Origin of the sequence: Pseudarthrobacter sp. CCNWLW217 (assembly GCF_037203985.1) — a bacterium.
Lineage (GTDB): Bacteria > Actinomycetota > Actinomycetes > Actinomycetales > Micrococcaceae > Arthrobacter.
In genome coordinates, this window is the sequence record NZ_JBBCBT010000005.1 from 115344 (window position 1) to 212083 (window position 96740).

The 96740-nt window shown below is 63.9% G+C and carries 91 protein-coding genes, 1 tRNA gene, 1 pseudogene and 1 riboswitch (1 of these 94 only partly in view); of the genes and pseudogenes, 40 read left to right on the forward strand and 53 right to left on the reverse strand.

From position 1 onward, the window contains the following. Both V9L18_RS07810 and V9L18_RS07815 read right to left on the reverse strand, forming a co-directional pair. Nucleotides 1–209, reverse strand: partial view of a glycosyltransferase family 2 protein gene (locus V9L18_RS07810; RefSeq protein ID WP_337346624.1) — the beginning only. The gene continues 3139 nt to the left of window position 1, outside the view; the window shows 209 of its 3348 coding nt (coding positions 1–209); the start codon lies at nt 207–209; its stop codon lies off the left edge, out of view. An 11-nt stretch (nt 210–220) separates the two neighbouring features. Next, nucleotides 221–766 (reverse strand): WhiB family transcriptional regulator, encoded by a 546-nt coding sequence (locus tag V9L18_RS07815; RefSeq protein WP_337346625.1) that lies wholly within the window; start codon nt 764–766, stop codon nt 221–223. A gap of 410 nt (nt 767–1176) precedes the next feature. Between V9L18_RS07815 and V9L18_RS07820 the strand changes: the two genes are divergently transcribed. Further along, a complete protein-coding gene (locus V9L18_RS07820) occupies nt 1177–1872 on the forward strand; it encodes a TIGR03089 family protein (RefSeq protein WP_337346626.1) in 696 nt (231 codons plus the stop codon). 43 nt (nt 1873–1915) lie between these two features. Here the strand turns inward: V9L18_RS07820 and V9L18_RS07825 are convergent, their stop codons facing one another. After that, complete coding sequence (locus tag V9L18_RS07825; protein WP_337346627.1) at nt 1916–2488, reverse strand: GtrA family protein; 573 nt, start codon at nt 2486–2488, stop codon at nt 1916–1918. 174 nt (nt 2489–2662) lie between these two features. Between V9L18_RS07825 and V9L18_RS07830 the strand changes: the two genes are divergently transcribed. The 5 genes from V9L18_RS07830 (at nt 2663) to V9L18_RS07850 (ending at nt 8388) form a co-directional block, all read left to right on the forward strand. After that, nucleotides 2663–3859: a 5-(carboxyamino)imidazole ribonucleotide synthase gene (locus V9L18_RS07830; RefSeq protein WP_337346628.1), complete on the forward strand. Its 1197-nt coding sequence runs from the start codon at nt 2663–2665 to the stop codon at nt 3857–3859. After that, nucleotides 3856–4443, forward strand: a complete 588-nt coding sequence (purE, locus tag V9L18_RS07835; protein WP_337346629.1) for a 5-(carboxyamino)imidazole ribonucleotide mutase — start codon at nt 3856–3858, stop codon at nt 4441–4443. Before V9L18_RS07830 ends, purE begins: the two co-directional genes overlap by 4 nt. Nucleotides 4444–4454: 11 nt before the next feature. Then, nucleotides 4455–6101 carry an LCP family protein gene (locus V9L18_RS07840; RefSeq protein WP_337346630.1) on the forward strand — a complete coding sequence of 549 codons (1647 nt, stop codon included), beginning with the start codon at nt 4455–4457 and terminating at the stop codon, nt 6099–6101. A 64-nt stretch (nt 6102–6165) separates the two neighbouring features. Further along, nucleotides 6166–7416, forward strand: a complete 1251-nt coding sequence (gene manA / locus V9L18_RS07845) for a mannose-6-phosphate isomerase, class I (RefSeq protein WP_337346631.1) — start codon at nt 6166–6168, stop codon at nt 7414–7416. Nucleotides 7417–7419: 3 nt separating this feature from the next. After that, complete coding sequence (locus V9L18_RS07850) at nt 7420–8388, forward strand: lipid II:glycine glycyltransferase FemX (RefSeq protein ID WP_337346632.1); 969 nt, start codon at nt 7420–7422, stop codon at nt 8386–8388. Nucleotides 8389–8489: 101 nt separating this feature from the next. Here V9L18_RS07850 and glpX read toward each other — a convergent pair whose 3' ends face one another. Beyond that, nucleotides 8490–9512, reverse strand: coding sequence for a class II fructose-bisphosphatase (glpX, locus tag V9L18_RS07855; RefSeq protein ID WP_337346747.1), 1023 nt, complete (start codon nt 9510–9512; stop codon nt 8490–8492). Between the two features lie 228 nt (nt 9513–9740). Here glpX and V9L18_RS07860 point away from each other — a divergent pair, with 228 nt between their 5' ends. The 3 genes from V9L18_RS07860 (at nt 9741) to V9L18_RS07870 (ending at nt 12553) form a co-directional block, all read left to right on the forward strand. Continuing rightward, nucleotides 9741–10421 (forward strand): DUF4245 domain-containing protein, encoded by a 681-nt coding sequence (locus tag V9L18_RS07860; protein ID WP_337346748.1) that lies wholly within the window; start codon nt 9741–9743, stop codon nt 10419–10421. A gap of 9 nt (nt 10422–10430) precedes the next feature. Then, nucleotides 10431–11045 carry a carbonic anhydrase gene (locus V9L18_RS07865; RefSeq protein WP_337346633.1) on the forward strand — a complete coding sequence of 205 codons (615 nt, stop codon included), beginning with the start codon at nt 10431–10433 and terminating at the stop codon, nt 11043–11045. An 86-nt stretch (nt 11046–11131) separates the two neighbouring features. Next, a complete protein-coding gene (locus V9L18_RS07870; protein WP_337346634.1) occupies nt 11132–12553 on the forward strand; it encodes a class II fumarate hydratase in 1422 nt (473 codons plus the stop codon). Nucleotides 12554–12825: 272 nt separating this feature from the next. Here the strand turns inward: V9L18_RS07870 and V9L18_RS07875 are convergent, their stop codons facing one another. Both V9L18_RS07875 and V9L18_RS07880 read right to left on the reverse strand, forming a co-directional pair. Beyond that, entirely contained in the window at nt 12826–13296 is a 471-nt protein-coding gene (locus V9L18_RS07875) for an NUDIX hydrolase (RefSeq protein ID WP_337346635.1), read from the reverse strand. A 94-nt stretch (nt 13297–13390) separates the two neighbouring features. Continuing rightward, nucleotides 13391–13948: an A24 family peptidase gene (locus V9L18_RS07880; protein WP_337346636.1), complete on the reverse strand. Its 558-nt coding sequence runs from the start codon at nt 13946–13948 to the stop codon at nt 13391–13393. A gap of 59 nt (nt 13949–14007) precedes the next feature. Between V9L18_RS07880 and V9L18_RS07885 the strand changes: the two genes are divergently transcribed. Together V9L18_RS07885 and V9L18_RS07890 are read left to right on the forward strand one after the other, a co-directional pair. Then, entirely contained in the window at nt 14008–14802 is a 795-nt protein-coding gene (locus V9L18_RS07885) for a hypothetical protein (protein WP_337346637.1), read from the forward strand. Nucleotides 14803–14872: 70 nt separating this feature from the next. Continuing rightward, entirely contained in the window at nt 14873–15520 is a 648-nt protein-coding gene (locus V9L18_RS07890; protein WP_337346638.1) for a GNAT family N-acetyltransferase, read from the forward strand. 1336 nt (nt 15521–16856) lie between these two features. Here the strand turns inward: V9L18_RS07890 and V9L18_RS07895 are convergent. Together V9L18_RS07895 and V9L18_RS07900 are read right to left on the reverse strand one after the other, a co-directional pair. After that, a complete protein-coding gene (locus V9L18_RS07895; RefSeq protein ID WP_337346639.1) occupies nt 16857–18287 on the reverse strand; it encodes a PhoH family protein in 1431 nt (476 codons plus the stop codon). Between the two features lie 248 nt (nt 18288–18535). Beyond that, entirely contained in the window at nt 18536–19297 is a 762-nt protein-coding gene (locus V9L18_RS07900; RefSeq protein WP_337346749.1) for an isoprenyl transferase, read from the reverse strand. Nucleotides 19298–19449: 152 nt separating this feature from the next. On the opposite strand from V9L18_RS07900, the gene trhA reads away from it, so the two are divergent. Next, the gene (trhA, locus tag V9L18_RS07905) at nt 19450–20172 is read left to right on the forward strand and encodes a PAQR family membrane homeostasis protein TrhA (RefSeq protein WP_376045705.1); all 723 of its coding nucleotides are present in this window, start codon (nt 19450–19452) and stop codon (nt 20170–20172) included. A gap of 9 nt (nt 20173–20181) precedes the next feature. Here the strand turns inward: trhA and V9L18_RS07910 are convergent, their stop codons facing one another. Both V9L18_RS07910 and mca read right to left on the reverse strand, forming a co-directional pair. Next, nucleotides 20182–20523 (reverse strand): hypothetical protein, encoded by a 342-nt coding sequence (locus V9L18_RS07910; RefSeq protein ID WP_337346640.1) that lies wholly within the window; start codon nt 20521–20523, stop codon nt 20182–20184. A gap of 102 nt (nt 20524–20625) precedes the next feature. Continuing rightward, nucleotides 20626–21531, reverse strand: coding sequence for a mycothiol conjugate amidase Mca (gene mca, locus V9L18_RS07915; protein ID WP_337346641.1), 906 nt, complete (start codon nt 21529–21531; stop codon nt 20626–20628). A 109-nt stretch (nt 21532–21640) separates the two neighbouring features. Between mca and V9L18_RS07920 the strand changes: the two genes are divergently transcribed. Then, the gene (locus tag V9L18_RS07920) at nt 21641–22099 is read left to right on the forward strand and encodes a DUF4307 domain-containing protein (protein WP_337346642.1); all 459 of its coding nucleotides are present in this window, start codon (nt 21641–21643) and stop codon (nt 22097–22099) included. Nucleotides 22100–22252: 153 nt separating this feature from the next. Continuing rightward, nucleotides 22253–22747: a transcription elongation factor GreA gene (gene greA, locus V9L18_RS07925; protein ID WP_337346643.1), complete on the forward strand. Its 495-nt coding sequence runs from the start codon at nt 22253–22255 to the stop codon at nt 22745–22747. A 65-nt stretch (nt 22748–22812) separates the two neighbouring features. On the opposite strand, the gene V9L18_RS07930 is transcribed toward greA, so the two are convergent. Genes V9L18_RS07930 through V9L18_RS07945 form a run of 4 tightly spaced genes read right to left on the reverse strand, consistent with a single transcriptional unit; the run spans nt 22813 to nt 27030 of the window. Further along, nucleotides 22813–23418: a rhomboid family intramembrane serine protease gene (locus tag V9L18_RS07930; protein WP_337346644.1), complete on the reverse strand. Its 606-nt coding sequence runs from the start codon at nt 23416–23418 to the stop codon at nt 22813–22815. Between the two features lie 6 nt (nt 23419–23424). Further along, on the reverse strand, nt 23425–24663 hold the full coding sequence (gene ilvA, locus V9L18_RS07935) for a threonine ammonia-lyase (protein ID WP_337346645.1): 1239 nt from the start codon (nt 24661–24663) through the stop codon (nt 23425–23427). 3 nt (nt 24664–24666) lie between these two features. Continuing rightward, nucleotides 24667–26031, reverse strand: a complete 1365-nt coding sequence (locus V9L18_RS07940) for an AI-2E family transporter (RefSeq protein WP_337346646.1) — start codon at nt 26029–26031, stop codon at nt 24667–24669. Nucleotides 26032–26070: 39 nt separating this feature from the next. After that, complete coding sequence (locus V9L18_RS07945) at nt 26071–27030, reverse strand: aldose 1-epimerase family protein (protein WP_337346647.1); 960 nt, start codon at nt 27028–27030, stop codon at nt 26071–26073. A 137-nt stretch (nt 27031–27167) separates the two neighbouring features. Here V9L18_RS07945 and V9L18_RS07950 point away from each other — a divergent pair, with 137 nt between their 5' ends. From V9L18_RS07950 to galK, 3 genes are read left to right on the forward strand one after another with little or no spacing between them, the layout of a single operon-like run. After that, nucleotides 27168–28055 carry a DeoR/GlpR family DNA-binding transcription regulator gene (locus V9L18_RS07950; protein WP_337346648.1) on the forward strand — a complete coding sequence of 296 codons (888 nt, stop codon included), beginning with the start codon at nt 27168–27170 and terminating at the stop codon, nt 28053–28055. Then, complete coding sequence (gene galT / locus V9L18_RS07955) at nt 28052–29224, forward strand: galactose-1-phosphate uridylyltransferase (protein ID WP_337346649.1); 1173 nt, start codon at nt 28052–28054, stop codon at nt 29222–29224. The genes V9L18_RS07950 and galT overlap by 4 nt, the downstream gene beginning before the upstream one ends. Beyond that, nucleotides 29221–30408, forward strand: coding sequence for a galactokinase (galK, locus tag V9L18_RS07960; RefSeq protein ID WP_337346650.1), 1188 nt, complete (start codon nt 29221–29223; stop codon nt 30406–30408). Before galT ends, galK begins: the two co-directional genes overlap by 4 nt. A 107-nt stretch (nt 30409–30515) precedes the next feature. Here galK and V9L18_RS07965 read toward each other — a convergent pair whose 3' ends face one another. Then, nucleotides 30516–31436 (reverse strand): Bax inhibitor-1/YccA family protein, encoded by a 921-nt coding sequence (locus tag V9L18_RS07965; RefSeq protein ID WP_337346651.1) that lies wholly within the window; start codon nt 31434–31436, stop codon nt 30516–30518. Nucleotides 31437–31880: 444 nt separating this feature from the next. Between V9L18_RS07965 and V9L18_RS07970 the strand changes: the two genes are divergently transcribed. The 4 genes from V9L18_RS07970 to V9L18_RS07985 are packed head-to-tail and all read left to right on the forward strand — an operon-like array spanning nt 31881 to nt 36102. Beyond that, nucleotides 31881–33221 (forward strand): branched-chain amino acid ABC transporter permease, encoded by a 1341-nt coding sequence (locus V9L18_RS07970; protein ID WP_337346652.1) that lies wholly within the window; start codon nt 31881–31883, stop codon nt 33219–33221. A 9-nt stretch (nt 33222–33230) separates the two neighbouring features. Beyond that, the gene (locus tag V9L18_RS07975; protein WP_337346653.1) at nt 33231–34199 is read left to right on the forward strand and encodes a branched-chain amino acid ABC transporter permease; all 969 of its coding nucleotides are present in this window, start codon (nt 33231–33233) and stop codon (nt 34197–34199) included. Nucleotides 34200–34216: 17 nt separating this feature from the next. Then, on the forward strand, nt 34217–35332 hold the full coding sequence (locus tag V9L18_RS07980) for an ABC transporter ATP-binding protein (protein ID WP_337346654.1): 1116 nt from the start codon (nt 34217–34219) through the stop codon (nt 35330–35332). Continuing rightward, entirely contained in the window at nt 35329–36102 is a 774-nt protein-coding gene (locus tag V9L18_RS07985) for an ABC transporter ATP-binding protein (RefSeq protein ID WP_337346655.1), read from the forward strand. The genes V9L18_RS07980 and V9L18_RS07985 overlap by 4 nt, the downstream gene beginning before the upstream one ends. A gap of 136 nt (nt 36103–36238) precedes the next feature. Here V9L18_RS07985 and V9L18_RS07990 read toward each other — a convergent pair whose 3' ends face one another. The 24 genes from V9L18_RS07990 to V9L18_RS08105 form a co-directional block, all read right to left on the reverse strand. After that, on the reverse strand, nt 36239–37591 hold the full coding sequence (locus V9L18_RS07990) for an ABC transporter substrate-binding protein (RefSeq protein WP_337346656.1): 1353 nt from the start codon (nt 37589–37591) through the stop codon (nt 36239–36241). 224 nt (nt 37592–37815) lie between these two features. After that, a tRNA-Leu gene (locus V9L18_RS07995) sits at nt 37816–37889 on the reverse strand. Nucleotides 37890–37909: 20 nt separating this feature from the next. Then, nucleotides 37910–38854 carry an N-acetyltransferase gene (locus V9L18_RS08000; RefSeq protein ID WP_337346657.1) on the reverse strand — a complete coding sequence of 315 codons (945 nt, stop codon included), beginning with the start codon at nt 38852–38854 and terminating at the stop codon, nt 37910–37912. A 136-nt stretch (nt 38855–38990) separates the two neighbouring features. Continuing rightward, the gene (locus tag V9L18_RS08005) at nt 38991–40487 is read right to left on the reverse strand and encodes an NAD(P)/FAD-dependent oxidoreductase (RefSeq protein ID WP_337346658.1); all 1497 of its coding nucleotides are present in this window, start codon (nt 40485–40487) and stop codon (nt 38991–38993) included. Between the two features lie 49 nt (nt 40488–40536). Beyond that, nucleotides 40537–41910 (reverse strand): S8 family serine peptidase, encoded by a 1374-nt coding sequence (locus tag V9L18_RS08010; protein ID WP_337346659.1) that lies wholly within the window; start codon nt 41908–41910, stop codon nt 40537–40539. Between the two features lie 74 nt (nt 41911–41984). Further along, nucleotides 41985–42932, reverse strand: coding sequence for a Ppx/GppA phosphatase family protein (locus V9L18_RS08015; protein ID WP_337346660.1), 948 nt, complete (start codon nt 42930–42932; stop codon nt 41985–41987). Further along, nucleotides 42929–43600: a DUF501 domain-containing protein gene (locus V9L18_RS08020; RefSeq protein WP_337346661.1), complete on the reverse strand. Its 672-nt coding sequence runs from the start codon at nt 43598–43600 to the stop codon at nt 42929–42931. The genes V9L18_RS08015 and V9L18_RS08020 overlap by 4 nt, the downstream gene beginning before the upstream one ends. A gap of 27 nt (nt 43601–43627) precedes the next feature. Further along, nucleotides 43628–44290, reverse strand: a complete 663-nt coding sequence (locus V9L18_RS08025; protein WP_337346662.1) for an FtsB family cell division protein — start codon at nt 44288–44290, stop codon at nt 43628–43630. Between the two features lie 156 nt (nt 44291–44446). Further along, entirely contained in the window at nt 44447–45727 is a 1281-nt protein-coding gene (eno, locus tag V9L18_RS08030) for a phosphopyruvate hydratase (protein WP_337346663.1), read from the reverse strand. A gap of 130 nt (nt 45728–45857) precedes the next feature. Further along, a complete protein-coding gene (locus V9L18_RS08035) occupies nt 45858–46454 on the reverse strand; it encodes a MazG nucleotide pyrophosphohydrolase domain-containing protein (RefSeq protein ID WP_337346751.1) in 597 nt (198 codons plus the stop codon). 61 nt (nt 46455–46515) lie between these two features. Then, nucleotides 46516–47661 carry an adenosine deaminase gene (locus tag V9L18_RS08040; RefSeq protein WP_337346664.1) on the reverse strand — a complete coding sequence of 382 codons (1146 nt, stop codon included), beginning with the start codon at nt 47659–47661 and terminating at the stop codon, nt 46516–46518. Between the two features lie 39 nt (nt 47662–47700). Beyond that, complete coding sequence (locus V9L18_RS08045; RefSeq protein WP_337346665.1) at nt 47701–48429, reverse strand: DedA family protein; 729 nt, start codon at nt 48427–48429, stop codon at nt 47701–47703. Between the two features lie 179 nt (nt 48430–48608). Then, a complete protein-coding gene (locus V9L18_RS08050; protein WP_337346666.1) occupies nt 48609–49268 on the reverse strand; it encodes a DedA family protein in 660 nt (219 codons plus the stop codon). A 5-nt stretch (nt 49269–49273) separates the two neighbouring features. Continuing rightward, the gene (locus V9L18_RS08055; RefSeq protein ID WP_337346667.1) at nt 49274–50587 is read right to left on the reverse strand and encodes a thymidine phosphorylase; all 1314 of its coding nucleotides are present in this window, start codon (nt 50585–50587) and stop codon (nt 49274–49276) included. Continuing rightward, nucleotides 50584–51003, reverse strand: coding sequence for a cytidine deaminase (locus V9L18_RS08060; protein ID WP_337346668.1), 420 nt, complete (start codon nt 51001–51003; stop codon nt 50584–50586). The genes V9L18_RS08055 and V9L18_RS08060 overlap by 4 nt, the downstream gene beginning before the upstream one ends. 5 nt (nt 51004–51008) lie before the next feature. Then, a complete protein-coding gene (locus tag V9L18_RS08065; RefSeq protein WP_337346669.1) occupies nt 51009–52334 on the reverse strand; it encodes an ABC transporter permease in 1326 nt (441 codons plus the stop codon). Beyond that, the gene (locus tag V9L18_RS08070) at nt 52331–53704 is read right to left on the reverse strand and encodes an ABC transporter permease (protein ID WP_337346670.1); all 1374 of its coding nucleotides are present in this window, start codon (nt 53702–53704) and stop codon (nt 52331–52333) included. Before V9L18_RS08070 ends, V9L18_RS08065 begins: the two co-directional genes overlap by 4 nt. Next, a complete protein-coding gene (locus tag V9L18_RS08075; protein ID WP_337346671.1) occupies nt 53697–55322 on the reverse strand; it encodes an ABC transporter ATP-binding protein in 1626 nt (541 codons plus the stop codon). Before V9L18_RS08075 ends, V9L18_RS08070 begins: the two co-directional genes overlap by 8 nt. 178 nt (nt 55323–55500) lie before the next feature. Next, the gene (locus V9L18_RS08080) at nt 55501–56607 is read right to left on the reverse strand and encodes a BMP family lipoprotein (protein ID WP_337346672.1); all 1107 of its coding nucleotides are present in this window, start codon (nt 56605–56607) and stop codon (nt 55501–55503) included. 288 nt (nt 56608–56895) lie between these two features. After that, nucleotides 56896–57918, reverse strand: a complete 1023-nt coding sequence (locus V9L18_RS08085) for an NADP-dependent oxidoreductase (RefSeq protein WP_337346673.1) — start codon at nt 57916–57918, stop codon at nt 56896–56898. Beyond that, entirely contained in the window at nt 57915–58346 is a 432-nt protein-coding gene (locus V9L18_RS08090; RefSeq protein WP_337346674.1) for an organic hydroperoxide resistance protein, read from the reverse strand. Before V9L18_RS08090 ends, V9L18_RS08085 begins: the two co-directional genes overlap by 4 nt. 43 nt (nt 58347–58389) lie before the next feature. After that, entirely contained in the window at nt 58390–58824 is a 435-nt protein-coding gene (locus V9L18_RS08095; protein WP_337346675.1) for a MarR family winged helix-turn-helix transcriptional regulator, read from the reverse strand. 124 nt (nt 58825–58948) lie between these two features. Beyond that, complete coding sequence (locus tag V9L18_RS08100) at nt 58949–60157, reverse strand: amidohydrolase (RefSeq protein WP_337346676.1); 1209 nt, start codon at nt 60155–60157, stop codon at nt 58949–58951. 89 nt (nt 60158–60246) lie between these two features. Next, nucleotides 60247–61380, reverse strand: coding sequence for a mannose-1-phosphate guanylyltransferase (locus tag V9L18_RS08105; protein WP_337346677.1), 1134 nt, complete (start codon nt 61378–61380; stop codon nt 60247–60249). Nucleotides 61381–61637: 257 nt separating this feature from the next. Between V9L18_RS08105 and sdhC the strand changes: the two genes are divergently transcribed. The 5 genes from sdhC (at nt 61638) to V9L18_RS08130 (ending at nt 66043) form a co-directional block, all read left to right on the forward strand. After that, nucleotides 61638–62018, forward strand: a complete 381-nt coding sequence (gene sdhC, locus V9L18_RS08110; protein WP_082576094.1) for a succinate dehydrogenase, cytochrome b556 subunit — start codon at nt 61638–61640, stop codon at nt 62016–62018. 3 nt (nt 62019–62021) lie between these two features. Continuing rightward, on the forward strand, nt 62022–62492 hold the full coding sequence (locus V9L18_RS08115) for a succinate dehydrogenase hydrophobic membrane anchor subunit (protein WP_337346678.1): 471 nt from the start codon (nt 62022–62024) through the stop codon (nt 62490–62492). Between the two features lie 101 nt (nt 62493–62593). Continuing rightward, nucleotides 62594–64393, forward strand: a complete 1800-nt coding sequence (gene sdhA, locus V9L18_RS08120) for a succinate dehydrogenase flavoprotein subunit (RefSeq protein ID WP_337346679.1) — start codon at nt 62594–62596, stop codon at nt 64391–64393. Between the two features lies 1 nt (nt 64394). After that, a complete protein-coding gene (locus V9L18_RS08125) occupies nt 64395–65177 on the forward strand; it encodes a succinate dehydrogenase iron-sulfur subunit (protein ID WP_307051608.1) in 783 nt (260 codons plus the stop codon). A 95-nt stretch (nt 65178–65272) separates the two neighbouring features. Continuing rightward, on the forward strand, nt 65273–66043 hold the full coding sequence (locus V9L18_RS08130) for an alpha/beta hydrolase family protein (RefSeq protein ID WP_337346680.1): 771 nt from the start codon (nt 65273–65275) through the stop codon (nt 66041–66043). Here V9L18_RS08130 and V9L18_RS08135 read toward each other — a convergent pair. The 8 genes from V9L18_RS08135 to V9L18_RS08170 form a co-directional block, all read right to left on the reverse strand. Then, the gene (locus V9L18_RS08135) at nt 66000–67055 is read right to left on the reverse strand and encodes a YihY/virulence factor BrkB family protein (protein WP_337346681.1); all 1056 of its coding nucleotides are present in this window, start codon (nt 67053–67055) and stop codon (nt 66000–66002) included. The genes V9L18_RS08130 and V9L18_RS08135 overlap by 44 nt on opposite strands. 37 nt (nt 67056–67092) lie before the next feature. Continuing rightward, entirely contained in the window at nt 67093–67698 is a 606-nt protein-coding gene (locus V9L18_RS08140; protein ID WP_337346682.1) for a 2'-5' RNA ligase family protein, read from the reverse strand. 4 nt (nt 67699–67702) lie between these two features. Beyond that, entirely contained in the window at nt 67703–68815 is a 1113-nt protein-coding gene (gene trpS / locus V9L18_RS08145; protein WP_337346683.1) for a tryptophan--tRNA ligase, read from the reverse strand. Nucleotides 68816–68832: 17 nt separating this feature from the next. Continuing rightward, on the reverse strand, nt 68833–69666 hold the full coding sequence (locus V9L18_RS08150; protein ID WP_337346684.1) for an exodeoxyribonuclease III: 834 nt from the start codon (nt 69664–69666) through the stop codon (nt 68833–68835). Nucleotides 69667–69676: 10 nt separating this feature from the next. Next, nucleotides 69677–70240: a hypothetical protein gene (locus tag V9L18_RS08155; protein WP_337346685.1), complete on the reverse strand. Its 564-nt coding sequence runs from the start codon at nt 70238–70240 to the stop codon at nt 69677–69679. A gap of 132 nt (nt 70241–70372) precedes the next feature. Then, complete coding sequence (locus V9L18_RS08160; protein ID WP_337346686.1) at nt 70373–71206, reverse strand: ABC transporter permease; 834 nt, start codon at nt 71204–71206, stop codon at nt 70373–70375. Continuing rightward, a complete protein-coding gene (locus tag V9L18_RS08165) occupies nt 71203–72027 on the reverse strand; it encodes an ABC transporter permease (protein WP_337346752.1) in 825 nt (274 codons plus the stop codon). Before V9L18_RS08165 ends, V9L18_RS08160 begins: the two co-directional genes overlap by 4 nt. A 19-nt stretch (nt 72028–72046) precedes the next feature. Continuing rightward, nucleotides 72047–72976, reverse strand: coding sequence for an ABC transporter ATP-binding protein (locus V9L18_RS08170; protein ID WP_337346753.1), 930 nt, complete (start codon nt 72974–72976; stop codon nt 72047–72049). Nucleotides 72977–73201: 225 nt separating this feature from the next. Between V9L18_RS08170 and V9L18_RS08175 the strand changes: the two genes are divergently transcribed. Further along, the gene (locus tag V9L18_RS08175) at nt 73202–73642 is read left to right on the forward strand and encodes a CHRD domain-containing protein (RefSeq protein WP_337346687.1); all 441 of its coding nucleotides are present in this window, start codon (nt 73202–73204) and stop codon (nt 73640–73642) included. An 87-nt stretch (nt 73643–73729) separates the two neighbouring features. Here V9L18_RS08175 and V9L18_RS08180 read toward each other — a convergent pair whose 3' ends face one another. Together V9L18_RS08180 and glyA are read right to left on the reverse strand one after the other, a co-directional pair. Then, nucleotides 73730–74641 carry a bifunctional methylenetetrahydrofolate dehydrogenase/methenyltetrahydrofolate cyclohydrolase gene (locus V9L18_RS08180; RefSeq protein WP_337346688.1) on the reverse strand — a complete coding sequence of 304 codons (912 nt, stop codon included), beginning with the start codon at nt 74639–74641 and terminating at the stop codon, nt 73730–73732. A gap of 8 nt (nt 74642–74649) precedes the next feature. Next, entirely contained in the window at nt 74650–75948 is a 1299-nt protein-coding gene (glyA, locus tag V9L18_RS08185; protein ID WP_337346689.1) for a serine hydroxymethyltransferase, read from the reverse strand. A gap of 137 nt (nt 75949–76085) precedes the next feature. Then, nucleotides 76086–76171, reverse strand: a riboswitch (ZMP/ZTP riboswitch). Between the two features lie 9 nt (nt 76172–76180). Between glyA and purU the strand changes: the two genes are divergently transcribed. From purU to V9L18_RS08200, 3 genes are all read left to right on the forward strand, one after another. Continuing rightward, nucleotides 76181–77074, forward strand: a complete 894-nt coding sequence (purU, locus tag V9L18_RS08190) for a formyltetrahydrofolate deformylase (RefSeq protein ID WP_443197936.1) — start codon at nt 76181–76183, stop codon at nt 77072–77074. 29 nt (nt 77075–77103) lie between these two features. Further along, nucleotides 77104–77778: a class I SAM-dependent methyltransferase gene (locus V9L18_RS08195; protein ID WP_337346691.1), complete on the forward strand. Its 675-nt coding sequence runs from the start codon at nt 77104–77106 to the stop codon at nt 77776–77778. Nucleotides 77779–77856: 78 nt separating this feature from the next. Then, a complete protein-coding gene (locus V9L18_RS08200) occupies nt 77857–78375 on the forward strand; it encodes a gamma carbonic anhydrase family protein (RefSeq protein ID WP_337346692.1) in 519 nt (172 codons plus the stop codon). A 98-nt stretch (nt 78376–78473) separates the two neighbouring features. On the opposite strand, the gene V9L18_RS08205 is transcribed toward V9L18_RS08200, so the two are convergent. Beyond that, entirely contained in the window at nt 78474–80168 is a 1695-nt protein-coding gene (locus tag V9L18_RS08205) for a flavin monoamine oxidase family protein (RefSeq protein WP_337346693.1), read from the reverse strand. Then, the gene (locus tag V9L18_RS08210) at nt 80165–81703 is read right to left on the reverse strand and encodes an amino acid permease (RefSeq protein WP_337346694.1); all 1539 of its coding nucleotides are present in this window, start codon (nt 81701–81703) and stop codon (nt 80165–80167) included. Before V9L18_RS08210 ends, V9L18_RS08205 begins: the two co-directional genes overlap by 4 nt. A 111-nt stretch (nt 81704–81814) precedes the next feature. Between V9L18_RS08210 and V9L18_RS08215 the strand changes: the two genes are divergently transcribed. Beyond that, nucleotides 81815–83497 (forward strand): PucR family transcriptional regulator, encoded by a 1683-nt coding sequence (locus V9L18_RS08215; protein WP_337346695.1) that lies wholly within the window; start codon nt 81815–81817, stop codon nt 83495–83497. Here V9L18_RS08215 and V9L18_RS08220 read toward each other — a convergent pair. Continuing rightward, nucleotides 83476–84270 (reverse strand): nitrilase-related carbon-nitrogen hydrolase, encoded by a 795-nt coding sequence (locus V9L18_RS08220; protein ID WP_337346696.1) that lies wholly within the window; start codon nt 84268–84270, stop codon nt 83476–83478. The genes V9L18_RS08215 and V9L18_RS08220 overlap by 22 nt on opposite strands. A 207-nt stretch (nt 84271–84477) precedes the next feature. Here V9L18_RS08220 and V9L18_RS08225 point away from each other — a divergent pair, with 207 nt between their 5' ends. The 4 genes from V9L18_RS08225 (at nt 84478) to V9L18_RS08240 (ending at nt 89842) form a co-directional block, all read left to right on the forward strand. Next, complete coding sequence (locus V9L18_RS08225) at nt 84478–85677, forward strand: ROK family transcriptional regulator (protein WP_337346697.1); 1200 nt, start codon at nt 84478–84480, stop codon at nt 85675–85677. A 121-nt stretch (nt 85678–85798) separates the two neighbouring features. Further along, nucleotides 85799–87385, forward strand: a complete 1587-nt coding sequence (gene mmsA / locus V9L18_RS08230) for a multiple monosaccharide ABC transporter ATP-binding protein (RefSeq protein WP_337346698.1) — start codon at nt 85799–85801, stop codon at nt 87383–87385. 19 nt (nt 87386–87404) lie between these two features. Continuing rightward, complete coding sequence (gene mmsB, locus V9L18_RS08235) at nt 87405–88691, forward strand: multiple monosaccharide ABC transporter permease (protein ID WP_337346699.1); 1287 nt, start codon at nt 87405–87407, stop codon at nt 88689–88691. A 56-nt stretch (nt 88692–88747) separates the two neighbouring features. Beyond that, entirely contained in the window at nt 88748–89842 is a 1095-nt protein-coding gene (locus V9L18_RS08240; protein WP_337346700.1) for a sugar-binding protein, read from the forward strand. A 104-nt stretch (nt 89843–89946) separates the two neighbouring features. Here V9L18_RS08240 and V9L18_RS08245 read toward each other — a convergent pair whose 3' ends face one another. Further along, a complete protein-coding gene (locus V9L18_RS08245; RefSeq protein WP_337346701.1) occupies nt 89947–91488 on the reverse strand; it encodes a pectate lyase family protein in 1542 nt (513 codons plus the stop codon). A gap of 277 nt (nt 91489–91765) precedes the next feature. Between V9L18_RS08245 and V9L18_RS08250 the strand changes: the two genes are divergently transcribed. The 5 genes and pseudogenes from V9L18_RS08250 to V9L18_RS08270 all read left to right on the forward strand — a co-directional run. Next, on the forward strand, nt 91766–93217 hold the full coding sequence (locus V9L18_RS08250; protein WP_337346702.1) for an ABC transporter permease: 1452 nt from the start codon (nt 91766–91768) through the stop codon (nt 93215–93217). A gap of 2 nt (nt 93218–93219) precedes the next feature. Beyond that, nucleotides 93220–93927, forward strand: coding sequence for an ABC transporter ATP-binding protein (locus tag V9L18_RS08255; RefSeq protein ID WP_337346703.1), 708 nt, complete (start codon nt 93220–93222; stop codon nt 93925–93927). An 86-nt stretch (nt 93928–94013) separates the two neighbouring features. Next, a complete protein-coding gene (locus V9L18_RS08260; RefSeq protein ID WP_337346704.1) occupies nt 94014–95084 on the forward strand; it encodes a Gfo/Idh/MocA family protein in 1071 nt (356 codons plus the stop codon). A gap of 128 nt (nt 95085–95212) precedes the next feature. Further along, nucleotides 95213–96142, forward strand: a complete 930-nt coding sequence (locus tag V9L18_RS08265) for a hypothetical protein (RefSeq protein WP_337346705.1) — start codon at nt 95213–95215, stop codon at nt 96140–96142. Nucleotides 96143–96228: 86 nt separating this feature from the next. Further along, a pseudogene (locus tag V9L18_RS08270) lies at nt 96229–96740 on the forward strand (hypothetical protein); the annotation flags it as partial.

Sequence of the window (96740 nt, forward strand, 5' to 3'; positions counted from 1 at the left end):
GCGCCGCCCATGCCGGTTTTGGAATGCGGAAAGTTGATGACATTGGGTTCGCCGAGGGCCCCTGCCAAGAGGGTTTCGGAGTCGTCCCTGGAGCCTGTGTCGACACCAATGGCTGAGTCGACAGGCCGGGTCTGGTCAGCCAAGGCAGCCAGGGTTCTGGGGAGATAGGCACTGCCGTTGTGGGACACCACAACGGCAGTGACATGCACTTCCTGAAGAATTAGATTGCTCGCTTCCTTAGCCGCCGGCGCTCACGCTCGGAAAGGCCTCCCCAAATGCCAAACCGTTCGTCGTTAGCCAGCGCGTATTCAAGGCATTGGGACCGCACGTTGCATGCGCCACAGACCTTCTTGGCATCGCGGGTCGATCCTCCCTTTTCAGGGAAGAATGCTTCCGGATCCGTCTGGGCGCACAGAGCGTCAGTCTGCCAGCCCAGTTCGCCCTCGTCGTCGAAGTCCTGCTGGAAGGGCAGCCCGATCCATACCGGCTGTGTAGTACTACCGCCGGCAGGGACCTGGAGTTCCATGGGCGGATCCAGGTCGTCATCGTCCTGGTCGTGTCCGCCGTCCAGCAGCGCTTCATGGGCTGCGAGGAATGCAGTTGCCTGATCCTCAAAAGACTCTTTGGCGTTGCGGTTGTAACGCTCGGCGGCGTCCGGATCCGCAGGATCCACGTACCAGTCGCTCGGCACGCCTCGTGAACGGTATTTCACCGTCGCCTGACCGGCGACGACTGCATCTTCATGGATACGCTCTGCTTGCCCCACGGCGACCCTCCTGATGTTGCTGCCCCTGCCTGGATACTTGGACACTCGGTTGTGTGCCGGTACTCGCGCAATGGCGTTCGATATCTAATTACACGCGTGTAACTACAGGCGAGTCAAGCCGCGGAGGGATAATAATCAACAATCCCGGACAACTCGGGTCACGCCACGCCCGGGAATTTTTGCCGACACGCCCGCCCGGGAAGCCCAGTCACTCAAGGAGCTTCGACTTTCCTGCCAAAACCCATGGAATTCGGGCAAAAAATACAGCGTGAGCGTGAATAACGCAAGCGAAATGAGAAATTGATGTGAGTAAAATCACAGACTCCGCGCAGGTTCGCCGCTCAGCTTGAGTCCCGTCCGGGGCCCACGAAGCCGGTGACTGGCTCAGGCTGCCGTGCCAAGATGTAGCAATGAGCATCCCAGCGATCGAACTGATGACAACCCTGCGCTCCGGACATTCCACATCGCCGCGCCTGACCTGGTACGGACCGGACTCAGAGCGGGTCGAACTTTCCGGGCGGGTGCTGGATAACTGGGTTGCCAAGACCAGCAACCTGCTGCAGGACGAACTCGACGCCGAGCCAGGGATGCGGGTGAACCTTGACCTTCCGGCACACTGGAAGTCGGTCATTTGGGCCCTTGCCGCCTGGCAGCTCGGAATGGAAACCGTGCTGGACGGCGGTGAAGCTAACTACCTTGTGACGGATCGGCCGGATTCAACCGGCCCGTACGACGCCGCCGTTGCCGTTGCCCTTCCGGCGCTGGCAATGCGGTGGCCGGGTGAGCTGCCTGGTGGCTTCATCGATTACGCCTCCGAAGTCCGCTCACATGGTGACGTGTTTATGGCCCACACCGATCCTTCGGCTTCAGGATGCGCCGTTCGCGGCAGCGACGGCCGGCGCCACCTCCATGAGGGACTGCTCACCGGCTTTGCAGCCCCGCACGAAGAGGGAGTCCGCCTGCTGGTGGCAGCTGCAGACGGCCTGGAAGCGGCCTTGTCGAACTCCCTGGGCGCCTGGCACAGTGGCGGGTCGGTGCTGCTGGCGCATCCCGACGTGGACCTGACGGACAAGCTCCTGGCGGCTGAACGCATCCGCGGCAAATAGCGTTGCCGGGCGCCGATCTTGGCCGCGCCGGAAACCCGGCCGGCTAGGACTCCCGGGGAGCCCCGGGAGCTTCTTCCTCCAGGTGCTCTCCGCGCTGGGCTGCGGCCGCTGCGGCCTTCTCGTGGTGGTGCAGCTCGATGAGCTCGTGGTCGTGGGAGAACTCCGGCTCCTGGTCCAGTTCCTCATTGAACACAAGGAACCGGTAGGCGAAGAAGCGGACAACCGTCGCTACCAAAATCCCCACAACCCCGGCGGCGAACAGCATGTTCTTATCCGTCACATTGAACGAGTACTTGGCCAGGGCAGTAAATCCTGTGGAAATCCCAATCCCAATGCCGTTGATGAGAATGAACATCAGGAACTCGCGGACAACGTTGGATTGCCGCCGATGCCGGAAAGTCCACAGCCGGTTGGCGATCCAGGAGAAAATCGTCGCGATGCTTGCGCCTACGAAGCGCGCTTTGGCTTCGCTGTCAGTCATCGGACCGTGCATCAGGTAGTAGGTCAGTCCGTTATCAATGACAAAGGCCACACCGCCCACCGCACCGAACTTGGCCACTTCACGCCAAAACAGCGAGGCGAGCCCCCGGATACGATCTGCAAGTGAAGTAAACATGACCCTCCATGGCCGTCAGAAACTGTGGGCCACACGGCCAAAAGCCTATTTTAGCGCCGAATTGCCCCACACCACCTCCACCTAAGGGGAACGCGGAGGCCAAATTCCCCTAAATTCGCTTCCCGTGCCGTCCGGAAGCCGGGATCCGGCGCGCTTTTCTGTAGGCTGGCACTTGTGACTTTTCCAGTAATCGGCGTGGTTGGCGGCGGCCAGCTCGCGCGCATGATGGCCCCAGCCGCCACCGCCCTAGGCTTTGAACTCCGCGTCCTGGCTGAGGCGGAGGACGTTTCAGCAGTTTCAGCCGTTGCCACCTCGCCAGTAGGTGACTACAAGGATCTCCAGACCCTCCTCGACTTCGCGGAAGGCCTGGATGTCATGACCTTTGACCACGAACACGTGCCCACGGACCACCTCCGTGAGCTGATTTCCGCGGGCGTCAACGTCCAGCCCGGCCCGGACGCCCTGGTCAATGCGCAGGACAAGCTGGTGATGCGGGCCGCAATCGACAGGCTTGAGCTTCCGAACCCGGCCTGGGCCGCTGTCACGGACGTGGCAGGGTTGGTGGACTTCGGCGACGAGATCGGCTGGCCGGTAGTCCTCAAGATGCCTCGCGGCGGCTACGACGGCAAGGGCGTGCGGATCATTGACTCCCCGGACGAGGCCGCCGATGCCGCTCCGTGGTTCGAAGCCATGAGCCCGCTACTGGCCGAAGCCAAGGTCGATTTCAGCCGTGAGCTGTCCGCCCTGGTCGCGCGCACCCCTGACGGCCAAGCCCGCGCGTGGCCCGTGGCCCACACAATTCAGGTCGACGGCGTCTGCGACGAGGTCATCGCGCCCGCCCTGGACATCGCACTGGACGTCGCGGCTGCTGCCGAAGAAGCGGCCTTGCGGATCGCGGGCGAACTCGGCGTTACCGGTGTGATGGCTGTAGAGCTTTTCGAAACGCCGGGATCCGGCGCCGGTTTCCTCATCAACGAACTGGCCATGAGGCCCCACAACACCGGGCACTGGACCCAGGACGGTTCAGTGACCAGCCAGTTTGAACAGCACCTCCGGGCCGTCTTGAACCTCCCGTTGGGCGCCACCGATGTCCTTGGCCCGGTCATCGTGATGAAGAACTTCCTCGGCGGAGACAACCAGGATCTCTTCTCCGCCTTTCCGGCCGCCTTGGCCAGCGAACCGGCGGCAAAGGTCCACTGCTATGGCAAGTCGGTGCGCCCCGGGCGCAAGATCGGCCATGTCAACCTCGCGGGAGCCTCCACGGATGAGGTGGACTCAGTACGGCAGCGCGCAGCGAGGGTGGCCGCAATCATCCGCGACGGCCGCGTTCCGGCCGAAGAAACAGCACGGATTTCCGAGGAGAACGCATGACCACTGAAACCACACCAGAGACCAGCGCCACCGAAGTCAGTCCCATTGTGGGCCTGGTGATGGGCTCGGACTCGGATTGGCCGGTCATGGAAGCCGCCGCTGACGCGTTGGCGGAATTTGGCATACCTTTTGAAGCTGACGTCGTCTCCGCGCACAGGATGCCTGCTGAGATGATCCGCTATGGCCAGAGCGCCCATGAGCGCGGATTGCGGGTCATCATCGCCGGCGCGGGTGGCGCCGCACACCTCCCCGGCATGCTCGCGAGCGTGACGCCCCTGCCCGTCATCGGTGTCCCCGTCCCACTGAAGACCCTGGATGGAATGGACTCCCTGCTGTCGATCGTGCAGATGCCGGCCGGCGTTCCCGTGGCCACGGTGTCCATCGCCGGTGCCCGCAACGCAGGCCTGCTTGCCGTTCGTATCCTGGCCTCGGGCACGGACCAACTGGCCGCGTCCCTCCGCGCCGACCTCCTGGACTTCGCCCAGGAGCTCAATGACGTTGCCACCCGTAAGGGAGCCAACCTTCGGCAAAAGGTCAGCGAAGTCTTCGCCGACGGCAATGGTGTCCTCCGGGGCAGCCGCTAAGGTACCCGAAGATGTCCAGAAGCGAAACGCAGCAGCCCTCCGCCGGAACAGTCATGACTGATCCTGTCCGGTATCCGTCCAACGCCTCGGCCCCCGTCCGAACCAAAAGGGCCTTTGTCCTGCTGCTGATGACCCTCCTGGTCCCGGGCAGTGCCCAAATTGTGGCAGGCGACCGTAAGCTCGGCCGTATAGCGCTGCGGGTCACCCTCTGTGTATGGGCATTGCTGGTTGCCACCGTGCTGCTTCTGGTCCTCAACAGGTCGCTGCTCATCAACATCATCACCAATCCGTTCGCTTCGCTGCTGATCGTTGTAGTCCTGGTGGCCCTTGCCCTCGGGTGGGCGCTTCTCTTCATCAACACCCTGCGGCTGATCCGCCCCGTGCTGCTGGCACCGGGGGCGCGTCCCGCCGTCGGAATTGCCTTGGTACTTGCCCTGGTCCTGAGCAGCGGATCCCTGGGTTACGCCGCCTACCTGCTGAACGTAGGCCGCAACGCCATCGGCAGTATCTTCTCGGCCGGCCCGGCCATCGATCCTGTGGAAGGCCGCTACAACTTCCTGATGATGGGCGGCGACGCGGGCGACGACCGCACTGGCCGGCGCCCGGACAGCCTGTCAGTGCTCAGCGTCGATGCCAAGACTGGCCAGACTGCCATCATCTCCGTACCGCGCAACCTTCAGAACGCCCAGTTCAGCGAGGGCTCCCCGATGCGCAAGATCTATCCCGACGGCTACGACTGCGGCGACGAATGCCTCATCAACGCCATCAACACCGAAGTCACCAACGAGCACTCAGACCTCTACCCCGGTGTGGAAGACCCCGGTGCCCAGGCCACCCTTGAAGCCGTGTCAGGCACGCTCGGCATCACCGTCCAGGCCTACGTATTGGTGGACATGGAAGGCTTCGCCAAGCTGATCGACGCCATGGGCGGTATCAGGATCAAGGCCGGCGGCTGGGTCCCTATGAGCGGGGACATGATCGACGAGGCAAACGGCATCCACGGCATGCCCCTCGGTTGGATCCCCGCGGGGGAACAGCATCTGAACGGCTACCACGCACTTTGGTACGGACGCTCCCGCGAATTCGTCGACGACTACGCCCGAATCCAGCGCCAGCAATGCGTTCAGCAGGCAATGCTGAAGCAACTGGATCCGGCTACGCTGCTGTCCAAGTTCGAGGACATCGCAAACGCCGGCACCAAGGTTGTGGACTCAAACATCTCGTCGACCCAGCTGGGCAGTTTTGTGGACCTTGCCATGAAGGCCAAGGGCCAGGAAGTCAAGCGGCTCACCATCGGTCCGCCCGACTTCGACGCGTCTTTTTCCACCGTGCCCGACTTCGATGTCATCCACGACAAAGTCGACCAGTTGCTCGCTTCCGCATCCGGCCCGCAGGCTGCCGCACCTGTCGACGGCATGGTGCAATCCTCCGCAGCCGCCGGCCGGCTGCACGCGTCCGCCCCGCTGCGACCCATCGTCCTGGCAGGCGGCGCACTGGCGCAGCAGTCAACGCCGCCGTCGTCGGACTTCACCCCGGTGACCACAACCCCAGACGGTGAGCCGATCACCGAGGCGATGCTGAACCAGCTCAAGAGCGAGGGCAACGAGCAGGCGCTCCGTGAGCTCGTTGCCTCAAACGGCCTCTGCGCACCCTTGTAGGCGCCGACTCCCCCGCAGACCGCATGCCCCCGTAGACCTGAAGACCAAGAAATGGATACCGGCTGTGTACGAAATTGAGAACGTCCTCCGCGATTACGCGTGGGGATCCACGACGGCGATTGCCGGACTCCTTGGCCGCACCGAATCCGGCCGTCCAGAAGCCGAACTCTGGATCGGAGCCCACCCGGATTCCCCTTCCGTCGCGCGCCGCCCGGATGGGTCAACGGTTCCCCTCGATCAGATGATTTCCGAGGATCCCGAGCATTTTCTTGGGGCTGAAGGGGTCGCCGGATTTGGGCCGAGACTTCCCTTCCTGGCCAAGGTCCTCGCGGCGGCGCAGCCCCTCTCGCTGCAGGTCCATCCGAGCATCGAACAGGCGCGGGAGGGTTTCGCGCGGGAGAATGCCGACGGCGTTGCACCCGATGCTGCACATCGGAACTACCGGGATGACAACCACAAGCCCGAAATGGTCTTCGCCCTTACGCCGTTCGAGGCGCTGTGCGGGTTCCGGCCGGCGGCACAAACGCGCAGCATCCTGCTGCACCTGGCCGCCGCGTTCGACGCCGTCGAAGCAGACCAGCCACGGGTGCTGTCTGAGCTCGTGGAAGACCTCGGAGACTCCAACGAGAGTGCGGGCCTCCGGAAGGCCTTCGAGCGCCTGATCGCAGGCGGTACCGACGTTGCCGAGGCCACGGCGCTGGTCGCAGGTGTGCTCGTTTCCGGCGCTTCCCTCGAACCGTACAAGTCCGAGCTCTCGACGGTGGTCAGCCTCAACGAAAAATACCCGGGTGATCCTGGTGTGCTGATATCGCTGCTTCTGAACCGGATTTCGCTGGCGCCGGGTGAGGCGGTCTACCTCCCTGCCGGCAACGTGCACGCCTACCTCCATGGCATGGGCGTGGAAGTCATGGCTTCCTCGGACAACGTGCTCCGTGGCGGATTGACTCCGAAGTTCATTGATGTCCCCGAACTCCTGCGCACCATTGAGTTCAAGTCCGTCCAGGTCCCCATGCTCAACCCGGAAGTTTCCGAACTCGGCCAGGAGCTGTACCAGCCGCCGTTCCGCGAGTTCCAGCTGCAGCGGATCGAACTGGTGCCCGGGGCGTCGCCCGTTCCGCTCGCCCAGTCAGGAGCGGCCGTGGTGATTGTGGTCGAGGGATCGGTGTACCTCGACTCACCCAAGGGCGATCTGCAGCTCGCCCGCGGCGGGAGTGCATTCCTCGCTGCCGCCGATGCGCCGGTTAATGTCCACGTGGCTGCCGGGGCCGAGGAGGCGGCAGTAGCCTTCGCCGTCACCACGTCCATGAAGGCCTGATCCGTGGAGTATTTCCTCCAGACTCCCGCCTGGGCCGACGTCCTGTCCTCGCTCGGCCGTACGGTCCATCAGCGATCCGGCCCGGGTTGGAGCTTCCTGGCCGTTGAAGAGAAGAACCCTGCCGGCAAGGTGCTCTACGCCCCTTACGGCCCGGTTGCATCCTCCACTGACGGGTTCGACGCCGCCCTCACCGCCCTCGTGGAGCTGGCCCGTTCGTGCGGCGCTGTCTTTGTCCGGATCGAACCGGTAACCGCCGGGCTGTCCCTTTCCACGGCAGCGGACGAACTCCGACGCAGGGGCCTCCAGCCCGCACCAAGCAACCCGCAGCCTGAACTCAGCTGGATCGTGGACCTGGACGGTGACTTCAAGGACGTCCTGGCCGCCATGAAGCCCGTGAACCGGAACCTCTACCGGAACATCCACAAGAAGGGCGTTACGTTCCGGACGTCACAGGACCCGAAGGACATCAGCATCCTGCTGGAGTTCCTTCATATGACGGCGCGGCGCAACGGATTCAAGCCGCAGAGCGACGACTACCTGACCCGGGTGGCTGCTTCGCTGATGCCGGCGGGCGCCGCCACCCTCTTCATCGCCGAGCTGCACGGGGAGCCCATAGCCGCAGCCCTGGCCTACGATTCCGCGGATACCCGTACGTACGCCCATGCAGCCCTGGACGACACCCACCGGAAGCTCAGCGCAGGAATCCCGCTCCTCGTGACCCTAATGGCCGATGCAAAGGACCGGGGCCTCAAGCACGTCGACCTCTGGGGCGTGGCGCCTGCTGACCAGCCCGGCCACAAATGGGCAGGGTTCAGCGCCTTCAAAAGGTCATTCGGTGGCCGTGAAATCGCCTATCCCGGCGCCTGGGACCTCCCGGTGAAGAAGCTGCGTTACAACGCCTACCAAGTGGCGCGGCACTTGCGGGACAAGCTCCGGACGCTCCGCTCCCCCCTGGCCCGAACCAAGACCTAAGCCCCTCTAGTTCGACGCGGACATACAGTTGAGGCCCCGGATCCAAGCGGATCCGGGGCCTCAATTGTATGCCCACTCACCCTGGGGCGCGGGCGACGAACCTAGTTCTTGCGGGCGTAGCCTTCCCACTTGCTGGCCTGGTGCTCGCCATCAACGAAGCGGATGGTGCCGGACTTGGAGCGCATCACGATGGACTGGGTGAGGACCTTGTCCTTGGAGTAGCGGACGCCCTTGAGGAGGTCGCCATCCGTGATGCCGGTGGCCGCGAAGTAGCAGTTGTCACTGGACACGAGGTCATTGGTGGAAAGCACGCGCTCCAGGTCGTGGCCGGCGTCGATTGCCTTCTGCTTCTCGTCGTCGCTGGTGGGCCACAGCCGGCCCTGGATGACGCCACCCAGGGACTTGATGGCACAAGCAGCAACGATGCCTTCGGGAGTGCCACCGATGCCCATCAGTGCGTCAACGCCGGTACCGGAGCGGGCCGCGGCGATGGCACCGGCGACGTCGCCGTCCATGATGAACTTGGTGCGCGCGCCGGCTTCCCGGATCTCCTCGACCAGGGGGCGGTGGCGGTCACGGTCAAGGATCATGACGTTGAGCTGGTTGACCTTCACGCCCTTTGCCTTGGCGATCAGGTGCAGGTTCTGCTTGACCGGCAGCCGCAGGTCAACCATGTCAGCGGCCTCCGGGCCGGTGACGAGCTTTTCCATGTAGAACACGGCGGAGGGGTCGAACATGGAACCACGCTCGGCTACGGCCAGCACTGCAAGGGCGTTGTTGATGCCCAGCGCGGTCAGGCGCGTGCCATCGATGGGGTCTACGGCGACGTCGCATTCAGGGCCGGTGCCGTCGCCAACGTGCTCTCCGTTGAAGAGCATCGGGGCTTCGTCCTTCTCGCCTTCGCCGATAACCACAACACCGTTGAAGTGGACCGTGTGAAGGAAGGAGCGCATGGCGTCAACGGCCGCGCCGTCGGCTTTGTTCTTGTCCCCGAAGCCAACCCAGTGGCCACCGGCAATAGCCGCGGCCTCGGTGACGCGGACAAGTTCCAGGGCGAGGTTGCGGTCCGGCTCGTCGATCCCCACAGCCAGGGACGGCGAAATGGTGGAGTACTGCTGGGTCATGGGCGAAGGTGACACGTGAACCTCTTCTTCGAGTGGCGATCATTGGACCCGCTCCGCCTGTTCCGGCGGATACGGTGATTCCTCTGCTACCGATCATAGTCGGGGCGCCGCCTCTCAGTCGTGGCATGACGCTGCCCCGCAATGTGCGCTGCCGGGATGGCAGTGCATCAGCAGCGCCTCGAGTGTGAGTTGGACGCCCGGATGGGCGACTATAGAGGGGTGAGTGATATGCAGGAAAAGACCAGCCCCGGCCAGGACGCCTCCGGTTCCGGGAGCGCCGGCAAAGCCCCGGAGGGTGACGGACAGCAGCCCGTCAAGCCCGTTATCCCGGCTGCCGCAGCCAAGCGTGCCAACGCCTCGGTGATCGGCATGGTCATTGCGCTGCTGGTCAGTATCGCCGCGTTCCTGCCGATCGTGCTGATGAACCCGTTTCCGAAAAGTGACGGCTTCCGGCCTGACATTAACGTCAGCGACGTGGCCCGGAACGCCACAGATGTGGCAGGATTCACACCCGTCGCGCCGGAGACCGGCGACACATTCACGTCCAACTACGCCCGCTGGGAGTCCGGCAGTGGCAGCGGCGTCCCCACCTGGGAAGTAGGCTTCCTGACTCCCAATGACTCCTTCATCGGCTTGGTCCAGACCCGGCAGGCCAATCCCACCTGGCTCCTCCAGGAAACGGGAAACGCCCCCGTCACAGGAACCCGCAGCGCAGGCGGCCAGGAGTGGGAGCTTCGGGATACGGGCAAGGGCGAGCGGAGCATGGTCCTCACATACCGGGGCACCACCGTTGTCCTCACTGGACCCGCTAAGTTGGACGAGTTTGTGGTCCTTGCGGACGCCGTCGTGAAGTCCATGGAAAGTAACCCCGCCGTCACGGTTTCACCCTCTGCGGTTCCCACATCGTAAGGTAGGGCCGTGGCAACCTACCTGACTCCGGCCCTGGCCTGGCGACGACTCCGCGAAGGCAACGAACGCTTCGTCAACGGCGAATCCTCCCACCCCAACCAGGATGCATCCCGGCGGTCTTCGCTCGTGGAGAACCAGCATCCGTTCGCCGTGATCTTCGGCTGCTCCGACTCCCGCCTGGCGGCCGAAATTATCTTCGACGTCGGACTCGGTGACGTTTTTGTGGTGCGGACAGCCGGCCAGGTCATTGACGACGCCGTCCTTGGCTCACTCGAATACAGCATCGGCGTGCTGGGGGTGCCGCTGATCGTGGTGCTGGGACATGACAGCTGCGGTGCCGTCAGTGCCACAAAGTCCGCCGTCGAAACCGGCCAGATGCCGGTGGGCTTCATCCGGGACCTCGTCGAGCGCATCACGCCGTCCGTCCTGACGTCGCTGCGCAACAACAAACCGGAGGTCAACGACATGGTGGTGGAGCACGTCAAGCAGACCTCGCACCGCCTCGTGGACAGCTCCCGTGTGATTTCGGACGCAATCGAGACCGGCCGGGCAGCGGTCATCGGCCTTTCCTACAGCCTCGCTGATGGCCACGCGGACCTTGTTTCCGGAATCGGAGAGCTCTGATCGGACGCCCTGAGGCAGTTTCGCTGCACCCGTAGCATGCCGTTCACGGTTTTCGATGCGGCGTCTGCGCGTCCTAAGCTAGCCCCATGACTTCCACTGAAGAATTCCGTATTGAACACGACACGATGGGCGAAGTCCGCGTCCCCGTGAACGCGCTGTACCGTGCACAGACGCAGCGTGCAGTTGAAAACTTCCCCATCTCCGGCAAGACCCTGGAACGCGCCCACATCGAAGCCCTCGCCCGGGTCAAGAAGGCGGCCGCCCAGGCTAACGCAGAACTTGGGGTGCTCGACGGCGAGCTGGCCAAGGCGATTGCAGAGGCCGCCGATGAGGTAGCTGCCGGCAAGTACGACGGCGATTTCCCGATCGACGTTTTCCAGACCGGCTCCGGCACCTCCTCGAACATGAACACGAACGAGGTCATCGCCGAACTGGCTACCCGCGCCCTCAAGGCCGCTGGCAGCGATAAAGTCGTCCACCCGAACGACCACGTCAACGCCTCGCAGTCCTCCAATGACGTCTTCCCCACGTCCGTGCACGTTGCCGCCACCTCGGCCCTGATCAACGACCTCATTCCCGCCCTCGGCTACCTGGCAGAGTCGCTGGAGCGTAAGGCCGTGGAGTTCAAGGACGTCGTCAAGTCCGGCCGTACCCACCTGATGGACGCCACCCCGGTCACGCTGGGTCAGGAGTTCGGCGGCTACGCTGCCCAGGTCCGCTACGGCATCGAGCGCATCAACGCCTCGCTCCCCCGCGTGGCTGAAGTTCCGCTCGGCGGCACGGCCGTGGGCACCGGCATCAATACCCCGGCCGGGTTCCCGGAGCGGGTCATCGAACTGCTCGCGACCGATACCGGCCTGCCGCTGACCGAGGCCCGCGACCACTTCGAAGCCCAAGCCAACCGCGACGGCCTGATCGAAGCATCCAGCCAGCTGCGCAACATTGCGATCTCCTTCATGAAGATCAACAACGACCTCCGCTGGATGGGCTCCGGCCCCAACACCGGCCTGGGCGAAATCGCCATCCCTGACCTGCAGCCCGGGTCCTCCATCATGCCAGGCAAGGTCAACCCGGTCATCTGCGAGGCGTCCATCATGGTTGCCGCGCAGGTCATCGGCAACGACACCGCCATCGCGTGGTCCGGCACCAACGGCGCCTTCGAATTGAACGTCGGCATCCCCGTCATGGCTGCCAACCTGCTGGAGTCCGTCCGCCTGCTGGCCAACACCAGCCGCGTCATGGCCGACAAGATGATCGACGGGATCACGGCAAACGTTGAGCGCGCACGCTTCCTCGCAGAGGCATCACCGTCCATCGTCACGCCGCTTAACAAGTACATCGGCTACGAGAACGCAGCGAAGATCGCCAAGAAGGCCGTCGCCGAGGGCCTCACCATCCGCGAGACCGTCGTGGCCATGGGCTTCCTGGAGCGCGGCGAGGTCACCGAGGAGCAGCTGGATACCGCCCTGGACGTTATGTCCATGACGCGCCCGCCGCACAAGGCATAGCTCCCCCGGCTCCATAACGAACGACGTCGGCCGCTCGACTGGCGGATTCAGGGGTCGTTGCAACACCGTTGGCGGTTAGTTCGCCAAGAGTAAATCACGCAAAACGCTCGGCTGGGGTATCCCAGCCGAGCGTTTTGCGTGGCCGTCCGTTGAGTTCCTGGGCGACGTGGTTGAGGTCCTCGGGCATGTCGGCGGCCAGGGTGAACAGCGGGTATCAAGGACGACGACGGCGAACTGGTCTCCCAGCGTCGCTGACCGCGGCTGTGCGCGGGTCAAGGCTCGAAGTGGGCGGCCTCCGTCGGAGAGAGGGCACGGCGGATGCTCGTAAGGTGGCCCGGCATCAGCTCTGGCAGGTCAGCCGGGCTGAACCAGCCGACGTCGAGCGACTCGTCATCGTTAACCCGTGCCGTCCCTGAAACGTAACGGCAGAGGAAGACCACATCCAGGAATTCGCAGACGTCGCCGTTCGGATACGTGAATGGGCCGACAGCGCCCACCGAGACAACCCGCTCGGCTTCCGCCACCACTGCGGTTTCCTCGAAGATTTCGCGCACGAGGCCCCTCGCGGGAGGTTCGCCTGGATCCAGCATGCCGCTGATGAGCGCCCAGTGACCGTTGTCGGCACGCCGGGTCAGGAGTATACGGCCGGAGTGATCAAGGACAACGCCGCGGACACCGGGTACCCACAGGGAGTCGTGGCCGACCTTCTCGCGGAGCTTGAGGATGTAGTCAGGTGCAGGCATGCTGCCAGCCTAACGGCCGACGGCGGGCGACGGGCGGAGGCTGCGGCGCTTGGGTGTAGTGGGACACCCGGAACCGGGGTCAGGCGGGATTGGGTCAGGCAGGCAAAAGCATGGCGGCGGCAGCGCCTGCCAGCATGAACGGGCCGAATGGGATGGAGGATTTCAATGTGCCCCGGCGGGCGGCCAGCAGGGCCAGGCTCCAGAGTCCGCCCAGCAGGAACGCCCCAAAAGTCCCGGCGAAAACGTGTGCCCATCCCAGATACCCCAGGTACATCCCCAGGACGCCCGCGAGCTTTACATCTCCGAATCCCATCCCGGGCGGATAGACCAGCCGCAACACAAAATAGAAGCACCAAAGAACTGCACCCCCGGCCAGGATCCGGAGGGCCGGCAGCCCGAACAAGGCCGCAGCGCCATCGGGCCCGTCCGGCAGCGCCCAGGCACCGGAGACTACGGGGACCACCGCAGCCGCCGCCAGAAGGACACCTGCCACGACATAGGACGGAAAGACAATACGGTTAGGCAACAAATGGTGGCGCACGTCGATCACGGTCAGGCGTACCGCCATCACCACGAAATACGCGCACGCCGCCAGGACCAGCCAGAAGGCCAGCGGGGCTGCTTCCCAAAGTTCGTCCAGTCGTCGGATCACCCCTCGGATGCTACTGGATTTTCGCTTCCTGCCGGAGTGCCCACGCGTAAACTGTGGATATGTCGACATGGGACACCAGGCGCCGGCCAAATCCGGAACGCGGCGATTCTCCCGCTGACCTGACCACGGTGTTCCGGAACCTCTGCCGGTCTTCACCCTGGAAATGGCAGAGCCTGCGCTTTGAGTACTGGGACGAGCCCTTTGCCGAGGCCCCGGAACCTGCGGCGCCGTTCGTGCGTGCCTGGTTGCGCCGGCCCGGTGCCCTGCGCCTCGAAACCGCCGACGGACTGGTCCTCCACAGCACAACAGGGATCAACGACTCCAAAGACGGGTTCTACGTCAGCGCCACCCGGAAGTCCTGGCTCCTGCCGCCGCACCTCGTGGCGCCCGTTTACGACGACGGCGGCCTAGTGCGGCGCCGGCCGGAAGCCGCCTACGGTGAACCCGGCTTTGGCAACGGCCGCTTTTCCGCCGCCCTTGATCCCGTTGAGCTGGCAGGCAACGCCCCGGTACCCCTGGAATTTCCGGGCAGTAACGCCGTAGACGTCACTGACATACGCCGGGTCGACCACGACGGGCGAGCGGCCCTTGAAGCCATTGTCACCCCATCCGCCGCCTATCACGCCGCAGATCCTGCCGCACCGCTGTGCATGCCCGGCAGCAACCGGGTGCGGATAGACCTGGAAATAGGCGTCTGCGTGTCCAGCCAGTCATTGGAAGCCGCCACCCCTGACTACGGGCACTGGCTTCGGATCATCGCAGTTGACGAGTACATGCTCGATGATCTGTTCCTCGCGGAGTCCATGAACCTCACAGATGTCCGTCGACACATCACGTGGGATATCTCCGCCTGATCGGGGCGGGACACCGCGCCAGGCCACTGCTTGACACGCCCCACGGCGGGCCTTGGGCTAGGCTTCCCTGATGACCGCGCTTTCTTCCCTCTGGCCTCTTTTCGGCCTCACGCTGAGCACGCCACGCCTGATGTTGCGTCCCATCACGGATGATGACATTCCAGCCGCGGTAGCGGCGGCCCGCAGCGGCGTGCACGAACCAGGCAGGAATCCGTTCAGCACGCCCTGGGCCGAGCTCCCTGCGGAGGAACTGGGGCCGAAAATGGCGCAGTTCTATTGGCGGTGCCGGAGCGAGGCCACTATGGAGTCCTGGACCCTGCTCCTGGGCATCTGGCACGAAGGCGAGTTCATCGGATGCCAGGACATCGGCGCCAAGGACTTCGCCGCCCTCAAGACCGTCAGCACCGGCTCCTGGCTCAAGCAGTCCGTCCACGGGCGCGGGCTCGGCAAGGAGATGCGCGCCGCCGTCGCACTCTACGCCTTCGACTGGCTCAACGCCGAGGTGGCAGAGTCCGAGGCCGCAGCCTGGAACGCAGCCTCCCTGGGCGTGTCCCGCGCGCTCGGCTACGAACTCAACGGCGTCGCACGGATGTCCTGGGGCAGCAAAATGGAGGAAGTCCAAAAAGTCCGCCTCACCCCGGCGACCTTCAAGCGCCCCGATTGGACCCTGAAAGTAGAGGGCCACGAGCCCGCCGCAAAGTTCCTCGGCATCGGTTAGTGCCGGGCAGCGGCTGGGTTTGCGGCCCCGGCCCTTCTCCGTCGCTTAGACACGGCGCAAAAGGGCCTCTCCGGTCGCGGCGCGACCTCCAAGGCCCGATGCGCCGCGATGCGCTCCTACGAGAAGGACCGGGGGCCGATGTGAGCCAGTCGTCTTGCCGCCTCATGGGTGAACGAGGAAAAGGCCCGTGGAGGAGCTCTGTTACCAGGGCAGCGAGCGATGAGCGTTCGGAGCGGGTGAGGGTGATGTGGCCGAACTGTAAATGGCCTTTCAGGGTTTCAATGACGCCGTTGATGTCGAAGTAGGCCACTTTATGTAGCTGAGATGAACACTCATTCTGAGTATTTGAAACACTCAACTTCCCTAGTTCCGGCCACTCAATTTGGCCTACAACACCACTCGGGCTTGAGGAGAGTCTCTAGGCTTCGAGAATCGAGCGGACTCAGGGTAACTCAAGCAGCTATGAGAAGAGGCCTCTCGTCCTGTCCTTCCAACATAGAGTGGAGCGGAAAAATGAGAACTTTGAGAATTGCCCTTGTCGGGACATTGACGATTGGCCTGTTGTTGACCGGCGTATGCCCCGGATTAGCAGTTTCGAATGGGACATCCAGTGGCAGCGCGATCGTCCCAGAAACTGTCGAAACAAAGCTCGGGGCGATAGATCCGACCATGACAAAGCTCGGGGCGATAGATCCGACCATGACTCTGGCGGATCAGGCGCGAGTGCTTTTTCCGGCTGAACCGAAGATGCAGTTCGCCTTCATCAGTCAAGCCGTCGCCGTCGACCTACAGGCAGCAGGCGCTCGAACGGACATCCATCCCCGTGCGCTTCCAATTGCCCTCGCTCCCTTTGTTGCCGTCTTGGCACGCTTCAGGGCAAGAAAGCCGACGCTCAAAGCCGGGTATATGCCTTGGTGGGGGGATGCATCAGTTCTGTTTTCCCCCCGTTTCTCAAGCCCATTGCACAACGGGCCCAAAATGAGCTTGCCGGGGCCGTTTTGTGGGTGATCGTTCAACTGGGCCCGAAGAGGTAGATGTTGGAAAACTCGAAAGGCCCAGACAAAACAGTACGGAAATCGCAAATTGGACGGGCGGCGCTCTTGACCATCGTTGTGATGATCGCCAACTACAACTGGTGGACTGGCAGAAATCTGGTTCGAGAGATACTGGTGGTAGTACTGGCTTTTGCCCTTTCATTGGGTCTCGTGAGCCTTTTTGACTTTGCGAGGCATTGGCTTGGGTCCCGGCGCAGACCATAACAAAATCACTCAAGGCTGACCGAAGAAGGGCCGTGGCCCGATGAACTGGACCACGGCCCCGCACTTACCGTAAGTGGCTAGATCTCTGCCCCTTCGAGCAGTTCTGTGACCAGGGCTGCGATCGGTGAGCGTTCGGAGCGGGTGAGCGTGATGTGGCCAAACAGTGGATGGCCTTTCAAGGTTTCGACGACGGCGGCGATGCCGTCGTGCCGGCCAACACGCAGGTTGTCGCGCTGGGCGATGTCGTGGGTGAGGACAATCTTGGAGTTCTGGCCGATGCGGCTCATCACTGTGAGGAGCACGTTCTTCTCCAGGGACTGGGCCTCGTCGACGATCACGAAGGCGTCATGCAGGGACCGACCGCGGATGTGGGTCAGGGGCATGACTTCCAGCATTCCCCGGTCCATGACCTCTTCCACGACTTCCTGGCTGACCAAAGCGCCCAAGGTGTCAAAGACGGCCTGCGCCCACGGGTTCATCTTTTCCGACTCGGAGCCGGGCAAGTAACCGAGCTCCTGCCCGCCCACCGCGTAGAGAGGCCGGAACACAATGACTTTCCGGTGCTCTCGTCGTTCCAGGACCGCTTCCAGGCCTGCGCACAGGGCCAGCGCCGACTTGCCGGTTCCGGCGCGCCCACCGATGGATACAATCCCGACGGCGGGATCCATCAGCATGTCGATGGCCAGCCGCTGCTCCGCCGAGCGTCCGTGGAGCCCGAAGACGTCGCGGTCCCCCTTGACGAGCCGAACCTGTTTGTCGGAGCCCACGCGGCCCAGGGCCGAGCCCCTGTTCGACAGAAGCACCATGCCGGTGTTGACCGGCATTTCAGCGGCCGCGGGGATGAAGACGGGTTCGTGGCCATACAGGGTGGAGATTTCCTCTTCGCTGGCCTCCACCTCCGCGACGCCGGTCCAGCCTGAGTCTTTCACCAATTCGTTGCGGTACTCGTCTGCGGTCAGCCCCATGGCGGAGGCTTTGACGCGCATGGGAAGGTCCTTTGAGACCACCGTGACGTTCCGGCCTTCGTTGGCGAGGTTCTTGGCTACAGCCAGGATCCTGCTGTCGTTGTCACCACTGCGGAAGCCCATGGGAAGCACCTCAGCGGAAATGTGGTTCATTTCCACCATGAGCGTCCCGCCGTCGTCGCCTATCGGGATGGGCCGGCTGAGGCCCCCGTGTTTGACGCGGAGGTCGTCGAGCAGCCGTAGGGCTTTGCGGGCAAAGTAGCCGAGTTCGGGATCGTGCCGCTTGGCCTCCAGCTCGCTGATGACCACGATCGGAACAATGACCTCGTGCTCAGCGAAACGCAGCAGTGCGCGGGGGTCAGAGAGCAGGACGGACGTGTCAATGACGAAGCTGCTGATGGTGGCATCCCTTCCGGAGACAGCAAAACCGGCCGCAGGCTTTTCGTCTGCTGCACCGGTTGTTGAGGTTGCTCGCGTGGCGCGAGAGGTAGCTTTCTGTCCCTGATCAAAAACGACCTCGGGCAGTTGTTCAGAAATAGCCACATCGACTCCAGCCCCGGGCGTGCCCGGAATTGTTATTGGTGAGGCGGCTCGGCCTGGAGGCCGGACTCGGCCTCCCATACAACCGGTGCGAAACATCGCTCCATGTACTGGCCTCCCCGATCAGCCGGCGGTTTTGCCTGCTGATGGTTACAACGTAAATCCATCGCCAGTAATTTCCGGCTTCATCCGTCGGCGATTCCTGTTGCGGCCATGTGAATTCCGCGTGAACGGCGCCGCTGCCGCAACGGTCAGGTGCCGAAGCGCCGCTGCCTGCCTGCGTAGTCGCGAAGTGCGCGGAGGAAGTCCACTTTTCGGAAGGCCGGCCATAGCGCTTCACAGAAATAGAACTCGCTGTAGGCGCTCTGCCACATCAGGAACCCGGACAAACGCTGTTCCCCGGAGGTCCTGATCACGAGGTCGGGGTCGGGCTGGCCGCGGGTGTACAGAAAACGCGAAATGTCATCAACGCTCAGGCTGTCGGCCAGCTTCGAGATGTCCGCGCCGTTCGCAACTGCATCGTGGAGCAACTCACGGACGGCATCCACGATCTCCCTGCGTCCGCCATAACCCACTGCCACGTTAACGTGGATCTTTTCACGCACGGGCGTCCGTGCTGTTAGTTTGTTTAGCCGTTCAGCGAGGTAATCAGGCAGCAGTTCCGGCGCGCCCATCGCATGGACCGAGATGTTCGCGTCCTCATCCAGGCGGTCCAGGGTGTTGGCGATAATCCCCATCAGCAGGTCCAGTTCTTCGCTGGACCGGCTCATATTGTCGGTGGAAAGCATGTAAAGGGTGACTACTTTGACACCGAGTTCCTGGCACCAGCCGAGGAACTCGTGAATCTTATCCGCTCCTGCCTGGTGGCCCTGGCTGGTGGGCGCATTGAACTGTTTCGCCCAACGCCGGTTGCCATCCACCATCACACCGATATGCCTCGGGATGCGGTCCCCGGCGAGGTCCCTAAGTAGCCTGCGCTCATAGAAGCCATAGAGGAACCCGGGCAATTCCACGCGGAGACTCACCTGACTTCCCTTGCTGTACGACGCCTTGCACATCCTAGGCTACCGTCCGCAGGCGGGAGGATGGAGCCGGGACTCCATGCAGACGACATGCCACATGTTACCGATGGGTAACTTACTGGAGCGTAGGTTATTCTGGAGCAATGAACAGCGAGACTTCAAACGGCCAGCCAGGCAAGGGGACGGAGGGAAATTCGGGTCCCGTCGATGATGCCGCCGTCCGGCTGGCGGAACTGCTCATGATCAAACCCAAGTGGCGCGGCTGGATCCACACCGTCACGGCGCCGCTGGCCCTCATTGCAGGGGTTGTCCTTGTACTGCTCGCCCCTGCGGCGGACCTGAGAATCGCCTCCGCCATCTACGCGGCTACCGGAGTTCTGCTCTTCGGCATCAGCGCCGTCTACCACCGCGGCAACTGGTCTCCCGGCGTAAGGATTGTCCTGAAGCGGCTGGACCACACCAACATCATGCTGGTCATCGCGGGCAGCTACACGCCGCTGGCATGGTCCCTCCTGGAACGACCGAAGGCCGTGCTGCTGCTTTGGGTCATCTGGACCGGGGCCATCCTGGGTGTACTTTTCCGGCTGCTATGGACGCATGCCCCGCGCTGGTTATACGTGCCGATCTACATCGCTCTGGGCTGCGGTGCGCTGTTCTACCTGCCCGAGTTCTTCGCCGCCAGCGTCCCGGCCGCCGTCCTGATCTGCGTCGGCGGCATCCTGTACATTACCGGTGCCGTCTTCTACGCCCTCAAGAAGCCCAACTTCAGCTATGAGCACTTCGGCTTCCACGAACTGTTCCACGCCCTCACCGTGCTGGCCTTTGCCGCCCACTTTGCGGCGATCGCTATCGCCGTGCTCGGCTGACGGCCCGCCCTAATCCCGAGGCTGGGAACGGTCAGGAGCGGCGCCCGTCCCGTTTCCTTCACTTTCGGCATCATAATCCGGCGTACCCGTACCGTCATGGGCATCGGCAGCGTCGACGTCCGCTGCTGCTGCTGCCGCCATGCGCTCCTCCTCCACCTGCGCCCGGTAGCGGACCCGGCGGATACGGCGCACCATATCCACGATGAGCAAGGTGGTTGCCAGCACAAAGAAGGCAGTCATGATGAAGCCCCACAGGCCCGGGGTGATTTGGTCCTCCGACACGCCCTCACGCAAAGAAGGTGTGGGCAGCGGGGACGGAGTGGTGGCCAGGGCCAGGAGCAAGTGGTGCACGGTATAAACCTTCTATGGAAACTGACAGGCGTCCGGCCGTGGACTGAGGATCCAGCCACGGCGGGGCGCTCTTCTACGCGGCATAGAAATTGCCTGCTGCCTCTATCTTAGCCCCGCGAAAAGATCCTTCTCCGGCAGCTTCGCGGGGATCCGGGACTGGATCAGCGAGTAGTCTTCCCACGGCCAGGCGCGGCGCTGCATCTCAGGGGCGACGGCGAAGAAGAAGCCCAGCGGGTCCACCTGCGTCCTGTGGGCCCGGAGGGCGTCGTCGCGGGCTTCGAAGTAGTCACCGCAGTCAATCTGCGTGGTGGTGGGATGTCCTGCAGGCGGTGGAGTGTGGCCTTCTGCGTCCGTTTCCAGCCAGGCGGCGAGCCGTTCGGCATAGGGAGACTGCAGGCCAGCTTCCTCCAAGGCAAAATGCAGCGCCCGGAACCGCTCAGGGCTGAACGCCCGGTCGTAGTAAAGCTTGCTGGGCACCCAAGCCTCGCCGGTGTCCGGGTAGCGGTCAGGATCACCGGCAGCTTCGAAGGCTTCCACAGCCACCTTGTGCGCCATGATGTGGTCCGGGTGGGGATAACCGCCGTTTTCGTCGTAGCTGATGATTACCTGCGGCTTGAATTCCCGGACCAGCCGCACCAGTGGCGCAGCAGCGCGTTCCAACGGTTGCGTGGCAAACGAGCCAGGCGGGAGGGGCGGAAGCGGATCACCCTCGGGGAGGCCGGAGTCCACGAAACCCAGCCAACGTTGACGGATGCCCAGTACCTTGGCGGCGCGCTCCATCTCAAGGCGCCGCGCCCCCGCCATGTCCCTTTTCGGGTGGGGTTCGCCTTCCACTGCCGGGTTCTGGATATCTCCCCTTGACCCGTCCGTGCACGTGGCCACCATGACGTCCACGCCTGAGGCCGCGTACATGGCCATGGTTGCAGCGCCCTTGCTGGACTCGTCATCCGGGTGGGCATGGACGGCGAGCAGGCGGAGCGTGGCCGGGGTGGAGCTGGACGCTGTCATGGGTGGACGGCTCCTTCATCTTCTGTAGCCGTTGTGCTGGCCGCTTGAACTGGGGTGAGGCTGGCTGGTTCCGGAAATCCGGGGCCCGGATCCGCACTAAACTGGACTGGTGACTTCCCAGGATCAGCCCGCCGTTTCCGCGCCAGCAGACACTAGCCTAGCCAATCGTTATGGCCGTCAAAAGCGCGGGCTCTCCCCCATGGCGAAGCGAATCATCGGCGCGGGGGCGCTGGCGGGCGGAATCGGCTTCATGGCCTGGGTTTCCACGTCCTCAGCCGTCTCCAGCGTGACGTTCAAGGACATCGGTTACAGCACCACCGACGCCACCCAGGCAGAAGTGGATTTCCAGGTCACCCGGGAGCCTGGGACAGCCGTGAAATGTGCCGTCAAAGCGTTGGATTCAAAGTTTGCCGTGGTGGGTTGGAAAGTGGTGGACATCCCGCCCGGTGAGGCTGACCAGACAGCCGACGGCGGGCGGACCATTTCCCAGCGCATCGTTGTAAAGACCGAGTCACTGTCCGTGTCCGGAGTAGTGGACAGCTGCTGGATTCCGGACGGCGGCAATTAGCAGAATGTGATCTACGCCGCTTGCTTATTGGGTTATGTCCAGAGGATTGACTACAATGGAGCAATACCTTTACCCCGCTGAGCTGGTTACTGAGTTCCACAAGTGGCCACCGTGGCGGGGTCTTTTGCATGTATGACCGAAGAGGAGAAGTCCGTGTCGACCACCAACAGCGCGCCTGCAGCCTGGCTCACACAGGAAGCTTATGACCGCCTGAAGGCAGAGCTGGACCACCTTTCCGGCGCTGGCCGGGCAGAAATTGTCCAGAAGATTGAAGCTGCCCGCCAGGAGGGTGACCTGAAGGAAAACGGCGGCTACCATGCAGCCAAGGAAGAACAGGGCAAGATCGAAGCCCGCATCCGCCAGCTCACGGCGCTGCTGCGTGATGCCCATGTGGGGGAAGCTCCCGCCGACGACGGAATCGTCGAACCCGGCATGATCGTTGTTGCCAAGATCGCCGGTGACGAAGAGACCTTCCTGCTCGGCTCCCGCGAAATCGCCGGCGACTCCGATATTGATGTCTTCAGCGAAAAGTCACCGCTGGGTGCAGCAATTGTTGGCCACAAAGAGGGCGACACCCTGAGCTACACGGCGCCTAACGGCAAGGACATCACGGTGGAGATCCTCTCTGCCAAGCCTTACGCCGCGTAATAGTTTTTGAAGGAAAGAGCCGGCCACCAGCAGGTGGCCGGCTCTTTTGTGCCTGTGATCGGTGCCTAGGTCCCTTGCCGGGGCCGCATCAGCAGGGCAGCGGCGACTCCACCCACCGCACCGCCCAGGTGCGCCTGCCAGGAAATGTATCCCGCCACAAAGGGCAGCACGCCGAGCAGGAGGCTGCCGTAGGCCATGAACAGTACGACGGCCAGCAGGATTTGGCGCCAACTGTGATTGAAGAAGCCCCGCACCAGCAGGAACGCGAAGAGTCCAAAGACCAGTCCGGACGCGCCCACGGTCACGCCGCCGTTACCGATGAGCCACACTGTCAGCCCGGAACCCAGCCAACTGAACGCCAGCGCCGTCAGGAACACCCGGAGCCCGGACAGGAACACCAGAAATCCGAAAATGATCAGAGGCAGGGCGTTCGAGAGCAGGTGGTTCAGGCTCGCATGGAGCAGTGGGAAAGTGAAGATGTCCAGGAGCCCGTCCAAGCTCCGTGGCCGCAGGCCAAAGGTCCTGTTCAATGAATGGAGGGTGAGCATGTTGACGATCTCGATAACAAAGAGGACGACGGCGAACCCGCCCACCACCAGCAACCCGCCTTTAGCGCGGGAGGCGGTTGTTTCCCGGCTCCGCGGCTGCCCGTCCCCCAGCGCGTCCAGCATGGCTGCCTAGTGCACCACTATGGGCTGGAAGCCCTCAGCACGGAGGGCCCCAAGCACTTGCTCGCAGTGCTCATGTCCCTTGGTTTCAAGATTCACGGTGATGGACACGTCTCCCATGCTAATGGAACCGCCCACCCTTGTGTGGTCCAGCCCAGTCACGTTGGCATCGTTCTCGGCAATGATCCGGGCAATAGTGGCAAGGGAGCCCGGCCGGTCATCCAGCATCATGCGCACGGTCATGTAGCGCCCGGCGGCGGACAGGCCACGCTGGATGACTTTGAGCATCAGCATGGGATCGATGTTGCCGCCGGACAGGATCACCGCTGTGGTGCCGGGATTCTCAATCTTTCCGTCCATGAGTGCGGCAACGCCCACGGCACCGGCGGGCTCCACCACCAGCTTGGCCCGTTCCAGCAGGAAGATCAGCGCACGGGCCAAGGAATCCTCGCTGACGGTAACAACATCGTCCACGAGCTCACGGATGATGCTGAATGGCAGCTGGCCAGGGCGGCCCACGGCGATGCCGTCGGCCATGGTGGATACCTTCTTCAAGGGAACCAGTGCATCTGCGGCGAGTGAAGGCGGGTAGGCGGCCGCGTTCTCCGCCTGGACGCCGATGATGCGGATTTCCCGTCCCAACTCACGTGCACGGGCCTTGACGGCCACCGCAACCCCTGCCAGGAGGCCGCCGCCGCCAACACCCATCAGGATGGTGTCGACATTGGGGATCTGCTCAAGTATCTCGAGGCCGATGGTGCCTTGGCCGGCCACCACGTCCACGTTGTCAAAGGGGTGGACAAAAACGGTTCCGGACTCGTTGGCGTAGCGCTGCGCTTCAGCCAGCGCCTCGTCAACGTTGTGGCCGTGGAGGACCACCTCCGCACCATGGCTGCGGGTGGCGGCCAGCTTGGGAAGGGCCACGCCCAGTGGCATGTAGATGCGTGCCTTGATGCCGAGGCTCTTCGCGGCAACAGCCACACCCTGCGCGTGGTTTCCGGCGGACGCGGCAACAACGCCGCGCTTTTTTTCCTCTGGCGACAGCCGGGCCATCCGGACATAGGCGCCCCGGACCTTGAATGATCCTGCCCGCTGCAGGTTCTCGCACTTGAAGAAGACGTCCCCGCCCACCATGCTGCCGAGGGCCCGCGACGATTCCACTGGTGTCCGGGCAATAATCCCCTCAAGCAGCTTCTGCGCCTCCAGGACATCGTCCAGCGACACGGGAAGGGTTTCGAGGATGTTCACGGACTATTCTCCTTTGGCAGATTCTGCTCCGGTGCCCTGGCCTGCGGTGCCTGCCTGGGTTGCCGGATTGTGTGCGTTTGTGCTGGTCACAGCTTCCTTGCTGTCCCTGGGTTTCCAGCCAGGCAGTCTGACGTCCTTAATCGTGTCATCCTGGCCTGAGCCAACCATCACCGGCCCTCCGGGGGTAGCCAGCACCTGTTCATGTTCCCATGTTCTGCCGGCGATGTAGCGAATCGCCGAGTTTGCTACAGCGAGGATGGGAACAGAAAACAGCGCGCCGGGAATTCCGGCAAGGTATGAACCGGCCGCCACAGCCAGGATCACCGCCACCGGGTGCAGCGCGACTGCCTTTCCCATTACGAGTGGCTGCAGGATGTGGCTTTCCAGCTGCTGGACCAGCAGCACGATCCCCAACATGATGAGCGCGTTGACCCAACCATTTGCCACGAGCGCCAGCAGCACAGCCACAGCCCCGGTGACGAGTGCGCCGACGATGGGGATGAAGGAACCCATGAAGACCAGCACGCCCAGCGGAAGCGCAAGTGGGACTCCGATAATGGCGGCACCCACGCCGATTCCCACGGCGTCCACAAAAGCCACGAACATTTGGATGCGGGCGTAGCTGACCATGGATGCCCAGCCCTTGCGGCCTGCCCCGAACGAGGCGGCGCGGGCCTTTTTTGGCAGCAGCCGGACCAGGAACGCCCAGATGCGGTCACCTTCCAGGAGGAAGAAAATCAGGACAAACAGCGCGAGGACAAGTCCTGCGGCAAAATGGCCTGCTGTACTTCCAAAAGAAAGGGCTCCGCTCAGGATGCTGCTGCTGTTGTTCTGCAGCGCGGCTGTTGCCTCCTGCAGGTACTGGTCGATCTGGGCCGCCGACAAGTGAAGCGGCCCTTCCGCCAGCCAGCCCTGGATTTGCTGTATCCCGGCCAGTGCCTCGCTCCACAGCTCGCTGAAACCAGCAACAAGTTGCCGTCCCACGAGCGCCAGGGAACCGCCAATCAGACCGAGGAACCCCAGCACGGTGACCGCCACGGCGGCGCCGTTGGGCAGCCGATGATTCCTGAGCCAGCCCACGATGGGGCTGAGCAGGCCAGCCAGCAGCGCTGCCACCATGACGGGAATGATAAGGAAGCTAATCCGGCTGAGGAGCCAGATCAGGGCGCCTCCCACCAACAGGATGAGTCCCAGACGCCAAGCCCATGACGCCGCTATGCGGACACCGTAGGGGATGTCGCGGTCCAGTTCACGGTCCGCCAGGACCCGCAGTGGCGGGGCAGCACGGCCTGCAGTGTCGTCCGCACGCCCGCTTGGTTGCGGGATGGTGGAAGGGTCGGTCGGTTTGGCGTCCTCAGCTGGCGTCATAGCCTAATACTTCCCCAGCTGCGGGCTTATGGGAAACCGCTACCCGGCTTCGTTGAGGGTGGCGTCGATCCCCCAGGTCATGGTGAAGCTGTCCCCCGGCGAAAGCCAGCGGAGCCCGTCCCCGGAGTTGAAGGCATTGGCTGGTCCCGTCATTGGCTCGATGGCCACCGCCCGCGCTCTGCCGGGAAATTCGGTGGTGACGAACACATGGACGTAGGCGCATGCCTCGTCCTGCCACAGGCTGACGCTGCGGCCGTCCGGAGCGGACAGAGTATGGCGGGCCGTGCCGCCGTCGAACGTTATGTCCGTCAGTGCGACGTCGATGTCCAGGCTTCCCACACGCCGGCCCGAGCGGAGGTCCGTATCGCCACCAACCGGTTCAGAGCTGCGCGGAATCAGCCGCTTGTCGGCAACGAGCCGGGTGTCGGCGGAGACGGTCAGTAGCAGGTCGTCGAGCTCCGTATCGCCGAGCCGCAGGTACGGGTGGGCGCCCAGGACAAACGGTGCCGGCGCCTTGGAGTCGTTGACCAGGGTCTGCCGGACCTCAAGGCCCAGGTCCTCCGCTAGCAGATACTCCACCCGGTGGCGCAGCAGGAACGGGTATCCATGCTGGGGGAAAACGGTCGCTTCGAGGGTGACGGAGAACTGCGACTCGTCCACCAAGCTGTAGGAGGCGTTCCGCAGCAGTCCGTGGCTGGCGTTGTTCCGGGACACTTCGGTGATGTCCAGTTGCTGCTTCTTGCCATCGAGGTACCAGACGCCGTCCTCCACCCTGTTCGCCCAAGGCGCCAGGGTGATACCTGCCGCACCGGGAGAAATTTCAGCATCGCCGTAAGTCTCGGTGAGTTGTACGCCGCCCCGGCTGTAGAGGCGAAGGCCTGCGGCCAGCTCTGTAACAACTGCGAGCGCATCCCCCCGCCGGAGTTCGTACTGCCGCCCGCTGGCGTAGGACCGGAAGCCGGAAGGGACGCTGGTTTCCGGCAGAGAAGGTGAAGTCATGGGCACCACCGTACATTGCATGGCGCCAGCCGTCCCAACAGCGCCAAATGTTATCTTTTGTTTGAAACTATTCTTTTTTGAGCTAAATATGCGACAATGAAGATGACATTGAGCGGGCCATCTTGGAAGGGGATGTGATGCTTGCAGCACAACGGCAGCATCTGATCCTCCAAGAGGTTCACAACGAGGGAACCGTGCGGGTGGCCACCCTCGCCGCACGTTTCGACGTTTCGGAAATGACCATCCGCCGCGACATCGACGCCCTCGATGCCGGCGGCCTGGTCTTGCGGGTCCACGGAGGAGCCGCTCGAACGGACAGCTTCAGCGCGCTCGAACCCGGGTTCGCCAACAAGTCCGCATTCGCCCAGCCTGCTAAGGCAGCCATCGCGGCCGAGGCACTCAAGTTGGTCCGGCCCGGCATGACGCTGCTCATTTCGGGCGGAACCACAACGTTTGAGCTGGCAAGGATGCTGCCCCGGGACTTCGATCTCACCGTTGCCACCAACTCGGTTATGGTGGCCAGTTCGCTTGCTGCCCGGGAAGGAACGGGAGAGGACAGCGGCATCCGGACCCTCGTGCTGGGCGGTGAGCGGACACCGTCAGAGGCCCTCGTTGGTCCGCTGACCGTTCAGGCCGTCAGCACCATTGCCGCCGATCTCTGTTTTATGGGCGCGCACGGACTGGATCTCCAGGCGGGGATCACCTCGCCCAACCTTCTCGAAGCCGAGGTCAATGCCGCCATGGTCAGGGCGTCCTCGCGCCTGGTGGTCCTCGCAGACTCAAGCAAGTACGGCGTCGTCGGCCTGGCTGGCATCTGCCCCTTGTCCGCGGTGCACATCCTGGTCACCGACAGCGGAATCCGCGCCGCATCCACCGGAGCCCTTGCCGCCCTCCGAAAGGCCGTTTCCGAGGTTCGGACAGTACGGCTTCCGAACAGCCGTAACGGCCATGCGGAACCGGCCAGCGTTATCAGCCCTGATCCCCGGCAGTACCAGCCACCAGTACCCAAAGGAAAAGCCCCATGACAGGTATCACCAGTACGAAGCTCGCCGACGGCCGGGAGCTGATCTATTTCGACGACGCCGCAACACCGAAGCCGCGCACGGCGGAAACCACCACGGACCACCGGCCGCTGCCGGAGCGGGGCGAGCCAGGCGAAGTACGGTTCGATGCCCTCACGGACGAGTGGGTCGCCGTTGCGGCCCACCGGCAGTCGCGTACGCACCTGCCCCCGGCAGATCAGTGCCCCATCTGCCCCACCACACCGAATAACCCCTCCGAGATCCCCGCGCCGGACTACGACGTGGTGGTGTTTGAAAACCGCTTCCCGTCACTGGGCCCGGACCTGGGTCCCATACCGGCCGCCCCGGAATGGGGAACCACCGGCCCGGCGTATGGACGCTGTGAGGTGGTGTCCTTCACCCCTGAGCACACGGGGTCGTTCAGCGGGTTGGGCGAGGAGCGGGCCCGCACAGTCGTGGAGGCCTGGGCGCACCGAACTGAGGCGCTCAGCAGGATGGCGGGAATCAAACAGGTTTTCCCGTTCGAGAACCGGGGGGCCGACATCGGCGTCACCCTCCACCATCCGCACGGACAGATCTATGCCTACCCGTACATCACTCCGAGGGCCGGGGTCCTGGGCGCGGCGGCACGCAAGTTCTACGATGGGTCCGACGGCCGGCAGACCCTCACCGGGTCGCTGCTTCGGGCTGAACGGGAGGACGGAAGCAGGATGGTGATGGAGGGCGAGAACTTCAGCGCCTACGTGCCTTTCGCTGCCCGCTGGCCGCTGGAGATCCATCTCGTACCGCACCGGCAGGTACCCGACCTGGCAGCTTTGAGCGGCGAGGAAAAGGATGAGCTGGCGCATGTTTACCTGGACCTGCTCAGACGGCTCGACGCCCTCTACCCCACGCCCACCCCGTACATTTCCGCCTGGCACCAAGCCCCCCTGGACGACCTTTTGCGGCCGGCCAGCTACCTGCACCTGCAGTTGACGTCACCGCGCAGGGCAGCCGACAAACTCAAGTACTTGGCCGGCTCCGAAGCCGCGATGGGCGCGTTCATCAACGACACCACGCCCGAAAGCGTGGCGGAGCGGCTCCGCGCCGTTACCGTCCCGGCGTCCACCCCCTCGCCCGCAGTCACTACCGCCGTCCCTCTGGGGGCACTACCTGAAGGAGCACATGCGTGAGCGCCGCCCCTGACCCGCTGACCACCCAGGCACCGCCCACTGCCGCGGACCTTGCCGCCCGCTTTGAGCGGGAGTTCGGCAGGCTTCCCGACGGCGTCTGGCAGGCGCCGGGCCGCGTCAACCTGATCGGCGAGCACACCGACTACAACGAGGGCTTCGTGCTTCCGTTCGCCATCGACAAGACTGCCCGGGTGGCCGTGGCAGTCCGGCCGGACAGCGCCATCCGGCTCCTGTCCACGTACGGTGACCAGGGCGTAGTCAATGCCGATCTTGGCACCATCGCAGCCGCCTCGGCCAAGGGCTGGACGAAGTATCCCCTCGGTGTCATCTGGGCCCTTCAGCAGCGCGGCATCGCGGTCCCGGGACTAGACCTGCTCCTCGATTCCAACGTTCCGCTCGGCGCAGGCCTGTCCTCGTCGCACGCGATCGAGTGCGCAGTCATCTCAGCGCTCAACGACATCACGGGAGCCGGACTGGAACCGGAGGAGATGGTCCTCGCCACCCAGCGCGCAGAGAACGACTTTGTGGGCGCCCCCACGGGCATCATGGACCAGTCTGCGTCCCTGCGCGGATCCAAGGGCCACGCCGTCTTTCTGGACTGCCGCGACCAGAGCGTCCAGCTGGTTCCTTTTGAAGCCGAGCAATCCGGGCTGGTGATGCTGGTGATCGACACCAAAGTTTCCCACTCCCACGCCGACGGCGGTTACGCCTCACGCCGGGCCTCCTGCGAATTGGGTGCTGAGGTCTTGGGCGTCAAAGCGCTCCGGGACGTCCGCGTGGCGGACCTTGAGGAAGCAGCCGGGCTCCTGGACGAGGTCACCTACCGGCGCGTGCGCCACGTGGTCACCGAGAACGACCGGGTGCTGCAGACCGTCGAGCTGCTGGCCAGCGAGGGCCCGGGTTCCATCGGCGCCCTGCTGGACGCCAGCCACGCCTCCATGCGGGACGATTTCGAGATCTCTTGCCCGGAACTGGATCTGGCCGTGGACATCTCCCGCGCCAACGGGGCTATCGGAGCCCGGATGACCGGGGGCGGTTTCGGCGGGGCCGCCATTGCCCTCACCCCGGCAGAGGTGGAGCAGCAGGTGCGCGCCGCCGTCGAACGCGCCTTTTCCGAGGCCGGGCACAAGGCTCCCGACATCTTTACCGTCACCCCGGCCGCCGGAGCGATGCGCCTTTCGTAAGGCGCTCAGAGACACAACAGGAGAGGGTCCCCGCCAGTGCTATATGCACCAGGCGGGGACCCTCTCCTTTTAGGTTTAACGTACGACGGCGGCTGCCGGCTTGGGTGCTAGTCGTCGCCCCGGAGGATAGCGAGCAAGCGGATGATTTCCACGTAAAGCCAGACCAGCGTGACCGTGAGGCCGAACGCTGCCGTCCAGGAGAAGCGCTGCGGAGCGCCGCTCTGGACCCCTGCCTCGATGCTGGTGAAGTCCATAACCAGGGAGAACGCAGCCAGGCCGATGGCCAGGATGCCGATGACGACACCAATGATGCCGCTGCGCAGACCGAAGGGCTCAGTCGTCAGACCGGTCATCATCATGACGAGGTTGACCACCGAGAACAGTGCGTAGCCAACCAGGGCGATCATGAAGAACTTCATGGCCTTGGGTGTGGCCCGTACCTTGCCGCTCTTGAACAGGAGCAGCGTCACGGTGAAGACGGACAAGGTGCCGATGACAGCCTGGAGGCCAACGCCCGGGTACATGGTGTCAAGTACGCGGGTGAGACCGCCGAGGAAGAGACCCTCGAGGCCGGCATACGCGAGAATCAGCGCAGGTGACGGCTGCTTCTTGAAGGTGTTGACGAGTGCCAGAACGAAGCCGCCGAGGGCACCAACGATCATCAGCATGCTCGCGAGGCCCATGCTGACGAACATTGTCACCGCTGCGCCGACGAGAAGCACTCCAAGGCAGGCGGCCGTCTTGACGATGACGTCGTCGTAGGTCATCCGGCCAGTGTCCGCGGGACCCGCGGCCGGCTGGTTGTACATCTGCTGCAGCTGCTCGTTGGTCATGTTTTGAGCAGCGTAGCCGCCCTGGCCGTCCATGACCTGGCCGGGGGCGCGGCCGTACGCCTGCTGTCCATAAGGCTGGCCGTAGGGCTGCTGGCCGTAAGGTGCCTGCCCGTAAGGCGCCTGCGGGACAGGCGGCGCCTGCGTCGCTTCACGGAAATTCTTTCCGTTGAAGATCGGGTTTCCGCCAAGTGCCATTGCTGGTGTCCTCCAAGTAAGGGGTGGGTGCTGAACCTTATGATTCACGTTACCAATTTCCACGCCTCACCGCCGCCGAAAGTTCCCGGCCCTTGAGGGAAGCAACCTAACTGTGACATGGGACGTGGTCCGAAGCCGGTGACGACAATCCCGGCACGGCAGACCGAATGTTAAGAAATACCGGGGATCAACAAAAGTTTCTTTAGTCAGCCTAACGATAGAGGCAGGTCCTGCTACACAGTTGTTATCTGATCGCTACCCGAAGGCCGCTTCGGGCGGCATTTTTCGCCCCTGCAGCGCTGTAACATAAGGCCAAGCCGGGTGACGAGAATCACAGATTTGCAGCGATTGCTGATATCAGTACCGCATCATCGTCTGCCCGGCTTCGTTCGCAGCGGTTGCAAAGGCGCAGCCGAGACCACCCCCAAGCGGAGGTTTTCTATTTTGAAAAGCACACCGAGAGGCCTGTTGCACCAGCGGCGGGGCAGATTGCTCAAGGCTGTGGGCGCGATCTTCGCGGCCATTGTCACAATCCTGCTCGTCGTCGCGCCCGCGTCGCAAGCCACTACACCGTCACCGACACCATCCCCGTCACCGACGGTATTCCAGAACAGCATCAGCGGATTCCTTCGGGATGACGAACGTGCACCCATCGCAGATGTCACCATCACTGCCAAAAGCGGAGATTTCACCGGAACCACAAAATCCGGCGCCAATGGCGCGTGGACTATCGGAGTGCCCGTCCAAGGCACCTATGAAATAGAGCTGGATGAGTCCACGCTTCCCGAGGGAATCAAGCTGGCCGAGGGCCAGGAGAACCCCCGCAACGTCTCGTTCAGCCAGACTTCCAATCTCTCGGTGATCTTCACTTTTGGCGAGGGAATTGTGGTCCAGGAGCAGAACTTCGCCCAGAACCTGCTCAACCGCCTGGTGGCTGGCCTGAGCTTCGGCCTCCTGCTGGCGTTGGCGTCCGTGGGACTATCACTGATTTTCGGTACTACAGGCCTGACGAACTTTGCCCACGGTGAAATGGTCACCCTGGGCGCCGTGGCCATGTTTGGCCTCAGCGCGATGAACTTGCCCTTCTGGCTCGCCGGGATCCTGGCGCTCTTGATCGGTGGCCTGTCCGGCTTTATCCAGGACGCAGGCCTGTGGAAGCCACTGCGCGCCCGCGGGACGGGCCTTGTCCCCATGATGATCGTAAGCATCGGCCTTGCGTTGGCCGCCCGCTATGTCATCCAGTTCTACTTCGGTGGTGCCACCCAGCAACTGCCATTCGCCCAGTCGAGCGAGATCCAGCTTGGGCCTGTGTCCATCTCGCCCAATAACCTGTGGTCCCTCGTCATCAGCGCCATTGTCATAGGTCTGATCGGCGTCATCCTGCTCAAAACCCGCTTGGGAAAGGCCACGCGCGCGGTGGCAGATAACCCGGCGTTGGCGGCCGCATCGGGCATCGACGTCGACTCCGTGATCCGCATCGTCTGGGTAGCAGGCGGAATGCTGGCGTCGCTTGGCGGCATCCTGTGGGCGTACTACCGGCCCGGCGTGACGTTCGACATGGGCTCGCAAATCCTGCTGTTGATCTTCGCCGGCGTCACCCTGGGTGGCCTCGGGACTGTATTCGGGGCCCTGATCGGGTCACTCATCGTCGGTATTTTCGTGGAACTGACCACCGTCTTCGGCCTCGCCGCCGATCTGAAATTCGTGGGAGCACTGTTCATCATGATTGTTGTCCTCTTGTTTCGTCCCCAGGGCATCCTGGGCCGTCGTGAGCGTGTGGGTTAGGAGGCCGCCATGGACTACGGATTCGTTTTCTCCAGCGCTGCCAGCGAAATATTCAGCCCGACAACGGCTGCTTATGCCCTTGCCGCCCTCGGCCTGGCCGTTCACTTCGGCTACTCCGGCCTGCTGAACTTCGGGCAGGCCGGCTTCATGGCAGTGGGCGCCTATGGCTTTGCCATCTCGACGTTGTCTTTCGGGGTGCCATTCTTTGTTGGTCTGCTCATCGCGGTCGTCAGTTCCTGCCTGTTTGCCCTGCTGCTGGGGATACCCACCCTGCGGCTACGGGCTGACTACTTGGCCATCGTTACTATCGCCGCAGCCGAAATTGTCCGCTACGTCGTAACCACCAACCAGATGGATGCAGTGACAGGATCGGCAGACGGCCTGGGTGCCTTCGAGGGTGGGTTCTATTCCATGAACCCTTTCCCCGAAGGGTCCTACCTGGGCATGAATAACCGCGACTTCTTCATCCGGGTCGTGGCCTGGACCTTGGTGGTCGTATGCTGCCTTGTCATCTGGCTGTTGATGCGCAGCCCCTGGGGGCGTGTGCTCAAGGGCATCCGGGAAGACGAGAACGCTGTCCGTTCCCTTGGCAAGAACGTCTATGCCTACAAGATGCAGGCGCTGATCATCGGCGGTGTCCTCGGCGCCCTCGCCGGCATGGTGTTCACACTTCCGCGCGGCGCAGTCCAGCCCGCGAACTATGGCACCGAGCTGACGTTTTTCCTCTGGACATGCCTCCTGCTGGGCGGCATGGCCACCGTCCTGGGGCCCGTTATCGGCGCCATGATCTTCTGGGTGGTCTTGTCCCTGACACAGGGCATCCTGTCCGGCCTCATTGAATCCGGCGCGGTGACCTGGCTGACCACAGTGCAGGCGGGCCAGCTGCGCTTTATCCTTGTTGGCATCGCCCTGATGCTGTTGATGATCTTCAGGCCGCAGGGCGTCTTTGGCAATAAGAAGGAGCTGGCATTCGCATGAGTCACGGTGCACATTCAATGAATGAAAATGTACACAGCACGGCACACAACGGCGCAGCCATCGACTATATGACTGACACCAGTCCGATTGCCGCCGGGGACATCGCCCCGGGCTGCAAGAAGAGGGACCCCATCGTGGTGGCCGAGAACGTCACCCGAACCTTCGGCGGCATCAACGCCGTCGACGTCCAGTACCTGGAGATCCCACGGCACAAAATCACCGCGCTGATCGGCCCCAACGGGGCAGGCAAGACGACCCTCTTTAACCTCCTTACCGGCTTCGATACGCCCAACTCCGGCAAATGGCAGTTTGAAGGAAAAAACATCGAGGGTGTCTCCTCGTACAAGCTGGCCCGCATGGGCATGGTGCGCACTTTCCAGCTCACCAAGGTCATGGGCAAGCTCACCGTTATGGAAAACATGCGCCTTGGCGGCTCCAGCCAGCCCGGCGAACGGCTGTCGAAGGCACTGTTCAAGGGGATTTGGGGCGGCCGGGAGAAGGAAATTACGGCCCAGGCGGACGTCCTGCTGGAGAAGTTCAAGCTCGACGTCAAGAAAGATGACTACGCGGCTTCACTGTCAGGCGGCCAGCGCAAGCTGCTCGAAATGGCGCGTGCCCTGATGGTCCGGCCCAAGCTGGTGATGCTGGACGAACCAATGGCCGGCGTCAACCCCGCTTTGACGCAGTCGCTGCTGGACCACATCAAGAACCTCAAGGCTGAAGGTATGACCGTGTTGTTCGTGGAACACGATATGAACATGGTCAGGCACATTGCCGACTGGGTTGTTGTCATGGCCGAGGGGAAGATTGTGGCGGAGGGTCCCCCTGCCGATGTTATGAAGAACCCTGCTGTTATTGACGCTTACCTGGGAGCCCACCACGACGTCGATCTTGGTGACACTGAAGGCATCAGGGAACTGGAAGCAGTACTTGAAGCCGACGAGGAATCGATTGTGGGTACGGAAAACGCTGGCATCATCGCTGTTGATGCAGTGACCACCGAGGCCAAAGATGCAGATCTTAAGCAACCCGACCTCAGCCCGGAAGCCCACCAGGCTCCGGCCACCGATGAACCCCTTTCGCCCGAGTCCGGCCTGAGAGAAGCTGGCACCACAGACAAGGACAAAGAATGAGTGCCACCAGCGCTGCCCCTTCCACCACGACAGCGCCGGCGGATGACGTCGTCGTCAGGGTAACCGACCTTGTGGCCGGTTACCTTCCGGGTGTGAACATCCTCAATGGTTGCAGCATCGAAGCCCGGAAGGGCGAACTGATCGGCATCATCGGACCCAACGGGGCAGGCAAGTCGACGCTGCTCAAGGCCATGTTCGGCTTGGTGAAAGTCCATTCCGGCAACGTAGTTGTCCGCGGGAAGGACATCACAGGGCTAAAAGCCAACAAGCTGGTCACCCAGGGCGTGGGCTTCGTGCCGCAGAACAACAACGTCTTTGCCACCCTCACCATCGAGGAAAACATGCAGATGGGGATGTTCCAGCGGCCCAAGGACTTCTCCAAACGGTTTGAGTTCGTCGTCAGCCTGTTTCCGGAGCTTGGCAAGCGGCGGGCCCAGCGTGCAGGGTCCCTCTCCGGTGGTGAACGCCAAATGGTGGCCATGGGACGGGCACTGATGATGGAACCGGCCGTCCTGCTGCTCGACGAGCCATCCGCCGGCCTCTCCCCCGTCAAGCAGGATGAGACGTTCCTGCGGGTCCATGAGATCAACAGGGCAGGCGTCTCCGTCATTATGGTGGAACAGAACGCCCGGCGATGCCTTCAGATCTGCGACCGGGGCTACGTCCTGGACCAGGGCAGGGATGCCTACACGGGCACTGGACGGGAGCTCATGAAGGATCCCAAGGTCATCCAACTCTACCTGGGCACCCTCGCCGACACGGTGGAGTAAAGCCGCACAGCGGAGGGCCATCGTTCAGAGCTTTCTGAACGATGGCCCTCCTCTTTGTGACCGACTCAGCCCGGCTACAACGAAGGCCCCCGTCCGTGGACGGGGGCCTTCGTTGTAGCGTCAGTTAAGGCTCGGCTTACAGCTTGCCGAATTCTTCCTTGACTGGCTGCGGCTTGTTCGTGTCATCGTACTGGTAGATACCGATGTAGGCTTCGGTCGGATCACCGGCATCGGAGAAGGTTACCGGACCCGACTGGCCGTCGTAGTCAATATCCTTGCCGTTGCGGAGCAACGTGACGCACGAGGCGAAGGTGTTGCACTTCTCACCGACCTCGGAGACACCCTTCAGTTGCTTGGCAATGTCCGCACCCTTGGTGCTCTTAGCCGCTTCCGAGGCCAGGGCAATCAGGTTGACGGCGTCGTAGGACTCGCCGGCGTAGTTGTAGTCCTTCAGCGCCGGATCGATGGCCTGAAGTGACTTCTTGAAGTCCGCCTTGGCGAACGTTCCGGGCTGGGTGCCCTGCGCGCCCTTCAAGGTGCCGGGCTGGAAGTCCTTGCTGTAGTCGGATGTGTTGCCGTCCACCAGGAACAGCTGCGTTGGCTTGATCCCCTTGCCCGTCAGCAATGGAATGATGCTCTTGGCCTCGTCAAAGGTGATCAGGGCGATAGCGTCCGGCTTGGCAGCAATGACTTTGTCCACCTGGGCGCTGAACTGGGAGTCGCCGGTGTTATACAGCTGCTCTTCAACGACCTTGCCGCCAGCACCTTCGAAGGCCTCCTTGACGTTCTTCTGGAGACCTGTTCCATAGGCGTCGTTCAGGACGATCATTCCGACTGTCTGTGCTCCACAGGCAGCGATGTAGTTGCCCAGGACCTTGCCCTGCACAACGTCTGAGGGTGCGGTGCGCCAGTACAGGCCCTTGTCATCCCAGGTGGTGAAGTCCGGCGAGGTGTTTGCCGGGGAGAAGTGGAGCACGCCGGCCCCGGTGATCTGGCCGATTACGGTCTTGGATACAGAAGAGGAAGCTGCGCCAATAACCGCGCTGACTCCCTGACCAAGCAGCGCCGTAGTGGACTGCGTGGCGATGTCGGTTTTGGTGTCGCCGGAGTCGCGATGGATAACTTCCACTGGCTTACCCAGAACACCGCCTGCTGCGTTGACCTCCTGAACGCCGAGGTTAACACCAGCGATTTCGGGTGGGCCAAGGTATGCCAGGTTGCCGGTCGTGGGCAAGAGCGAGCCGAGCTTCAACGGCGCGTCCGTGGTGGTTGTGGAAGGCGGAACAGCGCCCGTGGGAGCTGCCGCGGCTGAGGTGCTGGCGCCAGCACCGGAACCCGCCGGGCAAGAGATTGCGCCCTGAGGTGCGGTGGTGGTTTCCGTCGAGCTCGGCGTGGAGGTACCACCACAAGCTGTAGCCAGAAAGGCGACGCCGACGCTAAGCGCTGTGAGCTTTGCGATACGGGGTGCCGCCGGGGAAAGTGAAATCATTGACAATCTCCTGGATCGAAAGGTGCGAACGGCCTTTGATGCGGATGATCAGGTGTTCCTGATTTAACTTTCAAGCTAGTGCATATCCAAGGCGGATATAAGTGACTGAGGTCACATCCTTATAACAGTCGTTGCATATGCGAAATCTCCGGACCGGGCAGTCCGCAGAGGTCAAGGAAGACACGCTACGCAGCGCAGAATGACGGCGATATTGGGAGAAGTTGTGCCCCAGGCGAGACTCGAACTCGCAACACGCGGATTTTAAGTCCGCTGCCTCTGCCAATTGGGCTACTGGGGCGCCCGGTCAATGGTATCTCGTCACATCCGGTCGAAGGGCGCGGCATACCGGAACGTGCCATGAACTCCCCCCGGCCACACCGCCAGCGGCAGGAGCTGGAAGTTGTCCGCCCAAGCCTCTTCGGGAGGCAGGACACCGAGGGAAGTAGCCGGCACAAAGCCGAAGCGTGGGTAGTAGTCGGTGCTGCCAAGCAGCGCGATGCCGCTCTCCCCCGCAGCGTTGGCCCGCGCGATGGTCTCATTCATCAGTGCGCTCCCAATGCCGTGCCGCTGAAGCCTGGGCGTCACCCCAATCGGCCCGAGCCCCAGCAGCTCATGCCCGGCCACCCATCCACGCGTACTGATAACGTGGCCAACAACCTCACCGTCCAGGACGCCCACAATGCTGAATTCCGGCAGGTACTCCTCGCATTTGAACAACTGGCGGAGCAGTTCCACTTCAACAGGTTCTCCCTCCGCAGGCAGGCCGGTGGCCGGCGAGACGGCGAAGGCCTCTGCCGTCAATGCCAGGATCGCGGCCCGGTCAGCCTCCGTTTCGTTGCGCAGCACAAGCTCCGGTCTGGGCTGGTGGCGGCTCTCTGCAGACAGCTCGGCCACGACTTCGAGAGCACGGGCCGCGTCGGCGACCGGTACCAGCAGGTGGTCATGATGGAACCCGGCGAGCACGTTGCAGCTGATCCGCGCCTCGGTCAGTGCCTTTCCGACGGCGGCAGTCAGGCCCACTGCCTCAAGCTCTGAATGCACCTCCAGGGTGATCCACGCCGCCACGAAGTCATAGGCCAGGCCCAGGCGGTCCGCCTCTTCCCGGGGAAGGACCACTGTGAGTCCTTCAGCCTCACGCACCGCGGCTTCGATTCCGGCGGCGAGTGGCCTGCCGTGGGGCCACAGGACGTAGACATACTCCCCCTGGCGTACCACCGGGTGAAGGGAGGCCAGCAGGGTCTGGAGGTTCATTTCACCAGTCATGGTGCCCAGTCTATGAGGACGGACCGTCCGGACGGCCAGGGCACTCCGGGAGTGCCCACCAACGCAAACGGCGGCCATCCCCTCGCTGGGGACAGCCGCCGTCGGGCGTTGGACCGTGTGGCCCGGGACGCGCGAGCTACTTGGCGTCAGCAGTGACTGGTTTCTGGGGGTCGACCTTGGTCTTCTCCGCGGATCCTGGGGCACCGGGCAGCGGCGCGTCAGCCGGCGAACCAGCAGGCGCAGCAGGGGCTGCGGCTGGCTTGGGGGCCGGTGTGGCCGCTGCGACGAAGGCGCCACGGGGGTTGTCGAGGTCGATCAGCTGCGTGGTGTCGCGGCCCGCGAAGAAGCTGATGATCCAGTTGAAGATCACCCGGAACTTGCGCTCGAACGTGGGCATTGCCATGCCGTGGTATCCACGGTGGGCGAGCCAGGCCAGGCCGCCCTTGAGGCCGATGCTGCCGACGAGGTTGATGTTCGCAACACCCTTCCATTCGCCGAAGCCGGCCACGGCACCGAGGTTCTTGTGCTTGTAGTCCTTCAGCGGCTTGTCCCAGCGGGAAGCCCACAGGTTCTTCGCGAGTCGCTTGGCCTGGCGAAGGGCGTGCTGGGCGTTCGGAACGCACGTACCGTCCGGCAGGCCACTGCCCGTGAGGTCCGGTACGGCTGCGATGTCGCCGGCGGCCCAGGCGTTCTCGACGATTCCCTCGTCCCCACCGATGCGTAGGTCAGGAAGGGTGCGGACGCGGCCGCGCGGCTCGAGCGGGAAGTCGGTGGAGCGCACCATCGGGTTGGCCTGCACGCCGGCAGTCCAGACCAGGGTGTCTGCTTCGAAGTCCTGCGCCGGCGTCTTGTCCGGGAGGTTGATGAGCTTGATGGAGCCCTCGGCATTGTCCAGGGAGGTGTTCAGCAGGACCTCGATGCCGCGGCTGCGGAGGTGCTCCACAACCCATTCGGCCTGCTTGGCCGTTACCTCGGGCATGATGCGTCCCATGGCCTCGACCAGGACGAAGCGGATTTCCTCCTGCTTGATGCGGGGGTTGTTCCTGACCGCCGCGCGGGCGAGGTCTTCCATCTCGGTGATGCACTCGATACCGGCAAAGCCGCCGCCCACCACCACGAAGGTCAGTGCCTTGGCGCGTGCTGCGGGATCGGTGATGGTGGATGCTGCTTCAATGCGCTCCAGCACCTTGTTGCGAAGGGCCACAGCCTCTTCGATGGTCTTCAGGCCGATGCCCTTGTCCGCGAGGCCCTTGATGGGGAAGGTGCGGGTGATGGCACCTGCGGCCATGACGACGTCGAAGTAGGGAACCTCAAAGTTCTCGCCGCCGTCCGTGGGAGCCACAACGGCGGTGCGGTTGGCGTGGTCGATCGAGGTGACGCGGCCCTGGATCAGTTCAGTCTGCTTGAGGTGCTGGCGGTGGGAGACCACGGCGTGGCGGGCTTCGATGTTGCCGCCTGCTACCTCGGGAAGGAACGGCTGGTAGGTCATGTAGGGCAGGGGATCAACGAGGGTGACGATGCCACCGGCATTCGCGATCTTCTTCTGCAGTTTGAGTGCTACGTACAGGCCGACGTACCCGCCGCCGACGACGAGTACCCTGGGACGGTCCTGGAGCTCTGGGGTGGTTGCCATGGTTTAAGAATACAGTACTTTGTGAAAATCTTCACTAACTACTACCCGGCTATGGCTTGCCTCCCGAATCGACGGCGTCCAGGACCCCGGTATCGGGTTCTTCATGGGCCAGGCGGGGATTGCGGGCGGCCCTCCGCAGCTGGATCGCGGCTGCCGCGATGATGACCACAAAAAGCACGGCGAACCCAATAACGACGGCGGCGCCGAGGGCGGAGTCACGCTGCGACGGAGCCTCTGCGGCGGGCACTGTGGCCTCGGGCAAGGTGGGTACTGCGCTGGGGACGTCGGTGGTGGGCACTGGCGCGGGCGTTGACAGGTTGCCGCGGCGATGCACGCGGATCCAGTCCGAGATGGAGCCCAGCGGGTTGCTGGCGGCTTCGGGAACTGAATCCTTCAACGCGGCCTCGGCGTTAAGGACGCCGAACCCGTACAGCGGGTCCTTGCCCGGTGCGCCGGCGTCCTTCGCGGTGGTGACGATCCGGTTGATGACTTGTTTTGCGCTCATCTCCGGCCACTTCGACCGGATCAGGGCAGCGACTCCGGCCACAATGGGCGTCGCGCCGGAGGTGCCTGCCCATTCGGCGTAGCCGCCGCCGGGCATCCCCCCGAGCAGGTTTTCCGCCGGGGCCGCCACACCGATGCTGATCCCCTGCGAGGATGAGTCGACGCTTGCCACACCCTTGCGGTCCAGCCCGGCCACCGTTAGCACGCCCGGAATAGTTGCCGGTGCACCCACCTGGAGGTTACCGCCCACCCGGTTTCCGGCGGCGGCCACGATAACGACATCCTTCTGCTCCGCATACAGGAACGCCGCATCCCAGCTCTGTGGCCACTGGGGCGTGGTGCTGCCCAGGGAAATGTTGATGACCTTGGCGCCGTTGTCCACGGCCCAGCGGACGGCTTCGGGGATCTGGTCCTGATCGCTCTTCCCGGCAGGGTTGGCGGAACCCAGCCAGGTGGACACTGACAGGATCTGCGCCTCAGGGGCAACGCCCACGATTCCGGCCGGTCCGGCACCGGAGGGGGCAGGGCTTGGACTGGCGGTGGAGCCTGCCGGCTGATGGCCGCGGCCGGCCAGCATCGTGGCTACCAGCGTCCCGTGTTCCGGCTTGGCGCCGATGCTCTTCTGCCCGTCCGGATTTCCGGCCCCCGATGCATCGTAGCCCCCGGCGACGGCTCCCTTGAGGTCGGGATGTTGGCCGTCCACGCCGCTGTCGATCACAGCGACCTTCACGCCGGAACCCTTCGAGACCTCCCAGGCCTTCGTGATGCCGGACTCGGCCAGCCAGTATTGTTTGTCGCGCTCGGCGTCGGCCTGCGCTGCAGGCGCAACCGCAAGTCCTGCAGCCAGGCTGGCTCCTGCCAGGGTCATCGCCAGGAGAGCGGAGGCGGTCCGGCGGAGCCGGGCTGTTGCTCTGGTCATTTGGGGTCCCATGGTCGGTGACATGAACTCGGGCCGCTGGCTGCGTCGGACTGACACTGCCTGGCTGCTGCCGCTCAGCTGATGCTCAGGGCAATACCGTCAAGAATATCGTGTTCGCTGGCAGTGGCCGTGACGATCCGGCCGCCGCTGAGCCCGCGAAGCCGTTCCAGGATGCGCCGCCAGACAAGGCCGCCGGCGCCGATGACGTCCACGCGGCCCGGATGCATGTACGGCAGTGCGGCACGCTGCGCCCTGGGCATCTCCAACAGGTCGGTAGCCGCCCCGCGGATGTCGTCGATGGGCAGTTCGGTGCCGTGGATCGCGTCCGGCGAATATTCCGGCAGGCGCATCGCGTGGGCTGTGATGGTGGTGATCGATCCGGCCACCCCGACGACGGCGGTGGCACGTTCCAGCGGAACATCCAGTCCCGCCTTGGTAATGGCGGCATCAACGTCGGCTTCCGCGGCGGCGATCTGTTCAGCAGTGGGCGGGTCTTCCCTCAGGTGGCGTTCAGTCAGCCTGACGCAGCCGATATCCACCGATTTGGCGGCGGTGACGCCGTCGGCGGTGCCGAGCACGAATTCGGTGCTTCCGCCGCCAAGATCAACCACCAATACCTGGGCCCCGTCGAGGATGGGCAGGACACTGCTGGCACCGGCGAAGGAGAGCGCCGCTTCCTCATCGCCGGTGATCACCTCGGGTTCGACTCCGAGGAGGTCGCGGATTCCGTCCACAAAGACCTGGCGGTTACGCGCGTCCCGGCTGGCGGAGGTGGCGACGAAGCGGACTTTCCCGGCGCCGTGGTCGCGGATCAGCCGGGCATAGTCAGCTGTGGCCGCGAAGGTGCGTTCCAGGGCTGCGGGAGCGAGCTCACCGGTGGCGTCCACGCCTTCACCCAGTCGGACAACGCGCATCTCGCGGACCACATCGGCCAGTTTCACCGCCCCGTTGCTGCGGTCGATGTCAGCGATCAGCAAGCGGATGGAATTCGTCCCGCAGTCGATGGCCGCGACGCGGCTCATGGTGTTGCCTCCGTAGTGCTGGCGGACTGGCGGACCGGTGCGGGACGGCCAACGATATCGGGCAGACCTTGGGGTCCGTGCCTGCTCAGGTCCTTGGCCGGGGCCTCGCCCGCGGTGTCCCAGGCGCCGTCGCAATAGCAACGGTCCGCTGTCCACCATTCGCTGATGTCCGCGATGGCCTCATCACCGAGAGGGTTGACTCCCGGACCGGCCGCCAGCGAGTGCCCCACGAGGACGTGCAGGCATTTGACGCGGGTGGGCATGCCTCCGGCGGAGATACCGTCAATCTCCGGGACTGCGCCCACTCCTGAGCGTTCCCCAATTGCGGCCCTGGATGCCAGGTACTCTTCGTGCGCCGACCGGTAGGCAGCGGCAAGCGACTCATCGGCAGCCAGCCGCTCATTCATGTCGTTCATCAGTCCGGCGGCCTCCAGCCGGGAGACCGCTGAGGTGATCACGGGATGCGTCAGGTAGAAAGTGGTGGGGAACGGTGTGCCGTTGCCCAGCCGTGGGGCGGTGGCGGCCACGAGCGGGTTCCCGCAGACGCAGCGCGCCGGGATCTCCACAACATCGCGGACGGGCCTGCCCAGCTGGCGGCTAAGCACTTCGAGATCGTGCGCTGATGGCTGGCGGGACTTCTCCGGCGCAGTTGCCGTGTTTTCTTCCACTGGCGCGGCCATCCTTCCTCTATTGGTTCAGTCTGTGGCCGCACGCCTGATGGACTCCCACAGGGAATCCACCCACGGCAGATCGGCGGGGTCTTGTGCTGCAGCAGCGGACTGGCTGCTGCTGCTACCGGCCGGCAAGTCGCTGCCGAATACCCAGTAGCCGGTCTCACCCGGCATAACCATGTTAATGCGGTCGCGGGCCTGTTGTTTCACGTAGTTGGGGTCCTGCCACCGCGAAACCTGTTGCCGGAGGGTGTCCTGCTGTGCCTGGCTGGCCGCAATGTCGGCATTCAGGGCGGCGATTTCGGCCCTTTTGTCGAAGAAGATCTTCACCGTGGGCGCCAGCATGATGGTGATCGCAATCATGACCACGGCCAGCGCGAGCATCCGCCCGGAGAAGGCCTTGGCCGGGACCGGATGGCCGTCGTCGTGTGCCGCATCCCTGGCGGGGCCGCCCTTCCGCGTTCCGCCCTTGCCAGGAAGGTGGACGCCGCTCCCCCGCGTCTTCGTCGCCGGCGCCTGAGTGTCCCTGTTTGCTGGGGCGGCGCTTTTGGCAGAGGCCACTTTGTCCTTGGTCCCGCCGAAATCGGCCCGGATGACCTCAGCTTTCCCCGCGGCTTCCTTGGCTGGCTCCGTGGTGGCTGGCGGCCGAGTGGCGGCCCTGGGAACTTTGGGACGGCGGGTAGCCATGACACTCCTGAAACGTGCGGCCTGCTGCGGCAGCAACTGTCTGCGCGGGACAACCCGCGGCTGAACAAAACCAGGCCGGGTGGACAGCCCGGCGAAACAAAAACCGGTGGCTATGGTCTTTCAACCATAACCACCGGTCAGTTGTTTATGCGGCTACTAGCCCTTGAAACGCGGGAACGCGCTGCGGCCGGCGTAGCGGGCAGCGTCGTCGAGTTCTTCTTCGATGCGCAGCAGCTGGTTGTACTTGGCCACACGCTCGGAGCGGGCCGGAGCGCCGGTCTTGATCTGGCCTGCATTGGTGGCCACCGAGATGTCAGCGATGGTGGTGTCCTCGGTCTCGCCGGAGCGGTGCGAGGTGATGGTGGTGTAACCGGCGCGCTGGGCCAGGCTGACGGCGTCCAGCGTCTCGGTCAGTGAACCGATCTGGTTGACCTTCACCAGCAGCGAGTTAGCCGTCTTGGTGTCGATGCCACGCTGCAGGATGGACGGGTTGGTGACGAAGAGGTCATCGCCAACGAGCTGGACCTTGTCACCGATGGTGTCGGTGAGAGTCTTCCAGCCTTCCCAGTCGTTCTCGTCAAGCGGGTCCTCGATGGAAACCAACGGGTAGTCGGCGACGAGCTCGGCGTAGTATGCGCTCATCTCGGTGGCGGACAGTGCCTTGCCTTCGAACTGGTAAGCACCGTCGGTGAAGAACTCGGAGGAGGCGACGTCCAGTGCCAGGGCGATGTCCTGGCCCGGGGTGTAGCCGGCGTTCTTGATGGCTTCCTGGATCAGGTCCAGCGCTGCACGGTTGGACGGCAGGTTCGGTGCGAAGCCGCCCTCGTCGCCGAGGCCGGTGGAGAGGCCCTTTTCCTGCAGGACGGCCTTGAGGGCGTGGTAGACCTCAACGCCCCAGCGGAGCCCCTCGGAGAAGGTTTCGGCACCCAGCGGAACAACCATGAATTCCTGGATGTCGACGTCGGAGTCGGCGTGTGAGCCACCGTTGAGGATGTTCATCAGCGGCACGGGCAGCACGTGGGCGTTCGGACCGCCCAGGTACTTGTACAGCGGCAGGTCAGCGGAGGCTGCAGCTGCGTTCGCAACGGCGAGGGAGACGCCGAGGATGGCGTTGGCGCCCAGCTTGCCCTTGTTGGCGGTGCCGTCCAGGTCGATCATGGCCTGGTCGATGCTGCGCTGGTCAGTGGCGTCGAAGCCGGTCAGGGCCGGAGCGATCTGGTCGATAACGGCGTCAACGGCCTTCTGGACACCCTTGCCGAGGTAACGGCCTTTGTCTCCGTCACGGAGCTCAACAGCCTCGTGCTCACCGGTGGAGGCACCGGAGGGAACTGCCGCGCGGCCGATCTGGCCATCGGAAAGCAGGACTTCAACTTCTACGGTCGGGTTGCCACGGGAATCGAGGATCTCGCGGGCGTGGATGGCATCGATAAGCGCCATGAATATGCTCCTTATGGGCGATAACTGGGAGTCTGACAGCGGAAAATTAGCGGAAAACTCGACGTCCTCGTCAGGGACAAGAGTAGTCGAGAGTGGTGGAGGTTACGGAAACCTATCCAACCCCCGGACGTCATGAAGGCGCGTTGCTGCCCTCATAAGCGGCCTGGTAGCGCCGGACAGCGCCCCGAAGGGCACGTTCGGCGTCGAATCCCTGACTGCGTGCGGAGCCGACAACGGCGAGCAGCAACTCGCCCAGCTCCTCTTCTGTTTGCACGGAGGGGGTTTCGACTTCCGGGGATCGAGCATGTGGAGACCCGGATCGGGCTGCCCGGTCCAGCGCCTTCTGCGCCTTGGCCAAGGCCGGCAGCGCGTGCGGAATACCCTCGAAGGGGTCCTTGCGTTCTGGCCGTTCAGCCCTCTTGACGGCATCCCATTTCTGCACAATCTCCTCGACAGTTGCCGGAAAGCTGTCCTGCAGGGAGCCGTCGGGCCGGAATACGTGCGGGTTGCGCCGGACCATTTTGGCCGTCAGCCCGCGGGCAACGTCGTCGAACGTAAAGCTTCCCCGCTCCTGGGCGAGCCGGGCGTGCAGCACCACCTGGAGCAGCACATCGCCGAGCTCGCCCTGGAGTTCGGAGTCGTCTGCGCCGGTCTCGATGGTCTCGGCGACCTCGAACGACTCCTCCAGGAGGTACTCCACCAGGGACCTGTGGGTGAGCGCGCCCATCCACGGGCAGTGTTCCCGCAGCTGGGCTATGACAATCAGCAGCCGTTCAACGGGGGTCTGGTCAGCCAAGGTTTGCGTAGGCGTCGTTGATGTACTCCACTAGCGCTTCCTTCTCCTCAAGGGGCAGGAAGGACGCCTCCGCCGCGTTGAGGGTGAGCTCGAGGAGGTCGTCGAGGTCGTAGTCGAAGGTTTCCACCAGGAGCTCGAACTCGTCAGTCAGGGTGACGCCGCTCATCAGCCGGTTGTCGGTGTTGATGGTCACGTTGAACCCGAGCTGGTAGAGCATGTCCAGCGGGTGGCTCTCGATGCCGTCGCCGAAGCCGGCAATCGCCCCCGTCTGGAGGTTGGAGGAGGGGCAGATCTCCAGGGCGATGCCGCGGTCCCGGATCCAGCTGGAGAGGTCACCCAGGGTGACCAGGCCGATGCTGTCCTCATCGCTCTCAGCGTCATCTTCGTCGTCGAACTCCACCATGATGTCCTCAGCGATGCGGACGCCGTGGCCAAGGCGCAGAGCCCGGCCATCGACCAGGGCGGACTGGATGCTCTCCAGTCCGGCGGCCTCGCCGGCGTGCACCGTCGCGGGGAAGTTGTGCTCTGCCAGGTAGGTGAACGCGTCCTTGAAACGGGAAGGCAGGAAGCCGTCCTCGGCGCCGGCGATGTCGAAGCCGACCGCTCCCTTATTGCGGTGGCGCACAGCGAGTTCGGCAATTTCCTGGCCACGGTCCGCGTGCCGCATTGCCGTGATCAGCTGGCCAACCTGGATCTCCCGGCCGGTTTCGGCCACGGCGTCGACGCCCGCTTCGAGGCCTTCCTGCACAGCCTCTACCGCTTCGTCCAGGGATAGGCCCTTCTGAAGATGCTGTTCGGGAGCCCAACGGACCTCGCCGTAGACCACGCCGTCGTCGGCCAAGTCTTCAACGAACTCCTTGGCGACGCGGAACAGGCCTTCCTTGGTCTGCATCACCGCCACCGTGTGGTCGAACGTCTCCAGGTAGCGGACCAGCGAGCCGGAGTCGGCGGACTCACGGAACCATTGGCCCAGTGCCACAGGGTCATCGGAGGGAAGCGTGTGGCCAACGGCCTCGGCGAGCTCGATGATGGTGGCGGGGCGGAGGCCGCCGTCCAGGTGATCGTGAAGGGAAACCTTGGGCAGGCTCTTCAGGTCGAAATCGATGGCAGGGGCAGCGTCAACAATGGGCTCAGTCACGTACCAACCTTAGGGTCGGCGGACGCGCAACGCCAGCCGCTACTGGGTGCCAGGCTCAGGGTCCCCGGACGAGGAGGCCAGGATCGGGGCAGACCCTGCAGGCAGGGGTTGCGCCCCGTCCGGTCCGCCGTCGAGCCATTCATCCACGACTTCGGCGTCGTTGCGGGCAAGGTGCTTGTGCCACCAGCGCAGGGCGTGGTCGATCACGATGCCCAGGACGATCGCGAACACCACGGCAATGCCTGCACTCAGCAGCGGGTTGTGGTGGAGCCACGGGAACGAACTGGCAAGGAGGCCGATGCCGATCGAATAGCCCACCCACGTAACGCAGGCGAAGGCATCCAGCAGGAAGAACCGGCGGTGCCCAAAACCGGTGCTCCCGGCCACATAGTTCACGGCTACACGGCCCCAGGGGATGTACCGGGCCGTGAAGATGAGGACCGCCCCGCGCTTTTCGAGTTCATACCTCGCCCAGCCGAAAGCCTTCTGAACCTTCGGGCGGCGCATCCATTTCCAGCGGTCCAGGCCGATCCTGCGGCCCAGGAGGAAAGCCATGTTGTCCCCCGCGATGGCACCGATCAGTGCGGTGACGCCCAGGATCCACAGGTTGGGCTCCCCACCGTGGCGGGAAAAAGCTGCCAACGCAACGATGAGGGTCTCACTGGGGACCACCATCGCGAAGCCGTCCACAAAAAAGAAAACCAGCAGAACTGGGTAAATCCACCACTGGCCCGCTGCATGGAGCACGGCCTCATTGATAAACTCCACGCGGGTCTTGCTCCTAGACGAAAAAATGACGCAGCCAAAAGTGACGGAAATCGCTCTTCAGTGTCCCACGGCCAGGGCGTCGTTCGCTACGTCCCGGCCGTGGAAGTACGCTTCCAAACCTAGCGGCAGGCGGGCCGTTCCGTCGTCGTCCTGCGGGCTGATATCGGCAAGGTGCCGCGTCAGTCCTTGGGTGGAGTCCCGCCGTCGGCCGAGGCTTCGGGGTCCTTCATCCGTTCCACCACCGGCACCCTCCCGCGGATGCGGTTGATGACGAGGTCTACAACGATGCCGAGTGCTACGGCACAGACGATGGCGATGACGGCGCCCAGCAGGTGGTTATCCTCGAACCACTGCCCGAAGAACAGCCCGATGCCCACCGAATAACTGGCCCACAGGGTAGCCGAGAGTACGGTCAGGCTGATGAACCGCAGCCGCGGATAGTGCGTCACGCCGGCGGTGAGGTTCACTGCCACGCGGCCGATCGGCACGAACCGGGCTACCAGGATCAGCGACGCAGGCCGTTTCCGCAGTTCCCCACCTGCCCAGCGGAAGGCGCTTTGCATGCGGGGTCCGCGCATCCAGGACCAGCGGTGTGTCCCGACCCTCCGCCCGATGGCGTAGGCGATGTTGTCGCCCGAGAAGGCGCCGAGGCCTGCAACCAGCATCAGCAGCCAGGGGTTGGGGACATCCGCGGTGGCGGCCACTGCTGCCAGTCCCACCACTACGGATTCACTGGGTATCGGGGGAAAGAAACCATCAATGACGCAGCAGGCCAGAACGAGGAACAGCACCCAGGGCTGCCCGGCGGCGGCGAGGATGAAATCATTGATGGCCTGCATTGTCCCTATGCTATTCGGTCGATGATGAGCTGTTGGGCCGGACGGGAACCCTCCGGAGCGATCACCACCGCGTGCTCCAGTGCTTCCTTGGCGCGCGCGAACTTCTCCGGAGTGTCCGTGAGCAGCGTCATCAGCGGTTCGCCTGCGCGCACCACGGCTCCCGGCTTGGCATGCATCCGGACGCCGGCACCGGCCTGGACGAGGTCCTCCTTGCGGGCACGTCCGGCGCCAAGGCGCCAGGCCGCAACACCCACCGACAGTGCGTCGAGTTCAACGAGCACGCCGTCCGCGGGTGCGTAGATGACTTCCGATTCCTTGGCCACCGGCAGCTTGGCCCGGGGATCCCCTCCTTGGGCCTGGACCATGCGGTCCCAGACGTCCATGGCCCGGCCATCCTTCAGCGCGGCCCGGGGGTCGGCGTCGTGGACGCCGGCGCAAGCCAGCATCTCCTCCGCCAGCCGGACTGTGAGTTCGACGACGTCTTCCGGCCCGCCGCCGGCCAGCACCTCCACGGATTCCTCCACCTCGATGGCGTTGCCGGCGGTGAGGCCCAGGGGCGTGCCCATGTTGGTGAGCAGCGCCACGGTATTGACGCCGGCATCCTTCCCGAGGGCCACCATGGTCTCTGCCAGTTCCCGGGCTTGGGCCTCGTCCTTCATAAACGCGCCGCTTCCCACCTTGACGTCGAGGACCAGCGAGCCCGTGCCTTCGGCAATCTTCTTGCTCATGATCGAGGAGGCGATCAGCGGGATGGCTTCGACGGTGCCCGTGACGTCCCGGAGGGCGTAGAGCTTCTTGTCCGCAGGCGCCAGCCCGGCACCTGCGGCGCAAATCACGGCGCCTACGTCCTGGAGCTGGGACATCATCTCGTCGTTACTCAGGTCTGCCCGCCAGCCGGGAATCGACTCCAGTTTGTCCAGCGTGCCGCCAGTGTGGCCCAGGCCGCGGCCGGACAGCTGTGGTACCGCCACGCCAAAAACGGCTACGAGCGGCGCCAGCGGGAGGGTGATCTTGTCGCCCACGCCGCCGGTGGAGTGCTTGTCGGACGTAGCCTTCACACCGCCGTCGGGCCGCCGCAGGCCGGAGAAGTCCATCCGCTCCCCCGAGGCAATCATGGCAGCGGTCCAGCGGGATATCTCCGCCCGGTTCATGCCGTTCAGCAGGATGGCCATGTTCAGTGCCGCCATCTGTTCGTCGGCTATTGCACCGCGGGTGTAGGCGTCGATCGTCCAGTCGATCTGCTCGGGACTCAGTACGCCTTTATCCCGTTTGGTGCGGATGATGTCGACGGCGTCGAACGCGTCAGTTCTTTGGGTCACGTCCAATCCTCCAGGTTTTGGGGGCCAAATGCATCGGGCAGCACCTGGTCCATCGTCTTGATGCCTTGGGTGGTCATCAGCTCCATGCCGGGAGCGCGGAACTCATAGAGCAACTGGCGGCAGCGGCCACACGGCATCAGCACGTGGCCGGAGGCATCCACGCAATAGAAGGCGCGAAGCAAACCGCCTCCCGTCATGTGCAGGTTGCCGACCAGCGCGCATTCGGCGCAGAGTGACAGTCCGTAGCTGGCATTCTCCACGTTGCAGCCGCTGACGATGCGTCCGTCGTCGGTAAGGGCCGCGGCCCCGACATGGAACTTCGAGTACGGCGCGTAGGCGTTGTGCATGGCGGCTACTGCGGCCGCTTCAAGCGCCGGCCAGTCAACGGGGTTCGTGCCCTTCGCAGGGGTCTCCATGGCCGTCAACCCTTGACGTACGGGATGCCGCTGGCCGCCGGCGGCCTGGAACGTCCCACCAGTCCGGCGACGGCGAAGACGGTCACCAGGTAGGGCAGCATGGCCATGAACTGGCTGGGCACGGGGGTCCCGATAATAGTCACGATGCTCTGGAGGTTGTCCGCGAAGCCGAACAGCAGGGCGGCAAAGAAAGCTCCAATGGGGTTCCACCGGCCAAAGATCAACGCGGCCAGGGCGATGAATCCGCGACCGCCGGAGATCTCCTTAGTGAAGCTGTCGATCGCCACCAGGGTGAAGAACGATCCGCCGATGCCTGCGATGGCGCCGCCGATGGTGACGTTCCAGAAACGCGTGGCGTTGACCTTGATGCCCAGGGTGTCCGCCGCCTGCGGGTGTTCGCCCACGGCACGGACCCTTAGCCCCCATTTGGTCTTGAAGAGGCCAAGCCAGACGACGATGACCGCGACGTACATCAGGTAGCCCACCAGCGTCTGCTTGAACAGGATGGGCCCAATGATCGGGATACCGGACAGCACCGGAATTTCGATGTTGTCCAGGCCCACGGGCGAATTGAACTGGGCCTTGTTGGCCTGCATGACGGTACTGAACAGGAAACCGGTGAGGCCGGACACCAGGACGTTGAGGACAACACCCACAATGATCTGGTTGACCAGGTACTTGATGCTGAAGAGCGCCAGGACCATGGAGACGACGGCACCCGCCACTGCTGCGGCCAGTAGGCCCAGGAAGGGGTTCCTGGTCATCGTCGCCACCATGGCGGCCGTGAACGCACCGCCGAGGAGTTGCCCTTCGATGGCTATGTTGACCACGCCGACGCGTTCGCACAGGACCCCCGACAAGGATCCGAACACCAGCGGTACTGCAAGGGTGACGGATCCGGCGATCAGGCCCGCAAGCGAAATGCTGGGCGTACGGGCTCCGCCCACCACCCAGATCAGGAAGGCTGCCACGAAGAGTACGGTGAAGGTGATGGGCAGCCAGGCCGGTGCTGCCTGGTCCTTCGTTTTGAGGAAGACCGCATACGCCGCGAGCCCCAGCAGGATCACCGAAAGCACCAAGCCGCCAAGGAACGCGGGCACTTCGAGGGCCGGTAGCTGGAAGAAGTCACTGCCGGTGGAAATGCCAAACTCGGCAGTCTGGTTGGGTCCCATGAGGCCAAAGAAGACAAAGGCGACGAGTGCCAGGAGCGCCAGCATCACGGGGGTCTTCCATGTCACTGGCTTGGCCGAGACTCTCTGGGACCGGTTGGCGGCCTGCGGGGTTCCAGGCTCGCGTTTTCCTGGCAGGGGCGAGGTTGCTGTTGTGCTCATGCTGCGCCTCCGGTGGTTGCCGCCTGCTGGGACCTGCCGGCTTTAGCCGGCTTCCTGCGCCGTGGATTCAGCCCGAAGACGGCCCGCACCAGCGGCGGGGCCGCGATGAAGAGGACGATCAGGGACTGGACCACCAGGACGATGTCGATGGGGGTTCCGGTCTGGATCTGCATCTGCACGGCGCCGGCGCGGAAGGCGCCGAACAGCAAGCCCGCCGCGAAGGTGCCCCACGGCGTCGAACGTCCCAGCAGCGCAACGGTGATCGCGTCGAAGCCGTAAGTGGCAGCCACCCCGTCGGTCAGGACCTTTTCCGTGCCTGCCACCTGGGCGACCCCTGACATGCCGGCCAGGGCTCCCGCGATTGCCATCACCAGGATGGTGGAGCGCGACACGTTGATGCCGGCTGTCTGGGCCGCCTTGGGGTTTGCCCCCACGGCCCGGAATTCAAAGCCGACCGTGGAACGGTTGAGGAGCCACCAGACCAGGATGGTTGCGGCGATGGCCAGGATGAAGCCCAGGTGCAGCCGGTACTGTGAGCCGAGGATTTGGGGGTATACCGCGGTGGCGTCCAAGATGGGCGAGATGGGGTTGGATTCGCCCGGTCGCTGGAAGGCCGGCGTGTTCAGCAGATATCCCAGGAAGTACAGCGCCACATAGTTGAACATGATGGTCACGATGACCTCGTGGGCGCCTGTCCGGGCCTTGAGGAGCCCCACCAGCCCGCCCCACAGTGAGCCGCCCACGATGCCGGCTACGAGGACCAGCAGCAGGTGCAGTCCCACCGGGAGGTGCAGCGCGAAGCCAACCCACGCGGCAAGGATGCCTGCCATGACGATCTGGCCTTGGGCACCGATGTTAAAGAGGCCCGCGCGGAATGCCAGGGCTACACCCAGGCCAGCGGTGATCAAGGGCGTCGCAATGGTGAGGGTCTCCATCAGCGGGGCAAACTGGACAGCCACGCTGGAAGCCATGGGGTTGAAGATCGCCCCCTGGAACAGGGCGACATAGGAGCCAGTGGCCGCGGTCCAGACAGCGGAGAGGAAATCCGTGGGGCGGGCAAACAGGTACGTGGAGGTCGCGCCCACCCGCTCATCGGTGCTTGCTATCAGCAGGCCGCCGATGACGAGGGCAAGCAGCACAGCCAGCAGGGAAACCATGCCGCTGCCGGTGAAGATCCGCCGGGCCAGTGTCTCGGGACCGCCAGGCAGCTTGCCGCTCTGCGCCGTGGCCGGAACCGCCGAAGGTTCCATGGCTCCCCCGGCAGTATCCAGGGCGACAACCGCGGCAGTTTCCTCGGCAGCGGGACTTTCCTCAAGGGGTTTCTCAGCAGGCCGGTCAGCCGCGTGTTTGCGGGGGTGCTTCTCAGACATGGTCGCCTCCTTCGGCGCTGGCGGTGGAGGTTGGTGGGGTCTCAGTGGTGCCTGTTTCCCGGCGCCCGTTTTCTGCGGGCAGCTTCCCTGCGAGCGCAGTGTCCGTTGGTGTAGCGTCCTCCGGCGATATCCCGGCCATCATGAGGCCGAGGACGTCCCTGCCTGTGCCCGAAGGGACTATGCCCACGAGCTTGCCCTTATAAACGACCGCAATCCGGTCGGCGAGTTCCATGACCTCGTCCAGCTCCGTGGACACGATCAGCACAGGCGTTCCGTGGTCGCGTTCGGCAACGATCCGTTTGTGCAGGAACTCGATCGAACCAACATCAACACCGCGTGTGGGTTGGGAGGCGATAAACAATCGCAAAGGCCGGGAGAGTTCCCTGGCCATGACTACTTTTTGCTGGTTGCCTCCGGACAGGGTCCCTGCAGCCAGGGACCCTGACTCGGTGCGGACATCGAACTCGCCAATCCGCGTCTTCGCATTCTCCAGGACTTTCGCCGGGCTCATGCTGATCCCCTTGGCGAACGGGGGCTGGTCGTAACGGTCCAGGACGAGGTTCTCTGCGATGGAGAACGTTCCGATCAGGCCGTCCACCGAGCGGTCCTCCGGAACAAAACCGACGCCGGAGTTGAGGACATCTTTGACGCTGCGGCCCAGGAGTTCTTCACCGTCGAGCATGATCGAGCCGTGAACCCGATCTTGCAGGCCAAGGATGGCCTCGGTCAGTTCCGTCTGCCCGTTTCCCTGGACCCCTGCCAGCGCCAGGATCTCGCCACGGGCGATGTCGAAGCTGATGCCGTCTACTACGTGTTGGCCACTCGGGGCAATGACGGTGAGGTCCTTGACCTGGAAGGTCTTCTCCTGGGGCTTGGCGGGAGCCTTGTCCAGGGTGAGGCTGACAGCCCGGCCGACCATCATCGATGCCAATTCCGCCGTGGGGGCCGCAGGGTCAGCGCTGCCCACAACTTTGCCGCGCCGGATCACGGTGATGGTGTCGGACACCGCCTTGACCTCACGGAGTTTGTGCGAGATGAAGACAATCGAGGTTCCGCTGCTTTTGAGCTGGCGCATGATGTCCAGCAGCTCATCGGTGTCCTGTGGCGTCAGCACCGCCGTCGGTTCGTCGAGGATGAGGACCCTGGCGTCGCGGACGAGCGCCTTGATGATTTCCACGCGCTGCTGCACGCCCACCGGGAGGTCCTCCACCAGGGCATCGGGGTCGACGTCGAATCCGTAGCGGTCCGAGATCTCCCTGATCTTGCGCCGGGTGTCGTCCAGGTTAAGGAAGCCGCCCGCCTTGGTGGATTCCGCGCCAAGGGCTACATTCTCGGCAACCGTGAAGACAGGAACGAGCATAAAGTGCTGGTGCACCATGCCGATGCCGGCAGCCATGGCGTCGCCGGGGCCGCGGAAGGAAACTGGTTTGTCGTCAATGAGGATTTCGCCCTCGGTGGGCTCGTAGAGCCCGTACAGCACATTCATCAGGGTGGACTTGCCGGCCCCGTTCTCGCCCAGCAGACAATGGATCTGTCCGGGTTCAACCACCACGTCGATGTGATCGTTGGCGAGCAGGGAGCCGAAACGTTTGGTGATCCCTCTGAGTTCAAGTTTCAAAACTCTGACCAATCTCGAAGCGTCCGGTGAATCCCCACCGGACGGGATATGTGGCTGCAGCACCAGCCTAGTGCGTGCAGTCCTGCGTGGGCGGTCTCGCGGACCAGCGAACTCCAACAAAAAGCGCCACCGCCCGGCCAGTCGATGACCATCCGGGGGTGGCGCTCAGTGAAGGTGGCTAAGCCTTGGGGCTTGCCGCCGACTCGACCTTCAGCTTGCCGTCGATGATGTCCTTCTTGAGCTGGTCCAGCTCGGACTTCAGCTCAGCCGGGACCTCGGCGTCGAAGTTGTGGAAAGGTGCCAGCTGGACGCCGTCGTTCGCCAAGGTGCCAACATAGGGGGTGTTGGTGAACTTACCGTCCTTGTCGTCCTTAACCACGGTTTCAACGGCGTCGCCCATCAGCTTCATGACCGAGGAAAGCATGATGTCCTTGTATTCCGGTGCGGTCAGGAAGCCGTCGGAGTCAACCCAGATAAGCTTGACGTCCTTGCCCGCAGCCTTCGCCTCCATGAGAGCCGCGCCCGCACCCTTGCCCACCGGACCGGCGACAGGCATAACGATGTCAGCTCCCTGGTCCAGGAAGTTCTGGGTGAGCTGCTTGCCCTTGTCCTGCTTTTCGAAGTCGCCGGTGAAGCTGCCGTCCTGGGTGGCTTTGTCCCAGCCAAGGACCTTGACGTCCGCGCCCTTCTTTTCGTTGTAGTACTTCACGCCATCGGCAAAGCCGTCCATAAAGATGGTCACGGTGGGGATCTTCCGGCCCCCGAAAGTGGCTACGCTTCCGGTCTTGGTGGTTCCTGCGGCCAAGTAACCGGACAGGAACGCTGCCTGGGCGGTGTCGTAGATGATCGGCTTGACGTTGCTGATGGGCGGGTCGTAGCCGAAGTCGATGATGGCGAAGTGGCTGTTCGGGTTGGCCGCGGCCTGGGCCTTGGTGGCATCGCCGAGCAGGAATCCGACCGTCAAGGTGAGGTCGCAGTTGGCTGCAACCATCGCCCGCAGGTTCGGCTCGAAGTCGTTATTGGTCTTGGACTCGACCTGGTTGATCTTGATGCCCAGATCGGCTTGTGCCTTCTTCAAGCCCTCGTACGAGGACTGGTTGAACGACTGGTCATCGAATCCGCCGGAGTCCGAGACGATGCAGCCGGTGTAGTCACTGGCCGTCGCGGTGGGGCTGCCGGCTTCGGGAGGCGCACCGCAGCCGGTCAAGAGGAGTGCGGTAGCACCCACAGTGGCCACGCCTGCGACTGAACCGCGTTTGAGGTGTGCACGCAGTGATGTCTTCAAGATTCCTCCAGGATGAAGAGAGATGCGCTACGACGGGAATTCAATGAGTGTCTGTTTCAACCCTGAAATTCTGTTTTCACTGACGGTCCGCAGCACTGCGCCGAAGCGCTCTGATGAAAGCTACTTTAGTGGCCTGCGCCACTACCGGTAACACATCCCGGGCCGATCCCGAAGATTGTTGAGATTTTGTTACCAAGCAGTAGGTACCACGCATATATGGGGCGGATGAAACACTTGTGGCCCCGTCGAAACGGGGCCACAAGTGTTCGTCTGTCCTGGAGGACGGCGCTAGAGGCGAACCAGCATCTTCCCGGTGTTCGCGCCGTCCAGGAGGTCCATGAAGGCCCGCGGAGCGTTCTCCAGTCCGTCCACCACCGTCTCGTCGTAGCGGACCGAACCGTCCGCCAGCCAGGCCGACATCTTCTCGAAGAACTCCGGTCCGTGCTGGCGCTGTCCGCCCACCAGGAACCCGCGCAAGGTGAGCTGCTTGCCGATGGCGAGCATGAGGTTGCGCGGAGCCGGTGTGGGCTCGGTGGAGTTGTACTGGGCGATGGCGCCGCACATGGCCACGCGGCCGCCGACATTCAGGACCGCCAGCGCTGCCTCCAGGTGCTCACCGCCCACGTTATCGAAATACACGTCGATGCCTGCAGTTCCGGCGGCCATTTCGAGCTGCTCCCGCACGGGCCCGTCGTGGTAGTTGAACGCAGCATCGAAGCCCAGCTCCAGGAGCCGTGCAACCTTTTCGGGGGTTCCCGCACTGCCGATGACCCGGGAAGCGCCCATCGCCTTGGCAATCTGACCCACGAGCGACCCCACAGCACCAGCGGCACCGGAAACGAACACGGCATCCCCGGCTTTGAAGTCCGCCACCTTAAGGAGTCCGGCATACGCCGTCAGGCCGGTCATGCCCAGGGCCCCGAGGAACGCCGACGCCGGCGCGAGGTCGGTGCGGGCAACAGATGTTTTGTCTGCGTCCAGGACAGCGTACTCGCGCCAGCCCAGCTGATGGACGACGGCGTCACCCACCTTCCGTCCCTCGGCCCTGGACGCGATGACCTCACCAACGGCACCGCCGTCGAGCGCCGCATCCAGTGCGAAAGGCGCGGAGTAGGACTTGACGTCATTCATGCGTCCGCGCATGTAGGGATCCACCGAAATGTAGAGGTTCCGGACCAGGATTTGGCCCTCCTTGAGCGCCGGCAGCGGCGCCTCGGCCAAGCGGAAGTTCTCCGGAACGGGGCGTCCGGCGGGGCGCGATGCCAGGTGGATTTCACGGGTGGATGTGGGTAGTGCAGTTGTTGTGCTCATGCTGCGAACTCCAGGATTTTGATGTCCACCGTCATGTTTCCGCGGGTGGCGTTGGAGTAGGGGCAGATCTGGTGCGCTTTGGCTACCAGGCTTTCGGCCGTGGCGAGGTCAACGGCAGGGACAGCAATTTCCAGTTCCGCGGCGAGGCCATAACCAACGCCGTCCTCCAGTGCCCCGAAGTGGATCTTGGCAGCCACCGCCGAATCGGTGAGATCAGCACGCTCCTTGCGCCCTACGAGGCGGAGTGCCGAATGGAAGCACGCAGCGTAGCCGGCGGCGAAAAGCTGCTCCGGATTGGTGCCCAAGCCGTCTCCGCCCAGTTCCACGGGGCTCGCCAGGCTGACATCCAGCTTCCCGTCCTTGGTGCGTGCGTTTCCGTCCCGGCCTTCGCCGGAAGCCAGGGCCTCGGCCGTGTAGAGAGTCTTCATGTGTGTCCGTCCTGTTGGATATGGATGGCGGAAAAAGTGGTGGTCAGTGCGAGCGGTGGAGTGCTTCCGTGAGCCTGCCGAGAGTGGCGCGGAGCTGTTCGAGTTCTTGGTCCGAAAGTCCGGCAGCATCGGCAAGATGCTGGGGAATCCCGCTGGCCTTGCTGCTGAGCGCCCGCCCGGCTGTGGTCAGGTGGATGGCTACACGGCGTTCGTCTTCGCCGGATCGGCGCCGCTCCACGAAGCCCAGCGCTTCCAGGCGCTTGAGCAGCGGCGACAGTGTGCCCGAGTCGAGCCCCAGCTCCTCCCCCAATTCCTTGACTCCCTTCGCATCGGATTCCCACAGGACCAGCATCACCAGATACTGCGGGTAGGTCAGGCCGAGGTCTTCAAGGATGGGCCGGTACACGGCGGTTGCCGCACGGGAGGCGGCGTAGAGGGCAAAGCACACCTGGCGGTCGAGGCGGGGAGCTTCAGTCATGACCTAAACGATAGTGCACAATTCAATTGTGCACAACTTACCGGATTGGAAAAGGCGCGAACTCGCAGGTAATGCGCCCAAATTGTGGAATTAAGGGCGTTAGCTGCCAGTTCGCGCCAGGGAGTCAGACGGCCCGGAGGTCGCGGATGGTCCTCAGGGCGGCGGCGGTCAGGACCTGGATGCCGAAGCCGAGGGCCCGCTCGTCCAGGATGTAATCGCCGCGGTGGAGATCGTACTCTTCGCCGCCGGGAGTCTTAGTGCCAAGCCGCATCATGGCGCCGGGCAGTTCTGCCAGGAACCAGGCGAAGTCCTCCCCGCCCATGGACTGCGGGGTCAGCACTACCGCGCCTTCGCCGATTTCAGCGCGAGCAGCAGCTTCGATGAGGGCGGTTTCGTGCTCGGAGTTAACTACTGGCGGGACTCCCCTGGTGTGCTCCAGCCGCACGTCCACGCCATACGGCGCGGCCACTTGGTGGACCACCTCATCCAGGAGTTCCCCGGCGCTGTGCCAAGCGTCCCGGTCCAGGCAGCGCATGGTGCCGGCCATGTATCCGCTGCCCGGAATGGCGTTGGGAGCGGACCCGGCGGAGATCTGCCCCCAGACCACGGACACCCCGCTGCGGACATCCACGCGGCGGGACAACACGGCCGGAACGTTCACGGCTATCTGCGACAGGGCAAACACGAGGTCTTCGGTCAGGTGCGGGCGGGAGGTGTGGCCACCCCGGCCTGACAGCTCAATCCGAATGGTGTCCGACGCCGAGGTGATGGCGCCGATGCGCGTTCCGATCTTGCCGACGTCGATACGCGGGTCACAGTGCAGCGCAAGGATCCGCGGGACGCCGTCCAGGACGCCTTGCTCGATGCACGAATGCGCACCGCCGGGCATGGTCTCTTCTGCGGGCTGGAAGATAATACGGACAGTGCCACCCAGCGGCGCTTCCTGGTGCATCCGGTCAAGCACCAAGGCGATGCCCAGCATGGTGGTGGTGTGGACATCATGGCCGCAGGCATGGGTCACGCCGTGGTTCTTGGACGCGAACGGCAGGCCTGTCTCTTCGATGATGGGGAGGGCATCGATATCACCGCGCAGGGCAGTGGCAATGGGGCCCTCACCGACGTCCACCGTCAGCCCGGTTCCGTCAAGCCGCTTGGGTTGCAGGCCGGCAGCCTCAAGCCGTTCCACGAGCCTGTCAGTGGTTCGGAATTCCTTGAACGACAGCTCAGGGTGCGCGTGAAGGTCCCGGCGGAAATCGATCAGTTCCGGAAGGAGCGGCTCCAGCCATGGCCCCACCAACGCGGTGGGCTCAGCTTCAGTAGTGTAATTGCGCACAGATTTACTCTAGCGAGCGTCCACGGAATAGCGGCATCACAGGCGGCGCGTTACGGATTACTCGTCCCGGAGCGACTCGGACCATTGAACTACAGGACGTCGGTGTCGCCGCTTGCCTTCAGCGCATCAACAGCACCCTTGACCCGCTGGGCGTGCTGCTTGGTGGTCACCAGAAGGGCGTCCCCGGTGTCAACGATGACAACGTCCTTGATGCCGATAAGGGCAATGACGCGCTTCGTGTCAGAGACCACCACGCCGCTGGCGTTCTCGGTGAAGACGCGGGCTCCCTCGCCAATAACCGTGACGTCATCCACCTCACGGGCGCTGTTGAGCCGGCCCACCGATGCGAAGTCTCCGACGTCGTCCCAGCCGAAAGTGCCGGGGACCACTGCGACGTCGCCTGCAGCGGCAGCAGGTTCGGCCACCGCGTAGTCAATGGCGATCTTGGGCAGTGTGGGCCAGACCCGTGCCGTGACTGCATCCCGTTCGGGAGTGTCCCACGCCTGGGCAATCTCCTGCAGGCCCTTGAAGAGTTCCGGTTGGTTGGCTTCAAGGTGCTTAAGCATCAGGGCAACGGGAGCCACGAACATACCCGCATTCCAGACGTACTCGCCGCTGTCCACATACTGCTGGGCAACGTCCTCGTCCGGCTTCTCCACGAACTCCACCACCGCCTGGGCACTGGGGGCTCCTTCGATGTGGAGTTCCTGCCCGGCCCGGATGTAGCCGAAACCGGTGGACGGGTGGGTCGGCTTAATGCCGATCGTCACGATCTTTCCCGCGGCTGCCGTATGGATGGCCTCCCGGACGGCTTCCTGGAAAAGGTGGTCCGGGCTGATCACCTGGTCTGCGGCAAAGGAACCCATGATGGTATCCGGGTCCCGTTCGTGCAGGATGGCAGCGGCGAGGCCGATGGCTGCGCCGGAATCCTTCGGCTCGCTTTCGAGCACGAGGTCGGCGTCCTGGACCTCGGGCAACTGGCGGCAGACGGCCGCACGGTGTGCCGTGCCCGTGACCACGAGGACCCGCCGGCCCGCCAAGGGCTCTAGTCGGTCGTACGTGGCACGAAGCAAAGTGCTGCCAGACCCCGTGAGGTCGTGGAGGAACTTGGGAGCTGCTGCGCGTGACAGGGGCCATAGACGGGTCCCCACTCCGCCTGCCGGAATCACCGCAATAAAGCGGTTAAGGGGTGAAGCCGGGCTTGTCACTTTGTTTGTACTCATCACCGCTTACTTTAGCGGACCCGCCCGCGGAGGCCTCCCCAAAGGGCAGCTGGCACGCCCCGAACCGCCCGATCATGTGGCGTTCGTCTCAAAACAGGCGCAAAACCGCGGCAGCAGGAGTCACCAAGGAGTTCCTAAATTGAATAAGCTGTGAGCGAAGCCTAGATTTAGGCCTGAGCTACGAGTGCTCTCGCAGCAGGCGTTCCCCCCGCGTGGATCTCATGCCAGCGCCGCTGTGTTGCAGGGAGGTTTAATCAGTGCCGACAAAACCAGCTGGCACCTTGTACCGCGGCCGTGAAGGCATGTGGTCCTGGGTAGGACACCGTATTACCGGTGTTGTGATCTTTTTCTTCTTGTTGGTCCATGTGCTGGACACCTCATTGGTGCGTGTGTCCCCCGAGGCCTACACGGCTGTGATCGGTGCCTACAAGAATCCCCTGATGGCCCTGGGTGAAACGGGCCTTGTCGCCGCGATTGTCTTCCACGCCTTTAACGGCCTGCGGATCATCGCCGTCGATTTCTGGAAGAAGGGCGCGAAGTACCAGCGCCAAATGCTGTGGACGGTCCTGGCCCTTTGGGTAGTCGTTATGGTCGGCTTCTCCATCCGCCACCTTTCCCTCGCCCTCGGAGGTCACTAAGCCATGACTGCAACTCAGATCCAGAGTCCGCGCAGCGGCAAGATCGCCCCGCAGTACCGCCGCAGCGGCGCATCGAGGGGGAACTTCGAGATGGCCGCTTGGCTGTTCATGCGGCTCTCAGGCGTGGTCCTGGTTGTCCTGATTTTCGGGCACCTCTTTGTGAACCTGCTCGTGGGCGAAGGCATCCACGCCATCGACTTCGGTTTCGTGGCCGGCAAATGGGCCGATCCGTTCTGGCAGTTCTGGGACCTGGCCATGCTGTGGCTCGCCATGCTGCACGGCACCAACGGCGTCCGCACCATTATTAACGACTACGCCGAGAAGGACTCCAGCCGCTTCTGGCTCAAGGCAGTGCTCTATGCTGCCACCGCCGTCATCATCATCCTCGGCACCTTGGTGATCTTCACCTTCAACCCGTGCCCGTTGGACGTCAACGGCGTGCCGCTGCCGGGTGGTTTCTGCCCCGCTGCGTAGCGACCATCTGGAGCCCGCGATTAACCGCGGGCCGCGTTTTGCGGAGCAGGCAACGCCTGCCCGTTGTTTTACACAGAATTTTGAGAGAAAGAGCGTCTGGTATGCAGGTCCATAAGTACGACGTCGTCATCGTCGGTGCCGGTGGCGCTGGCATGCGCGCCGCGATCGAATCCGGTCAGCGCGCCCGCACAGCAGTACTGACCAAGCTCTACCCCACCCGCTCGCACACCGGTGCGGCGCAGGGTGGCATGTGCGCGGCACTTGCCAACGTCGAGGAAGACAACTGGGAGTGGCACACCTTCGACACCATTAAGGGCGGCGACTACCTGGTTGACCAGGACGCCGCCGAAGTCATGGCGAAGGAAGCCATCGACGCCGTGCTGGACCTTGAGAAAATGGGCCTGCCGTTCAACCGCACGCCTGAAGGCCGCATCGACCAGCGCCGCTTCGGCGGCCACACCCGCGACCACGGCAAGGCACCGGTCCGCCGCGCCTGCTACGCCGCAGACCGCACGGGCCACATGATCCTGCAGACTCTCTACCAAAACTGCGTCAAGCACAATGTGGAGTTCTACAACGAGTACTACGTCCTGGATCTCCTGACGGTCGAAGAGGACGCGGTCCGCGAGGACGGCACGCCGTACAAGCAGAAGCGTGTTGCCGGCGTCGTATCCTATGACCTCGCCTCCGGTGAACTGCACGTATTCCAGGCCAAGTCCGTGGTGTTCGCCTCCGGCGGTGCTGGCAAAGTCTTCAAGACCACCTCCAACGCCCACACCCTGACCGGCGACGGCATGGGCATCGCGTTCCGCCGCGGCATCCCCCTGGAGGACATGGAGTTCTTCCAGTTCCACCCGACAGGCCTCGCCGGCCTGGGCATCCTGCTTTCCGAGGCAGCCCGCGGTGAAGGTGCCATCCTTCGTAACTCCGAGGGTGAGCGCTTCATGGAGCGCTACGCCCCCACCATCAAGGACCTCGCACCCCGTGACATCGTGGCCCGCTCCATGGCCAACGAAGTCCGTGAAGGCCGCGGCTGTGGTCCGAACAAGGACTACGTCCTCCTGGACCTGACCCACCTGGAGCCTGCGCACATCGATGCCAAACTCCCGGACATCACTGAATTTGCACGGACCTATCTGGGCGTGGAGCCTTACACGGAGCCTGTCCCGGTGTTCCCGACGGCCCACTACGCCATGGGCGGCATCCCCACGAACATCACCACCGAGGTCCTGCAGGACAATGACACCGTGGTGCCGGGCCTGTACGCCGCCGGTGAAGTGGCATGCGTTTCCGTCCACGGCTCCAACCGCCTCGGCACCAACTCCCTCCTGGACATCAACGTGTTCGGCAAGCGCGCCGGCATTGCGGCGGCTGAATACGCCAAGACGGCCGACTTCGTGGACCTCCCGGAGGATCCCGAGGCTTACACCATCGAACTGCTGGACATTGCCCGGAACGGCAACGGCGACGAGAAGGTGGCCGTGATCCGCAAGGAACTCCAGGACACCATGGACGCCAACATGCAGGTGTTCCGTACGGCCGACACGCTGAACCAGGTCCTTCGGGACATCGAGTCCTTCGAGGCCCGCTACAAGAACATCAGCGTCCAGGACAAGGGCAAGCGCTTCAACCTGGACCTTCTGGAAGCCGTTGAACTCGGCTTCCTGCTGGAGTTGGCCAAGGTCATGACCGTGGCAGCCCTGCATCGTGAGGAATCCCGCGGTGGACACTTCCGCGAGGATTTCCCGGACCGTGACGACGAAAAATTCATGAAGCACTCCATGGCGTACAAGGACGACCACGCCCCGGCCGACGGCTCTGCAGAAGCAATTGCCGGCATCCGCCTGGCCACCAAACCGGTTGTCTTTACCCGCTACGAGCCGATGGTGAGGAAGTACTAAGATGTCCGCCGAACTTGCTGAGCCAGCCTCAAAGATCGAACTGCCCGCCCACATCGGAGGCGGCGGCGAGATCCCCACATTCGATGTCACGCTCCGCGTGCGCCGTTACAACCCCGAGGTGTCCGAGGACGCCACATGGGACGACTTCAAGGTGACCATGTACGGCACCGACCGCGTGCTGGATGCCCTGCACAAGGTCAAGTGGGAGATCGACGGCAGCGTTTCGTTCCGCCGCTCCTGCGCCCACGGCGTCTGCGGCTCCGATGCCATGCGCATCAACGGCCGCAACCGCCTCGCCTGCAAGACACTCCTGAAGGACCTGGACACGTCCAAGCCCATCACGGTTGAGCCGATCAAGGGCCTGCCGGTCGAGAAGGACCTGATCGTGGACATGGAGCCGTTCTTCCAGTCGTTCCGTGAAGTCATGCCCTTCCTCATCAACAAGGGCCACGAGCCCACCAAGGAACGGCTGCAGTCCGCCGAGGACCGTGAGCGCTTCGACGACACCACCAAGTGCATCCTCTGCGCTGCGTGCACGTCCTCGTGCCCCGTGTTCTGGACGGACGGGCAGTACTTCGGCCCGGCCGCCATCGTGAACGCCCACCGCTTCATCTTCGATTCACGTGATGATGCCGGCGACATGCGCCTGGAGATCCTGAACGACAAGGAAGGCGTGTGGCGTTGCCGCACCACCTTCAACTGCTCCGAAGCGTGCCCCCGCGGCATCCAGGTGACCCAGGCCATCGCCGAGGTCAAGCAGGCAATCCTCTCCCGCAAGATCTAGTTCACGTCTTACCGAACGACGGCGTCATGCACTGAAAGTGTTAATGGCGCCGTCGTCTGTTTTAACACACGACGGCCATAACGAAAGGGCACGCCATGTCCCGCTCCGAAAAAGTCAGCTTCGCAGGTTCCACCGGGGAACTCCTGTCGGGCATCATCGACGTCCCGGAGGGTCCAGTGCGCGGCTGGGGCGTGTTCTCCCACGGCTTCACGCTGGGCAAGGATAGCCCGTCCGCTTCACGGATGTGCAAGGCCCTGGCTGACACAGGCATCGGCATGCTCCGCTTCGACAACCTGGGCCTGGGCGAATCCGCCGGCCACTGGTCGGAGGGTTCCTTCAGCCATAAGGTGGCCGACACCGTCAAGGCTGCCGAATTCATGCGGGAAGAGGGCAAGGCCATCTCGCTGCTGGTAGGCCACTCCTTCGGCGGGGCCGCCGTACTGTCTGCCGCCCGCCAGATTCCAGAGCTCGACGCCGTTGCAACAGTAGGCGCCCCCTTCTCACCCAAGCACGTGGCGCACGTCTTCGACGCTGCCCTGGATAAGATCCTCAGCGAGGGCAGTGCCGAAGTGGACCTCGGTGGGAAGCGCGTGGAGATCCGCAAGCACTTTGTGGAGGACCTGGAAAACGCCGACCTCACGGACTGCATCCGCCAGTTGCACAAGCCGCTGATGGTGCTCCACTCCCCCACGGACAACACGGTGGGCATCGAGAATGCCAGCTCCATTTTCCAAACCGCCCGCCACCCCCGGAACTTCGTCTCCCTCGAGGGCAGCGACCACCTGCTCACCGGCAAGGGTCAGGCAGCGCGGGCGGCGAGGATTATTTCTGCCTGGGCCGACCAGTACCTGGACGCCGGGAAGTAGCGCCCGGCCTGTCCTTGGCACGCCCCACCACGGGCACCTTGCCGGGTTGCACGTGGCGCGAGCCCCACCCGGCTTTCTCGTGCTCCGAGGGAACGCTCCGCAGGTCCACGTCGCGGATGGCGGACCAGCTGGCGCATACGAGGTAGACCTGACTGACCAGGTTGAACCAGATCAGCAGGCCGATAATGATGGCAAACGGCGCCAGGATGGGATTGCGGCCGGCACCGGCCAGCAGTTCGGTGCTGAAGACCTGCAGCGCGGCCGTCCCGACTCCGGCCAGGATAGTGCCCTCCAGTAGTGCCCGCTTGGACAGCTTGAGTCCTCCGGCAAGGCGGAACATGATCACCGCGGTAACCCAGTTCAGTGTCAGCGGAACGCCGATCTTGATCACCGTAGTGAGCGGCCCCGCCACGGCGTCTTCCAACTGCAGGAAATCCGTGACCCAACCTGCCGCGGTCCCAAACACAAGCGAAGCTCCGGCGCTGATGACCAAGGCGACACCCAAGAGGAGGAGGGTCCCGGCGTCGCGCAGTTTGAGGACAATGGGGTTGACCTTCAGGGGCGGGAGCTGCAATACGCCGCGGAGTCCGTCCCGCAGGGCAGCGATCCAGCCCAGCGACGTCACCACCGTGACCACTGCCGCAATCACCGCGGTCCAGCCAAGGCCGTCGGGGTTCAACAGGTCCCGGGGATCCACAAGGCCTTCCCCGCCGTCCACTTTAAGCAGTCCCGGAGCACTCTGGGCCACGCTGGCGATAATCGTGTCCAGGAGGGCCGGCTGGCCCCGCAGCACCAGCCCGGCGATCGAAAAGCCAGTGGCCAACAGGCCGGTGATGGAGAAGAACATCCGGAAGCCGATGCCGGCGCTCATCAGCGGGCCGTGCTGGAGGTTGTAGTGCTGCCAGGCGCGCATTGGCCGGAAAGCGTTAAGCCGCGCCAGAAGCCACTGGAACATAGCCACAGCACTGGCCACCGGGCCGCCGTCGGACCTCTTGGCTTTGCCCCATTCCATCCGTTTCTGGATGACGGCAAGCCTCAGGCGCGAGCGTTCAGTGGGAAGAGGCGGGTCCCCCGGAGTTGGCGGCTGCGTCCGCGGCCCAGGCCCCGGCGTCGTTGTCAGTTTCGGTCCCAAAGTCCAGCTCTTCCCGTAGCTGCCAGATGCCGTCAGCATCGTGCTCGTAAAGTCCCATGCTAACCACAGGGAACGTCGCCCTATAGTCCTTCAGGACCGTTTCAGCTTCGTCGAGGCTTTCGGGAGCGACGTCGTGGGCGATCGTCACGTGGGGATGGTACGAGAACGGCAGGTCACGCTGGAGCGGTCCGGTCTGGAGTTTCTCGTGCAGCTCCACGCAGGACTCGAATCCGTCCTCCACGTTGATGTACACCACCGGGGACACAGGCCGGAAAGTGCCGGTGCCCGCTATGGTCACCATGAACGGTTCCTGCCTCCGCGCCACCTCGCGGACGTGCTCCCGCGTAGCCTCCCAGTCCTGGGTGGGCGTGGTGGTGATCAGTGTGATGTGGGCAGGGATCACCGCCGCCATGGGATCACCGAACGAAGCGCGCCACCGTTGAAGTTCTTTCGCGATGGCAGGGGGGAATCCCAGAATGACGCCTACGCTCATTCCTTCACTGACATTGCTTGAGACCGACATCGGGTTAGCGGACTCCCGGTGCGCCGCCATAGGGAAGGAATCCCACCTTGGCATAGACGTCGCTGAGGGTAACGGACGCGATCTCCCGGGCCTTGTCCGCGCCATGGGCCAGGAGCCGGTCCAGCTCGGCAGGGTCCGACAGGAGCTCGTTGGCGCGGTCCCGGATGGGGGTCAGGTGGCCCACGACTGCTTCCGCCAGGTCCACTTTGAGGTGTCCATACATCTTTCCCTGGTAGCTCTCCACCAGCTGCTCCACGCTCTGGCCGGTCACCCCGGAGAAGATGGTGAGCAGGTTGGAGACGCCAGGCTTGGTTTCGCGGTCGAAGCGGATCTCCGTTTCCGTGTCCGTGACCGCGGATTTGATGCGCTTGGCCGTGATCTTGGGCTCGTCGAGGAGGTTGATCAGGCCGGCCGGCGATTCGGCCGATTTGGACATCTTCGCCGTGGGGTTCTGCAGGTCGTAAATTTTCGCGGACTCCTTCTGGATGAAGGGCTGCGGCACCGTGAACGTTTCCCCGAAGCGCGAGTTGAAGCGTGTGGCGAGGTCACGGCTCAGCTCCACATGCTGGCGCTGGTCCTCCCCTACCGGGACGCCCTCCGGCTGGTACAGGAGGATGTCGGCCGCTTGCAGGATGGGGTAGGTAAAGAGGCCAACACTGGCGAAATCAGTGCCCTGTTTCTGCGCCTTGTCCTTGAACTGGGTCATCCGGGACGCTTCACCGAAGCCGGTAATGCAGTTCAGGACCCACGCGAGCTGTGCGTGTTCCGGCACCTGTGACTGGACGAACAGGGTGCACTTGTGGACGTCCACGCCGCCGGCGATGTATTGGGCCGCAGTGATCCGCGTACGCCGTGCAAGCTCCGCGGGATCCTGGGGGACGGTGATCGCATGCAGGTCCGGGATGAAGAAGACGGCGTCGTATTCGTCCTGCATCCGGACCCAGTTAACGAGGGCGCCGAGATAATTGCCGAGGTGCAGCGAATCTGCCGACGGCTGCATGCCGGACAGGATGCGGTGCCGCACACCGGTGGCGGGCAGGTCAGCTTGCGCGTGGGCGGTCACGGCGTCAGCTGCCGGCGACGCGGCGGGGCCGGTGACTGTTGAAGAGGTGGTCATTCGTTGTGGCCTTAAATCTAGAGCCGGTAGTCCACTACCAGCGGTGCATGGTCAGAGAAACGGGTGTCCCATGACGGCGCCCTGTCAACGACTGCGGAGAATGCGGCTGCAGCCAGTTCCGGGGTGGCCAGGTGGTAGTCGATCCGCCAGCCAGTGTCATTGTCAAAGGCCTGACCCCGCTGCGACCACCACGTGTAAGGGCCGTCCACACTGCCGGCCAGGCCCCGGTGGACATCCTTCCAGCCGATGTCCTCGCCGAAGAACCGGTCAAAGTACGCGCGTTCCTCAGGCAGGAAGCCGGCCTTTTTCACATTGCCCTTCCAGTTACGGATGTCCAGTTCCGTATGGCCGACGTTCAGGTCACCCACCACCAGGGCGTGGTCGCTGTGCTTGGTCAGTTCCGGCAGGCGCGTGCTCATGGCGTCCAGGAAACGGTACTTGTCCGCCTGCTTGGGGGTTCCGGCTTCACCGGAGTGCACGTAGGCACTGGCAACGGTCAGCTGCACCGGTTCCCCGGCAGTATCGGTCAGCCTGAAATCTGCTTCCACCCACCGGCCGGCGGTGGCGAAGTAGTCGTCCCCGATGCCGTTGCGGGTCTCCAGCGGCTCTTCGCGGGAGGCGATTGCGACGCCGGCCCGGCCCTTGGCTTCGGCTTCAGCGTGCAGGATGTGCCAGCCATCGCCGAGGAGCTCCCGAACGATCGCGTCAGGGGCCCGGACTTCCTGGAGGCAAAGGATGTCCACCTCGCGGGGCTCCAGCCACGCCGCCATGCCATTCCTAAAGGCAGCGCGGAGGCCGTTAACGTTGACTGATGCGATGCGAAGGTGGTCCTTCTTCAATGCCGAGCTCACCCGCTCCACTCTAGTCGATGACCGTTCCGGTGACCGGGTCCTCCGTGCCGCCCGAGGATCGGATCATGTCCCGGGCATTTGTGGCGGTGATTTCGATGGTCTCCAGCGCGCGGCGGATGGTGTCCTGGTCGGCGGCCTCACCCTTGGCGCGCTCCTGCTCCACCACCCGGACCTGAACCTGGACGATCTTGAAGGAGTGGTCAAGCTTGAGGTCGCGGACTTCGTCCGCTTCGGAGCGCTCGTAGACCACGCGGGTGCCGCCATGGTCCGCAGAGGACGACGACGGCGCGCGGCCAGCTGCAGTGTTAAAGGCATTCTGGGCTTCCGTCAGCTTGGCGCCGGCCTTCTTGGCGGCTTTCTGGATGCTGAAGACCACAAAGGCTGCCAATGCGAGCCAGAAGGCGGCGATAATGGCCACAACCCAACCCACGACGTCGTTCTGATTGGCTGCGAAGATGACCGCGACCACAAAGGCGACGACAAAAATCATCATTCCCGGCCCACTGATCCGGAGCATGGAGAAGCCGCCCTTGGCTGGTTTGGACGCAGAGTGAGGGTTACCCAGAGATCGCATTCCTACATTGTCTCAAACGCTGCGGCGGGCTACGGTACCTTCCACCCCCGGCGAACACCACCCCAACTAGGTAGCAGCAGATGTCGTTTTGAGCGCTCATAACGACATCTGCTGCTACCTAGTTGGGAAGGCCTACTTCAGGAACAGCTTGCGGAGGCGGACCGTGGTGAGCAGCATCCCCAGCGCCGTCATCGCTACGTAATAGCCGATATGGATGACGGTGGCCGGAGTGAAGGTTCCGACGCTGATCTGGCGCAGCAGTTCCACCCCATGCCAAAGGGGCATGGCCTGGATGAGCCACTGGATGTACTGGGGGTAGACGCTGAGCGGGTAGAACGTAGCGCTGAACAGGAACATCGGCAGCATGATGAAGTTGATCCAGTCCATCTGCTGAAAGGTCTTCAGGAAACTGGTGATGCCCATCCCCATGCTGGCGAATCCGAAGGCGATCAGCACTGAGGCCGGAATCATCAGGATGGCCCAGGGAGTGGTGATCAGTCCCATCAGGCCCATCACGGCTGTGAACCCGGTGGCATACAACAGGCCGCGCAACAAGGCCAGGAAGATCTCGCCCAAGGCAACGTCCAAGGGCCCCAATGACGTGTAAAGCATGCCTTGGTAGAGCTTTGCGAAGTTCATCTTGAAAAAGACGTTCCAGGTGGAGTCGTACACGGCGCCGTTCATGGCGGAGACGGCCAGCAGTGCCGGTGCGATGTAGGCCGCGTAGCTGATCTCGGTCCCATCGGGTCCCTGCACTGAACCCACAATGGCACCCAGCCCGACACCCATGGAGATCAGGAACAGTACCGGCTCAAAGAACCCGGACAGCATGACCAGCCAGTTGGTGCTCTTAGTGGCCATCAGCCCGCGCGAAATGACGGCTTTGGCGTTGCGTGAATACAGCGGTCCGAAGGTCCTGTTTCGGGCCGCGTCCGCCACGCTGTGGCCGCCGGTGACGATGCTCATTGCCCCAGCCTTTGGACGAACTGGCGTCTGGTAAGGACCCAGCCCACCGCTGCGAGTACCACCAGCACCACGATATGGACCATGGTGAGAACCGGCGGTTCCTCGTACCCGTAGCTGAAGACCCTGCCCAGTTCGGTGCCGTGCCAGATGGGTGAGATCCAGCCAATCCACCGGACGGCCCACGGCAGCGTATCAAGCGGGAAGAACGTTCCGGAGAAGAGGAACAGCGGCATGACGATGAACCGCATCACCAAGGCGAACTGCCCTTTGTCCTCCTTGATGGATGCCGAATACGCCATGAGCGGCAGGCCAAAGGACAGTCCGGCCAGAGTCGCTACGACGATTCCCGCCCAGCCCCAGCCGGAGGGCGAGGCACCGAACAATGCCACGGCGGCGAAGTAGATGGCGGACTGCAGCAGCAGCCTCAGGGTAACGGCGATGATCTGACCGGCGGCGATCTGCTCCGGTGTCAACGGGGAGGCGTGCGGGCCGTAATAAATCCGGCGCCATTTGAACCCGTCCATCACGGGGAAGGTGAACTCGTTGGCAGCGGTCATGACGGCGGCGGACACAAGCAGCGCCGGGGCTATGAACGCCAGGTAGCTGACTCCGCCGAAGGCGGCTGCATCGTCGGCGTCCACCAGGGTGGCAAGCCCCACACCCATCGCAAAAAGGTAGGCCACCGGCTGCCCCACGCTATACATCAGGATGGACCAGCCGTAGCCCTTCATGACCCGGAGGACCTGCTCCGCATAGTAGAAGGCACCCCACCTGCGTGCCCGGGCGGCGGATACCTCGGGCGGATGGGCACGTGGGGCCATGGCGGTCAGGGCAGCATCGTCAGTCAACGAGGCTCCTGCCGGTCAGGCGCAGGAAGACGTCCTCCAGCGAAGACCGCCGCACCAGGGATGTCAGCGGCCGCAGTCCACGGGAAGAAACCTGCTCAAGGGCAGCCTCGCCGTCGTTCGCGTAAATGAGCACCCGGTCCGGAAGCGCTTCGAGGCGTTCGCCGATCCCCTGCAGTTCCCCGCCAATAGTGCCATTGCGCTCCGACCCAAACCGCAGCTCCAGCACCTCGCGGGTGGAGTGCTCCCGGATCAGCTGCGCCGGCGATCCTTCGGCCATGATCCTGCCCTTGTCCACCACGATGAGCCGGTCGCACAGTTGCTCCGCTTCATCCATATAGTGCGTAGTGAGGATCAGGGTCACGCCCTGCTCTTTGAGCCGGAACAGCCGGTCCCACAGGATGTGCCGCGCCTGCGGATCGAGGCCGGTGGTGGGCTCATCCAGCAGGAGGATGCGCGGTTCATTGATGAGGGAGCGGGCGATGGTGAGGCGCCGCTTCATCCCGCCGGACAGGGCATCGACCTTCGATTTTGCTTTGTCGGTGAGCTGGGCGAACTCCAGCAATTCGTCGGCCTTCGGCTTGAGGTAGCTCATGGGCAGACCGAAATAGCGGCCGTAGACCAAGAGGTTGTCCCGGACCCTCAGTTCCTCATCCAAATTGTCCTGCTGAGGCACCACGCCCAAGTGCGCGCGGACCTCCGGCCCGTGGCTGTCCGGGTCCAGTCCCATGATGCTGAGATCGCCGGAGGTGCGTTGCGTGACCGCGCCGATCATCTTCATGGTGGTGGATTTCCCCGCCCCATTCGGTCCAAGCAGGCCGAACGACTCCCCGGCCGGAACGCTGAAGGTAACTCCGTCGACGGCGGCCACGTCGGCGTAGGTCTTGCGCAGGTTTTCCGCGGCGATAACTGTCTGCTGCTTCATCGGAGGGCCAGCGGGGGCGGTGGAGGACACGATGGCTTTATTGTGCACCCTCCGCAGACTAGTGGAGCCCCCCGGAATGTGAAAGAGGACTTGCACTTGGTTCCGGAACGGCCGACGGCGGCACCGCCCTCGTGCCCGGCAATGAGCTATTGCACGCACCGGGACCCCGGCGTAGCGTGATTTCCGCTAGGGGCCGGAACAAAACCATCTATCTGAGGACGCATCATGAAAAGTCACGCGCTGCGGACCGCGGCAGTAGCGGCCGCTATCCTTTCCCTGGCAGGAACCGCCGGCCCTGCCACCGCAAAGGCCGGCGGCTCTCCGGCCATCCCGTTGAACACCGAGCAGGAGGTCACCGGCTCCAACACCGGCGCCAGCGGCTTCTTCACCTACTCCATTGACGGCTCAGAACTCTGCTACACGCTCACCGCTCGCAACCTTTCCGAACCGGCGACCGCCGCGCACATCCACGTGGCACCCCGGAATGTGGCCGGTCCCGTCGTGGTACCGCTGACTGTGGGCAGCGGAACCAGCTGGACCGTCGACACCTGCACCACAGCGGACCCCGCACTCCTGGCAGCCATTGAGGCCAGTCCGCGCAGCTACTACGTCAACGTCCACACACCTACCTTCCCGGGCGGCGAGATCCGCGGGCAACTGAAGTAGGGCTGCGGCTTCCACAACAAAGCCCGACGTCGGCACCTGCGTAAGGTGCCGACGTCGGGCTTTGTTGGTTGCTGTCCTGGCTTGGTGCTAGGCGATCCCCGAGCCGCTTTTCGCTGCCAATTGGCGTTCGGCGGCTTCCACTACGTTGGTCATCAGCAGCGCGACGGTCATCGGGCCAACTCCCCCGGGGTTCGGAGAAATCCAGCCAGCTACCTCGGCAGCGGCGGGATCGATATCGCCGTGGACCTTGCTCTTGCCCGTCTCAGGGTCACTTTCACGGGTGACACCGACATCGAGCAGGGCCGCTCCCGGCTTCACGTCCGCAGCCTTGACGATGTGCTTGACACCCGCCGCACCCACAATGACGTCCGCCTGCCGCAGCAGCTCCGAAAGGTTCTCGGTGCCAGTGTGCGTCAGGGTCACGGTGGCGTTGACGGCCCGCCGGGTGAGCAGGAGGCCGATTGAGCGTCCGATGGTAACGCCGCGGCCCACCACCACCACGTGTTTGCCGGCGAGGCTGTAGCCGTTGCGCTCCAGGAGCTCGATGACGCCGCGGGGCGTGCACGGCAGCGGCGAAGTGATCTCGCCATTGACGTTGAGCACAAGCCGGCCGAGGTTGGTCGGGTGCAGGCCGTCGGCATCCTTGGCGGGGTCGATCCGCTCGAGGATGGCGTCGGTGTCCAGGTGCTTGGGCAGCGGCAGCTGCACGATGTAACCGTGGCAGGCGGGATCCGCATTGAGATCATCAATGAGGGCCTCGACCTGCGCCTGGGTGGCATCTGCCGGAAGCTCACGCTGGATCGAGTTCATCCCGATTTCCACAGACTGCTTGTGCTTCATGGACACGTACAGCTGCGAGGCCGGGTCCGCTCCCACGAGCACCGTGGCAATGCCCGGAGTGACGCCGTGGGCCTTGAGGGCCGCGACACGCTCAGTCAGCTCGGATTTGATGGCGGACGCGGCTGCCCTGCCGTCAAGGATCTTCGCGGTCTGCACCATGGACGGGGTTACCACTGCTCGTGCTGCGGGTAGAGCGGGAAGTCGGCGGCGAGCTTGTCCACGCGGGACTGCAGGGCCTCGACGTCGGTAGCCGTGCCGGCCTTCAGTGCGGTCGCGATGATCTCGGCCACCTCAGTGAACTCCTCGGCGCCGAAGCCGCGGGTGGCCAGTGCCGGGGTGCCGATACGCAGGCCGGACGTGACCATCGGCGGGCGGGGGTCGAACGGAACGGCGTTGCGGTTCACGGTGATGCCCACGGAGTGGAGGAGGTCCTCGGCCTGCTGGCCGTCCAGCTGGGAGTTGCGCAGGTCAACGAGGACCAGGTGGACGTCGGTGCCGCCAGTAAGGACCGAGACGCCGGCTTCGGCGACGTCGGCCTGGTTGAGGCGGTCGGCGATGATCTTGGCGCCTTCAAGGACGCGCTCCTGGCGCTCTTTGAATTCCTCGGTGCCGGCGATCTTGAAGGCGACGGCCTTGGCAGCGATGACGTGCATGAGCGGACCGCCCTGCTGGCCCGGGAAGACGTTGGAGTTGAGCTTCTTGGCCCACTCCTGCTTAGCCAGGATCACGCCGGAGCGGGGACCGGCGAGCGTCTTGTGCACGGTGGAAGTGACGACGTCGGAGTAAGGCACCGGGCTCGGGTGCAGGCCTGCGGCAACCAGCCCGGCGAAGTGTGCCATGTCGGTCCAGAGCAGCGCACCCACTTCATCGGCGATGGAGCGGAAGGCAGCGAAGTCCAGGTGGCGCGGGTAGGCGGACCAGCCGGCAATGATGACCTGCGGCTTTTCGGCGATGGCCTGCTCGCGCAGCCTGTCCATGTCCACGCGGAAGTTGTCCTGCTCCACCTGGTAGGCGGCGACGTTGTACAGCTTGCCGGAGAAGTTCAGCTTCATGCCGTGGGTCAGGTGGCCGCCGTGCGCCAGGGACAGGCCCAGGATCTTGTCACCGGGGGTGATCATGGCGGAGAGTGCTGCGGCGTTGGCCTGCGCGCCGGAGTGCGGCTGGACATTGGCGTACTCGGCGCCGAACAGTGCCTTGACGCGGTCGATCGCCAACTGCTCGGCGACGTCCACGTATTCACAACCGCCGTAGTAGCGGCGGCCCGGGTAGCCCTCGGCGTACTTGTTGGTCAGGACGGAGCCCTGGGCTTCCATCACGGCGCGCGGGGCGAAGTTTTCCGACGCGATCATTTCCAGGGTGCCGCGCTGGCGGCCAAGTTCCTGGTCGAGGACTGCGGCGATTTCGGGATCGAGCTCGGCCAGCGACTGGTTGCTGACTGCGGCTGTTGTGGTGGCGGTAGTAGTCACGAAAAACTCCTGGCTAGGGATACGGGCACTGCTAAGGTCAGGCTACCGGCTGGCGCACGCCGCCGCCGCTTGATGACAGGGCGTGAAAGTGCGTGCTGTTTCCCGGCAGGGTTGCAGCACTTGTCCGGCAAGACATGACCCTCGGCCCAGGCGTACGATCCGTGGTCTTCGTGATTGCCGCTCCCTGGTGGTTACCCACCCAACGCCAGTTGCGACTGAACAAGACTACCAAATGCGGCACGTGGGCGCGGGTAGGCTGGTAGGCGTGAGTAATGAGCAGCTGAACCAAGCGTATGTAGTAACCCTGTCCTGCCCGGACCGCCCCGGAATCGTGCACGCCGTGGCCGGTGCCCTTCTGGTGGCAGGCTGCAATATTACGGACTCGCAGCAGTATGGCAGTCCGGCCACCGGAAACTTCTTCATGCGGGTGGAAGTCACGACGACGGCCGCCAAGTCCGAGCTCCAGTCAGTGCTTGAGCCGGTGGTCGAGGCTTTCGGGATGCAGTGGAGCCTCAACGCCGTGGACCAGAAGGTGCGGACCCTGCTGATGGCCAGCACGTCAGCCCACTGCCTCAACGACATCCTCTTCCAGCAGCGTTCCGGCACCCTCCCCATCGACATCCCCGCCATCGTCTCAAACCACCAGGACCTCGCCGGGCTGGCCGAGTTCTACGGCATTCCGTTCCACTACATTCCCGTCACGCCTGACACCAAGGCCCAGGCCGAGGACAAGCTGCGGGCCATCATGGCCGAACACGACATCGAACTGACGGTGCTGGCCCGCTACATGCAGATCCTTTCGGACGACCTTTGTGCCGAACTGACCGGCAAGGCTATCAACATCCACCACTCATTCCTGCCCTCCTTCAAGGGCGCGCGGCCATACCACCAGGCCCATGCCCGCGGTGTGAAGCTGATCGGAGCCACGGCCCACTACGTCACGGCCGCGCTGGACGAGGGGCCGATCATCGAGCAGGAAGTGATTCGGGTGGACCATGCCCGCACACCGGAACAGTTCGTGCAGATGGGCCGGGACGTCGAAGGCCGCACGCTGGCCCAGGCAGTCCAGTGGCATGCTGAGCACCGGGTGCTGCTGGACGGCAACAGGACCGTTGTCTTTAACTAGTGGATTAAACTAGCGGAGCGGAGGCAGCCATGGTGCCTGGCAGGGAGGACCCCGGCAGTGAGCAGCGCCTCGCCGAGTTCTACAACCGCAGTGCCGCGTCCGGTTGGGATCATCCCCTGTCTCCACGGCGCGTGGAGGCACGCGAACGATTCATTGGCCTGCTTAAGTCCGAAGGCCGCCACGACGTCCTCGAAATCGGCACTGGCCCAGGCCAGGACGGCCTGAAATTTGTCCAGGCCGGTATCCGTTACACCGGTGTTGACCTCGCCGAGGAGCACGTCCGTCAGGCCCGCTCCAAGGGCCTGGACGTCTCTGTCGCCAGCGCCCGGCGGCTGCCCTTCGCCGATGGCACCTTTCCTGCTGTCTGGTCCATGAGCACGCTCCTGCACATCCCCGCTGCTGACATCGACGGCGTCCTGCGTGAACTGGTGCGCATCGCGGCACCCAACGCTCCGATCGCCGTCGGCCTCTGGTCCGGTGCTGACGAGGAGGTGCTGAACCCCGAGGACGACCTTGAATCCCGGCGGTTCTTCAGCCGGCGCAGCGACGAAACGGTGCGGAAGGTTTTCGGACGGCACGGAACCATCGAGGACTTTGTCACCTGGCCGGAGGGCACGGGCGAGGAATCCGGACCCGGCGCGGGGAACTGGACGCAGCACTACCAGTTCCTCATCCTCCGCACCCCACCCGCCCCAACTAAGTAGCAGCAGATGTCGTTTTGAGCGCTGAAAACGACATCTGCTGCTACCTAGTTGGGGTGGGGGATGTCCTAGGCTTGGGCCATGGCTCCCCTATACGATTTCGCCGGCGCGTCACCGGCCGTCCACGACTCCGCCTTCATCGCCCCCACCGCATCGATCATTGGCCAGGCCACCCTCGCCGAGGACTCCAGCGCGTTCTACGGTGTCTCCGTCCGGGCGGACACCGCAACCATCAGCGTGGGGGCCGGAAGCAACCTTCAGGACAACGTGGTGCTGCACGCTGACCCGGGATTTCCTTGCAGCGTTGGAGCAGGAGTCAGCGTGGGGCACGCCGCCGTCGTCCATGGCTGCACCGTGGAGGACGACTGCCTGATCGGCATGGGGGCAACCGTGCTCAATGGCGCGGTGATCGGCACCGGCTCGCTCGTGGCGGCCGGCGCCGTCGTGCTGGAAGGCACTGTAGTGCCGCCGCGGTCACTCGTGGCCGGGGTTCCCGCCAAGGTGCGGCGGGAACTCACCGACGAGGAGTTCGACGGCGTGAAGCAAAACGCCGCCCGCTACGTCGAACTGGCACGGGCGCACCGGGAACTGCACGGCTGATCTCCACCCGCCCGTCCCAGGACACGCAATCGGTGTGGGGACGCCCAAAAACGGGTGTCCCCACACCGATTCTGCGTCCTCAGGCTGTTTCTGCGTCCTCAGTCCAGGCTGATCGGCCCCATGGCGTCCAGGAGCTCACCCGGACCCGGGTTCCCCGGAGCCGATGAACCGCCCAAGTGGTTCACCACTCCCCACACGGCGTTCAAGCCGGTGGTCACGGCGCCTTCGGCCCAGCCCGCTGTGAAGGACACATCGTCACCGGCGAGGAAGATCCCGCGCTGGCTTTCGGGCAGCTTGTCCTGCTTGAAATGCGTGAACAGCCGCTGCTGGTAACGGTAGTGCCCGGGCAGGTTTGCTTTGAAGGCACCCATGAAGTTGGGATCGGCCTCCCAGGAAACCGTGATGGGCTGGCCAACGATGTGGCTGGCGATGTCCACTCCCGGGTAGATCTGCTCCAGTGAATGCAGCATCAGTTCAACGCGCTCGTCCGCATCCAGAGCCAGCCATTTCAGCGCGTCATCATTCCAGGTGTAGGACAGCAGGATCACGGCTGGCTTGTCCGGACCGTCATCCAGGAGGTAGGTGGCCCTGTTCAGCCGGTCCGTCAGGGTCATCGACAGCACCTCACGGCCTGTGTCCGGATCCACGTCCTTCCAGAACGGCCGGTCCACCATCACAAACGTCTTGGACGACTGCATGTAATGGGAGCGCTCGATCGCGGTCCACAGCTCGGCGGGGAACAGTGCCTCCTCCGTGTGGATGCGCGTGGAGAGCAGCCAGGACTGGCACGTGGTCACCACAGCCGGGTAGCTGGCCTCCCGGCCCCAGCGCTCCCGGATCCGGAGGCCGCCGTCGGAATCGCGGCTGATCCTGCCCACAGCCCCGCGGGGCGAGCCGGAGTGAAGGGAAGCCAAGGACGTGCCGTCCGGCCAGTGGGCCATGCCCGACGGCGCGTGCTGCCATAGTGCCTCGGGCAGCCGTTGCGCTCCCCCGCTGATGAGCCGGTGCTGGTCATCGGCATCCGTGTAGACCACACGGAGGATTTCCAGGATGGAGTTGGGGAAGTCTGTGTCCCAGCCGCCGGTGCCGAAGCCCACCTGGCCAAAGGCTTCACGGTGCGCAAAACCGGCTTCCTTGAAGGACTCGCTCCCGGCGATGAAGCCATAGAAGGTCTGCTCGTCCATGAGCGGCAGCAGCTCGTTCCACAGGTCCTTGATCCGGCCGGTGTCCCGCGCCCGGATGGCTTCCTGCATTTCAACGAACTTGGCGCCGTCGTTTACCGCGGCCTTCCAGGCATCCGCCACCTCGCGGAAGAACGGCGGCAGGTCCTGGGCGGTCTCGGCGTAGTGCTTCTGGCCGGCCAGTTCGATGACCGTGCTCGAGGTGACGGGCGCCAGCGGGTTGGGGAAGTCCTGGGTTTCCAGCCCCAGCAGGTCCACGTAGTGGTAAAACGCCTTGCCGGACACGGGGAACCGCATCCCTCCGAGGTCGGCCACCACGCTCGGGGCGGACGGGAAGCTGGCTGTGCGCAGGCGCCCGCCGATCCTGTCCGCTTCGTAGACAACAGGGCGCAACCCCAGCTTCATGAGCTCGTAGGCAGTGACGAGGCCCGAGAGCCCCGCGCCCACAACTGCCACTTCGGTGCCATGGAGCTCCGGCGGAACCGCGCCGAGGCCTGCGGGGTGGGCGAGATAGTGGTCGTAGCTGAACGGAAAATCCGGGTTCAGCATGGTGATAGGGCCGGCCTGGGTGCTGGACGGGTCAGAGGCCGGGAGTTCGGTGGCGACGGTCATGAAAGCTCTGCCTTCTTAGGTTCGGGGGTGGACAGCGTTGAAGATTCCGGGCGGCTTCGCTCACGGTATTCCTCCTGGCTCAGCGCCGCCACTCTGGAGTTCCGGCGGCCGTAACCGAAGTAGGCCGCCACGCCCACCAGCATCCAGATTCCAAAGGTCACCCAGGTGTCGGCTCCGAGGTTGGCCATGAGGTAGGCGCACATCAGGGCGCCGAGGATCGGGGTCAGCGGGAACAGCGGGACGCGGAAGGTGCGCTCCAGTTCGGGCCGGGTGCGTCGCAGGTAGATCACGGCAACGTTGACCAGGGCAAAGGCAAACAGTGTTCCGATGCTGGTGGCGTCGGCGAGGGCACCGAGCGGGACCAGCCCGGCGGTGAGGGCGACGGCGATGCCCACCAGGAGCGTGCCGGCCGCGGGGGTGCCGGTCCGGCGGGAGACGCGGCCGAACACCTTCGGGATGAGGCCGTCGCGTGACATGGAGAGCAGGATGCGTGTCTGGCCGTAGAGGACGGTCAGGACGATGCTGGCGATAGCCAGGACGGCACCCACCGCAAAGACCAGTGCGATCCAGGGCTGGCCGGTTGTTTCCTCCAGGATTTTCACCAGGGCCGCCTCGGTGCCGTCGAACCATCCCCACGGCCGGGCGCCGATAGCTGCGACGGCCACGAGGACGTAGATGGTGGTGACGATGACCATGGAGAGCATGATGGCGCGGGGCAGGTCCCGCTTCGGGTTCCGGGCCTCCTCGCCGGCGGTGGACGCGGCGTCGAAGCCGATGTAGGAGAAGAACACACGGGACGCGGCGGCTGAGACTCCTGCGGCACCCATCGGCAGGAGCGGTTCGAAGTTGCCCGCATTGAAGGCGGTGAAGGCCACGGCGCAGAAGAAGAGGAGGATACCCACCTTGACCACCACGATGGACGTGTTGATCCAGGCGCTTTCCTTTGCGCCGCGAACCAGCAGGATGGTTGCCAGCACCACGATGACCATGGCAGGGATGTTGACCAGGCCGCCGTCGCCCGGGGGCTGGGAAACGGCGTCGGGCAGGACCTGCCCGAACACGGCCAGGGTCTCGTTCACGTACTGGCCTGCCCCGACCGCCACGGCCGCGACCGAGACGGCGTACTCAAGGACCAGGCACCAGCCGCAGATCCATGCCATGCCCTCGCCCATGGTGGCGTAGGTGTAGGAGTAGCTGGAGCCGGCCACGGGGACCATGCCGGCCATTTCTGCGTATGAGACGGCGGAGAGGAGTGCGGCGAACCCGGCAATGGCGAACGAGATCCAGATCGCAGGCCCAGCCAGTGGAACGGATTCGCCCAGGATCACCAGGATGCCGGTTCCCAGGGTTGCGCCGACACTGATCATGGTCAGCTGCAGGACCCCGAAACTGCGGACCAGTTTCGGTCCGCCCTGGCCACTTTCGGCTTCACTGACCATTTGGCCGATCGGTTTCCGGCGCAGCAGTTGCGCGCCCAGCCCGGGACGGCCGGCTGCGCGGCCCGTGGCCTGTCCGGAGAGTGTTGGCACAGTCATCGTTGACGTCCGTTCGTGAGTAGTTGGTGGGTTTCCCTCACCCAGCGTAGGGGTGTGAGCCGCATCTCAGGGATGTGCAAAGTGACCTATAGTTTTCAATCATGAGACGTAATGCACCAAACCAAAGAAGCGGTGGATACTGTGGCCAGGGGTCCGTTCGTGCAGCCTGAGGCGGCGGAACGCCTGGATGCCGTAACGCTGGGAGAGTTTCTGGCCGCACTCCCGGCGGACCTCGCGGTCCTTCACGATGCCGGCAATGGCGGTGCGCCTTTGCGCTGGGTGGAGCCCAGCGAACTGGAGGATCCCACGCCATATTTGCTGGATGGGGAGTTCGTCCTGACGGCGGGGCGGCCGTTCCTTGACGACGGCGGAACGAAGGAGAGTGCGGAAGCCTACGTCCGGCGGCTGGTCGCCGCGGGAGTCGCAGCCCTGGGGTTCGGGCTGGAGCCGTATTTCGACGCCGTCCCGGAGCGGGTGCGCTCAGCGTGCCAAAAGCACCAGCTCACCCTGGTGCAGATCCCCAGCAGCGTACCCTTCGCTGCCATCGGCCTGGAATTCTCCCAGCTCCTGGAATCCGGAAATGCACGGGTCTTCCGTCAACTGGCTGACACCAACCGGCAACTGATGCGGGCCGTGCTCTCTGCCAGGCCCGAGCATGAACTCCTTGCTGCACTGGCCCAACGGGTCCCGGTGTGGGCCCAGCTTTTCGGGGCCGATGGCCGGGTGCGGGCCCGGGCGGCAGCAACCGGGACCGGCGGGACCAGCCCTGCGGCCGCCGTCGAACATTCTGCACTGCAACCATTGCTGAAGCGCCTGCTGGCCGGCACGGGCCCGCGGGTAGAGACGGATTCGTTTCCGGCAGACGGTCCGGCCCTCGTCTTCGGCCATCCCCTCCGGAGCACCAAGGACGCCACCCTCGGAGCCCTCATCCTGGGGACGGACAAGCCACTGACACCGGCGCAGAACAGCGTGGTCTCCTCGGTGGTGGGGCTGCTGGAACTACTCGTGCGCCAGCGGACCAGCGGATCGCTCGCTCCCAGCCAGCTGGCAACAGCCCTGCTGCTGCATCCGGAAAGCCTGACCGCCGGTTCAGCCCGGCAGCTGAACGTACTGCGGGACCTCCTGGCGCAGAGCGTTTCGGGAACCAGGTCCGGAGCTGTCCGCGTGATCCAGGGCGTGCGGGCGGACGGCTCAGCGCCGGCTTCGGCGGATGGCCCTGTCAGGGAGCTGCTGCAATGGCGAAGGCTGTTCGACACGAAGATGGTGGAGCTGACGGACTACGGATTTGCCGCCGTGACCCGGTTCAAAGTGGACGACGCCCTGATGCATGAGGTGGAGGGACTGGGCTGGCGCCTGGTAGTGGGCGATCCTACGGACATGGCGGGCCTTCCGGCTGCCTACCAGCGTGCCGCGTCAGTGCGGCCCCGCGTCAAGGCCAGCGGAGAAAGCGTGCGCGTGGATGAGGTGACGTGGTCAGTCACGGGACTGTTGGGCCGCAGCGCCGGCAGCATGCTCGCCGCACGGCTGCTGGAACCGGTTCTGGCACAGGAGCCTGACCGCCGCAGCTCCCAGCTCAATGTCCTGAAGTCATGGCTGGGTGAAAACGGCAACTGGGATGCCACAGCCAAGGTCCTCGGCTTGCACCGGAACAGTGTGCGGCGCCAGATCAACGCCCTGGCCGAGCTGCTGGCCATGGACCTTAGCTCCGCCCAGGTGCGGGCTGAACTCTGGATTGCCCTTCAGTACGTTGACGCACTCGAGGCCGGGACGCCTCAAACACCCCAGGACCGGTAGAGCTCCGGTCGGCGTTCACGGAGGTAGGGCACCACGTTGCGGGCTTTCCGTGCGGCGTCCGGATCCACTTCGGCATACAGGAGACCGGCCTCAGGTCCCGCCGTGGCCAGCAGCGATCCGTCCGGCCCGGCGATGACGCTGCCGCCGAGGAAGTCGCAGCCTTCCTCGGTTCCGGAATGGTTGGCATAGGCGATGGTCAGCTGGCTTTCGAGCGCTCGGGCCCGCAACAGGACCTGCGGAACCGTGTCGAAGCCGTGCGCCAGTGCGGTAGGCACCAGGAGCAGCTCTGCCCCACCCAGCGCGGCAGCCCTGACCGTTTCCGGAAATTCCACGTCGTAACAGATCACCATGGAGGTCTGGAAGCCGTTGAAATCCACGACGGCGGGACCCGCCTCCGCCGGGCTGAACGCCGTGCGCTCGTCCTCACCAAAGAGGTGCACCTTGGCGTAGCTGAGCAGCTCAGACCCTGCGGCGTCCAGCAGTGTGGAGGTGATGTGCCAGCTGCCCTCGTCCGTAACTGACGGCAGGCTGTACACCAGGGCAATTCCGTGCCGCCGCGCGATGCCGCTCAGCACTTCCTTGATTGCGGGAAGCCTCGCGGGGTCCAGCTCCGCACGAACCCGCAGCGGCGCGTAGCCCACGGGAAACAGTTCGGGGGTCACCAGCACGGCTGCGCCGGCCGTGGCGGCCTCCGCCGCGGCCGCATCCAGGGCGGCGCAATTTGCCTCAATGTCGAGTACGCGGGCGTTTGCCTGCATCAGGGCCAGCAGCACCTTTACCACCTCACAAGATCGGGACGGCCACATGAAGGAGTGCGTCCGCTTTTTCCAGCCTAGCCATCGGCCGCAGTGCCCTTTGGGGCCAATTGCACCGGTGGGGGCCTTCGGACGGGCGGATCGTCCCGTACTTGCGGCCCCGCCGGCGGACCGCTTGCGTTAACTTCTTGACTACAACAGTCACCATAGGGCAATCTTCTTTGCATGTCCGCAACACCGCGCTCGACGAGGAGCAACCCCAAAAACCCAGGATCCCAATCCGCCCTGAGGCAGTTGAACCAACAGCGGATCATCGAGACCCTGATGGGCGGACCCGCCACCCAGGCCGAGCTCGCCAGGCAGACAGGCCTGTCCACGGCCACCGTCTCAAACATCGTCAAAATCATGCAGGATTCGGGGCTGGCATCGACCGAGCCCATCACCAGTTCCGGGCGCCGGGCGCTGAATGTCAGATTGAACAGCAACGGTGCCGTCGCCGTCGGAATCGACTTCGGCCGCCGGCACCTCAGGGTGGTCCTGGCATCGCTCAGCTACCACGTCATCGCGGAGGAATCCGTGATGCTGCCACTCGGCCACCAGGCCGAGGAAGGCATCCAAGCGGCGGTGGTCCTCCTTGAAAAACTGATGCGGGAAAGCGGAGTGGACCGGAGCGCAATCGTGGGTGCCGGCGTCGGAATTCCCGGGCCGATCGACCGCCGGACCGGAACCGTGGCGCAGGGTGCCATCCTCCCCGAATGGGTGGGAATCAACATTCTCCAGCACCTCGAGGACACCCTGAAATTCCCCGTGTATGTTGACAACGACGCCAATCTCGGCGCCTGGTCTGAAGTGACCTGGGGGCCTCACACGGGGGTCGAAAACCTGATGTTCCTGAAGATCGGATCGGGCATCGGTGCGGGCCTGATCCTCAACGGCGCGCCCTATTACGGCAACGTCGGAATCACTGGTGAAATCGGCCATGCCACCATCCATGAGCAGGGCCTCGTGTGCCGGTGCGGGAACCGCGGATGCCTCGAAACCATCGCATCCACCACCACCATGATCGAGCTCCTCAGCCGCCGCGAGGACAGGCCCCTGACGCCGGCGGACATCGTCAGTAAGGCCCTCGCCAAGGATCCGGCAACGCTCCGCGTCGTGGACGATGCCGGCCTGGCAGTGGGGCGGGCGCTAGGCAACGTGGCCAACCTCATCAACCCGGAAGTGATCGTGGTGGGCGGGCCGCTGGCCGGCCTTGGCAGCCTCCTCCTGGACCCCATCAGGCGGGGCCTGGTGCGCCATGCCGTGCCCGTCATCGGCGAGACAACCACACTCACCATGTCATCCCTCGGGGACCGCGCCGAAGCTCTCGGGGCGGCCGCGCTGGTCTTCCAGTACGCCGGGATCCGGCGTTCCCAGACCGACTAGATATGGGGAGGTTGCGTTCAAGACTTGACGACAACGGCTGTGATCCAGTTTACTTTTTCATCAGACGGCCCCGCGGTTTGCGGGGCGGACAACGAAGTCATCATTGGAGGCGTAAGGGCATATGACGTCCCAAACCACGCAAAGTGATCCAGTAATCCTCGAGATGCGCTCCATCACGAAGGAGTTCCCCGGCGTCAAGGCGCTGTCGGAGGTCAGCCTCCGGGTCAAGGCCGGCGAGATCCACGCCATCTGCGGTGAGAACGGCGCCGGCAAATCCACGCTCATGAAGGTGCTGTCCGGCGTCTACCCGTACGGCAGCTACGACGGCGACATCGTCTACCAGAACGAGGTCCAGCAGTTCAAGGACATCCGGGCCAGTGAGCACGCGGGCATCGTCATCATCCACCAGGAACTGGCACTCATCCCGGAACTCTCCATCATGGAGAACATCTTCCTGGGCAATGAGCCGGCGCGCCGTGGCGTGATCAACTGGGGAGAGGCGCGTAAACGCTCCATCGAACTCCTCGCCCGGGTAGGCCTCCGCGAGGATCCGGACACTCCCGTCAAGGAAATCGGCGTCGGCAAGCAGCAACTGGTGGAAATCGCCAAGGCCCTGAACAAGTCGGTAAAACTACTCATCCTGGACGAGCCCACTGCCGCCCTGAACGAATCCGACTCCCAGCACCTGCTGGACCTGATGCTCGGCCTCAAGGCCAAGGGCATTACCTCGATCATCATTTCCCACAAGCTCAACGAAATCGAACAGATCGCGGATGAGATCACCATCATCCGCGACGGTAAAGCGGTGGAAACACTGAACATCGTGGCCGACGGCGTGGACGAGGACCGGATCATCAAGGGAATGGTGGGACGTTCCCTTGAGTCCCGCTTCCCGGAGCACACCCCGGAAATCGGCGATGTGCTGTTCGAGGTCCGCAACTGGACAGTGGGCCATCCCCAGGTGGCAGACCGGCTCGTCTGCAAGAACTCGAGCTTCACGGTGCGCCGCGGCGAGATCGTCGGCTTCGCAGGGCTCATGGGCGCGGGCCGCACCGAACTTGCCCGCTCCCTGTTTGGGCGTTCCTACGGGAACTACATCTCAGGCCAGGTCTTCAAGAACGGCCAGGAAATCCACATCCGGAATGTTCCCCAAGCCATCAAAGCGGGACTGGCGTACGTCACTGAAGACCGCAAGAGCCTCGGCCTGAACCTGCTGGATGACATCAAGACCACCACCGTCTCAGCAAACCTCAAGGCCATCACCAAGGGCCTCGTCGTTGACAACCGCAAGGAATTCACGGTGGCCGAGGGGTACCGCAAGAGCCTTCGGACCAAAGCGCCCACAGTCAATGAAGGGGTGTCCAAGCTCTCCGGCGGCAATCAGCAGAAGGTTGTGCTGGCCAAGTGGATGTTCACCGGCCCGGACCTGCTCATCCTTGACGAGCCCACGCGCGGAATCGACGTCGGCGCGAAGTACGAGATCTACGGCATCATCCAGCAGCTGGCACAGCAGGGCAAGGGCGTCATTGTGATCTCCTCTGAGCTGCCTGAGCTGCTCGGACTGTCGGACCGGATCTACACCATCTTTGAGGGCTCCATCACGGGAGTACTGGATAAGGAACACGCCACTCAGGAAAGCCTGATGCGCCTGATGACCTCAGCCACCCGCGCCGGCAACAACGCCGCCCCCACTGCACAAACCGCATAAGCCCGAGGACGGAACAATTATGAAAGCACTTAAAAGGATTTTCGGCGGTGACACCCGCCAGTTCGGCATGATCATTGCCCTCGTGGCACTCGTGCTGTTCTTCCAGTTGTTCACCGGCGGTAAGGTCCTGACGCCGACCAACATGATCAACCTGTTCAACGGCAACTCCTACATCCTGGTCCTGGCGATCGGAATGGTGCTGGTGATCATTGCCGGCCACATCGACCTCTCTGTCGGCTCTGTTGCCGCAGCCGTGGGCATCGTAGTGGCCATAGCCATGCGGGACTGGGGCATCCCCTGGTACCTTGGCATCGTCCTCGGACTGGTCCTGGGCGCAGTGATCGGTGCCTGGCAGGGCTTCTGGGTGGCCTATGTGGGCATTCCCGCCTTCATCGTCACCTTGGCCGGAATGCTGCTTTTCCGTGGCGCCAACCAGTTCGTGGGCAAATCGTTGACCGTTCCCGTGCCGGAGGAATTCCGTGCCATGGGTGCAGGCTTCCTGCCGGAGATCGGCGACTTCGCCCGTTACAACGCCCCCACAGTCATCCTCGGATTCCTGCTGATCGCCGTCGTGGTGTTCCTGGAGTTCCGCAACCGCCGCATCGAAGCCGGCACCGGTGCCACCGTGGATCCGCTCTGGGTGCCCATCACCCGGCTGGTCCTGCTTGCCGGGGCAGTCCTGTACGTCACCTGGTTGTTCTCGACCGGACGCTACGGGACCTCGTTCCCCGTCTCTGGCCTGATCCTCGTGGGCCTGGTGGCGCTCTACGTCTTCATCACCAGCAAGACCATCCTTGGCCGGCACGTCTACGCGGTAGGTGGCAACCGCCACGCCGCCGAACTCTCCGGTGTGCAGTCCAAGAAGGTCAACTTCCTGGTCATGATGAACATGTCCATCCTGGCGGCACTCGCTGGAATGATGTTCGTGGCCAGGTCCACCAGCTCAGGACCCGCGGACGGCGTGGGCTGGGAACTTGACGCCATTGCGGCCGTCTTCATCGGCGGCGCGGCGGTCAGCGGCGGCGTCGGCACCGTGATCGGTTCCATCGTGGGTGGCCTCGTTATGGCTGTGCTGAACAACGGCCTGCAGTTGCTGAGCGTCGGAGCCGACATGCAGTCGATCATCAAGGGCCTGGTGCTGCTGATTGCCGTGGCCATCGATGTCTACAACAAGAGCCAGGGGCGCCGCTCCATCATCGGGATGCTGATGAACGGCCTGCGCTCCAACCAGCCGCCCACCCCGGAGAAAGAGATTGCCAAGACCTCCGAGATCATCACTCCCGCAGAACCAGCCGAGTCAAAATAGCCCGCGACGGCGGCCGGCATGCCCGGCTGCCTTTGGACCCAGAAAGAGAAACTCACATGCGTAAAATCGCAAAGACCCTGACCGTCCTCGCGGCCGTCGCAACGCTCTCCCTGACAGGGTGCGGCCGCTCCGACGTCGACGCCGAAGCCGCCAAGGCGGGCACCGCCCTGTCCGGTTTTCCCCAGGACGCCGTGATCGGCGTCGCCCTTCCCAAAAAGACCAGCGAGAACTGGACCCTGGCAGAGAAGCTGTTCAACGACGGGCTGTCCTCGGCCGGCTTCAAGCCCAACGTGCAGTTCGCTAACAACGGCGTATCCGAGCAGCAGAACCAGATCTCCACGATGATCACCTCCGGCGCCAAGGTGATCGTGGTCGGCGCCGTGGACGGTGCACAGCTGGGCACCCAGCTCCAGCAGGCCAAGGACGCTGGCGCGGTCATCATCGCCTACGACCGCATGCTGACAAACACCAAGGCCATCGACTACTACGTGGCGTATGACAACTTCAGGGTCGGTGAACTGCAGGGCCAGGCGTTGCTGGAAGGCATGGCGGCCAAGAAGGCTGGCCCGTATAACGTCGAACTCTTCGCAGGATCCCCGGACGACGCCAACTCAAAGGTGTTCTTCGACGGCGCCATGAGCGTCCTGAAGCCCAAGATCGACGACGGGACCCTGAAGGTGGTCTCCGGCCAGTCCGATTTCCAGCGGGCTGTCACGCAGGACTGGAAGCCGGAAAACGCCCAGCGCCGCATGGACGCACTGCTCTCGGGCAGCTACGCCTCTTCTGAGCTGGACGGTGTCCTGTCTCCAAATGACACCCTGGCCCGGGCCGTGATCACGTCCATCAAGAGCGCCGGCAAGTCCGTTCCGGTTGTGACCGGCCAGGACTCCGAGGTGGAGTCCGTGAAGTCCATCATGGCTGGCGAGCAGTACTCCACGATCAACAAGGACACTCGCAAGATTGTCGAACACACGATCACCATGATCAAGGACCTGCAGCAGGGCCTCGCCTTGGAAATCAACGACAACCGCAACTACAAGAACGAGTTCAAGCGCGTTCCTGCCTTCCTGTTGCCGCCTGCGATCGTGACCGCAGCCAACGTGAAGACTGCCTACGTGGACGATCCGACCCTCGGCCCGATCACCAAGTAACAAACTGAACGCGGAATGCCCCGGCTCCCTCAGTGACCAGTTCACAGGAGCCGGGGCATTCCCCTTTAAGCGATGCGCGTGCGCCCAACTTTGCCGTTTTAGAACTACGACGCCGGGCCGTCCACGCGTAGGACGCCCGGCCCTGTGAAGTGCAGTGCGTGGTTGCGCACAGCCTGCGGCGTGGTGAAGGCCCTGTAGCCGTACGCGTCCGCCGGGTGCCAGCCGACGTCGGTGGTGAAGTCCCAAGCGGTCCAGTCCGGTGCGGGTGTGCCGCTCAGTTCCGCCTCTGCCAGTGCCTCCGCCCGGTTGGTTTCGTAGGAGGCCCGGGCCACGGACTTCAGGTCCGCCGGGGCTCCGTTGAACCACGACCCGGTGTCGCTGAAGCGGTGCCCGTTGTAGCTGCTGACCATGATGGATGCGTCCGCGCCGGGTCCCGTGTAGTCGAAGGCGTTGTACTCGGAGAAAATCCTGGACTCGTAGCCTGCGCCCAGGAAGTAGCTGCTGCCGCCCTGTGCCTTACTGACCATCGGGTACTGCTGATGGTCGGTGCTGCCCACAAAGTAGTTGTTCACCACGTGCACCTTGCCGAACCTGACGCGGGGGCCGCGCTGCTGGATGTTCTCCATCAGGTTGCCGATGTAGCTGACGCGCAGCTTGCCGCCGTCCTTGTCCACGTGCTCGTCGCCGGAGCCGAGCAGCATCGTCTTGTCGTGGTTGTGCAGTTTGCTGTTGGAAATGGTCACATAATCGGTGCCGTCCTTGAGGTCCAGCAAACCGTCATGCCGGTTGGCGGGCTTGCCCCGGAACCCAATGGGCGCCTCACTGTCCGGGTGTCGTCCGTCGGTCAGCCGGACGTGATCGATCCAGAGATGGTCTGACGTGACTGAGGACAGGGCGTCGAACCGCGCGTTCCAGGCGCCCTGGCCGTCGTCCGGGGACCACGTGGTGAAGAAGTCCACGGGTGCCTCCACGCTGAGGTTCCGCACCACCACGTTCGTGGCGCTCAGGATCACGATGTTTGCACCTACAAACCCCGCGTCATTACCGAGGCCCATCAATGTGGTGTTGCTGGGGAGGCTCACCTCGATCTGGCGCTTCATGTTGTTGCTGCCCGTCTGGCGCAGCTGGCGCATGGACCTGCAGTAATCGAAGGTCTGGTCGCTCCAGGTCCTGCCGTCCGGACCGAAGCAGGACATGTACTTGTTGATGTCGTAGCCGGGCGCATAGTCCTGCTCCCCGAGAATGCGCCCGTCCGGTGTCTGGTTGCCGTCGATGGTTCCACGGACATAGATGATTTTGGGCGCTTTCGGCTCACCATGGTTGGCCAGCGCTGCCTTCAGCTCTGCCAGCGTGCCCACCTCGTAGCGGTTTTCGGCCGGAGCGCCCGCCCCGCCGTTCGTGACGCCGTCGACGGCGGCCCAGCCGGTGGGTGCCGCGTCGTCGGCACGGATGACGCCCCCTCCAGTCAGGGACGAAGCCGCTGTGCCACCAGGCGCCCTGGTTCCGGGTGCTGCGTCGGCGGGTCCGGCAACAGCGAGCCCGGCAGCGAGCGCCAGCACCGAGGCGGACGCCACCACTGCTCCGGCGAGGCGAGGACGGGCAAGTCTCGAATGGGACGTGGATTTGAAACGTATGGAGGACGTCATTGGCCTTTATTTCCGGCATGCCAAACAGACCACATGCCTAGTCGGGTGCGGATACAGATTTCGGGTAACTGCCACTCAGAAAACGCTTTCTCAGCGGCACTACTATTCTTACGTCGGCCGTGACAAAGCTGTCAAGGGGTGTCCTTTTTTTGCCGCTCTTCAAACAAGAACGGCTTCACAGCGCAAACATAGGTTCGCCACGTTTTCCGCACAGGGACGGGCACGAGTCTGGGATCAGAACGCCGGTCTTTCCGCCGGCCGAGATCCTAGGAGTACAGTGAGCGTCCTTGCCCGGAGTGTAGGCAATGCCTTCAGAAACAAGGTTCGAACGGCTGCAGTCGTTGCGGTCCTGGCAGTGGCCATCGGTCTGGCACTGGCCATGCTGGTGGCCAACCAGGCCGTGAGCGCCAAAGTCCAGGAGCTGAATGCCTCCGTCGGGACTGTCCTGACCGTCAACCCCGCCGGAGGCCAGGGCTTCGAAGGTGGCGGCGAACCGCTGACAACCGAGCAGGCCGCCACCGCCGCTGCCGTTCCCAACGTCAGTTCCGTCGTCGGGACCACTTCCCTCAGGCTCCGGAACGCTGCCGAGGCTGCCGCCCAGACGGCCGCCGGCGCCCCGGCAGGCCCCGGCGGAGGCCAGGGCGGCGGACCCGGGGGTACGTCCGCAACTACACTGACCACCAGCCTGACAGCCGCCATTGATATCGGCACTCTGGGCAACCGCAACCAGGCGGCCAACGGCACTACGGGTGCCACCGGCACCACCACGCAGCCTCCCCGCTCGCTGCCGATCACCGCCACGGGCATCGGCGCGGAGATGGACAGCACCGGCAAAGCGCTGACCATCACTGACGGATCAGGCCTGGGCGACTACACCGCGGAATCGGCCAACGCCCTGCTGGGCACCACACTCGCGGAAAAGAACGGGCTCTCGGTGGGGTCCACGTTCACCATCAATGACCAGACCTACACCGTGGCGGGCCTGTTCGATTCCGGCACGACGTTCGGCAACAACGCCCTTTACGTAACTCTTCCGACGGCGCAGAACCTGGCGGAGCTGCCCGACGAGCTGTCCAGCATGATTGTGACCGTGGACTCGTTGGAAAATGTTCAGTCCACGAAGGCTGCCCTGGAGACGGCCCTCGGCACCGACAAGGCTGATGTCACCCAGGGCCAGAACCTGGAGACGGCGGTCAGCTCCCTCGGCAGCGTCAGGAACATCTCCTTCATCGCCTTCGTTGCAGCTCTCGGCACGGCTGGGCTCATCATCTTGCTGATCATGGTCATGCTGGTCCGCGAACGCCGCCGGGAGATCGGTGTCCTCAAGGCCATCGGCGCACCCAACCGCACCATCGGCCTGCAGTTCGTGCTCGAAGCCCTCGTCCTGGTTGCCATGGGCAGCGCCGTGGGTGCCGCGATCGCATCCTTCGCCAGCGGCGGCATCGCCTCGGCGCTGATCAGCACCAACACCACGACGGCGGCGACCCCCACCGGCCCCGGCGCCGGTTTGCCGGGCGGCGGCGCAGGCTTCCCTGGCGGCGCTGGCCTACCTTCCGGCGGACCGTTCGGCGGAGCCTCCCAGCTGCTGACCTCCGTCACCGCCAGCGCATCCCCCGGCGTCATTGCCGCCGGAATAGCCGCAGTATTCGGAGTCGCCATCATCGGCGCCCTTGTCCCCGCGCTGCTCACGGCCCGCATCCGCCCCATCGAAGTCCTGCGAGGAGAATAACCATGATTGAAGTCAAGAACCTGGTCCGCACCTTCAACTCGGGCGACCGCACCATCAAGCCAGTCAACAATGTGAGTTTTGAACTCGAGCAGGGCACGTTGGCGTCCATCGTCGGCAAGAGCGGCAGCGGTAAGAGCACCCTGTTGTCCCTCCTGGGTGCGCTGGACAAGCCCACCAGCGGAGACGTCGTCGTGAACGGTGTCAGCCTGGCGAGCATGCCGGACGGGAAGCTGACCGAATACCGACGCCGGGACATCGGCTTTGTATTCCAGCAGTTCAACCTCATCCCGAATCTCTCCGCGGTGGACAACGTGATGCTTCCGATGGAGTTCGCCGGGATGCGCAAGGCCGGACGCCTCCAGCGGGCAAAGGATCTTCTCGAACAGGTGCAGCTGGACCCGGACAAACAAGTACGGCGGATCAACCGGCTCTCGGGCGGCGAGCAGCAGCGCGTGGCGATTGCCCGTGCTCTGGCCAATGAACCCCAACTGATCCTGGCGGACGAACCAACAGGCAACCTGGACGAACAGACCGGTGATCACATCATCGAGCTCCTCAGTTCGCTCAGCCGGGGGCACAACACCACCATCCTGGTGGTCACCCACGACCGGGCGCTGGCCAACAAGGCGGACCGCCGCTTCAGGCTGCAGCAGGGCAAGCTGACGGAGGAGGCTGCCCGCACCCGTTCGGCGGTGGCAACCCCGGCATAGCGAAAGGGAGGGTCCGCCCAGGGACCCTCCCTCACTTCCTACAGGTTTTTCCCGGACCCTCTCACTGCAATGAGAGGATGGCTCTCATGAGTGCGCCTATCGCCAAGCCGTGGCTGTCCAGCCAGTCCGACCAGGACCCCAGGTCCGCTACCGGCAACACCCTGAAGTGGGGAGTAGTAGCCACCGGCGGCATCGCCCGGTCCGTGTCCGAAGATCTGGCCCTCCTGGCCGACGCCGAGCTCTACGCCGTCAGTTCCCGCGGCCAGGAGACTGCGGACAACTTCGCCGCGGCCTACGGGTTCGCCAAGGGATACGGGGACGACGGCGGCGTCCACGGCTACCAGCGGCTCCTCGCCGATGATTCGATTGACGTCGTGTATGTGGCCACGCCCCACGCCCAGCACCACCAGATTGTCCTCGCTGCACTGAACGCCGGGAAACACGTCCTGTGCGAAAAGGCCTTGACGATCAACGCCCGCGAAGCGAGCGAGCTGATTGACGTGGCCCGCAAAAAGAACCTCTTTCTGATGGAAGCGATCTGGAGCCGGTTCCTGCCGGCCATGCAACGCGCCTTCGACATCGCTGCCTCAGGAGAACTGGGTGATGTGCACTGGGTCAGCGCCGATCTGGGCTTCCCCGCGCCGTACTCCCCCACGTCCAGGCTTTGGGCAAGGCAGGACGGCGGCGGGGCTCTGCTGGACATCTCCGTCTACCCGCTGCTCTGGGCGCTGGGAACCCTCGGTTTCCCGCAGACCGTCAGTGCCACTGGCGTTGTCAACGACGACGGCGTCGACGCCCAAAATGCGATGACTCTCGGTTACAACCACGGCGCCCAAGTCCAGCTGACGTCGTCGCTGTTGGCACACGGTCCACGGATCGCAACAGTGGCCGGAAGCTTGGGATACCTCCAAAGCGTGGGCTCCATCAACAATCCGAGCGAACTGCTGGTCCGGATAGGCCGCGGGGAACTCCGCCGCGAAGTGTTCGACGTCGTCGGTCGGGGCTACACCTATGAACTCCGCGAAGTGACGCGCTGCATCCAGCAAGGGCTTGTCGAAAGCCCCGTCATGCCCCTCGAGGATTCCCTGAACACCATGCGCCTTTTCGATGGCGTGCGAGCCCAACTCGGTGTCAGCTACCCAAACGACGCGCATTAGGCCGACTAAATATGAATGACAAAGAAAGTCAATTTGATGGGAATTTATTGATTTTTTCATGGACTTGGATCAATAAGCAGTCTTACGATGTAAACATCGTCGGTTGATCCGCTCTGGGGGTGGTACGCATGGCTAGAGGTCTATCGCCATGGCGTGCGCTCCGGCCAGTTCTCCTCGCTGGAGCCGCCACACTCACTTGGCTGACGCTTTCCACCACTGCCGCATCTGCCGATTCGCCCGATTCGGGTTCGCTACTGGGCGGGGTAACTTCGTCGGTTTCGTCCCTCGCAGCCCCGCTGGCAAGCACGCTGCCGTCCCTGCCCGAGGTTGCGACACCGGCCCCTCAGCCCGTGCCATCGCCCGGACTCCTGCGGCCCGTGGCGGGCACACTCACCGGCGCCACAGACCAGTTGGTCACGGCCGTCCCGGTCGTGAACGAGGTTGTTCCTGCGGGCACGGTCTCCACTGTTGTCGTCCCTGTTGCTGTTGTGGCCGATGACGCCGCCGCGGGACTGGTGGAAACTGTCGCTCCGCCGCTCGTTGACGCGGTTCCAATTCTTGAGCCTCTGGTGCAGCCAGTCTCGGACTTGGTCACGGGAGCTGTTCCCTTGCCCGTAACCCTGCCCAGCGTCCCGGACAGCGGCTCCGTTACTACTGATTCCGCAAGCATTCTGAACGAGGGTGACTCGCTGGCGGATCCGGCCGCCTCTGGTAATTTCTCAGGGATCATTCTGGAGCAGCTTGCCGGGGCTGCCAGCACAGCAGGCTTCCCAGCCTCTCCTGTGGCTGCCCTTGCCAGAACATCTTCCTCCCCTGGCGCGCCCACAACTGCCGCCTCGGAGCCTGAGCTACCACTGGCAGGCAGTCCGTCACCGGCACCTTCCGGCCCCAGTTCCGGGGCTGGGAGCGGAGCACCGCCGTCGGGCCCCTCAGGCTCGGCCGCCTGGCTGAACGACCTTGATCTTGAATTCCTGCTCCCTGGCCCTTTCCCGGTCAGCGGATCCTCTGAGCATGCCCCCTCACCGGTGTCATTCGACCCCGGTTCCTCTCCTGACTAGTTGAGCCCTGCCTGCCATTCCGTGGCAGGACAAGGCAACAGGGTTGCTTACCTGCGCCCCACATCAACTTCTCAGGAGACAAAACCATGCATTCCAACCTTCGCAGAGGGCTGCTTAGCACCCTCTTTGCCGGCGGGCTCCTAGCCCTCGGCGCCACCGCAGCCAGCGCTGCGGATACAACCAGCGGATCGGACCTCACCGCATCCGCCCTGGTCTCAGCGGCGACATCCGCGAACACGACGTCGTTGGGCCTGCTGGGTGACCCAACGCCGTCGGACACCGCGGATGTTGCCGCTGTGGTCGACGTCAACCTCGGCCTCGGCAACGGCGTCCTCGGCGGGACAAACGACGGCGGAACCACCGCCGACGTGGCCGCGGCAGCCGACATCAACCTCGGCCTTGGAAACGGCAGCCTGACCGGCACCGACACCACAGCCGACGTGGCCGCCGCAGCCGACATCAACCTCGGCCTCGGTAACGGCAGCCTGACCGGCACCGACACCACAGCCGACGTGGCCGCCGCAGCCGACATCAACCTCGGCCTTGGAAACGGCAGCCTGACCGGCACCGACACCACAGCCGACGTGGCCGCCGCAGC

Excerpts from the sequence above, each read along its gene's own strand:
- V9L18_RS07820 (WP_337346626.1), top strand. The coding sequence starts at position 1,177 with ATGAGCATCCCAGCGATCGAACTGATGACAACCCTGCGCTCCGGACAT.
- V9L18_RS07825 (WP_337346627.1), bottom strand. The coding sequence starts at position 2,488 with ATGTTTACTTCACTTGCAGATCGTATCCGGGGGCTCGCCTCGCTGTTT.
- purE (WP_337346629.1), top strand. The coding sequence starts at position 3,856 with ATGACCACTGAAACCACACCAGAGACCAGCGCCACCGAAGTCAGTCCC.
- V9L18_RS07840 (WP_337346630.1), top strand. The coding sequence starts at position 4,455 with ATGTCCAGAAGCGAAACGCAGCAGCCCTCCGCCGGAACAGTCATGACT.
- glpX (WP_337346747.1), bottom strand. The coding sequence starts at position 9,512 with ATGACCCAGCAGTACTCCACCATTTCGCCGTCCCTGGCTGTGGGGATC.
- V9L18_RS07860 (WP_337346748.1), top strand. The coding sequence starts at position 9,741 with ATGCAGGAAAAGACCAGCCCCGGCCAGGACGCCTCCGGTTCCGGGAGC.
- V9L18_RS07870 (WP_337346634.1), top strand. The coding sequence starts at position 11,132 with ATGACTTCCACTGAAGAATTCCGTATTGAACACGACACGATGGGCGAA.
- V9L18_RS07875 (WP_337346635.1), bottom strand. The coding sequence starts at position 13,296 with ATGCCTGCACCTGACTACATCCTCAAGCTCCGCGAGAAGGTCGGCCAC.
- V9L18_RS07885 (WP_337346637.1), top strand. The coding sequence starts at position 14,008 with ATGTCGACATGGGACACCAGGCGCCGGCCAAATCCGGAACGCGGCGAT.
- V9L18_RS07890 (WP_337346638.1), top strand. The coding sequence starts at position 14,873 with ATGACCGCGCTTTCTTCCCTCTGGCCTCTTTTCGGCCTCACGCTGAGC.
- trhA (WP_376045705.1), top strand. The coding sequence starts at position 19,450 with ATGAACAGCGAGACTTCAAACGGCCAGCCAGGCAAGGGGACGGAGGGA.
- mca (WP_337346641.1), bottom strand. The coding sequence starts at position 21,531 with ATGACAGCGTCCAGCTCCACCCCGGCCACGCTCCGCCTGCTCGCCGTC.
- V9L18_RS07930 (WP_337346644.1), bottom strand. The coding sequence starts at position 23,418 with ATGCTGGACGCGCTGGGGGACGGGCAGCCGCGGAGCCGGGAAACAACC.
- V9L18_RS07940 (WP_337346646.1), bottom strand. The coding sequence starts at position 26,031 with ATGACGCCAGCTGAGGACGCCAAACCGACCGACCCTTCCACCATCCCG.
- V9L18_RS07945 (WP_337346647.1), bottom strand. The coding sequence starts at position 27,030 with ATGACTTCACCTTCTCTGCCGGAAACCAGCGTCCCTTCCGGCTTCCGG.
- V9L18_RS07950 (WP_337346648.1), top strand. The coding sequence starts at position 27,168 with ATGCTTGCAGCACAACGGCAGCATCTGATCCTCCAAGAGGTTCACAAC.
- galT (WP_337346649.1), top strand. The coding sequence starts at position 28,052 with ATGACAGGTATCACCAGTACGAAGCTCGCCGACGGCCGGGAGCTGATC.
- V9L18_RS07965 (WP_337346651.1), bottom strand. The coding sequence starts at position 31,436 with ATGGCACTTGGCGGAAACCCGATCTTCAACGGAAAGAATTTCCGTGAA.
- V9L18_RS07975 (WP_337346653.1), top strand. The coding sequence starts at position 33,231 with ATGGACTACGGATTCGTTTTCTCCAGCGCTGCCAGCGAAATATTCAGC.
- V9L18_RS07980 (WP_337346654.1), top strand. The coding sequence starts at position 34,217 with ATGAATGAAAATGTACACAGCACGGCACACAACGGCGCAGCCATCGAC.
- V9L18_RS07985 (WP_337346655.1), top strand. The coding sequence starts at position 35,329 with ATGAGTGCCACCAGCGCTGCCCCTTCCACCACGACAGCGCCGGCGGAT.
- V9L18_RS07990 (WP_337346656.1), bottom strand. The coding sequence starts at position 37,591 with ATGATTTCACTTTCCCCGGCGGCACCCCGTATCGCAAAGCTCACAGCG.
- V9L18_RS08000 (WP_337346657.1), bottom strand. The coding sequence starts at position 38,854 with ATGACTGGTGAAATGAACCTCCAGACCCTGCTGGCCTCCCTTCACCCG.
- V9L18_RS08005 (WP_337346658.1), bottom strand. The coding sequence starts at position 40,487 with ATGGCAACCACCCCAGAGCTCCAGGACCGTCCCAGGGTACTCGTCGTC.
- V9L18_RS08010 (WP_337346659.1), bottom strand. The coding sequence starts at position 41,910 with ATGACCAGAGCAACAGCCCGGCTCCGCCGGACCGCCTCCGCTCTCCTG.
- V9L18_RS08015 (WP_337346660.1), bottom strand. The coding sequence starts at position 42,932 with ATGAGCCGCGTCGCGGCCATCGACTGCGGGACGAATTCCATCCGCTTG.
- V9L18_RS08025 (WP_337346662.1), bottom strand. The coding sequence starts at position 44,290 with ATGGCTACCCGCCGTCCCAAAGTTCCCAGGGCCGCCACTCGGCCGCCA.
- eno (WP_337346663.1), bottom strand. The coding sequence starts at position 45,727 with ATGGCGCTTATCGATGCCATCCACGCCCGCGAGATCCTCGATTCCCGT.
- V9L18_RS08035 (WP_337346751.1), bottom strand. The coding sequence starts at position 46,454 with ATGGGCGCGCTCACCCACAGGTCCCTGGTGGAGTACCTCCTGGAGGAG.
- V9L18_RS08050 (WP_337346666.1), bottom strand. The coding sequence starts at position 49,268 with ATGCAGGCCATCAATGATTTCATCCTCGCCGCCGCCGGGCAGCCCTGG.
- V9L18_RS08060 (WP_337346668.1), bottom strand. The coding sequence starts at position 51,003 with ATGGAGACCCCTGCGAAGGGCACGAACCCCGTTGACTGGCCGGCGCTT.
- V9L18_RS08065 (WP_337346669.1), bottom strand. The coding sequence starts at position 52,334 with ATGAGCACAACAGCAACCTCGCCCCTGCCAGGAAAACGCGAGCCTGGA.
- V9L18_RS08070 (WP_337346670.1), bottom strand. The coding sequence starts at position 53,704 with ATGTCTGAGAAGCACCCCCGCAAACACGCGGCTGACCGGCCTGCTGAG.
- V9L18_RS08085 (WP_337346673.1), bottom strand. The coding sequence starts at position 57,918 with ATGAGCACAACAACTGCACTACCCACATCCACCCGTGAAATCCACCTG.
- V9L18_RS08090 (WP_337346674.1), bottom strand. The coding sequence starts at position 58,346 with ATGAAGACTCTCTACACGGCCGAGGCCCTGGCTTCCGGCGAAGGCCGG.
- V9L18_RS08095 (WP_337346675.1), bottom strand. The coding sequence starts at position 58,824 with ATGACTGAAGCTCCCCGCCTCGACCGCCAGGTGTGCTTTGCCCTCTAC.
- V9L18_RS08105 (WP_337346677.1), bottom strand. The coding sequence starts at position 61,380 with ATGAGTACAAACAAAGTGACAAGCCCGGCTTCACCCCTTAACCGCTTT.
- V9L18_RS08115 (WP_337346678.1), top strand. The coding sequence starts at position 62,022 with ATGACTGCAACTCAGATCCAGAGTCCGCGCAGCGGCAAGATCGCCCCG.
- sdhA (WP_337346679.1), top strand. The coding sequence starts at position 62,594 with ATGCAGGTCCATAAGTACGACGTCGTCATCGTCGGTGCCGGTGGCGCT.
- V9L18_RS08125 (WP_307051608.1), top strand. The coding sequence starts at position 64,395 with ATGTCCGCCGAACTTGCTGAGCCAGCCTCAAAGATCGAACTGCCCGCC.
- V9L18_RS08130 (WP_337346680.1), top strand. The coding sequence starts at position 65,273 with ATGTCCCGCTCCGAAAAAGTCAGCTTCGCAGGTTCCACCGGGGAACTC.
- V9L18_RS08135 (WP_337346681.1), bottom strand. The coding sequence starts at position 67,055 with ATGGAATGGGGCAAAGCCAAGAGGTCCGACGGCGGCCCGGTGGCCAGT.
- V9L18_RS08140 (WP_337346682.1), bottom strand. The coding sequence starts at position 67,698 with ATGTCGGTCTCAAGCAATGTCAGTGAAGGAATGAGCGTAGGCGTCATT.
- trpS (WP_337346683.1), bottom strand. The coding sequence starts at position 68,815 with ATGACCACCTCTTCAACAGTCACCGGCCCCGCCGCGTCGCCGGCAGCT.
- V9L18_RS08155 (WP_337346685.1), bottom strand. The coding sequence starts at position 70,240 with ATGCGATCTCTGGGTAACCCTCACTCTGCGTCCAAACCAGCCAAGGGC.
- V9L18_RS08160 (WP_337346686.1), bottom strand. The coding sequence starts at position 71,206 with ATGAGCATCGTCACCGGCGGCCACAGCGTGGCGGACGCGGCCCGAAAC.
- V9L18_RS08165 (WP_337346752.1), bottom strand. The coding sequence starts at position 72,027 with ATGGCCCCACGTGCCCATCCGCCCGAGGTATCCGCCGCCCGGGCACGC.
- V9L18_RS08170 (WP_337346753.1), bottom strand. The coding sequence starts at position 72,976 with ATGAAGCAGCAGACAGTTATCGCCGCGGAAAACCTGCGCAAGACCTAC.
- V9L18_RS08175 (WP_337346687.1), top strand. The coding sequence starts at position 73,202 with ATGAAAAGTCACGCGCTGCGGACCGCGGCAGTAGCGGCCGCTATCCTT.
- V9L18_RS08180 (WP_337346688.1), bottom strand. The coding sequence starts at position 74,641 with ATGGTGCAGACCGCGAAGATCCTTGACGGCAGGGCAGCCGCGTCCGCC.
- purU (WP_443197936.1), top strand. The coding sequence starts at position 76,181 with ATGCGGCACGTGGGCGCGGGTAGGCTGGTAGGCGTGAGTAATGAGCAG.
- V9L18_RS08195 (WP_337346691.1), top strand. The coding sequence starts at position 77,104 with ATGGTGCCTGGCAGGGAGGACCCCGGCAGTGAGCAGCGCCTCGCCGAG.
- V9L18_RS08200 (WP_337346692.1), top strand. The coding sequence starts at position 77,857 with ATGGCTCCCCTATACGATTTCGCCGGCGCGTCACCGGCCGTCCACGAC.
- V9L18_RS08205 (WP_337346693.1), bottom strand. The coding sequence starts at position 80,168 with ATGACCGTCGCCACCGAACTCCCGGCCTCTGACCCGTCCAGCACCCAG.
- V9L18_RS08210 (WP_337346694.1), bottom strand. The coding sequence starts at position 81,703 with ATGACTGTGCCAACACTCTCCGGACAGGCCACGGGCCGCGCAGCCGGC.
- V9L18_RS08215 (WP_337346695.1), top strand. The coding sequence starts at position 81,815 with ATGCACCAAACCAAAGAAGCGGTGGATACTGTGGCCAGGGGTCCGTTC.
- V9L18_RS08225 (WP_337346697.1), top strand. The coding sequence starts at position 84,478 with ATGTCCGCAACACCGCGCTCGACGAGGAGCAACCCCAAAAACCCAGGA.
- mmsA (WP_337346698.1), top strand. The coding sequence starts at position 85,799 with ATGACGTCCCAAACCACGCAAAGTGATCCAGTAATCCTCGAGATGCGC.
- mmsB (WP_337346699.1), top strand. The coding sequence starts at position 87,405 with ATGAAAGCACTTAAAAGGATTTTCGGCGGTGACACCCGCCAGTTCGGC.
- V9L18_RS08240 (WP_337346700.1), top strand. The coding sequence starts at position 88,748 with ATGCGTAAAATCGCAAAGACCCTGACCGTCCTCGCGGCCGTCGCAACG.
- V9L18_RS08245 (WP_337346701.1), bottom strand. The coding sequence starts at position 91,488 with ATGACGTCCTCCATACGTTTCAAATCCACGTCCCATTCGAGACTTGCC.
- V9L18_RS08255 (WP_337346703.1), top strand. The coding sequence starts at position 93,220 with ATGATTGAAGTCAAGAACCTGGTCCGCACCTTCAACTCGGGCGACCGC.
- V9L18_RS08260 (WP_337346704.1), top strand. The coding sequence starts at position 94,014 with ATGAGTGCGCCTATCGCCAAGCCGTGGCTGTCCAGCCAGTCCGACCAG.
- V9L18_RS08265 (WP_337346705.1), top strand. The coding sequence starts at position 95,213 with ATGGCTAGAGGTCTATCGCCATGGCGTGCGCTCCGGCCAGTTCTCCTC.